This window comes from Mesorhizobium sp. B2-3-15 (assembly GCF_006442875.1).
Taxonomy (GTDB): domain Bacteria; phylum Pseudomonadota; class Alphaproteobacteria; order Rhizobiales; family Rhizobiaceae; genus Mesorhizobium; species Mesorhizobium australicum.
This window is the reverse complement of record NZ_VFVO01000014.1, coordinates 57,672-169,718: the sequence shown is the minus strand read 5'-3', so window position 1 is coordinate 169,718 and position 112,047 is coordinate 57,672. Positions and strand designations below refer to the sequence as shown.

The 112,047-nt window shown below is 62.5% G+C and carries 111 protein-coding genes, 1 tRNA gene and 2 pseudogenes (1 of these 114 cut by a window edge); 76 read left to right on the top strand and 38 right to left on the bottom strand.

The window, feature by feature from the left end; genetic code table 11:
- Positions 1–97: 97 nt before the first annotated feature.
- On the bottom strand, positions 98–6,451 hold the full coding sequence (locus FJ954_RS25905; protein ID WP_140664273.1) for a kinesin: 6,354 nt from the start codon (positions 6,449–6,451) through the stop codon (positions 98–100).
- A 274-nt stretch (positions 6,452–6,725) separates the two neighbouring features.
- On the opposite strand from FJ954_RS25905, the gene FJ954_RS25900 reads away from it, so the two are divergent.
- The 3 genes from FJ954_RS25900 (at position 6,726) to FJ954_RS25890 (ending at position 8,678) form a co-directional block, all read left to right on the top strand.
- Positions 6,726–7,094: an Hpt domain-containing protein gene (locus FJ954_RS25900; protein ID WP_015317671.1), complete on the top strand. Its 369-nt coding sequence runs from the start codon at positions 6,726–6,728 to the stop codon at positions 7,092–7,094.
- A 143-nt stretch (positions 7,095–7,237) separates the two neighbouring features.
- On the top strand, positions 7,238–7,558 hold the full coding sequence (locus tag FJ954_RS25895) for a 2Fe-2S iron-sulfur cluster-binding protein (protein WP_015317672.1): 321 nt from the start codon (positions 7,238–7,240) through the stop codon (positions 7,556–7,558).
- Positions 7,559–7,646: 88 nt separating this feature from the next.
- On the top strand, positions 7,647–8,678 hold the full coding sequence (locus FJ954_RS25890) for an NAD(P)/FAD-dependent oxidoreductase (protein ID WP_140616266.1): 1,032 nt from the start codon (positions 7,647–7,649) through the stop codon (positions 8,676–8,678).
- Here FJ954_RS25890 and FJ954_RS25885 read toward each other — a convergent pair whose 3' ends face one another.
- Together FJ954_RS25885 and FJ954_RS25880 are read right to left on the bottom strand one after the other, a co-directional pair.
- Complete coding sequence (locus tag FJ954_RS25885) at positions 8,679–10,160, bottom strand: MDR family MFS transporter (protein WP_140664270.1); 1,482 nt, start codon at positions 10,158–10,160, stop codon at positions 8,679–8,681.
- Between the two features lie 230 nt (positions 10,161–10,390).
- Positions 10,391–11,011 (bottom strand): DUF922 domain-containing protein, encoded by a 621-nt coding sequence (locus FJ954_RS25880; RefSeq protein ID WP_140616268.1) that lies wholly within the window; start codon positions 11,009–11,011, stop codon positions 10,391–10,393.
- A 114-nt stretch (positions 11,012–11,125) separates the two neighbouring features.
- Between FJ954_RS25880 and folP the strand changes: the two genes are divergently transcribed.
- The 3 genes from folP to folK are packed head-to-tail and all read left to right on the top strand — an operon-like array spanning position 11,126 to position 12,833.
- Complete coding sequence (gene folP, locus FJ954_RS25875) at positions 11,126–11,974, top strand: dihydropteroate synthase (RefSeq protein ID WP_140664267.1); 849 nt, start codon at positions 11,126–11,128, stop codon at positions 11,972–11,974.
- A 3-nt stretch (positions 11,975–11,977) separates the two neighbouring features.
- Positions 11,978–12,337 (top strand): dihydroneopterin aldolase, encoded by a 360-nt coding sequence (gene folB, locus FJ954_RS25870; protein WP_023773903.1) that lies wholly within the window; start codon positions 11,978–11,980, stop codon positions 12,335–12,337.
- Positions 12,321–12,833: a 2-amino-4-hydroxy-6-hydroxymethyldihydropteridine diphosphokinase gene (gene folK, locus FJ954_RS25865; protein ID WP_140664264.1), complete on the top strand. Its 513-nt coding sequence runs from the start codon at positions 12,321–12,323 to the stop codon at positions 12,831–12,833. The genes folB and folK overlap by 17 nt, the downstream gene beginning before the upstream one ends.
- Positions 12,834–12,841: 8 nt before the next feature.
- On the opposite strand, the gene FJ954_RS25860 is transcribed toward folK, so the two are convergent.
- Positions 12,842–13,387 carry a DUF924 family protein gene (locus FJ954_RS25860; RefSeq protein WP_140664262.1) on the bottom strand — a complete coding sequence of 182 codons (546 nt, stop codon included), beginning with the start codon at positions 13,385–13,387 and terminating at the stop codon, positions 12,842–12,844.
- Between the two features lie 11 nt (positions 13,388–13,398).
- Positions 13,399–15,234: a monovalent cation:proton antiporter-2 (CPA2) family protein gene (locus tag FJ954_RS25855; protein WP_015317680.1), complete on the bottom strand. Its 1,836-nt coding sequence runs from the start codon at positions 15,232–15,234 to the stop codon at positions 13,399–13,401.
- 159 nt (positions 15,235–15,393) lie between these two features.
- Between FJ954_RS25855 and FJ954_RS25850 the strand changes: the two genes are divergently transcribed.
- The 3 genes from FJ954_RS25850 (at position 15,394) to FJ954_RS25840 (ending at position 18,089) form a co-directional block, all read left to right on the top strand.
- Complete coding sequence (locus FJ954_RS25850) at positions 15,394–16,383, top strand: AraC family transcriptional regulator (RefSeq protein ID WP_140664259.1); 990 nt, start codon at positions 15,394–15,396, stop codon at positions 16,381–16,383.
- Positions 16,384–16,441: 58 nt separating this feature from the next.
- Positions 16,442–17,650: an MFS transporter gene (locus tag FJ954_RS25845; RefSeq protein WP_140664256.1), complete on the top strand. Its 1,209-nt coding sequence runs from the start codon at positions 16,442–16,444 to the stop codon at positions 17,648–17,650.
- Between the two features lie 172 nt (positions 17,651–17,822).
- Entirely contained in the window at positions 17,823–18,089 is a 267-nt protein-coding gene (locus tag FJ954_RS25840; RefSeq protein ID WP_140664253.1) for a hypothetical protein, read from the top strand.
- 131 nt (positions 18,090–18,220) lie between these two features.
- Here the strand turns inward: FJ954_RS25840 and FJ954_RS25835 are convergent, their stop codons facing one another.
- The 4 genes from FJ954_RS25835 to FJ954_RS25820 form a co-directional block, all read right to left on the bottom strand.
- Positions 18,221–18,772, bottom strand: a complete 552-nt coding sequence (locus tag FJ954_RS25835) for a hypothetical protein (RefSeq protein ID WP_015317684.1) — start codon at positions 18,770–18,772, stop codon at positions 18,221–18,223.
- Between the two features lie 123 nt (positions 18,773–18,895).
- Positions 18,896–19,981 (bottom strand): TIGR01620 family protein, encoded by a 1,086-nt coding sequence (locus tag FJ954_RS25830; RefSeq protein ID WP_140664251.1) that lies wholly within the window; start codon positions 19,979–19,981, stop codon positions 18,896–18,898.
- Positions 19,978–21,456: a YcjX family protein gene (locus tag FJ954_RS25825; RefSeq protein ID WP_140664248.1), complete on the bottom strand. Its 1,479-nt coding sequence runs from the start codon at positions 21,454–21,456 to the stop codon at positions 19,978–19,980. The genes FJ954_RS25830 and FJ954_RS25825 overlap by 4 nt, the downstream gene beginning before the upstream one ends.
- Before the next feature lie 76 nt (positions 21,457–21,532).
- The gene (locus FJ954_RS25820; protein WP_140616288.1) at positions 21,533–22,036 is read right to left on the bottom strand and encodes a histidine phosphatase family protein; all 504 of its coding nucleotides are present in this window, start codon (positions 22,034–22,036) and stop codon (positions 21,533–21,535) included.
- A gap of 275 nt (positions 22,037–22,311) precedes the next feature.
- On the opposite strand from FJ954_RS25820, the gene dksA reads away from it, so the two are divergent.
- Positions 22,312–22,728: an RNA polymerase-binding protein DksA gene (gene dksA / locus FJ954_RS25815; RefSeq protein WP_015317688.1), complete on the top strand. Its 417-nt coding sequence runs from the start codon at positions 22,312–22,314 to the stop codon at positions 22,726–22,728.
- A 148-nt stretch (positions 22,729–22,876) separates the two neighbouring features.
- Here dksA and FJ954_RS25810 read toward each other — a convergent pair whose 3' ends face one another.
- Entirely contained in the window at positions 22,877–23,629 is a 753-nt protein-coding gene (locus FJ954_RS25810) for a flagellar biosynthetic protein FliO (protein WP_015317689.1), read from the bottom strand.
- Positions 23,630–23,957: 328 nt separating this feature from the next.
- Here FJ954_RS25810 and FJ954_RS25805 point away from each other — a divergent pair, with 328 nt between their 5' ends.
- Positions 23,958–26,534 carry an ATP-binding protein gene (locus FJ954_RS25805; RefSeq protein ID WP_140664322.1) on the top strand — a complete coding sequence of 859 codons (2,577 nt, stop codon included), beginning with the start codon at positions 23,958–23,960 and terminating at the stop codon, positions 26,532–26,534.
- A gap of 86 nt (positions 26,535–26,620) precedes the next feature.
- Complete coding sequence (locus tag FJ954_RS25800; RefSeq protein WP_140664245.1) at positions 26,621–27,334, top strand: DeoD-type purine-nucleoside phosphorylase; 714 nt, start codon at positions 26,621–26,623, stop codon at positions 27,332–27,334.
- On the opposite strand, the gene FJ954_RS25795 is transcribed toward FJ954_RS25800, so the two are convergent.
- Positions 27,331–27,630, bottom strand: coding sequence for a ribbon-helix-helix domain-containing protein (locus FJ954_RS25795; RefSeq protein ID WP_015317692.1), 300 nt, complete (start codon positions 27,628–27,630; stop codon positions 27,331–27,333). The genes FJ954_RS25800 and FJ954_RS25795 overlap by 4 nt on opposite strands.
- Positions 27,631–27,875: 245 nt before the next feature.
- Here FJ954_RS25795 and FJ954_RS25790 point away from each other — a divergent pair, with 245 nt between their 5' ends.
- From FJ954_RS25790 to FJ954_RS25780, 3 genes are all read left to right on the top strand, one after another.
- On the top strand, positions 27,876–28,271 hold the full coding sequence (locus FJ954_RS25790; RefSeq protein ID WP_140664242.1) for a VOC family protein: 396 nt from the start codon (positions 27,876–27,878) through the stop codon (positions 28,269–28,271).
- Between the two features lie 76 nt (positions 28,272–28,347).
- A complete protein-coding gene (locus tag FJ954_RS25785) occupies positions 28,348–28,878 on the top strand; it encodes a hypothetical protein (protein WP_015317694.1) in 531 nt (176 codons plus the stop codon).
- Between the two features lie 46 nt (positions 28,879–28,924).
- Positions 28,925–30,496 carry a GMC family oxidoreductase gene (locus FJ954_RS25780; protein ID WP_140664238.1) on the top strand — a complete coding sequence of 524 codons (1,572 nt, stop codon included), beginning with the start codon at positions 28,925–28,927 and terminating at the stop codon, positions 30,494–30,496.
- A gap of 156 nt (positions 30,497–30,652) precedes the next feature.
- Here FJ954_RS25780 and FJ954_RS25775 read toward each other — a convergent pair whose 3' ends face one another.
- On the bottom strand, positions 30,653–31,060 hold the full coding sequence (locus FJ954_RS25775; protein WP_140664236.1) for a hypothetical protein: 408 nt from the start codon (positions 31,058–31,060) through the stop codon (positions 30,653–30,655).
- Positions 31,061–31,457: 397 nt separating this feature from the next.
- Here FJ954_RS25775 and urtA point away from each other — a divergent pair.
- From urtA to FJ954_RS25745, 6 genes and pseudogenes are all read left to right on the top strand, one after another.
- A pseudogene (gene urtA, locus FJ954_RS25770) lies at positions 31,458–32,684 on the top strand (urea ABC transporter substrate-binding protein); the annotation flags it as partial.
- Positions 32,685–32,794: 110 nt separating this feature from the next.
- Positions 32,795–34,411, top strand: coding sequence for an urea ABC transporter permease subunit UrtB (gene urtB / locus FJ954_RS25765; protein ID WP_140664230.1), 1,617 nt, complete (start codon positions 32,795–32,797; stop codon positions 34,409–34,411).
- Complete coding sequence (gene urtC / locus FJ954_RS25760; RefSeq protein WP_140664227.1) at positions 34,408–35,643, top strand: urea ABC transporter permease subunit UrtC; 1,236 nt, start codon at positions 34,408–34,410, stop codon at positions 35,641–35,643. The genes urtB and urtC overlap by 4 nt, the downstream gene beginning before the upstream one ends.
- Before the next feature lie 6 nt (positions 35,644–35,649).
- Complete coding sequence (gene urtD, locus FJ954_RS25755; protein WP_015317700.1) at positions 35,650–36,396, top strand: urea ABC transporter ATP-binding protein UrtD; 747 nt, start codon at positions 35,650–35,652, stop codon at positions 36,394–36,396.
- Positions 36,397–36,465: 69 nt separating this feature from the next.
- A complete protein-coding gene (gene urtE, locus FJ954_RS25750) occupies positions 36,466–37,161 on the top strand; it encodes an urea ABC transporter ATP-binding subunit UrtE (protein WP_015317701.1) in 696 nt (231 codons plus the stop codon).
- Between the two features lie 261 nt (positions 37,162–37,422).
- Positions 37,423–37,599, top strand: coding sequence for a hypothetical protein (locus FJ954_RS25745; RefSeq protein WP_013531844.1), 177 nt, complete (start codon positions 37,423–37,425; stop codon positions 37,597–37,599).
- Positions 37,600–37,636: 37 nt separating this feature from the next.
- Here the strand turns inward: FJ954_RS25745 and FJ954_RS25740 are convergent, their stop codons facing one another.
- The 8 genes from FJ954_RS25740 to FJ954_RS25705 all read right to left on the bottom strand — a co-directional run bounded on the left by FJ954_RS25740 (position 37,637) and on the right by FJ954_RS25705 (position 45,720).
- The gene (locus FJ954_RS25740; protein WP_140664224.1) at positions 37,637–38,785 is read right to left on the bottom strand and encodes a GGDEF domain-containing protein; all 1,149 of its coding nucleotides are present in this window, start codon (positions 38,783–38,785) and stop codon (positions 37,637–37,639) included.
- A gap of 182 nt (positions 38,786–38,967) precedes the next feature.
- Positions 38,968–39,774, bottom strand: a complete 807-nt coding sequence (locus FJ954_RS25735; RefSeq protein ID WP_140664221.1) for a DUF72 domain-containing protein — start codon at positions 39,772–39,774, stop codon at positions 38,968–38,970.
- Positions 39,775–39,802: 28 nt separating this feature from the next.
- Positions 39,803–40,270 (bottom strand): GNAT family N-acetyltransferase, encoded by a 468-nt coding sequence (locus FJ954_RS25730; RefSeq protein ID WP_140616514.1) that lies wholly within the window; start codon positions 40,268–40,270, stop codon positions 39,803–39,805.
- A gap of 41 nt (positions 40,271–40,311) precedes the next feature.
- A complete protein-coding gene (uvrA, locus tag FJ954_RS25725) occupies positions 40,312–43,233 on the bottom strand; it encodes an excinuclease ABC subunit UvrA (RefSeq protein WP_140664219.1) in 2,922 nt (973 codons plus the stop codon).
- A 697-nt stretch (positions 43,234–43,930) separates the two neighbouring features.
- Positions 43,931–44,230 (bottom strand): hypothetical protein, encoded by a 300-nt coding sequence (locus FJ954_RS25720; protein WP_140664216.1) that lies wholly within the window; start codon positions 44,228–44,230, stop codon positions 43,931–43,933.
- An 87-nt stretch (positions 44,231–44,317) separates the two neighbouring features.
- Entirely contained in the window at positions 44,318–44,923 is a 606-nt protein-coding gene (locus tag FJ954_RS25715; RefSeq protein ID WP_015317707.1) for an ATP-dependent Clp protease proteolytic subunit, read from the bottom strand.
- 24 nt (positions 44,924–44,947) lie between these two features.
- Positions 44,948–45,409, bottom strand: a complete 462-nt coding sequence (locus tag FJ954_RS25710; RefSeq protein WP_140664213.1) for an SRPBCC domain-containing protein — start codon at positions 45,407–45,409, stop codon at positions 44,948–44,950.
- Positions 45,406–45,720 (bottom strand): metalloregulator ArsR/SmtB family transcription factor, encoded by a 315-nt coding sequence (locus tag FJ954_RS25705; protein WP_015317709.1) that lies wholly within the window; start codon positions 45,718–45,720, stop codon positions 45,406–45,408. Before FJ954_RS25705 ends, FJ954_RS25710 begins: the two co-directional genes overlap by 4 nt.
- A gap of 225 nt (positions 45,721–45,945) precedes the next feature.
- On the opposite strand from FJ954_RS25705, the gene FJ954_RS25700 reads away from it, so the two are divergent.
- Positions 45,946–46,470 (top strand): single-stranded DNA-binding protein, encoded by a 525-nt coding sequence (locus tag FJ954_RS25700; protein ID WP_023773877.1) that lies wholly within the window; start codon positions 45,946–45,948, stop codon positions 46,468–46,470.
- Between the two features lie 126 nt (positions 46,471–46,596).
- A complete protein-coding gene (locus FJ954_RS25695; RefSeq protein WP_015317711.1) occupies positions 46,597–47,022 on the top strand; it encodes an OsmC family protein in 426 nt (141 codons plus the stop codon).
- A gap of 5 nt (positions 47,023–47,027) precedes the next feature.
- On the opposite strand, the gene FJ954_RS25690 is transcribed toward FJ954_RS25695, so the two are convergent.
- From FJ954_RS25690 to FJ954_RS25680, 3 genes are all read right to left on the bottom strand, one after another.
- Complete coding sequence (locus tag FJ954_RS25690; protein ID WP_015317712.1) at positions 47,028–47,657, bottom strand: MarC family protein; 630 nt, start codon at positions 47,655–47,657, stop codon at positions 47,028–47,030.
- Positions 47,658–47,738: 81 nt separating this feature from the next.
- Entirely contained in the window at positions 47,739–48,131 is a 393-nt protein-coding gene (locus FJ954_RS25685; RefSeq protein WP_015317713.1) for a VOC family protein, read from the bottom strand.
- Positions 48,132–48,163: 32 nt separating this feature from the next.
- Entirely contained in the window at positions 48,164–48,697 is a 534-nt protein-coding gene (locus FJ954_RS25680; protein ID WP_015317714.1) for a hypothetical protein, read from the bottom strand.
- An 85-nt stretch (positions 48,698–48,782) separates the two neighbouring features.
- Here FJ954_RS25680 and FJ954_RS25675 point away from each other — a divergent pair, with 85 nt between their 5' ends.
- Both FJ954_RS25675 and gyrA read left to right on the top strand, forming a co-directional pair.
- Positions 48,783–49,613: an AraC family transcriptional regulator gene (locus FJ954_RS25675; protein WP_015317715.1), complete on the top strand. Its 831-nt coding sequence runs from the start codon at positions 48,783–48,785 to the stop codon at positions 49,611–49,613.
- 235 nt (positions 49,614–49,848) lie between these two features.
- On the top strand, positions 49,849–52,647 hold the full coding sequence (gene gyrA, locus FJ954_RS25670) for a DNA gyrase subunit A (protein ID WP_015317716.1): 2,799 nt from the start codon (positions 49,849–49,851) through the stop codon (positions 52,645–52,647).
- Between the two features lie 64 nt (positions 52,648–52,711).
- Here the strand turns inward: gyrA and FJ954_RS25665 are convergent, their stop codons facing one another.
- Complete coding sequence (locus FJ954_RS25665; protein WP_015317717.1) at positions 52,712–52,864, bottom strand: hypothetical protein; 153 nt, start codon at positions 52,862–52,864, stop codon at positions 52,712–52,714.
- Between the two features lie 194 nt (positions 52,865–53,058).
- On the opposite strand from FJ954_RS25665, the gene coaD reads away from it, so the two are divergent.
- The 7 genes from coaD to tgt are packed head-to-tail and all read left to right on the top strand — an operon-like array spanning position 53,059 to position 57,638.
- Positions 53,059–53,559 (top strand): pantetheine-phosphate adenylyltransferase, encoded by a 501-nt coding sequence (gene coaD / locus FJ954_RS25660; protein WP_015317718.1) that lies wholly within the window; start codon positions 53,059–53,061, stop codon positions 53,557–53,559.
- Between the two features lie 15 nt (positions 53,560–53,574).
- Complete coding sequence (locus FJ954_RS25655) at positions 53,575–54,162, top strand: peptidylprolyl isomerase (RefSeq protein WP_015317719.1); 588 nt, start codon at positions 53,575–53,577, stop codon at positions 54,160–54,162.
- 27 nt (positions 54,163–54,189) lie between these two features.
- Positions 54,190–54,702, top strand: a complete 513-nt coding sequence (locus tag FJ954_RS25650) for a peptidylprolyl isomerase (RefSeq protein WP_015317720.1) — start codon at positions 54,190–54,192, stop codon at positions 54,700–54,702.
- A 12-nt stretch (positions 54,703–54,714) separates the two neighbouring features.
- Positions 54,715–55,164 carry a DMT family transporter gene (locus FJ954_RS25645; protein WP_015317721.1) on the top strand — a complete coding sequence of 150 codons (450 nt, stop codon included), beginning with the start codon at positions 54,715–54,717 and terminating at the stop codon, positions 55,162–55,164.
- Positions 55,165–55,170: 6 nt separating this feature from the next.
- A complete protein-coding gene (gene queA, locus FJ954_RS25640) occupies positions 55,171–56,256 on the top strand; it encodes a tRNA preQ1(34) S-adenosylmethionine ribosyltransferase-isomerase QueA (protein ID WP_015317722.1) in 1,086 nt (361 codons plus the stop codon).
- Positions 56,246–56,515, top strand: a complete 270-nt coding sequence (locus tag FJ954_RS25635) for a hypothetical protein (RefSeq protein WP_015317723.1) — start codon at positions 56,246–56,248, stop codon at positions 56,513–56,515. The genes queA and FJ954_RS25635 overlap by 11 nt, the downstream gene beginning before the upstream one ends.
- On the top strand, positions 56,508–57,638 hold the full coding sequence (gene tgt / locus FJ954_RS25630; protein ID WP_015317724.1) for a tRNA guanosine(34) transglycosylase Tgt: 1,131 nt from the start codon (positions 56,508–56,510) through the stop codon (positions 57,636–57,638). The genes FJ954_RS25635 and tgt overlap by 8 nt, the downstream gene beginning before the upstream one ends.
- A gap of 6 nt (positions 57,639–57,644) precedes the next feature.
- Here the strand turns inward: tgt and FJ954_RS25625 are convergent, their stop codons facing one another.
- Positions 57,645–58,064, bottom strand: a complete 420-nt coding sequence (locus FJ954_RS25625) for a DUF4864 domain-containing protein (protein ID WP_015317725.1) — start codon at positions 58,062–58,064, stop codon at positions 57,645–57,647.
- A 319-nt stretch (positions 58,065–58,383) separates the two neighbouring features.
- Here FJ954_RS25625 and FJ954_RS25620 point away from each other — a divergent pair, with 319 nt between their 5' ends.
- The 16 genes from FJ954_RS25620 to FJ954_RS25545 all read left to right on the top strand — a co-directional run bounded on the left by FJ954_RS25620 (position 58,384) and on the right by FJ954_RS25545 (position 75,166).
- Positions 58,384–58,620, top strand: coding sequence for an Lrp/AsnC family transcriptional regulator (locus FJ954_RS25620; RefSeq protein ID WP_010909609.1), 237 nt, complete (start codon positions 58,384–58,386; stop codon positions 58,618–58,620).
- A gap of 171 nt (positions 58,621–58,791) precedes the next feature.
- Positions 58,792–60,204 carry a circularly permuted type 2 ATP-grasp protein gene (locus FJ954_RS25615; RefSeq protein WP_181171261.1) on the top strand — a complete coding sequence of 471 codons (1,413 nt, stop codon included), beginning with the start codon at positions 58,792–58,794 and terminating at the stop codon, positions 60,202–60,204.
- 148 nt (positions 60,205–60,352) lie between these two features.
- Positions 60,353–61,294 carry an alpha-E domain-containing protein gene (locus tag FJ954_RS25610; RefSeq protein WP_140616333.1) on the top strand — a complete coding sequence of 314 codons (942 nt, stop codon included), beginning with the start codon at positions 60,353–60,355 and terminating at the stop codon, positions 61,292–61,294.
- A 64-nt stretch (positions 61,295–61,358) separates the two neighbouring features.
- Positions 61,359–62,150, top strand: a complete 792-nt coding sequence (locus tag FJ954_RS25605) for a transglutaminase family protein (RefSeq protein ID WP_140664319.1) — start codon at positions 61,359–61,361, stop codon at positions 62,148–62,150.
- 31 nt (positions 62,151–62,181) lie between these two features.
- Positions 62,182–62,913, top strand: coding sequence for a peptidase (locus tag FJ954_RS25600; RefSeq protein ID WP_140664207.1), 732 nt, complete (start codon positions 62,182–62,184; stop codon positions 62,911–62,913).
- 113 nt (positions 62,914–63,026) lie between these two features.
- Positions 63,027–64,439 carry a pyridoxal-dependent decarboxylase gene (locus FJ954_RS25595; RefSeq protein WP_140664205.1) on the top strand — a complete coding sequence of 471 codons (1,413 nt, stop codon included), beginning with the start codon at positions 63,027–63,029 and terminating at the stop codon, positions 64,437–64,439.
- A 127-nt stretch (positions 64,440–64,566) separates the two neighbouring features.
- Positions 64,567–65,334, top strand: coding sequence for a DeoR/GlpR family DNA-binding transcription regulator (locus FJ954_RS25590; protein WP_015317731.1), 768 nt, complete (start codon positions 64,567–64,569; stop codon positions 65,332–65,334).
- A 126-nt stretch (positions 65,335–65,460) separates the two neighbouring features.
- Positions 65,461–66,987: a glycerol-3-phosphate dehydrogenase gene (gene glpD, locus FJ954_RS25585; RefSeq protein WP_140616337.1), complete on the top strand. Its 1,527-nt coding sequence runs from the start codon at positions 65,461–65,463 to the stop codon at positions 66,985–66,987.
- Positions 66,988–67,030: 43 nt separating this feature from the next.
- Complete coding sequence (locus FJ954_RS25580) at positions 67,031–68,110, top strand: ABC transporter ATP-binding protein (protein WP_140664202.1); 1,080 nt, start codon at positions 67,031–67,033, stop codon at positions 68,108–68,110.
- A 10-nt stretch (positions 68,111–68,120) separates the two neighbouring features.
- Positions 68,121–69,188, top strand: a complete 1,068-nt coding sequence (locus tag FJ954_RS25575) for an ABC transporter ATP-binding protein (protein ID WP_015317734.1) — start codon at positions 68,121–68,123, stop codon at positions 69,186–69,188.
- Positions 69,189–70,055, top strand: a complete 867-nt coding sequence (locus FJ954_RS25570) for a sugar ABC transporter permease (protein WP_027044598.1) — start codon at positions 69,189–69,191, stop codon at positions 70,053–70,055.
- Position 70,056: 1 nt separating this feature from the next.
- Positions 70,057–70,974 (top strand): carbohydrate ABC transporter permease, encoded by a 918-nt coding sequence (locus FJ954_RS25565; RefSeq protein ID WP_140664199.1) that lies wholly within the window; start codon positions 70,057–70,059, stop codon positions 70,972–70,974.
- Between the two features lie 2 nt (positions 70,975–70,976).
- Positions 70,977–71,264 carry a DUF2160 domain-containing protein gene (locus FJ954_RS25560; RefSeq protein ID WP_140664195.1) on the top strand — a complete coding sequence of 96 codons (288 nt, stop codon included), beginning with the start codon at positions 70,977–70,979 and terminating at the stop codon, positions 71,262–71,264.
- Positions 71,265–71,343: 79 nt separating this feature from the next.
- Positions 71,344–73,071, top strand: coding sequence for an ABC transporter substrate-binding protein (locus tag FJ954_RS25555; RefSeq protein WP_015317738.1), 1,728 nt, complete (start codon positions 71,344–71,346; stop codon positions 73,069–73,071).
- Positions 73,072–73,162: 91 nt separating this feature from the next.
- Positions 73,163–74,656, top strand: coding sequence for a glycerol kinase GlpK (gene glpK, locus FJ954_RS25550; RefSeq protein WP_140664191.1), 1,494 nt, complete (start codon positions 73,163–73,165; stop codon positions 74,654–74,656).
- A 33-nt stretch (positions 74,657–74,689) separates the two neighbouring features.
- On the top strand, positions 74,690–75,166 hold the full coding sequence (locus tag FJ954_RS25545) for a DUF6882 domain-containing protein (RefSeq protein WP_140664188.1): 477 nt from the start codon (positions 74,690–74,692) through the stop codon (positions 75,164–75,166).
- A 105-nt stretch (positions 75,167–75,271) separates the two neighbouring features.
- Here the strand turns inward: FJ954_RS25545 and FJ954_RS25540 are convergent, their stop codons facing one another.
- On the bottom strand, positions 75,272–75,742 hold the full coding sequence (locus FJ954_RS25540; protein ID WP_140664185.1) for a BA14K family protein: 471 nt from the start codon (positions 75,740–75,742) through the stop codon (positions 75,272–75,274).
- Positions 75,743–76,004: 262 nt separating this feature from the next.
- Here FJ954_RS25540 and FJ954_RS25535 point away from each other — a divergent pair.
- Positions 76,005–76,080: transfer RNA gene (locus FJ954_RS25535), tRNA-Lys, on the top strand.
- Between the two features lie 63 nt (positions 76,081–76,143).
- Here the strand turns inward: FJ954_RS25535 and FJ954_RS31735 are convergent.
- The gene (locus tag FJ954_RS31735; RefSeq protein ID WP_181166521.1) at positions 76,144–76,629 is read right to left on the bottom strand and encodes a hypothetical protein; all 486 of its coding nucleotides are present in this window, start codon (positions 76,627–76,629) and stop codon (positions 76,144–76,146) included.
- 178 nt (positions 76,630–76,807) lie between these two features.
- Between FJ954_RS31735 and FJ954_RS25520 the strand changes: the two genes are divergently transcribed.
- From FJ954_RS25520 to FJ954_RS25500, 5 genes are all read left to right on the top strand, one after another.
- Positions 76,808–77,869 carry a glycosyltransferase family 4 protein gene (locus FJ954_RS25520; RefSeq protein ID WP_140664182.1) on the top strand — a complete coding sequence of 354 codons (1,062 nt, stop codon included), beginning with the start codon at positions 76,808–76,810 and terminating at the stop codon, positions 77,867–77,869.
- A 45-nt stretch (positions 77,870–77,914) separates the two neighbouring features.
- Positions 77,915–80,077: an amylo-alpha-1,6-glucosidase gene (locus FJ954_RS25515; RefSeq protein ID WP_140616516.1), complete on the top strand. Its 2,163-nt coding sequence runs from the start codon at positions 77,915–77,917 to the stop codon at positions 80,075–80,077.
- Positions 80,078–80,183: 106 nt separating this feature from the next.
- Positions 80,184–81,959, top strand: a complete 1,776-nt coding sequence (locus tag FJ954_RS25510) for a trehalose-6-phosphate synthase (RefSeq protein ID WP_015317744.1) — start codon at positions 80,184–80,186, stop codon at positions 81,957–81,959.
- Positions 81,959–82,759, top strand: a complete 801-nt coding sequence (otsB, locus tag FJ954_RS25505) for a trehalose-phosphatase (RefSeq protein ID WP_140664179.1) — start codon at positions 81,959–81,961, stop codon at positions 82,757–82,759. Before FJ954_RS25510 ends, otsB begins: the two co-directional genes overlap by 1 nt.
- Positions 82,759–82,971 (top strand): hypothetical protein, encoded by a 213-nt coding sequence (locus FJ954_RS25500; RefSeq protein ID WP_015317746.1) that lies wholly within the window; start codon positions 82,759–82,761, stop codon positions 82,969–82,971. Before otsB ends, FJ954_RS25500 begins: the two co-directional genes overlap by 1 nt.
- A 6-nt stretch (positions 82,972–82,977) precedes the next feature.
- On the opposite strand, the gene dprA is transcribed toward FJ954_RS25500, so the two are convergent.
- From dprA to FJ954_RS25480, 4 genes are read right to left on the bottom strand one after another with little or no spacing between them, the layout of a single operon-like run.
- Positions 82,978–84,111: a DNA-processing protein DprA gene (gene dprA, locus FJ954_RS25495; RefSeq protein WP_015317747.1), complete on the bottom strand. Its 1,134-nt coding sequence runs from the start codon at positions 84,109–84,111 to the stop codon at positions 82,978–82,980.
- Positions 84,108–84,695 (bottom strand): glycerol-3-phosphate 1-O-acyltransferase PlsY, encoded by a 588-nt coding sequence (plsY, locus tag FJ954_RS25490; protein WP_140664176.1) that lies wholly within the window; start codon positions 84,693–84,695, stop codon positions 84,108–84,110. Before plsY ends, dprA begins: the two co-directional genes overlap by 4 nt.
- Before the next feature lie 53 nt (positions 84,696–84,748).
- Positions 84,749–86,035, bottom strand: coding sequence for a dihydroorotase (locus FJ954_RS25485; protein WP_140664174.1), 1,287 nt, complete (start codon positions 86,033–86,035; stop codon positions 84,749–84,751).
- Positions 86,032–87,012, bottom strand: coding sequence for an aspartate carbamoyltransferase catalytic subunit (locus FJ954_RS25480; RefSeq protein ID WP_140664171.1), 981 nt, complete (start codon positions 87,010–87,012; stop codon positions 86,032–86,034). Before FJ954_RS25480 ends, FJ954_RS25485 begins: the two co-directional genes overlap by 4 nt.
- A 218-nt stretch (positions 87,013–87,230) precedes the next feature.
- Here FJ954_RS25480 and FJ954_RS25475 point away from each other — a divergent pair, with 218 nt between their 5' ends.
- The 3 genes from FJ954_RS25475 to FJ954_RS25465 all read left to right on the top strand — a co-directional run bounded on the left by FJ954_RS25475 (position 87,231) and on the right by FJ954_RS25465 (position 89,887).
- Entirely contained in the window at positions 87,231–88,859 is a 1,629-nt protein-coding gene (locus FJ954_RS25475; protein WP_015317751.1) for a DNA alkylation response protein, read from the top strand.
- A gap of 138 nt (positions 88,860–88,997) precedes the next feature.
- Complete coding sequence (locus tag FJ954_RS25470) at positions 88,998–89,546, top strand: hypothetical protein (RefSeq protein WP_015317752.1); 549 nt, start codon at positions 88,998–89,000, stop codon at positions 89,544–89,546.
- Positions 89,546–89,887: a DUF6105 family protein gene (locus FJ954_RS25465; protein WP_015317753.1), complete on the top strand. Its 342-nt coding sequence runs from the start codon at positions 89,546–89,548 to the stop codon at positions 89,885–89,887. Before FJ954_RS25470 ends, FJ954_RS25465 begins: the two co-directional genes overlap by 1 nt.
- On the opposite strand, the gene ruvX is transcribed toward FJ954_RS25465, so the two are convergent.
- On the bottom strand, positions 89,805–90,311 hold the full coding sequence (gene ruvX / locus FJ954_RS25460; protein ID WP_140664170.1) for a Holliday junction resolvase RuvX: 507 nt from the start codon (positions 90,309–90,311) through the stop codon (positions 89,805–89,807). The genes FJ954_RS25465 and ruvX overlap by 83 nt on opposite strands.
- Positions 90,312–90,436: 125 nt before the next feature.
- Between ruvX and FJ954_RS25455 the strand changes: the two genes are divergently transcribed.
- The 6 genes from FJ954_RS25455 (at position 90,437) to FJ954_RS25430 (ending at position 94,864) form a co-directional block, all read left to right on the top strand.
- Positions 90,437–91,144: a metal-dependent hydrolase gene (locus FJ954_RS25455; RefSeq protein ID WP_140664167.1), complete on the top strand. Its 708-nt coding sequence runs from the start codon at positions 90,437–90,439 to the stop codon at positions 91,142–91,144.
- A 24-nt stretch (positions 91,145–91,168) separates the two neighbouring features.
- Positions 91,169–91,585, top strand: coding sequence for a hypothetical protein (locus FJ954_RS25450; RefSeq protein WP_140616363.1), 417 nt, complete (start codon positions 91,169–91,171; stop codon positions 91,583–91,585).
- Between the two features lie 87 nt (positions 91,586–91,672).
- A complete protein-coding gene (gatC, locus tag FJ954_RS25445; RefSeq protein WP_015317757.1) occupies positions 91,673–91,960 on the top strand; it encodes an Asp-tRNA(Asn)/Glu-tRNA(Gln) amidotransferase subunit GatC in 288 nt (95 codons plus the stop codon).
- Positions 91,961–91,967: 7 nt separating this feature from the next.
- The gene (locus FJ954_RS25440) at positions 91,968–92,423 is read left to right on the top strand and encodes a GNAT family N-acetyltransferase (protein ID WP_140664165.1); all 456 of its coding nucleotides are present in this window, start codon (positions 91,968–91,970) and stop codon (positions 92,421–92,423) included.
- Complete coding sequence (locus FJ954_RS25435) at positions 92,423–93,988, top strand: amidase family protein (protein ID WP_140664162.1); 1,566 nt, start codon at positions 92,423–92,425, stop codon at positions 93,986–93,988. The genes FJ954_RS25440 and FJ954_RS25435 overlap by 1 nt, the downstream gene beginning before the upstream one ends.
- 78 nt (positions 93,989–94,066) lie before the next feature.
- Positions 94,067–94,864 carry a YdcF family protein gene (locus tag FJ954_RS25430; protein WP_140664160.1) on the top strand — a complete coding sequence of 266 codons (798 nt, stop codon included), beginning with the start codon at positions 94,067–94,069 and terminating at the stop codon, positions 94,862–94,864.
- Here FJ954_RS25430 and FJ954_RS25425 read toward each other — a convergent pair.
- Positions 94,837–95,553, bottom strand: a complete 717-nt coding sequence (locus tag FJ954_RS25425) for a DUF599 domain-containing protein (protein ID WP_140664157.1) — start codon at positions 95,551–95,553, stop codon at positions 94,837–94,839. The two genes, FJ954_RS25430 and FJ954_RS25425, sit on opposite strands and share 28 nt — an antisense overlap.
- A 175-nt stretch (positions 95,554–95,728) precedes the next feature.
- Here FJ954_RS25425 and FJ954_RS25420 point away from each other — a divergent pair, with 175 nt between their 5' ends.
- The 3 genes from FJ954_RS25420 (at position 95,729) to FJ954_RS25410 (ending at position 98,620) form a co-directional block, all read left to right on the top strand.
- Positions 95,729–97,132, top strand: a complete 1,404-nt coding sequence (locus tag FJ954_RS25420) for an L-serine ammonia-lyase (RefSeq protein WP_015317762.1) — start codon at positions 95,729–95,731, stop codon at positions 97,130–97,132.
- 76 nt (positions 97,133–97,208) lie between these two features.
- Entirely contained in the window at positions 97,209–97,646 is a 438-nt protein-coding gene (locus FJ954_RS25415) for a DUF1489 family protein (RefSeq protein ID WP_140664154.1), read from the top strand.
- Positions 97,647–97,918: 272 nt separating this feature from the next.
- A complete protein-coding gene (locus tag FJ954_RS25410) occupies positions 97,919–98,620 on the top strand; it encodes a DnaJ domain-containing protein (protein WP_140664151.1) in 702 nt (233 codons plus the stop codon).
- Positions 98,621–98,666: 46 nt separating this feature from the next.
- On the opposite strand, the gene FJ954_RS25405 is transcribed toward FJ954_RS25410, so the two are convergent.
- Entirely contained in the window at positions 98,667–100,088 is a 1,422-nt protein-coding gene (locus FJ954_RS25405) for a D-alanyl-D-alanine carboxypeptidase family protein (protein ID WP_140664148.1), read from the bottom strand.
- Positions 100,089–100,372: 284 nt separating this feature from the next.
- On the opposite strand from FJ954_RS25405, the gene FJ954_RS25400 reads away from it, so the two are divergent.
- From FJ954_RS25400 to FJ954_RS25380, 5 genes and pseudogenes are all read left to right on the top strand, one after another.
- Positions 100,373–100,702 (top strand): phasin family protein, encoded by a 330-nt coding sequence (locus FJ954_RS25400; RefSeq protein ID WP_015317766.1) that lies wholly within the window; start codon positions 100,373–100,375, stop codon positions 100,700–100,702.
- A gap of 255 nt (positions 100,703–100,957) precedes the next feature.
- Positions 100,958–101,287: an ATP-dependent Clp protease adapter ClpS gene (gene clpS, locus FJ954_RS25395; protein WP_010909565.1), complete on the top strand. Its 330-nt coding sequence runs from the start codon at positions 100,958–100,960 to the stop codon at positions 101,285–101,287.
- Positions 101,288–101,293: 6 nt separating this feature from the next.
- A complete protein-coding gene (clpA, locus tag FJ954_RS25390; RefSeq protein WP_140664145.1) occupies positions 101,294–103,762 on the top strand; it encodes an ATP-dependent Clp protease ATP-binding subunit ClpA in 2,469 nt (822 codons plus the stop codon).
- 61 nt (positions 103,763–103,823) lie between these two features.
- A pseudogene (locus FJ954_RS25385) lies at positions 103,824–104,458 on the top strand (chloramphenicol phosphotransferase).
- Between the two features lie 92 nt (positions 104,459–104,550).
- The gene (locus FJ954_RS25380) at positions 104,551–105,501 is read left to right on the top strand and encodes a phosphatase PAP2 family protein (RefSeq protein ID WP_140664142.1); all 951 of its coding nucleotides are present in this window, start codon (positions 104,551–104,553) and stop codon (positions 105,499–105,501) included.
- Here FJ954_RS25380 and FJ954_RS25375 read toward each other — a convergent pair.
- From FJ954_RS25375 to FJ954_RS25360, 4 genes are all read right to left on the bottom strand, one after another.
- Complete coding sequence (locus FJ954_RS25375) at positions 105,493–105,927, bottom strand: HIT family protein (RefSeq protein ID WP_140664140.1); 435 nt, start codon at positions 105,925–105,927, stop codon at positions 105,493–105,495. The genes FJ954_RS25380 and FJ954_RS25375 overlap by 9 nt on opposite strands.
- Positions 105,928–106,103: 176 nt before the next feature.
- Entirely contained in the window at positions 106,104–107,318 is a 1,215-nt protein-coding gene (locus tag FJ954_RS25370) for a GNAT family N-acetyltransferase (protein ID WP_140664137.1), read from the bottom strand.
- A 55-nt stretch (positions 107,319–107,373) separates the two neighbouring features.
- Positions 107,374–108,102, bottom strand: coding sequence for a glycerophosphodiester phosphodiesterase (locus FJ954_RS25365; protein WP_140664135.1), 729 nt, complete (start codon positions 108,100–108,102; stop codon positions 107,374–107,376).
- Between the two features lie 11 nt (positions 108,103–108,113).
- A complete protein-coding gene (locus FJ954_RS25360) occupies positions 108,114–108,578 on the bottom strand; it encodes a RidA family protein (protein WP_140664132.1) in 465 nt (154 codons plus the stop codon).
- A gap of 138 nt (positions 108,579–108,716) precedes the next feature.
- On the opposite strand from FJ954_RS25360, the gene FJ954_RS25355 reads away from it, so the two are divergent.
- From FJ954_RS25355 to tsf, 5 genes are all read left to right on the top strand, one after another.
- Complete coding sequence (locus tag FJ954_RS25355; protein WP_015317775.1) at positions 108,717–109,547, top strand: cell envelope integrity EipB family protein; 831 nt, start codon at positions 108,717–108,719, stop codon at positions 109,545–109,547.
- Between the two features lie 36 nt (positions 109,548–109,583).
- Entirely contained in the window at positions 109,584–109,862 is a 279-nt protein-coding gene (locus FJ954_RS25350) for a DUF4031 domain-containing protein (RefSeq protein WP_140616396.1), read from the top strand.
- A complete protein-coding gene (locus tag FJ954_RS25345) occupies positions 109,859–110,470 on the top strand; it encodes a LysE family translocator (protein ID WP_140664129.1) in 612 nt (203 codons plus the stop codon). The genes FJ954_RS25350 and FJ954_RS25345 overlap by 4 nt, the downstream gene beginning before the upstream one ends.
- Before the next feature lie 177 nt (positions 110,471–110,647).
- Positions 110,648–111,430: a 30S ribosomal protein S2 gene (gene rpsB, locus FJ954_RS25340; protein WP_015317778.1), complete on the top strand. Its 783-nt coding sequence runs from the start codon at positions 110,648–110,650 to the stop codon at positions 111,428–111,430.
- Positions 111,431–111,538: 108 nt separating this feature from the next.
- Positions 111,539–112,047, top strand: the 5' portion of a protein-coding gene (gene tsf, locus FJ954_RS25335) for a translation elongation factor Ts (RefSeq protein WP_140664126.1). It continues 412 nt past the right edge of the window; 509 of the gene's 921 nt are visible here — the first part of the coding sequence; it begins with the start codon at positions 111,539–111,541; the stop codon falls past the right edge of the window.

Here is a 112,047-nt window from a genome sequence, read left to right as displayed (position 1 = left end):
GATCAAACCCGGATCCGTCTCCGGGTGGCGAGTCAGTTCCTTCAAGAAAAAGGCGGGAGACAAGCCCCCGCCTTTTTCGGTTTGGCTTGTCGACCACCTAATGCAGGCGGCCGCTTGCATGGGCCAGCATGGTGTAGACCTTGCCGGTGTCCGACGTGAGATAGGTCTGCGCCATGATGTTGTCGCGGTCGTTGCGCGAGACATCTTTCAGCAGCTTCTCGAAATCGTCGCAATAGCGGTCGACGGCGGTGCGGAATTCGGCCTCCGCCTGATACTTGCGGCGGATTTCATCGAACGTCTGCTGGCCCTTGAGCGTGTAGAGCCTGCGCGTGAACACGTCACGCTCGCCACGCCGGTAGCGGTTCCACAGCTCGATCGAGGCATCGTGGTCGATGGCCCGCGCGATATCGACGGACAGCGAGTTCAGCGATTCCACGACATGTGCCGGCGAACGCTGGGCAGGGGCCGCGCGCGGGGCTTCCGCTGGCGCCTGGGGAGCCGCCGGCCTGAGCTCGGCATCGTTCGACGCGGCGGTCAAGAGATCGCGCACCCAGCCGCCTTGCGGCGCGCGGGCAGTGGCGTCGGTGGCACGCTGGCGCGGTGCTGCCTCAGCCGGGCGCTCCAGATCGAGCGTGCCGCGCAGTCCCGCGCCGCCCAGTGGCGCCTGTGGCGGGCGCAGATCCGCCTGCGGTGCCGGGGCGCGACGGGGTGGCTCGGCGGCGCGTGCCGCCGGTGCCTGCGGCGCAGGGCGCAAGGGCCGCGGTTCTGAAGTGTCGCCGCCACGACCGGACTTCGCCACGATGTCCGAAAGCTCCTTCAAGGCGTTGATCTGCTCGGAAACCGCGCGGCGGATGGCCGATGTCGACTCCTTTGCCTCTTCCGGCATCTCGATGACGCCCTTCTTGAGCTCGGCGCGGGTGAGGTCGAGCTCGCTCTTGATCGAGCCCGCGGTGCGCCGCATCTCCTCGGTCGCATCGGCGAAGCGCTTGGTTGCCGAATCGACGACGTCGGTGATGGCGTTGCGGATCTTGTCGGCGGACTCCATTGTCTTGCCCTCGGCGTTCTGCAGGGTCTGGCCGACGAGATTTTCGAACGAGCGCATGACCCTTTCGAGATCTTCCGACTTCTTGACCAGGCCGACGGCGAGGTCCTCAAGTGAGGACTGCCTTTCCAGCGTGTGTTCGAGGTTGCTCTGGGCCGAGCTCAACAGGTCCGAGGCGCTGGCCAGCAAGCGGCTGTGTTCATCGAACTTGGTGGCGATCGAGGCGACTTCGCGCAAGGTTGACGACGACAGTTCCGTCAGCCTCGTCGTGTTGGAATCGACCAGACGCGCCGAGCTGGCAAAGGTCTGCGCCGCCTTTTCGGTGGTCGCCGCGAAGCTTTGCGTGCTGCCGGTCAGACGTTCGTCGACCTCGCCGAGGTTGACCGCGGCCTGATCGATCAGCTGGCCGAGCTGCGAGCTGGACTTGGTCATGCGGCCGATCAGATCGGCGACGCTGTCGGACAGCGACGAGCGGGCGCCTTCGACCGCCGACAAGGTTTCGGCGGTGCGGCTGGCCAGTGCGTTGACCAGGGCTGCATTCTCGCTGCGCAGCTTCTCGGTCGCGCGTTCGGTGACCTCTTCCATACTCTTTTGCAGTTCCGAGCCGCCCTGGGCGAAGCGCTCGACCAAAGGCCGCGCGGTTTCGTCGAGGATCTTCGACATCTCGGCCGACCGCGCCGCGAGCATGGTGTTGAGCTCGCGGGTGTTGGCGCCGATCGTCTTGGCCGCGTCATTGGTGCTCTGGCCGATATGTTGTCCGACCGCGGTAAAGGTTTCCGCGATCACATTGGCACGCGATACGAGTTGTGCCTCGGCACTCGACACCTGCTCGTTGAGCTTCTGGCCCATCGTCTCGGTGGTGTAGGCGAGCCGGTTTTCGACCCCAGCGATCTGTTCTTCGACACGGGCGGCCGCTGCCGCCGCGCTCGATGCAAGACGCTCGTCGGCGCCAGCAAGTGCCTGCTCGATTTCGCGGGCGTGCACGGCCAGTTCCTGACCGGTCTGGCGGGCGCGATCGGCGACCCGCTGCTCGGTGCTTGCAAAGGCGCCGACAATGGTCTGCGCATGCTCGCCGATCGTCGAGGTGCTGTCGGCGATGCGCGAAACCAGGCGCTGGTCGGCGTCGTCGAAGATGCGGGCGATTTCGGATGCCCGGCTGGACAGCGCGTCCGAACCCTCGGCGATGCGCGAGACCAAATGCTGGTCGGCGGCATCGAAGATACGACCGAGGTCCGACGCGCGGGCGGCGAGCGCCTCGGCGGATTCGCCGATGCGCATGCCGAGCCGCTGGTCGGCGCTTTCGAAGTTCCGCAGGATGTCGCCGGCGCGGGCGGCCAGCGACTGCGCCGTTTCCACGGCACGGGCGACCAGCTTCTGGTCGGCCGCGTCGAACGTGCCGGCAATCTCGCTTGCGCGGGCGGCCAGCTGATCGGCGGTTTCCTGGGCGCGGGCGGCAAGCTTCTGGTCGGCCATGTCGAAGGTGCCGGCGATCTCGCCGGCGCGGGCAGCGAGTTGATCGGCGGTTTCGTGGGCACGGGCCAGCAGCGAGCTGGAGGTGTCATCGGCGCGGGCGAGCAGGGCGTTCGACGTATCCTCCGCACGGGCGTGGAGGCGACGATCGGCCTCCTCGAAGGTGCGGGCGATGTCTTCGGCCCGGGCCAGCAGGGCGGCGGACGTCTGCTCGGCGCGCTCGGCGATCTTGCGATCGGCGTCGCTGAAAGCCGCACCGGCCTGTTCGTGCAGCGTGCTGGTGACTTCCAACACCTTTTCGCGCAATGCGCCGGCGACGAAGACAGCGCTCTTCTCGAGCACGTTGCGGACGTTGTCGACACCAGTCGAGAGCGCGCGCTCCATGGTGCCGGCGCGTTCCTCGATGATGCCGGTCTGGCGGCTGAACGCCTGCTCGATCTTGTCGACATCGGCGGCGATCGCGGCGGAAATGTCCGTGCTCCTGGCCGCGATCTGGTCGATGTGGCCGGACAGCGAACGATCGACCTCCTTGCGGCTCTCGGCGAGCTTGCCGAGATCATCTTCCAGCGCGCGGCTGAGCATGTTGCGGCCTTCGGACAACTTGCCGACATGTCCGGCGATGATATCGTCGATATCGCCGCGGCTTTCGGTCAGCTTCTGCAGGTCGGCTTCGAGAGCACGCTTGAGAATGTCGCGGCCTTCGGCGAGCTTCTCGACCTGGCCGGCAACCAGGCCGTCGATGCTGGAGCGGCTTTCGGCCAGCTTGGCAAGGTCTGCCTCCAGCGCACGCTTGAGGACATCGCGGCCTTCGGCAAGCTTCTCGACCTGGCCGGCGACCAGACCGTCGATGCTGGAGCGGCTTTCGGCCAGCTTGGCAAGATCGTCCTCGAGAGCCTTCGACAAGGTCGAACGCTCCTGCACAAGCCGTTCCGCGTGATTGTTGACGTGGGTGCCGACAGTCTCAAGGTCGGCCTCAAGCGCCTTCGACAAGTTCGAACGCTCCTGCACAAGCCGTTCCGCGTGACTGCTGACGTGGCTGCTGACAGCATCGAGATCGGCCTCAAGCGCCTTTGACAGTGTCGATCGCTCTTGGGCAAGTCGGTCCGAGTGGCTGTTGACAAGGCTGTTGACGGTTTCGAGATCGGCCTCCAGCGCGCGGGCGAACTGGGCGCGGTCGTCGACCAGTTTCTGGGACTGATCGGCAACGGTGTTTCTGACCGTGCTGAGGTCGGCTTCCAATGCGCGGCGCAGGATGTCGCGACCCTCGGCGAGCTTCTCGACCTGGCCGGCGACCAGACCGTCGATGCCGGAGCGGCTTTCGGCCAGCTTGGCGAGATCGTCCTCCAGCGCCTTCGACAAGGTCGAGCGATCCTGAACCAGCCTGTTCATGTGGTCGGCGATGACGCTGTTCACATTCTGCAGATCGGCTTCCAGAACACGTGAGAGCTGCCCGCGATCCTCGGCCAGCCTGTCCGACTGGCTCGATATGACGTTCTTGATCGTATTGAGGTCGGATTCCAGCGCACGCTTGAGGATGTCGCGGCCCTCGGCGAGCTTCTCGACCTGGCCGGCGACCAGACCGTCGATGCTGGAGCGGCTTTCGGCCAGCTTGGCGAGGTCGGCTTCGAGCGTCTGCGACAGCAGGCTGCGGTCTTCCGCCAGGCGTCCCGAATGGCCGTCGATCAGCCCGCGTATCCCCGACAGGTCGCTTTCGAGCGAACGGCCAAGCTGCGTGCGGTCCTCGGCCAGTTTCGCCGAATGCGCCTCGATGAGGTTCTTGATACCAGCAATGTCGTTTTCCAGCGCCTTGGCGAGCACCGCGCGGCCCTCGGCTATTTTCTCGACCTGGCCGGCGACAAGGCCGTCAATGTCGGCGCGGCTCTCGGACAATTTGCCGAGATCGGCCTCCAAGGCGCGCGACAAAATGTTGCGGCCTTCGGCCAGTTTTCCAACATGCCCGGCCACCATTTCATCAATGATGGTACGAGCTTGCACCAATTTTCCGGAGTCTTCGTTGAGAGCCAGTGAGAGCCGGTTGCGGCCTTCTTCCAGCCTTTCGAGGTGGCTGCCGAGCGACGCATCGATGGCGGCACGCGATTCGTTGACCTTGCGCAGGTCTTCTTCGAGCGCACGCGCTATCAGGCTGCGGCCTTCGGCCAGCCTCTGCACCTGGTTGGTCACCGCCGCATCGATGCCGGCGCGGCCTTCGTCGAATTTCTCCAGGTCCGCCTGCATGGCTGCCGCCATGCGCTCGCGGCTCTCGGAGAGCTTGCGGCTATGGTTTTCGACGGCTTCTTCGATACCGACGCGTGCGTCGGCGAGCCGCTGGATGTCGGCATCGAAGGAGCGCGACACGACGTGGCGGGCTGCCTCCATGCGGCCGGCGAAATCGCTGGCGCGCGCTTCGAGCATGGAAGAGGTCGAGGTGACGATGTCGGCCATGTCGGCGCCGATCTGGGTCTTGCCCTGATCGATCATGGCCGACAGCGTGTCCTTGCTCTCGGCGAAGGTGTGGGCGATTTCGCGCGCGCGCTCGACCAGCGTTTCGTTGATCTGGCGGGCGCGGGCTTCCAGCGCGGCATTGAGCTTCTGGGTGCCGGTGTCCAGCGCTTCGGCGCGGGTCTGAAATTCGCTGATCAGCGCCTGGCCGCGTTCGGCCAAGGTGCGTTCGATGCCGTTGAGGCTGGCCTCGAACTCGGAATTGAGGGTGCGCGCGGCGCCGCCGAGCAGCGACACCATGCCGGTGGTGCGATCGTCGAGCAGGTCCGTCAACGAACGGGTCAAACCGTCCGTGGTGTCCGTCAGCTTGGCGATACGGGTGTCGAGCAGGCTGGCGAAAGCCTCGCCGGAGGTCGAAAGCCGGTCGGTGATGTTGTCGAGGCGGCCTTCCACCGAATCGAAGATCGACATCGAGCTTTCGTTGATGCGGTCGATCAGCGTGTCGCCGGAATTGGTGATCGTCATCGACAGTTTGGTCGACGCGTTGAGGATGCTGTCACGAATGATGTCGCTTGCCGCGCCGATTTCATCGCGCAGCGTCTCGTGCGCGCCGGAGATCGAGGCGCGGACGCGTTCGGCATGGGTGACCACTGCTTCGCGTTCGCTGCCCAATCCGTCGACCAGCGACCTGATGCGGGTTTCGTTTTCCGAATAGGAGCGCTCGATCTGGTTGACCTCGCTGTGGACCAGCGTCTCCAGTTCGACGGCACGGGCAAGGGTGCGTTCGATGCCTTCGCCCATGGCAGCCACCTCGCGGCGGACGGCCTGGCCGATCATCATGACGCGATCCTGGGCCATGTTTTCCGGCTCGGTCAGGCGGAAGGCCACTTCCGTCATCGATTGCGCGGCGATGCGCATGTCCTGAGCGCGGCGAATCATCGTCGCGAAGGCCCAGAACAGGATGACAGGCACGATAGCCGCGACGGCAAGGCCGATCAGTTCGGGGCGGGCAAAGAACTGGTCCAGCGTGCGGATCCGCCAGATGCTCGGTCCAAAAAGCAGGTTCGCCAGTCCGCCGGCGCCCGCGATCCAGGCAAGCGAGACAAAGGCGATGACCCAGTAAATAGTGTTGGAGGCGCGCCTGTTCAGGCTGTGGAGAAGGGTCTTGTAATCTTTCTGACGATCGTCGTTGGCGGGCGCGAAGCCGGCGGGCTGGCCACCATTGCGCGTCTCAACCGGGCGAAGTTCGGCCGGCTTGGCGTTTGGCGCGGGCTTCGCGGCCTGGGGCTGATTGACGACGGGCGCCGGCTGCTGATTGCGTCCCTCGCGTGCCAGTTCGTCGGCGGCCTGCGATATCTGCGCTTCCAGATCTTCCATCGAGGCCGCGATATCGAGGTCGCCGCTATCGGTATCGCCGCTCAGGTCGAGATCGAGCGCTTTCTCGAGTTCCCTGGCTACGTCGCTGTCGAGAGTTCTGGTCGTTGTTGGTTTCTTCGCCATGCCTTCGCTACCCTGTACTAGCTGCCGCGGGGGCTTATAATTGTGCTTGTCTTACCCCCGCGCAGGAGGCTGAAAATGGACCCTCGTATCGTAATGACACAGGGGGGTAAAGAAAACATGCATTCCGCGGGATACGTAAAACTTTAAATATAAGGTTAACGGAAGCGTGATTTGGGCGCCGCTTTCGCAACATTTTTCCGGGCCATCCATTAACCCGTTGTCCACTGGATTCGCCTAGGTTTTCAGGCGACCGAAGAAAATGGAGTTCGAGTTCATGCGTGGCGAAAGCGGCATTGCCTTCTCAATGCCGGGGGGCGACGTATCGGGAACGAGGCAGTCCCGACCGGTCGATTTGGCACACCTTGCCCGGCAAACGATGGGCGACCGCGCCCTCGAGCAAGAGGTGCTGGCGCTGTTTGTACAGCAGGCACTGTCGGTACGCGACAAAATAGTCGATGCCGACATCAAGGACCGGCTCCTGCTGGCTCATGGTTTGAAAGGGTCGGCCCGTGGCGTGGGTGCCTTCGCCATCGCCGATTGCGTCACCGATATCGAGCATCGCCCGGAGGACGCCCAGACGCTCAAGCGGCTCGGCAGGCTGATCGACGAAGTGCGCGACTTCATCGCCGCCATCAATCGCTGATCCAGGTTTGCGACAAAAACGTCACGGAGCGCCGCTTTCGCACGGCAGTTGACTTGTTTGCCGGAGTGATTATCTCGGGCGAAACTCGCTTTCCCCTCGGGCGAACTCCCTTCGTCCGGGGCGAAACTCCCTTCAGGTGACAAATGACCAAACTGACCTTCATCGCCCATGACGGCACACATTTCGACGTGGACGCCGAAAACGGCTCGACGGTCATGGAGAACGCCATCCGCAACGCTGTCCCGGGCATCGAGGCGGAGTGCGGCGGCGCCTGCGCCTGCGCGACCTGCCATGTCTATGTCGATGAGGCATGGACGGCCGAAGTCGGCGAGCCCGAGGCGATGGAGGAAGACATGCTGGACTTCGCCTACGACGTCCAGCCGAACTCGCGCCTGTCCTGCCAGATCAAGGTACGCGACGCGCTCGACGGCCTGATCGTCCGGGTGCCCGAGCGTCAGGGCTGAAGCCAGCACGGGCGATTTTTGCCGCTGACGCTTGGCAGCGGGCCGCTGGTCATGCAGTCTCGCCCGGACTTTCGCAGCGAGGCGCATCATGACCGGCATCATCAGCACAGACGTCCTCATTGTCGGGGCAGGGCCGGTCGGCCTGTTCGCCGTGTTCGAGCTCGGCCTGCTGGACCTGAAATGCCACCTGATCGACATCCTCGACAAGCCCGGCGGCCAATGCGCGGAACTTTATCCGGAAAAGCCGATCTACGACATTCCCGGCTGGCCCTCGATCTCGGCGCAAGGGCTCGTCGACAAGCTGCTCGAGCAGGTCGCGCCGTTCCAGCCTGAATTCACCTATAACCGCATGGTCTCCAGCCTTGAGAAGCTGGAAGACGGCGGCTTTCGCGTCACCACGGACGAGAACGAGGTATTCGAGGCCAAGGTGGTGGTCATCGCCGCCGGCGGCGGCTCATTCCAGCCGAAGCGCCCGCCGATCCCGGGCATCGAACCCTATGAGGGCAAGAGCGTCTTCTATTCGGTGCGCCGGATGGAGGATTTCCGCGGCCATGACCTTGTCATCGTCGGCGGTGGCGACTCGGCGCTCGACTGGACGCTGAACCTGCAGTCGATGGCAAAGAGCGTGACACTGGTTCACCGGCGGGCCGAGTTTCGCGCGGCGCCCGACAGCGTCAACAAGATGTACGCCATGCAGGAGATGAAGCAGCTGGAATTCAGGGTCGGTCAGGTGACCGGGCTCACCGGAGCCGATGGCCAGTTGTCATCGGCCACCATCAAGGGCGGCCCGGATGGCGACATCGAGGTGCCTTGCACCCGCATGCTGCCGTTCTTCGGACTGACCATGAAGCTCGGCCCGATCGCGGAATGGGGGCTCAATCTCCACGAGAACCTGATCCCGGTCGATACCGAGAAGTTCCAGACCTCGGTGCCCGGCATCTTCGCGGTGGGCGACATCAACTGGTACCCGGGCAAGCTGAAGCTGATCCTGTCGGGCTTTCACGAGGTGGCGCTGATGGCGCAGGCCGCCAAGCGCATCGTCAGCCCCGGCGAGCGTATCGTGTTCCAGTACACGACCTCGTCCACCAGCCTGCAAAAGAAGCTCGGCGTTTCCGGCTAGTTATTCCGCCAGGATCGGCGCCGGATCATCGACGTGGCCCCGAAGTTCTTTCTCGGGCATCAGCGTCAGCGTGACGAGGCCCAATCCCAGAGTGCCGGCCGCGACGAGAAAGATCATCACGAAGGGTTGGGCCGATACGACATGTCCAGCCACCTGAACGCCTTCGCCGGCCAGCGGCAACCCAGAGCCAAGGGCGACCGCGCCGAGCATCGCCACCCCCAATGCACTGCCCAGCGAACGCAGAAAGGTAAGCACCCCCGTCGCTACGCCAAGATGCATGCGGTCGACGGCGTTCTGCACGGACACGGTGGTTACCGGAAATGTCGTGCCGGTTCCCAGCCCGATACAGATGGTCAGGGCTTCGACGACAAGCAGCGATGCATGGCCGGCGACAAAAGCCAGCAGGCCCGTGCACAGGATGGCGAAGACGACGCCGACCATGGCGATGCGCTTGTAGTGGGTGAAGCGTGGTATCAGGCGGCCGCTGGAAGCGGCGCCGCCCACGGTTCCAAGCAGAAGACCAAGCATTGCAATGCCCGACTCGCTGGCCGTGAGGCCGAGTATCGACTGCAGATAGACCGGCAGATACACGGCAAGGCCGACGCTGGAGGCCTGGAGCAGGAACATCGACAGGGTGCCGGCCAGGACGATCGGGTTGCCCAGCACCTCGAGCGAGATGAGCGGTTCGGCCGCCCGCATCAGCCGCAAGGCAAAGGCGCCCCAGAACAGCGCGGAGCACGCCAGGACGCCGATGACTTCCGGCGATAACCAGAGATAGGCACTGCCGCCCCAGTTCAGTGCCAGCAGCAACAGCGCCGTCGCCACGATCAGCAGCAATGCGCCGAGGCCATCGATGCTGTGGTTCTTGGCCGCGATGGGCAGCTTCTTGAGCGGCTTGTTGATGATCGCCATGGCAAGAAAGCCCAGCGGGATATTGATCCAGAAAATGAGAGACCAGTGCAGATGCTCAGCGAAGGTGCCGCCCAGCAGCGGCCCGGCGACGCTGGCAACGGCCCAGGTGCCGGAAAACCACGCCGCATAGCGCGCCCGCTCGCGCGGCGGGACGAGGTCTCCGACCACGGTCTGCGTCAGCGCGAAAAGACCACCGCCGCCGGCCCCCTGGATCGCGCGACCCAGGATGAGGACGAACATGTTGGGGGCCAGTGCGCTGACCAGCGATCCAGCAAGGAAGATGAGGATTGCCGCGTAGACGGTTGGCCGACGCCCATAGACGTCGGAAATCTTGCCGTAGAGCGGTGCCACGGCGGTTGCGGTCAAGAGGTAGCCGGTGACGATCCATGGCAGGTATTCGGCACGGCCGAGCAAGCGCCCGATGGTCGGCATGGCGGGCGCGACGATGGTCTGGTCGAGGGCTGCCAGCAGCATCGACAGGAGAACGCCGCCAATAATGGCGTTCTTTTCGCTTTCGCTCAGCGGCGCGCTCACGGCCGCCACGGCCTGCTTGTCGACAGCCTGGTCCATAAATCTTCTCGTCCATGCGCTTTGCGCTGCCGCATCACCATTGGGCTTGTGTGGTGCATCCGCGGCGTGATCGATCGTGATGCCCGTGCTTCTGGATTGTGCCCTTGGCAACCCTGGATATGTCGTTCCGTATAGGCCGATTTCGACGGTTCCTCGAAAAAAATTCCAAGCTGGCACTACGCTTCCGCCCGGCTGGCTTGCATCCAGGCGAACGGAGGCGGCGAGGAGATTCAGGCCGGCGGCCGCAACTGGCCGCTCTCGATGCGCTCCATCCGGTAACGCAGCAGCCGCAGGATGCGGCTTTCGAAATTGGCGCCTTCGACACGGTCGAACCGCACCTGGTCCCTGTCGTGTTTGGCAAGCTCGGCCGCCGTGATCGCAGCGGCCTTGGCCTTTGCGGCGTCGCAATCCTTCTGCGGATAAGCTGCCTTCAGGGCGTCTTCCAGCGCGCGGCCGTGGTTCTGGGCTATCTCGACATGGCGGTCTTCATGGCGCTTGATGTCGGCGGACAAGGTATCCCAGAACAGCCGCACATCGGCGTCGGCTTTGCGCGGGCGGCGCCATTCGGGAAGGATCACCTTGACCTTGACGGTGACGACCGCGTCGGCGATCCGGCAGGAGCCCGGCTGGCTGGCGTAGCTGATGCGTGTCGTGAAAGCCATCTGGGTGGCGCCAGGGTGGCGCGACCCCGTGCTTTTGACCTGGGGCCCGTGTTTGGCAAGTTGCTGCTCGATATCCTCCAGCGTTCTGCCGCCAATGGCGAAATAGCTGTATGTCTTCACCAGATTGGCCGCATTCGCCGGAACGGCGGCGGTAAGCAGCAGTGCGCAGAGCAGGGATCGTATCATCATGTTGCCTCTTCAATCACCTTGCTTTACGGCCTTCGCCGGCGCAACGGAATTGATCCAATGCGGATCACACATCGTTGATGACATCTTGGTTGATGAGCCCATGGTTGAAGCGCTATGACGGCGGGGCGATGGCAATTGGCGCATGGACGCCATCTCGAGCTTGGCGGCAAGGCCGTGGTCGTCGGCATCCTCAATGTCACACCCGACAGCTTCTCCGATGGCGGCTTGTTTGATGCTCCTGAACCCGCGCTCGTCCAGGCGCGCCGCATGATCGGGGAAGGAGCTGCCGTCATCGATGTCGGCGGAGAATCGACTCGCCCGGGCGCCGCCGCGATATCGGCCAGCGAGGAGCAGGCCCGTATCCTGCCCGTGATCGAGGCGTTGGCGCAGGTCGGCGACGTGCTGATTTCGGTCGACACCTATCGTGCCGACACCGCCCGGCTCGCCGTCAAGGCCGGTGCGCATATCGTCAACGATGTCTGGGGTCTGCAGCGTGAGCCCGACATTGCGCGGGTGGCGGCCGAAACCGGCGCCGGGCTTGTCATCATGCATACTGGACGGGATCGCGACAAGCTGCCCGATGTGATCGCCGACCAGCTGGCGTTCCTGGGAAAATCGCTTGAGATCGGGCGCGGGCAAGGTGTCGCCGACGGCCATATCGTGCTCGATCCCGGCTTCGGCTTCGCCAAGGAGACGGCGGAGGAAAACCTCGATCTGATGGCACGGTTTGCCGAGCTTGGCGCGCTCGGCTTCCCGCTGATGGCCGGTACCTCGCGAAAGCGTTTCATCGGCACCGTCACCGGCCGTGACGCCGCCGACCGGGCGGCCGGCACGGCGGCGACCAGCGTCATTCTCCGGCTCAAGGGCGCGCATCTGTTTCGCGTCCATGATGTCGCAATCAACGTGGACGCGCTGGCGGTGGCGGATGCTATGCTGGCGCGGGAAACCGGATCGGAACGCTGAGCCATGTATGTCATCCGCATGAAGAATTGCGCCTTCTTTGCCCGGCATGGCGTGCTGGACGAGGAAGAAGCGCTGGGGCAGCGCTTCTATGTCGATGCCTCGCTCACCGTCGAGCCGGGACGCGCGCTCGTCGATGACGCCATCGGGGAAACGGTGAATTACGGCGTCGCCTTCACCGTCATCGAGGAGATCATCACCGGACACCGGCGCTTCCTGATCGAGGCGCTGGCCCTGGAAGTCGCGAAGGCTCTCACCGGGCGCTTTCCCCAGATTCGGAAAGCCGAGGTCACCGTTCGCAAGCCCAATGCGCCGGTGCCTGGCGTGCTCGATTACGTCGAGGTGACCGTTGTCTGGCCCGAATAACACCGTCTATCTGAGCCTCGGCGGCAATCTGGGCGATCCGGCGGCGTCGATGGGAGCCGCGTTGCGCCTGCTCGACGCCGATCCCGATACTGACATGGCCGCCGTCTCCTCGCTCTACCGGACGCCGCCCTGGGGCAAGCTCGACCAGCCGGATTTCCTCAACGCGGCCGCCGAATTATCGACGCGGCTGTCGCCGCGGGCATTGCTCGACCTCTGCCTCGATGCCGAGCGAAAGCTCAAACGCGTGCGTGAGGAGAGGTGGGGGCCGCGCCTCATCGACATCGACATCCTGGTGTTCGGCGACCGCATCATCCATGAAACGGGCCTGGAAGTGCCGCACCCGCGCATGCTGGAGCGCGCCTTCGTGCTGGCGCCGCTGGCCGAAATCGCGCCGGATCTTGCCATAGGCGGCAAACGCGTGGCCGATCGCCTGAGCGCGGTCGATGCGGCCGGCATCGAGCGGCTGCCATCAGGCCGCGACTGGTGGCGGCGCTAAATCGAGGATCAGCCGGAGAAACCACCGTCATCGAGGAATGCTTTTTCCTCAGCCGTGGTCTCGCGGCCAAGCATCCGGTTGCGGTGCGGAAAGCGGCCGAAGCGCTGGATGATGTCGCGGTGCTCCAGCGCGTATTTCAGATTGAACTCGGCCCTGGCGGTATGAAGTTCGACCGACCGCTCCTGGTCCGCAAGGTTTTCCGAATGTTCGAACGGCAAATAGAGGAACACACGCACTTCCGGTTCCAATGCCAGATCGTGGCCGGCATCGACCGCTTTTTGCGCAAAATGCTTTGCCAGTGGGTCGGTCGCAAACATGTGGCCGGTGCCGCGAAAGCAATTGCGCGGGAACTGGTCGAGCAGGATCATCAGCGCCAGCGAGCCCTCGGCATGGCTTGACCAGACATCGCATTCACGGCGCGCTGCGGCGTAGTGGAGATCGAGGAAGCGGTCGCGGAAATCGGCATCGAAAGCGTCGTTCTTCTCGAACCAAGCATCCTCGCCGGCGTCGCGCCAGAACTTGGTGATCGACAGGGCTCTTCTGTCCAATTCCATGCCTAACTCCCTCAATCCGCCGATTCGGATTTATGCAGGACGCCGGCCGTTTCCTCGTTGAGCGCCTGGCCAGGACGGCGGGGCGTGGAGAGTGGGGTCGGGATCGGCGTACCGATATTGCCTTTCAGGAAACGCTGTCCCGAGCGGATGCCTTCGGCGAGCTGGGTCTCGAACCGGGCCGTGTCGCGGCGCCTGACGTCCTCGATCGTTTCGGCGACGTCCTCGGGATCGACGCCCAGCGCCTCGAGGGTCGAGCCACCAAAGACGAGCGCCGATTCGAAGGTTTCGCGCAGCTGATAATCGACGCCGGCGCGGATGAGCTGCAGCGCCGTGCCGCGGTCGAACGCACGGGCCAGCACCGTAAGCAAGGGGAACTCAGCCTTGACGAGTTCGGCGATGCGGATGGCGGCGTCGGGCTTGTCGACACAAATGAGCACGGCCCGCGCCCGGCCGGCCCCGGCCGCGTGCAGGATGTCCAGCCGCGTGCCGTCGCCATAATAGACCTTGAAGCCGAAATCGGCGGCCGCCTGGATCATCTCGACATCGTTGTCGATGATCGAGACGTCGATGCCGCGCAAGAGCAGGGGTTGGCTGGCGATCTGGCCGAAGCGGCCAAAGCCGATGATCAGCACGCTGCCGGACAGGCCGTCGGCGACTTCGACGCCGTCCAGCGACTGCTCGTCCCGTGGCGTGAAATAGCGCAAGGCGATGATCGCCAGCGGCGTCAGCACCATGGAGATGATGACTATCGCGGTCAGCGTTGCGTTTGCCTGGCCGTCGATGATGCCGACGGCGGCGGCCGCGGAATAGAGCACAAAGGCGAATTCACCGCCTTGCGCCATGAAGACCGCGCGCTCCAATGCCTCGCGGTGGCCTGATTTCAGGATGCGGGCGACAATGTAGATGCCGAAAGCCTTCATCACCATGTAGGCCACGACGTAGACGGCGATCAGCTTCCAGTTCGCGGCCACCACATGCAGATCGAGCGACATGCCGACCGCCAGGAAGAACAGGCCGAGCAGGATGCCGCGGAACGGCTCGATGTCGGCTTCAAGCTGATGGCGGAAGGTCGATTCCGAGAGCAGCACGCCGGCCAGGAACGCGCCCATCGCCATTGACAGGCCGCTGAGCTGCATGGCAAGCGCCGATCCGAGCACGACCAGCAGAGCCGCGGCCGTCATCACTTCGCGCGCACGGGCATCCGCCAGGATGCGGAAGAAGGGGTTGAGGAGGTAGCGTCCCGCTACCACCAGGCCGATGATCGCGGCGAGGCCGATGCCGACCTCGGTCAGCCGCTCCGACAGGCTGGTACCGGCACCGCCCGGCGCCAGGAAGGCGATCAAGGCGAGCAGCGGCACGATAGCCAGGTCCTCCAGCAGCAGGATGGAGACGATGCGCTGGCCCTTGGGCGCGGCGATTTCGCCGCGCTCCTCCAGAAGCTGCATGACGATGGCCGTCGAGGTCAGCACGAAACCGGCGCCGGCGACGAAGGATTGCGCGATCGGAAACCCTCCGGCCATGCCGACACCAGTCAAGAGCACCGCGCAGACGCCGACTTGAAGCGCGCCCAGCCCAAAGATCTCGCGGCGCAGGCCCCAAAGCCGCGACGGCTGCATTTCCAGGCCGATGATGAACAGGAACATGACCACGCCGAGTTCGGCGACATGGAGGATGGCTCCCGATTCGGAAAAGACGCCGAGGCCGAACGGACCGATCACCACGCCGGCGGCCAGGTAACCGAGAATCGAACCGAGACCCATGCGCTTGAAGATCGGGACGGCCACCACGCCCGCCGCCAGCAATGCCACCACCTGAATGAGATCGCTGCCCGCTGCCTCTGCCGCCATGATCCGTCCCTTTGTCGTATAGCACTCCTTGCATGCAGTGGGAGCGGGAGGCAAGGGCGGGAAGCCTGCCAGGAAAGGTAGGGTGCTGTCGGTGCGAATCCCCCGGTGGAACAACGGTCTCCGCTTGTCTGCGGGACGTTCGGCATCTATATCAGCTGCATGCTTGACCGTTCGTCCCAGCCGTCTTCGCCGCCTCATATTCCGATGGATGCGCTCAGCGAGGTCCTGCAAGATTTTCGCCTGAGTGGCGTCAACTATGGCCGCTGCGAGCTCCGACATCCATGGAGCATAGAATTTCCGCGACAATCGCTGCTTCGTTTTCACTTTGTCGGCCAGGGTCCGTGCTGGATTCACACCGAAGCGCAGGGCTGGCAAGAGTTGCGCGATGGCGATCTGGTGCTGCTGCCGCAGGGCATCGCCCATCGGCTGGCGAGTGCGCCGGACGTGGTGGGCGACTCGCTCGAGGGCTGCCAGGTGATCAAGTTAGGGGGCAATGTCTGCGAAGTGGTGCGGGAAGGAACGGGCGCGACAAGCACCCTTTTCTGCGGCTCCATGGCCTTGGACTCCTGTGCGCTCAATCCATTGATCACGTTGATGCCGCCTGTCATCAAGGGTTGCGACGTGGCCGGCAATGACCCGGTCGTTGGTCCTTTGCTGGCGGCCATGACGACGGAGGCCGCGCAACCGCAGATGGGCAGCGCCACCATCTTGTCGCGTATGGCGGATTTGCTGACAGCCCGGCTCATCCGCTGTTGGGTCAATTGCAACGGAGCCTCGACCACAGGTTGGCTCGCAGCCATCCGCGATCCCCATATCGGCCGCGCCCTGGCAGCCATGCATCGAGACCCCGGCCACGACTGGACGCTGGGAAGCCTTGCAAGCGTGGCAGGCCAATCGCGATCGATTTTCGCCGCGCGTTTCAGCGCTGTATTGGGCGAGGGTGCCGCGCGCTATCTCGCCCGCCTGCGCATGCAGCTTGCCCGCGAGTTGTTGGGGCAGAGCGGCTTGTCGGTTGCCGAGGTCGCTACCCGTTTGGGCTATGATTCCGAGGCATCCTTCGCTCGCGCGTTCAAGCGCATCACCAATGTCTCGCCGGGAATTGTGCGTCGCACAAATCCCGGACGAATAGACATGAATTTCGGATTTTAAGATACATATCATCCGACAGAACTCGTCTATCAAGATCTCCAAACTTGGAGATCTTTCCGTGACAGACACAACATTACAGCTTGAAGACACCTCGATTGGCCTTGATGCCGACACGCCGGCCGCGTGGAGTGCAGCCACCTGGTTTGCGGTCATTTCACTGGCGGCCACCAGCTTTGCCCTGGTGTCGGCCGAATTCCTGCCGGCAGGCCTGCTGACGCCAATGGCGCGCGATCTCGGTATCAGTGAGGGAACGGCCGGACAGGTCGTCACCGCCACCGCTTCCGTCGGCGCCGTGACGGCCATGTTGAGCAATGTTCTCATCGGCCGATTGAACCGCAAGACGGTGCTGGTCGGTCTCATGGCTTTGGCGGTGGCTTCCAATATCCTTGCGGCGCTGGCACCCAATTTCTGGCTGTTGTTGTTGGGCCGGGCCGGGCTGGGGATCGCTCTCAGTGCTTTCTGGGCACTTTCGGTTGCCGTCGTGGCGAGGCTGGTCGGCGCCAATGCGACAGGCCGGGGCATGGCTATCGTTACCCTCGGCGTCTCGCTCGCCACCATTGCCGCGCCGTCCTTGGGGGCGTTGATCAGCGACTGGCTGGGATGGCGCAGCGCCATGGCCATGACAGCGGGGCTGGCCGTATTGGCCATGTTGGCGCAGTTGCTCAGCCTGCCGACCTTGCCGGCGACAACAAGCAACAGTCTTGCAGACGTGTTTCGGCTTACACGGCGGCGCGGCATTCAAATCGGCATGCTGGCCATTGTCTTGCTGATGACGGGGCATTTTGCTGGTTCTGTCTATGTGCGCCCCTTCCTCGAACACGTCACGCTGCTTGCAACCGGTCCAATCGCCCTGGCTCTGCTTGGGTTTGGCATCGCCGCTGTGATCGGCAACATTGCCGGCGGCCGCATGGCCGATGCCAATATTCACATGGCTCTCGTGGCCACTGCGGCGTTAATGGCGGTTGCGGCGCTGGCCTTGGTGCTTTGGGGCGTGCACATTGGCGTTGCCTTCGGATTCGTCACGCTTTGGGGCTTCGCCTTCGGCATGGGGCCGGTGGTGCTGCCAACCAATCTCTCGCGTGCGGCACCTGACGCGCTGGAAGCAGCGGGCAGCCTGATGGTCGTCTCTTTCCAGGTTGCCATCACGATCGGCGCGGTTGTCGGTGGCTATGTCGTGGACACCTATGGTGCCACGGCGCCGTTGACCGTTACGGCCATCCTTGCTGCATCGACAGCTGTGCTCGCTCTGCTGCAGCCTCGCGGCTGAACTTTGCTCCAGCTGACATCGAACTCGAACCGCCGCAATGTTGGAGGCTCTTTACACAAGTTTACGCCATGGGCTCGTTGCTTGTTGCCGCAATCGAAGGCTAAGCACGCTCGGCTTCGGCCGTTGGGGGTGAGCGGCGATCAAGTCGCACCCTTTTGAGGAGATGACTGACATGAAGAAGTTTTTGCTCGTTGCCGCCGGGCTGGCGGTGCTTGCCGGCTCGGCCTGTTCGAAGGCGCCGGAATGCACGACCGAGATCGCGACCAAGGAGGCGCAGGACATGGCCGCCGCGCTGCAGGAGGCGATCACCAAGGATCCGTCCAAGGCGGCTGACCTGACCGCCAAGGTTCAGGCGGTGACGACCAAGTATCAGGGTTCCACGACCCTGGCCGATGCCTGCAAGGCGTATGACGAGCTGACCAAGGCGATCAAGGGCTGACGCCTGGTTCGTCCGTTTCCAAGGAGGCGGTGGCGATGGGCCGCCGCCTCTTTGTTTTGTGGGGTTCGAAAATCCCAGGAAAAGTGTTTTTCCGTCCGGAATAGCGTAAAGAAATAGAGGCGAGGGTACGCTCAGTTCGGCGCGATGGAACCGACTTCGACGGCATCGACGCGCTTCAGGCTCATGCCGATGACGGGCACCAACTGGTCCTGAACGCGCACGGCAACCGTTACGGTCATGGAATTGTCGTCGGGAATGCGGGCCTGCATCACACCGCGCAATTGGTTGCGGTTGATGGTGAAGACCACCTTGTGGGCGTCGACGACGTTGCCGCCGATGATGTCGAGGCCGGCGCCGGCAGCGCCACCCATGAAGGAACCCTTGTAGTCGCGGCCCTTGCGCTCGATCTTGGCCGACATGGGCTGGGTGAACATGCCGACCCGGCAACCGCCGTCCAGTGTCATGCCCATCTTGCCGTCCGGCGTGGAGCCGGTGAAGCTGCAGTTGAATTTCGTGCCCTTGTATTTGCCGGCGACGATTTCGCCCGGGCCAACCCATTTGCCTTCGGCCGACTGGAAAAACTGCTTGTCCGGTTCCGTGGCAGAGGCCGCCGAGGCAATGCCGACGACAGCTGTGATCACCGCCGCCAGGGGCAGGACGCTGGACAGAATTACGCTTTTCATCGACGACACCCGGCAACAACGAGGCTGTTTGAAACCGGTTCGACCATGAAGAAGATTGGTTAATGCTTCGTCACTGCGGGCCCTCGAAACAGCTGTCCGATCATCGTCCCGAAGAGCTGGACGCTATTTGCCGGAGCCGGCTGTTTCGGCGTCTTTCTTGGCTGCGAACGAAGTCAATGCTGCGAGGAAATCCCCCAGTCCCGGGCGCCTGGCCGCGCTGAAGGGCAGGGGGCGCGCCGTCTCCATCGCGGCGATGCCGATGCGCGCCGTCATCATGCCGTTGACGACGCCTTCGCCCAGCTTTGCCGAGAGGCGGGCCGCCAGGCCGTGGCCGACGATCTGCTGGACGAAACTGTCGCCGATGGCGATCGAACCGGTGACCGCCAGATGCGCCAGTACGCTGCGCGCCAGGCGGAAAAAACCCAGCGTTCCGGGCCGTCCGCCATAGAGTTCCGACAGCCGGCGGATGAGGCGCCCGGCCTCGAACACGACATAAGCGACATCGACCAGCGCGCGCGGGCTCACGGCCGTCACCAGCGAGACCCGCTTGGCGGCCTCGAGAATCATCACCTTGGCCCTGACATCAAGGGGGCCGAGGATTTCCGCCTCCGCCAGGCGCACCAGATTGGCGCCGTCGATAATCTCGCCGCGCAATTCAGCCAGCGCGCGCCGGCCGGCAGCGGTCTCGGGTTTGGCCGCGACAAAGGCCGACAACTCGTCGACCACCGCGCGTGCCGCCTTCGGATCGTCGCGCGCGATGGCATCGAGCGCGCGCTTCTGCAGCTTTTCGACCTCGGCGAGGCGGGCGATGGCCAGGAACTCGCGAATCAGGATTACCAGCAGCGCCAGCAGCGCAATCGCCGCCATCCCGGCGGCCAGCCAGCCCAGCCATTCGGCGCGGGCAAAGAGATCGCGTATCAACTGGTCGGTCCACAGGCCGACAGCCAGCGAAACCAGCACGCCGAAGGCGCCGAAGAAGATGCTGCCGAGAACCGAGCGCCTTCTGGGGGCGACCGATGGCGGCGGCTCGGCGGCAATAACGTCCGGTTCGTCGAAAACGTCGACCTCCGCCGGGATGACCAGCGCCACATCGGCCTTCATGGAGCGCGGTCTGCGCGACGGTTCGGTCTGGCGTGCTTGTGGCGCGTCTTGTTTCGGCGCGGCTTCCGGCTCGATGCGGAATGCCGCCGGTTTGCGGGGCGCGGTCATGCCAGATAGTCTCCGATCAGGAACTGCAAGGCGCGGTCTAGCCTGATATGGGGCAGCGACAGCGTGACACCTTCGGCCGTGCGTTCGAGTTTCGGCGGACGGAACCGGACGAAGCGGATTGCCGGGTCCGTGGAGTCCTGTCTGTGATCCGGCCCCGAAAGGTCGAAAACAGCATCAATGTTCTCCGGCAAATCACCAGGAAATATAGCTGTTTCCGTCTTTCCGTCGAATGTTTCACCATCGATCTTCTCGCCGGCGATCGGCGTGCCGATGATAACAGGCAATGTCTCGCGGCCCTGTTTGACGGTGCCTTCGCGGGTGGCGCGCACCGCCGCCATGGCGACGACGTCGACATCGGCGCCGGTGAAATTCGCCCGCGCCACGGCGCGGTCGGCAAGGCGCCGCACGATCGCCTGCAACCGGTCATGGCTTTCGTGGTGCAGATGATCGGCCTTGGTCGCCGCGACCAGGATGCGGTCGATACGCCGGGAGAAAAGGTCGGTTATGAAGCTGCCCCGGCCGGGGCGAAAACAGCTGAGGATCTCGGTGACGGCGCGCTCCAGGTCGGCCATGGCACCAGGCCCGGCGTTCAGCGCCTGCATGGCGTCGATGAGCACGATCTGGCGGTCCAGGCGCGTGATGTGCTCGCGGAAGAATGGTTTGACGACATGCGTCTTGTAGGCCTCGTAGCGCCGTTCCATCATGGCGTGCAACGAGCCGTTGCGCGCGCGCCTGTCGCCCAGGCCGGCCAGCGGCGCGAAAGTCAGCGCGGGCGAGCCTTCGAGATCGCCGGGCATCAGGAAACGGCCGGGCGGCAAGGTCGAAAGCGCCCGTTCGTCGAGCTTGCATGCCTTGAGATAGGCGGCGAAGCTTTCAGCCAGCCGGCGCGCCGTCATTTCCTCGGCGTCGGCATTCGGGTCGATTTCCGCCGAGATCGCTCGCCAGGCCAGCGAAAGATCCTCGCGCACCGGCAGCGTGGCCATTTCGAGGGCTTCGCGCGAAAAATCAGCGAAGGATTTGCCGAGCAGCGGCAGGTCGAGCAGCCATTCGCCGGGGTAGTCAACGATGTCGACCGACAGCTTGCCCGACGAGAACATGCGGTTCCAGCCGGAAGCCGATTCATATTCGATCGTCAGCCGCAGTTCCGAAATGGCGCGGGTCGAGTCCGGCCAGACGCGATCGTTGACCAAAGCGGCGATGTGGTCCTCGTATTGAAAACGCGGCACGGCGTCGTCGGGCTGCTGTTCGAGGAAGGCGCGCGCGATACGCCCCGATTTCTGCGCCTCGAACAGCGGCAGACGTCCACCGTGGATCAGATTGTGGACGAAGGCCGAGATGAAGACGGTCTTGCCGGCGCGGGAGAGACCCGTGACACCCAGACGCAGCGATGGAGAAAAAAGTCCGGTGGCACGTCCCGACAATGTGTCGAGGGCAATTCTTGCCTCGTCGGTGAAGGTGGTCAGCGATGATGCCAAAATATGATCTCTCGGGCTTGCGTCCGCCCGATATAGGCGCTGGAACCCGGCTTTGAAATGGCGCTGGAAATCGGCATCAGGGATCGGCCGGTGTCAGGAACGCTTCGAGATAGCCCGCTCCCTGGGTCGCTTTCGCCAGATCGCCGGGGAAACGGACGACCGCAAGGCCCGAGGTTGGAAAGCCGTGATTGAGCATTGCCCGCTCCGCCTCGCCGCCATCGCCCGAAACCGCCATGGCGAGATCCTCCGTCATCGGGTTGTGCCCTATGACCAGCAATGAACCGGGCCCGCCATGATCCCGGACGAGGCGGAGATAGCAGGCCGCGTCCTCGCTGTAGAGCGCATCGAAAAACAGCACCTTGCCTGTGTCGGTCTGGCCGGCCAGACCCTCGAGCGTTTCCCTGGCGCGTTTGGCGTTGGAGCACAGCGTCAGGTCCGGCACATAGGAGCGGGAACGCATCGCGGTCCCCATTTTTTCGGCATCGGCGCGGCCGGATGCGTCCAACGGACGATCGAAATCACGCATGCCCGGCAAGGCCCAACCGGCCTTGGCGTGTCGCAACAGATAAAGCCTGCTCACCCAACCTCCAACGGTGCCCGAGAGCTGAAGTCCTGCCGCGATTAGCCACGAGAAAAGCCGCACGCACAATGGTACGCGTGCTTCAGCGCGGCGAATTACTTGCAGGGCGATGGGCGAGGATAGTCGTACTTTCGCCATCAAAAGAGATTTATGCCGCTCCGGAGAAGGCTGGAGACGCACTTTAACAATTGCGTGAGTCGGTGGCTGATTGCGCTTGTGCAGGCGTCTGGTGGCGAATATATAGGCGCCAAATTTGGGGCTGTTGGGTGAGTCGAATGAACGACATCGTTACCGCCGATTACGTACCCTCCGAAGACGAGCCGTTCATGAACGAACGGCAGAAATCGTACTTCCGCCAGAAGCTCGTCACCTGGAAAAATGACATCTTGCGCGAGGCGCGCGAAACCCTGGAAATCCTGCAGCAGGAAAACGCCAACCATCCCGACCTCGCCGACCGCGCCTCTTCGGAAACTGACCGCGCCATCGAGCTCAGGGCCCGCGACCGTCAGCGGAAACTCATCTCAAAGATCGATTCGGCGCTGCAGCGCATCGATGAAGGCACTTACGGCTATTGCGAAGAAACCGGTGAGCCGATCGCCTTGAAGCGGCTCGACGCGCGCCCGATCGCCACCTTGTCGATCGAAGCGCAAGAACGGCATGAGCGCCGTGAAAAAGTCTATCGCGACGACTGATAGACCGCCTTTGCATTGATTTCCAAATGGCCGGTTATCCGGCCATTTTTGTTCGATGCGTGCCACCTTCAATAGATTTGAACACGCTTGAACGCCGGCCAGCCTAGTCACTGGCAGGCGACAGTTCATCTCTTGACCTAGGCGCAGTTCATCTCTTTTGGCTTGAAAGTTCGCCCAACAGCCTGGTCATTTCATCGTCGAGCGAGGGCGGCGCCTTGGCTGCCGGTTTGCCCACCGGGCCGCCGGAGCGGGGCTGGTCGAGCGAAACCTCGAGTTCTTTCATCAGCGTGTCGTCGATGCTGTCCTGCGTCGGCGGTGGCGGCGTGTGCCTGGCGGCATTGACGTTGGCGGAGCCATAGGCAGGCAGCGGCGTGACATTGGTCGATTGATAGGTTTGCGCCGCTGGTTTCGGTGCGGGCGCCGGAGCCGGTGGTGGCGCCGCCGGACGCTGGCGGGCAGGCTGTGCCATGGCCACCGGCTGCGGAGCGGGTGCTTGTCTCGGAGGCACGGGAGCGGGCTGCGGCGACCGAGGCTTCGCAGCCGGGGCGGCGGCCGCCGGGACAGGCTGCAGGCCGCCATCTCCAGTCAACGCCGGACGGCGCGGCGCGGCGAGGCGGATGTCGCGTTCGACAACGACGTCGGTCGGGCCGCCGATCAGAAGCAGATGTTCGATGTCGTCGCGTCGCACCAGCACCAGTCGGCGATGGCTGTCGACGGCGGTTGCGTCCATGACGGCGAGCCGCGTCTTGCGGTTGCGGCCGCCGGCGACAAACGTGCCGAAGGTCAGGTTGCGCACGAGCCTGACGATGACGAGAACGATGACCAGCAGGATCAGCGCCGCGAAGGTCCACAGGAGTGCCGCCGCATAACCGGGACCCGCCACGCTATCCAGCCACTGCATTGGTTTCCCCCGAACGGTTTGGAAAGTGACGCGACACTAGACCGTTGCGACTGGCTACCGCAAGTTGCCTTTCACGCATCGTGAACAGCTTGAAACACAGGGAAGGCCAGCCGACAGCATTTTTATCCGACATTTGCCGCCCGGGCCTTTTCCAGACCAGGAGAATGTGATTCAACCGGCTAAAGCGCGTCGCGCTGAAACGGATTCATGCGGCGCGTTTCAGGTCCGTGTTTTTCATGCATGTCGTTTTCCCAAAACCGAAGTCATTTTTGGGCGACATGCATTGGGGGCGGGTGTCGGAACATCGGATTTCATGAGCAGGGGGCATATGGCCAAGGAAGCGCGCGGCGATTTCTATCCGGCACCGATCGTCGACCAGAATACGCGACCGGGCGCGGTCACCCGGCTTATCATCTTCATCGTCGTCCTGACGGGCGCCGCAATCGTCTTCGGCCTTTTCCGCGAGCGCCTCGGCGATCCGTTCCTGCTCGGCATGCTCGGCGTACTGGCGATGATCGGTGTCGGCTTCCTGTTCGCGACCGCGATCGGCTTCGTGCAGATCACACCGCGCTCCACGGGCGACGAACTGTCCAAGGCCTTCGTCGATTCGATGTCGCAGGGCCTGCTGGTCACGGACACCAAGGGTCGCGTCGTCTACGCCAACCGCGCCTATGCCGATATGACCGGCGCCTCATCGGCCGCTGACCTGAAGACGGTCGAAGGATTGCTCTCCGATGTCCCCGAAGCCTCGGTGACCATTTACCGGCTGGCGTCCGGCTTGCGTGACGGGCAGCCGGGCGACGGCGAGTTCCGGCTCGCGCAATCGATCCGGCCCGGCGCCGAACCGGGCGCGCGCTGGTACCGGGCACGCGCCCGCGCGTTCAGCGTCCCGGGCCAGCGGCTGCCGATGCTGGCCTGGCAGCTCGCCGACATTTCGCAAGAGCGGGCCGAGCAGGAGCGTTTCTTCCTCGATCTGCAGAAGGCAATCGACCACCTCGACCACGCGCCGGCCGGCTTCTTTTCGGCCGACCAGGACGGCCGCGTCACCTACATCAACGCCACGCTCGCCGGATGGCTGGGCATCGATCTCGCCAGCTTCACCCCCGGTGCCGTCGCCTTGCCCGATATTGTTGCCGGCGACGGCATGGCGCTGGTGCGCTCCGTCAAGGCGGACCCCGGGACGACGCGCAATGCGGTCATCGATCTCGACTTGACGACGATGACCGGCGAGGCGCTGCCGGTGCGCTTCATGCATCGCGTTTCGGCCAGCCGTGAGGGCGTCGGCGGGCCAACCCGCACCATCGTGCTCAACCGCACACAGGGCGAGGATGCCTCGGCCGACCTGCGCGCCTCGGAAGTGCGCTTCACCCGCTTCTTCAATTCGACGCCGATGGCGATTGCCGGTGTCGATGCCAGCGGGCGCATCCTGCGCACCAACGCACCGTTCCTGTCGCTGTTTTCCTCGGTCGTCGACCGCGATGCCGTGGATCGCCGCGTGCGGCTCGACACGGTGATCCATGACCGCGACCGGCCGGCCTTTGCCGCGGCTTTCGAGAAAGCCCGACAGCGGCAGGCCGACATTGATCCGATTGAGACCGTGCTGCCCGGCAATGATGAGCGGCATATCCGTTTCTACGTCAACGCCGTGGCCGATGGCACCGGCGGCGAAGGAGCCGAGGAAGCGGCCATCGTCTACGCCGTCGAGACGACCGAGCAGAAGGCGCTCGAAGGGCAGATGGCGCAAAGCCAGAAGATGCAGGCCGTCGGCCAGCTCGCCGGTGGCATCGCGCACGACTTCAACAATGTGCTGACCGCCATCATCATGGCGTCCGACCTGCTTTTGACCAATCACCGGCCGTCGGATCCGTCCTTCCCCGACATCATGAACATCAAGCAGAACGCCAATCGCGCGGCCTCCCTGGTCAGGCAGTTGCTGGCCTTCTCGCGCAAGCAGACGCTGCGGCCGGAAGTGCTGAACCTCACCGACGTGCTCGCCGATCTCAGGATGCTGCTTGCCCGGCTGGTCGGCAACGACATCAAGCTCAAGGTCGACCACGGCCGCGACCTGTGGCCGGTCAAGGTCGATATCGGGCAGTTCGAGCAAGTGGTGGTCAACCTGGCGGTCAACGCGCGCGACGCGATGCCGGCGGGCGGCGATCTCACCGTGCGCACCCGCAACGTGACCGCCGAGGAATGCAAGACCTTTCCCTATCGCGAACTCGCGGCCGCCGACTATGTGGTGGTCGAAGTCGAGGATACGGGTTCAGGCATCGCGCCCGACGTGCTGAAGAAGATCTTCGAGCCGTTCTTCACCACCAAGGAGGTCGGCAAGGGCACGGGCCTTGGCCTGTCCATGGTCTACGGCATCATCAAGCAGACCGGCGGTTTCATTTTCTGCGATTCCGAAGTCGGCAAGGGGTCCACCTTCCGCATCTTCCTGCCGCGTCACATCGTGGAAGCGAAAACGGCAGCCGAAGCCGGTGAAGCGCCGGCGGCAGCGGCAGTCAAACCGGTCGATAGCACCAAGGATCTGTCCGGGTCGGCGACGGTCCTGCTGGTCGAGGATGAGGATGCCGTGCGCATGGGCGGCATGCGGGCACTGACTTCGCGCGGCTATACCGTTCACGAGGCGTCCTCGGGCGTCGAGGCGCTGGAAGTGTTCGAAGCGCTGGGCGGCAAGGTCGACATCGTCGTTTCCGACGTGGTGATGCCGGAAATGGACGGGCCGACCCTGCTCGGAGAGTTGCGCAAACGCCAGCCGGACATCAAGTTCGTTTTCGTCTCCGGCTATGCCGAGGACGCTTTCGCCAGGAACCTGCCGGCGGAGGCGCATTTCGGCTTCCTGCCAAAGCCGTTCTCGCTCAAGCAACTGGCCACGATCGTCAAGGATGTCCTTGAATCCTAGGTGCTTCCAATGCCGCGCTCTTGCACAACGCCGTAACAACGCCATGATTGTTGAAAATACAGCAGGCGGGCTTGGGGGAGCGGCTGTTGACGCCACACATCGAGGCAGGCAAGGGCGATTACGCCGACACGGTTTTGTTGCCGGGCGACCCGCAGCGCGCGGAGTGGATGGCGCAGACATTCCTGGACGCGCCGCGCTGCGTCAATCGCCGACGCGGCGCTCTCGGCTTTACCGGCTTGTTTCGCGGCAAGCCCGTCAGCATTCAGGCGACGGGCATCGGCGTTTCATCCTTCCTGATCTACGCCCATGAACTGCTTGACTTTTATGGCGTCCGAACACTGATCCGCACCGGTACCTGCGGCAGCCTGAGCGCCGAGGCAAAGCTGCGCAGCCTTGTGATCTCGCAATCGGCACGGCCTGAAAATACCGAGAGCGGTCGAGTTTTTGGCCTTTACGTAGCCGATGTTGGCCCGGATCCGGCGCTGCTGGCTAGCGCATTGAGCAAGGCAGCCGCACTTGGCATCCACCACCACGCCGGCCTGACAGCCTGCACCGATATATTCTACCATCCTGAAGCGCGTGCCCGTTATGCCGACGCAAGGGCGCTCGGGGCGCTGGCGGTAGACATGGAAACCAGCGCTCTCTATCGCATATCGGCCCATTTCGGCGCGAGGGCGTTGTCGCTGCTGACCGTCGTCGACAATCTGCTTACCGGCGAACAGACCGACTATTCCGAACGCCAGGCGCTTTTCACCGACATGAGCCGGCTCGCGCTCGAAGTCGCCACGGAAGGGCGCTAGGCGGCCTCTCGCTTCAACACCTCCTCCATGGATGGTCGGTGGCCGCGTAGATAGAGTGCGCAAGTGGTGCGCAGCATCGACGCGAAATTAGGGATCTCGCCGTTGATCTCGATGGCCTCGTCGTAGAGCTTCGAGATGAATTTCGGCGTCGTCAGGTTCTGGCTTTCGGCGATTTCGTCGAGCAAGGCCCAGAACGTGACCTCGAGCTGGATGCTCGTCGAATGTCCGTCAATGCGGATCGACCGGTTGATCTGACGATAGCCTTCCGGATCCTGTGCGGCAAAGACTCTGCACATCGTTACCTCCCGTTTTTGTTGGTCTTGGGCGCCGACGGGGCGGTCGGTGCCTTTTGAACACTGCCTGCGGTTTCATCATCGACCGGAAGGTCGTCAACGGCAATCAGACTTTCGTCCTTGGCAGACTTTCGTCCTTGGGGTGGCATATCCGTTTTTCCAATCCCATGCGTGGTAGTCGGCTGCCACCACCTTTCTTCGCCGGCGCGCATAATCATCTTCGAAAGCACGAAGCTGCGGAGTCTGATTTGGCGAAGGCAATCCACACCATGATCCGGGTTCTCGACGAAGCCCGCTCCATCGATTTCTACACCAAGGCATTCGGCCTTGAGGTCGCCCAACGACTGGACTTCGAGACCTTCACGCTGGTCTACCTCAGCAATGCCGATGCGCCTTTCGAGGTTGAGTTGACCGTCAACAAGGGGCGCGCGGAGCCCTATGCGCTGGGCGACGGCTATGGTCACCTCGCGGTCTCGGTCGCCGATCTCGACAGCGAACATGATCGGCTCGGCGCACTCGGCCTCAATCCGAAGAAGATCGTCGAATTCAGCCGCGACGGTTCGCTCATCGCCCGCTTCTTCTTCATCGAGGATCCCGACGGTTACAAGGTCGAGGTCCTGCAGCGCGGAGGGCGCTTCCAATAGGGACAACCGGCCGCGCGGACCGGCGCGGCGCCAGCAACGGCACTCTTCGAGTGCGAACAGCAAGCAGGGAGGAAACATGGTCACGATCCACGAGGGGAAGCCCGGGCTTTCACGGCGCGAACTTCTCAAACGCGGCGGCGTCGGCGCGCTGCTCGTCATTTCCGGCAGCGCCGTCATCAGTCCGCAACATGCCTGGGGGCTGGAAACCTCGGCTCTGAAGCCCGAGACAATGGCGACGCTGATCCAGCTGGCGCGCGATATCTACCCACATGACCAGGTCCCTGACAAATATTACGCCGTCGCGGTCAAGGGCCATGACGAGATGGCCGCCAAGGACAAGGCTCACAAGGAGCTTATCGAAAACGGGATCGCCGATCTCGACAAGAGAGCCGGCGAGGGCGGTTATCGCGGGCTCGGCTGGGAGGAGCAGCGGGTCGCGCTGCTCAGAGACATTGAGGGTACGGCCTTCTTCCAGGCGGTTCGCGGCGGTCTTGTCGTCAGCCTCTACAACCAGAAGGAGGTCTGGCCGATCTTCGGCTACGAGGGCGAATCCTATTCCAAGGGCGGCTACATCGCGCGGGGATTCAGCGACATCGAGTGGCTCTGACCCGCTTCGCCCAAACCGCATTCAATTGATTTCATGGGAGGAAACCATGGCAGCAGCATTTGATCTGAAAAACGAGGGCGTGGTCGTCATCATCGGCTCCGGCGCCGGCGGCGGCACGCTCGGCAACGAACTGGCGCAGAAGGGCATCGATGTCGTCATCCTCGAGGCCGGTGCCCGCCACGAATATGAGGACTTCATCAACGACGAGTGGGATTCGTTCGCTCAGCTCGCCTGGACGGACAAGCGCACCACATCCGGCGATTGGCGCGTGGCCAAGGATTTTCCCAACCTTCCGGCCTGGATCGTCAAGTCGGTCGGCGGCTCGACCACGCACTGGGCAGGCGCATCGCTGCGCTTCCAGGAGCATGAGTTCAAGACGCTGTCGACCTACGGCAAGCTGGAAGGCGCCAACCTTTTGGATTGGCCGGTGACGCTGGCCGAGATGGAGCCCTATTACGCCAAGGCGGAAGCCAAGATGGGCGTCACCGGCACCAATGGCTGGCCGCGCCTGCCGGGCAACAACAATTTCAAGGTGCTGAAGGCCGGCGCCGACAAGCTCGGCTACAAGGAATGCCATACCGGCAACATGGCGATCAACTCGGTGGAGCGCGACGACCGCAATTCCTGCCAGCAGACCGGCTTCTGCTTCCAGGGCTGCAAATGGGGCGCCAAATGGTCGACGCTCTATACCGAAATCCCGAAGGGCGAGGCGACGGGCCACCTCGAGGTCCGGCCGAACGCCATGGCGATCAAGATCAACCATGACGCCTCTGGAAAGGTCACCGGCGTCGTCTATGCCGACAAGGACGGCAAGCTGCAGGAGCAGAAGGCCCGCATCGTGGCGGTCGCCGGCAATTCGATCGAGAGCCCGCGCCTGCTGCTCAATTCCGAATCAGCCAAGTTCCCGCACGGCCTTGCCAACTCGTCGGGGCAGGTGGGCAAGAACTACATGCGGCATACCACGGGATCGGTCTATGCCATCTTCGACAAGCCAGTGCACATGTATCGCGGCACCACCATGGCCGGCATCATCCGTGATGAGGCGCGCCATGATCCGTCACGCGGTTTTGTCGGCGGTTACGAGTTCGAGACGCTGTCGCTCGGCCTGCCCTTCATGGCTGCCTTCCTGAACCCTGGCGGCTGGGGGCGTTCCTTCACCACCGCGCTCGACCACTACGACCACATGGCCGGCCTGTGGATCGTCGGTGAGGATATGCCGCGCGAGGAGAACCGCATCACGCTGCATGGCGACGAGAAGGACGAGCACGGCATGCCGATCGCCGATGTGCATTTCGACGACCATGCCAATGACACGGCGATGCGCAATCATGCCTACAAGCAGGCCACCGCGCTTTACGATGCGGTCGGCGCCACACGCACCTTCCCGACGCCACCCTATCCCTCGACGCACAATCTCGGCACCAACCGGATGAGCGAGAAGGCCGCCGACGGCGTCGTCAACAAGCATGGCCAGGCACACGACATCAAGAACCTGTTCGTGTCGGACGGCAGCCAGTTCACGACGGGTGCGGCCGAAAACCCGACCCTGACCATCGTGTCGCTGGCGATCCGCCAGGCCGACTATATCGCCGCGCAGATGTCGGCGAAAACCATCTGACCTCCCGACTGCCTGCTGGCGCGGAACTTGACCAGTTCCGCGCCTTTTTTTCATGGCCTCAGGCGCCGACCGGCTGGCGGTCCTTCGGCAACATCCAGATGAGATGAGAAGACGGGCAGGGTTGCAGACCGAGGCGGTGTCATTGCCAGGGAAGATCTATTGATTGCTTCCCCTGGTGCAGGTCGTGGCGGTGAAGGCGCCGTCGGGCTGCTTCATGATGATGTCGAAGGAGGGCGGACTCTGGCCGTCCAGCGTTGCCTGGGTGAGCGAGAGCGAGTTGCCGCCGGTGGTGTAACCGCCAACTGGTCCCAGCCAGGAGATCACGCCGTTTGCATCCATCTGGTAGTTGTAGCCCTGCTGCGCGGTCCCGAACGTGACCGGGCCGCTATAGACGTTTCCCTTGATGGTGATGTCGCCGAGGTTGAGGAACATGCCGAGCAGGTAGGCCTCGCAGTGATAGATGCCGTCGGGCATCCTGCCGTCGCTGAAGTCGGCTCGGGCCGCTCCGGTTGCCGCCGCCAGAGCCACTATGCCGATGAATATGCGTGAAATGGCTGATGTCATGATGCCGTCCGCTTGAACGACCAAGCTTGCCCTATTTTTGCGCCGCGCCGCAACATTTGCCGTCGGCGATCTGCCTCTAAGATCAAAATATAGGCATCTGGAGAATATGGGCAAAACTTAGGCATATGCCTTGTGCATTGCGCAAATTTCCCTCAATCAATTTTTAACCGGCTCTCTTTGTTTCGTTCAATCTAATGTAGCAACGCACTGATAACATGTATCTATTTTGCGCTTTTCCGCATGCCTTCAGCGGTTGGCACGGGGGTTGCATTGCATAGTCGCGGTGCAATCAACCAGCTTGGGAGTCTTCCGCATGAGGGGTAATTTCTCGACAATAGCAAAAATGTTCTCGGCGAGCGTAGTTGCCGCCTGCCTGGTGATGTCTGCTCCGGCCAGGGCCGCCGATGATACGATCAAGGTCGGCATTCTTCATTCGCTGTCGGGCACGATGGCGATTTCGGAGACGACGCTGAAGGACGCCATGCTGATGCTCATCGACGAGCAGAACGCCAAGGGCGGCCTGCTCGGCAGGAAGCTCGAGGCGGTCGTCGTCGATCCGGCTTCCAACTGGCCGCTGTTCGCCGAAAAGGCGCGTGAGCTGATCTCGAAGGACAAGGTCGCCGCGGTGTTCGGCTGCTGGACCTCGGTGTCGCGCAAGTCGGTGCTGCCGGTGTTTTCCGAACTCGACAATATCCTGTTCTATCCGGTCCAGTATGAGGGCGAGGAAAGCGAGCGCAATGTCTTCTACACGGGTGCCGCGCCGAACCAGCAGGCCATTCCGGCCGTCGATTACCTGATGAGCGAGGACGGCGGTTCGGTGAAGCGCTGGGTGCTCGAAGGCACCGACTACGTCTATCCGCGCACCACCAACAAGATCCTTGAAGCCTATCTGAAGGCCAAGGGCGTCGCGGCCGAAGACATCATGGTCAACTATACGCCGTTCGGCTTCTCCGACTGGCAGACCGAAGTCTCGGCGATCAAGAAATTCGGCTCGGCCGGCAAGAAGACCGCCGTCGTCTCGACCGTCAATGGCGATGCCAACGTGCCGTTCTACAAGGAACTCGGCAACCAGGGCATCAAGGCCGAGGACATCCCGGTCATGGCCTTCTCGGTCGGCGAGGAAGAGCTGGCCGGTCTCGACACCGCGCCGCTGGTCGGCCATCTCGCCGCCTGGAACTATTTCGAGAGCGTCGATACGCCCGAGAACAAGAAGTTCATCGCCGACTGGCACAAGTTCATCAAGAGCGACAAGCGCACCACCAACGACCCGATGGAAGCCCATTATATCGGCTTCAACATGTGGGTGAAGGCGGTCGAGAAGGCCGGCACCACCGATCCGGACAAGGTCATCGACGCCATGATCGGCGTTTCTGTGCCAAACCTGACCGGCGGCTACTCGACGATGATGCCGAACCATCACATCACCAAGCCGGTGCTGATCGGCGAAATCCAGGCCGACGGCCAGTTCGAAACGGTTTCGCGCACGCCGGGCCTAGTGATGGGCGACGAATGGTCCGACTACCTGCCGGACTCCAAGGATTTGATCTCCGATTGGCGCAAGCCGCTGTCGTGCGGCAACTTCAACGTTGCCACCGGCAAGTGCGGCGGCAAGGGCACAAACTGATCCTCCCCGGGCTGGGCCTTCATGCCAAGCCCAAGACCGCACGCGTCCGGACGGTTTCCTCCACTGTCCGGACGCGCCCATTTCAAACCTTCAAGGGTTAACTCAAGCCGATGACCTTGATCCGCACGATTGGCCTGACGCTGTTGTTCCTGCTGGCGACACTGTCGTCGTCGGGCGCAGGCGAAGCCGATCTGCGCGCCATCATCGCCAAGTTCGCGAGCGCCAAGGGCTTTTCCGAGACCGGAGCCGTCGTGCATGACCTCGCCGCCACCGGCGATCCTTTGGTCGAACACCCGCTTTCGGCACTCGCCGATGGCAATCTCTATATCCGCAAGGCCGATTCCCTGGTCTTCGTCGGCAAGGAAACCGGCGAAAGCGTCCAGCTTTTCGATCCGCTCAGCAGCGAAGCATCCGGCGAGGCGGCCAAGGACGACGTCGTCAAGATCAAGGTCAACAACACGCTGCGCCGCGTCATCCGCGATGCGCTCGGCACGCTGACGCTTGGCGCCAAGGATCCGGCGGTGCGGCTGGCCGCCGCCGGCACCATGTTCAAGACGCCCGACGCAGCCAACATCGAGCCACTCGACACGGCTGTCGCCAGCGAGACCGTGGCCAGCGTCAAGGCTCTGCTCGAACAGGCCCGCGCGGCCTCGGTGCTTGTTTCCGATAGGCCCGAGGCCGACAAACTCGCCGCGGTCGCCCTGATCGGCGCGCGTGGCGACCGCGACGCGGTTTCGCTGCTCACTTCGGTCGAGGCCAGTGCCTCCGGCGCGGTCAAGGATGCGGCGACGGCAGCGATCGCCAACATCAATTCGACGCTGGCCTTGTGGGATGCCGGACAGAACATCTGGTACGGGATTTCGCTGGGTTCGGTGCTGCTGCTGGCAGCGATCGGGCTTGCCATCACCTTCGGCGTCATGGGCGTCATCAACATGGCGCATGGCGAGATGGTGATGCTTGGCGCCTATACGACCTTCGTCGTCCAGCAGGTGATCCGGACGTCCTTTCCCGGCTTGTTCGACTGGTCGCTGGTGATCGCGCTGCCGCTCGCCTTCCTGGTCGCGGCATTCGTCGGTCTCATCATCGAGCGCGGCGTGATCCGGTTCCTCTACGGCCGGCCGCTGGAGACGCTGCTGGCAACCTGGGGCGTCTCGCTCATCCTGCAGCAGGCGGTGCGCTCGATCTTCGGACCGACCAACCAGGAGGTCGGCAATCCGTCCTGGATGTCCGGCTCCTTCGACGTCGGACAACTGGCCATCACCTGGAACCGGCTGTGGATTCTGGTGTTCGCGCTCACGGTATTCGGCATGTTGCTCTATGTGATGAAGCGCACGCCTTGGGGGCTGCAGATGCGCGCCGTCACCGCCAACCGGCGCATGGCCGCCTCGATGGGCATCAGGACGCCCTGGGTCGACGCGCTGACCTTCGCGCTGGGATCCGGCATTGCCGGTATCGCCGGCGTCGCGCTCAGCCAGATCGACAATGTCTCGCCCAATCTTGGTCGCGGCTACATCATCGACAGCTTCATGGTGGTCGTCTTCGGCGGTGTCGGCAATCTCTGGGGTACATTGGTCGGCGCCTTTTCGCTCGGCATCGTCAACAAGGTTCTCGAGCCCTATGCCGGCGCGGTGCTCGGCAAGATCGTCGTGCTGGTGCTGATCATCCTGTTCATCCAGAAGCGCCCGCGAGGCCTGTTCGCGCTCAAGGGCAGGGCGGTGGAAGCATGATATCGGGACGCTTCTTTGCCGCCGGCGCGGATCGCCGCATCGCCATCACCATCTTCATCCTGCTGGCGGTGGCTATAATCGTGCCGGTGCTTAACCTGGCCGTCTCGCCGACAAGCGCCTTCTACATTCCGTCCTACATCGTGGCGCTGACCGGCAAATATCTCTGCTATGCACTGCTGGCGCTCTCGCTCGATCTGGTCTGGGGCTATTGCGGTATCCTCTCGCTCGGCCACGGCGCCTTCTTCGCGCTCGGCGGCTATGCGATAGGGATGTATCTGATGCGCCAGATCGGCTCGCGCGGCGTCTACGGCAACCCGATCCTGCCCGATTTCATGGTTTTCCTGAACTACAAGGAATTGCCCTGGTTCTGGACCGGTTTCGACCATTTCTGGTTCGCCGCCATCATGGTGCTGGCGGTGCCCGGCCTGCTTGCCTTCATCTTCGGCTGGTTCGCCTTCCGCAGCCGCGTCACCGGTGTCTACCTCTCCATCATCACCCAGGCGATGACCTATGCGCTGCTGCTTGCCTTCTTCCGCAACGACATGGGTTTCGGAGGCAATAACGGCCTGACCGATTTCAAGGATATTCTGGGCTTCAACGTCCAGGCCGATACGACCCGCTCGGCACTGTTCGCGGCCAGCGCGGTGATGCTGGCACTCGCCGTTTTCATCACCTGGGCGATCGTCGGCTCCAAATACGGCAAGCTGCTGATGGCCGTGCGCGACGCCGAGAGCCGCACGCGCTTCCTCGGCTGGCGGGCGGAGAACGTAAAGCTGTTCGCTTTTACCGTTTCGGCCGTCATGGCAGGCATTGCCGGCGCGCTCTACGTGCCGCAGGTCGGCATCATCAATCCAGGCGAATTCGAGCCGGCCAATTCGATCGAGGTGGTGATCTGGGCGGCGGTCGGCGGCCGCGGCACCATTGTCGGGCCGATCATCGGCGCGTTGCTGGTCAATGCCGGCAAATCCTGGTTCACCGGCGTGCTGCCGGAATTCTGGCTGTTCGCGCTCGGCGGCCTGTTCGTCGCCGTCACCTTGCTCCTGCCCAAGGGCATCATCGGCATGTGGGACAGCTGGCGCGGCAATGCCAGGGCGCTGCGCGTGGCGTCCCTGGCTGAAGAAGCCGGCGCCGAGGTTGGCATCGCGTCCGCGACCTCGAAGCCCGCTCGCTCGCCGGCGAGAAACCCAGGCGAATGGTCCTGGTCCGACCCCGAACCGCAGGCGGCGGAGTAAGCGACCATGAGCAAATCCAACACTATCCTCTATCTCGACGGCGTCTCGGTGTCCTTCGACGGCTTTCGCGCCATCAACAATCTGTCCCTGGTGCTCGACAAGGGCGAGATGCGCGCCATCATCGGCCCCAACGGCGCCGGCAAGACGACGATGATGGACATCGTCACCGGCAAGACGAGGCCGGATGAAGGCGAAGTGTTCTTCGACGGCCAGGTGGACCTGACCAGGCATGACGAAGCCGAGATCGCCATGATGGGCATCGGCCGCAAATTCCAGAAGCCGACCGTTTTCGAAAGCCACACGATCGAAGAAAACCTGATGCTGGCGCTGAAGGGACCGCGTTCGATCTTCCCGGCGCTGTTCCATCGCCAATCGCCCGCCGAGGCGCGGCAGATCGATGACATCCTTGGCATCATCCGGTTGGGCGACAAGCGCCGCGAACTCGCCGCCAATCTCAGCCACGGCCAGAAACAATGGCTCGAGATCGGCATGCTGCTGGCGCAGGACCCGAAGCTGCTTCTGGTCGACGAGCCGGTGGCCGGCATGACCGATGCCGAGACCGAGGAAACCGCGCGGCTGCTCAGGGATATCGCCCGTGACCACTCGGTCATTGTCGTCGAACACGACATGCATTTCGTCCGCGAACTCGGCGTCAAGGTTACCTGCCTGCATGAAGGCTCGGTGCTGTCGGAAGGCACGCTCGATTTCGTGTCGGCCGACGAGCGCGTCGTCGAAGTCTATCTGGGGAGATGAGCATGGTCTGGCGGGTGCAATTCCATCACTTCGACATGTCGTTTCTTCGGTTCTGGAGAAGGCGCTGACATGCTCGAGGTTTCCAATGCCACGCTGCACTACGGCGCCGCCCAGGCGTTGCGCGGGGTGTCGCTGAAGGCGGGTGCGGGCAAAATCACCTGCGTGCTCGGCCGCAACGGCGTCGGCAAGACCAGTTTGATGAGATCGATCGTCGGCCATAACCGGCTGACGAGCGGAAGCGTTGCCTTCGAGGGGAAGGCGCTCGACCGGAGCGCGGCGTATGACCGCGCCCGGTCGGGCATCGCATTCGTGCCGCAGGGCAGGGAGATCTTTCCGCTGCTCAGCGTGCGGGAAAATCTCGAGTCCGGCTTCGCGCCCTTGAAGCGCGCCGACCGCAACGTGCCTGCGCACGTCTTCGAGCTGTTTCCGGTGCTGAAGCAGATGCTTGGCCGCCGTGGCGGCGATCTTTCCGGCGGCCAGCAACAGCAGCTCGCCATCGGCAGGGCACTCGTGATGCGGCCGAAGCTGCTGGTGCTCGACGAGCCGACCGAAGGCATCCAGCCCTCTGTCATCAAGGATATCGGCCGCGCCATACGCTATCTGCGCGACCAGGCCGGCATTGCGGTGCTGCTGGTCGAACAGTATCTCGATTTCTGCCGCGAACTCGCCGACGAGGTCAACATCATGGATCGCGGCCAGATCGTCCACACCGGCCCAGCGGAAGATTTAGACCGGGCTGATGTCCGCAAATTCCTCACAGTCTAGAATCGGCGCCGGACTTCATTGAAGATTTGAAGTTATTGGCAAGACCAATATTTCTTACATCCATCATCTGCGTCTCTGGCACATGCAATATCGCATGCTAGTGTTTCCGTGGCTTTGTGAGTCGGCCGTTTCCGTATCAGTCTGGTTATCGCAGATCGCGGCGCGGCAAAGGCCCTGCAAGTTCCACGCAAGCAAGGCTTCCTACCTTCCCGATCTGATTGTCGTTCAAACGCGTTTGGGCACACAGGCTAAGGGACAGCCATGGAACGTTACGTCGAGGACTACCAGAAGCGGCGGCTTACCGAACGCGTCGACATCATCGCCGCCATCAACATTCTGAGGTCACAGGGCTGTGACTACGACGACCTGATCGAGGAGATCACCAAGGTCTTCTATGTCGATCTCGATACCTTCAATGAAATCGTCATGGCGGCCTAATGCATGTCGCCCGGCGGGCTTGGCATGATACGCGCGTTTAGCTCGCGCGTCGGAATGGCGAGGCGGTGACGCGGTTGCGACCTCCCCGCTTGGCGTCATAGAGCGCCTTGTCGGCGGCGCTGAGTACCTTGTCCAGGCTGATCCCCTCTTTGCTGCCAAACGCAAATCCGGCGCTGACCGTACAGGTGAGGGAACCGGTTTCGGTTTCTATCAGTCGCGCCGCGAAAGCCGCCCGGATACGCTCGGCTGCTTCCTCGACCGCCTCCGGCAGCGTGCGCTTCAGTACCAGCGCGAATTCCTCGCCGCCCATGCGCGCGGCGACGTCGGCCGGTCGAAGGTTGGCTACCAACTCGTTGGCGAACACCCTCAGCACTTCATCGCCCGCCGCATGGCCGAATTCGTCGTTGATGGTTTTGAAGTTGTCGAGGTCGAAGACGACCACCGCGGTAAAGGCGCCGACCGGGACATGGCCATGCATGTCGAACAGCGCGCGCCGGTTGAGCAGGCCGGTCAGGGAATCCGTCTGGGCGTTGCGATGGTGGTGCCTCGCCAGACGCCCCTGATTGAGGGCAAGCGAGAGCGCGCCAATACCTGTCATGCTGGCGATAACCACGACGAGGCTGAGCTCCTCGGCCCAGTTGCTTGGTGCATGTCCGAGCACCAGTTTTCCTTCCCAGGCGAGAACCATGGCGCAGAGCCCGAAGGAGGTGGCCGTGGCCGAATAGAGCGCGGTGATGCCGATCGTCAGGGCGGGTGCCTCATCACGGCCCTTCCAGTATTCGAAAGCCGTGGCGAACAGGAGCACGGCGGCAAACATGTTCTCCGCCACGAAGCCGAGGCCATCGTAGCCCAGAGCCATGGGGGGCAACGCTATCGCCAGGGAATAGCAACCCCACAGGGTCCGCGGCAGTGGCGAGCCGCCGGTTCGGAACTGATAGGCCGCACCCAGCATGGCCGAAAAGCCGATCAGCAGAAACGCGGAGGTGGCGATGCCGAGCAGGCGTCCCGGCATCTCGATATAGGCGTCGTAGATAAAAATATCGCCGACCACGAACACCAGGCTGATCGCCCATGTCAGCAGGAATTTTTCCGAGCGGGCGGTCAGCCACATGCCGAACAATGTCAGGCTGAGGCAAGCGGCCGAGAAACCGACGGCCAGCAGAAGTGAAGTGTAGTCGAGCGACATGCCCTCTTTCCCTGCCGGCGGCGGTCCCAGCTCTGCGGCTTGGCGTCGGCGCATTCATGCGGCAAGGAAGTGTCGATAAGGTTACGATCGTGGCGAAGATGCCCAGGAACAGGCGCTTTGCTACGCTAATACGCACAGGCTATGCGCCTATTGTGTGTAGCTGGAAACCGACTGATGCCTTTTCAGTCGGCTACGCGCCTCATCAATGCCATCGCCCCGAACGGCGCCCGCACCTTGCCCTCGGTGATGAAGTAGACGAACACGTCGCGCGGTTGGACCGGCGCGTCGCTGGCAGGGTCGGCGCGCCGCAGATCCGCCGGCTGCTTGCCTTGCGCCCAGATCTTGGCCCGCGCCGCCCATTCGTCGAGGCCCTTTGGCGTGTAGCAGTCCGGATTGTCATCCGAGCCGGTCTGCAGCCGGGCGTAGATGAAATCGCCAGTGATGTCGGCGATGTCAGGATATTTGGCATGATCGGCATAGACGATCGCCGCCTTGTATTTGCGGGCGAGCGCTGGGAATTCCGGCACGATGAAACTGTCGTTGCGCACTTCCAGCGCGTGGCGCAGCGCGACACCATCCTGCTTTTCCGGCAGCAGCTTCAGAAACGCCTCGAAATCGTCCGGATCGAACTTCTTGGTCGGAGCGAACTGCCACAGGATCGGTCCCAGCTTGTCGCCGAGCGCGGCAACGCCGGAACCCAGGAAACGCATCATCGATTCACCGGCCTCGCCCAGCACGCGCCGGTTGGTAACGAAGCGGTTGCCTTTCAGCGAATAGACGAAATTGTCAGGTGCTTCGTTGGCCCATTTGACGAAGGTCGGCTCCTTGAAGCTCGAATAATAAGTGCCGTTGACCTCGATGCTCGGCACCTGCCGGGTAGCGTATTGCAGTTGCTTGGCCTTCGACAGTTTCTCGGGGTAGAAGGACGTGTCCCAGGGTTCGAAGGTCCAGCCGCCCATGCCGGCGCGGATTGTTCCCGATTTGCTCATTGTCGTCCTCCCAGATTTCTAGTGGCGATCAGGCCGTGGTGGACCTGTTGTCGACGGGTTTGGCCATGTCGACGAGTATCCACCCTGGCCGGTAGGGATTGGGCCGGCGACCCGTTTCGCGATAGCCGTAAGCGAGATAGAGCGCGATGTTTCGTTCCATTTTCGCATTGGTGTAGAGCCGTATCTCCGGCAGGCCCCACTGCCGCGCCTGCTCGTCAGCGTGCTTCAGCAATGCAATACCGAACCCCTTGCCCTGGAAGGCAGGCGACACCGCGACGGAGAAGATCATCGCGTGATCTTCATGCCGCTCCAGCGTGATCACTCCGGCAAGTTCATCGCCGCTCTCCAGCAGCCAGACCTGGCCCTGGGCAATACGCGGCGCGTAGTCCTCGGTAACCGGGATCGGCGGTGCATCGAGTATGGCATTGTAGGGAGCGTAGGCGGCTTGCGTCAGCGCGACGATCGCGGCGAGATCTTCAGGGCCGGCAAGCCTCATGCCAAAGCTGCTCTGGACCGTGATGAGATCATCCTTACCCCTCACTCCGCCGCTTCGCGTTTGCCTCCGGGGCGTCGCTCCAGCAGTTCCTTCAGGAACTGGCCGGTGTAGCTGCGCTTTTCGCGCACGATCGCTTCCGGCGTGCCCGAGGCGACCAGTTCGCCGCCGCCATCACCGCCCTCGGGGCCGAGGTCGAGCACCCAGTCTGCGGTTTTTATCACTTCGAGATTATGCTCGATGACCACCACCGTATTGCCTTGGTCGACCAGTTCGTGCAGCACTTCCAATAGCTTGGCGACGTCATGGAAATGGAGACCGGTGGTCGGTTCGTCGAGGATGTAGAGCGTCTTGCCGGTCGCCTTGCGCGACAGTTCCTTGGCGAGCTTGATGCGCTGCGCTTCACCGCCGGACAGCGTCGTCGCCTGCTGGCCGATATGGATGTAACCAAGGCCGACCTGCTTCAGCGTCTCCAGCTTGTCGCGTACGCCGGGTACGGCGGCGAAGAAATCGACGCCTTCCTCGACGGTCATGTCGAGCACGTCGGCGATCGACTTGCCCTTGAACAGCACGTCGAGCGTCTCCCTGTTGTAGCGCTTGCCGTGACAGACGTCGCAGGTGACGTAGACGTCGGGCAAAAAGTGCATCTCGATCTTGATGACGCCGTCGCCTTGGCAGGCCTCGCAGCGGCCGCCCTTGACGTTGAAGGAGAAACGGCCGGGCTGATAGCCGCGCGCCTTCGCTTCCGGTAGCCCGGCGAACCAGTCGCGGATCGGCGTGAAGGCGCCGGTATAGGTGGCGGGGTTCGAACGCGGCGTGCGGCCGATCGGCGACTGGTCGATGTCGATGACCTTGTCGAGGAACTCCAATCCCTCGATGCGGTCATGCTCGGCCGGATGTTCGCGCGAGCCCATGATGCGGCGCGAGGCCGCCTTGAACAGCGTCTCGATCAGGAAGGTCGACTTGCCGCCGCCCGATACGCCGGTGACGGCGGTGAAGGTGCCGAGCGGGATTTCGGCGGTGACGTTCTTCAGATTGTTGCCGCGCGCGCCGACGATCTTCAGCCGCCGGTTTTTCTTCGCCTCGCGGCGCACGCCGGGCGTTGCCACTTCGAGCGCGCCCGACAGATATTTGCCGGTGATCGAATTGGGATTGGCCATCACCTGCTGCGGCGTGCCCTGGGCGATGATCTCGCCGCCATGGATGCCGGCGGCCGGACCCATATCGACGACATAGTCGGCATGCAGGATGGCGTCCTCGTCATGCTCGACGACGATCACGGTGTTGCCGATGTCGCGCAGGTGCTTGAGCGTGTCGAGCAGGCGGGTATTGTCGCGCTGGTGCAGGCCGATCGACGGCTCGTCCAGCACGTAGAGCACGCCGGTCAGGCCTGAGCCGATCTGCGAGGCCAGCCGGATGCGCTGGCTTTCGCCACCCGACAGCGTGCCGGAATTGCGCGACAAGGTGAGATAGTCGAGCCCGACATCGTTGAGGAAGCGCAGACGCTCGCGGATTTCTTTCAGGACGCGGACAGCGATCTCGTTCTGCTTGTCGTTGAGCTGCGCCGGCAGGTCGGTGAACCATTTGTCGGCGTTGCGGATCGACTGTTCCGTCACTTCGCCAATGTGCTTGCCGGCGATCTTCACCGCCAGCGCCTCCGGCTTCAGCCGGTAGCCCTTGCAGACCGGGCAGGGCGTTGCCGACATGAAACGCTCGATCTCCTCGCGCATCCAGGCGGATTCGGTCTCCTTCCAGCGCCGTTCGAGATTGGGGATGACGCCTTCGAAGGTCTTGGTCGTCTTGTAGGAGCGCAGGCCGTCATCATACTGGAAGGTGATCTCGCGCTCGCCGGTGCCGCGCAGGATCGCTTCCTGGGCTTGCGCTGAAAGATCCTTGAACTTGTCGCCGAGCTTGAAGTCGTACGCCTTGCCCAATGCCTCGAGCGTCTGCGAGTAATAGGGCGAGGTCGATTTCGCCCATGGGCTGACGGCGCCGTCGCGCAGCGACACGTTCTCGTCCGGCACCACGAGGTTGGGGTCGATGGCGCGCTGGCTGCCGAGACCGTCGCAGGTCGGGCAGGCGCCAAACGGGTTGTTGAAGGAGAACAGCCTGGGCTCGATTTCCGGAATGGTGAAGCCGGAAACCGGGCAGGCGAACTTTTCCGAGAACAGGATGCGCTCATGCGTCTCGTTCTTCGACTTGTTGACCGAATCCTCGCCAGTCTGGCTGGCATCGAGCGGCCTGTCGGCGAACTCGGCCACTGCCAGCCCCTCGGCCAGCTTCAGCGCCGTCTCGATGGAGTCGGCAAGCCTTGTGGCAAGGTCGCCGCGAACGACGATGCGGTCGACGACGACGTCGATGTCGTGCTTGTATTTCTTGTCCAGCGCCGGCACATCGGCGATTTCATAGAAGACGCCGTCGACCTTGACGCGCTGAAAGCCCTTCTTCTGCAACTCCAGCAGTTCCTTGCGATATTCGCCCTTGCGGCCGCGCACGATGGGCGCCAGCAGGAACAGGCGCGTGCCTTCCTCGACGGCCAGCACCCGGTCGACCATCTGGCTGACCGTCTGGCTCTCGATCGGCAGGCCGGTGGCCGGCGAATAGGGCACGCCGACGCGGGCAAACAGAAGGCGCATATAGTCGTAGATCTCGGTGACGGTACCGACCGTCGAACGCGGGTTCTTCGACGTGGTCTTCTGCTCGATCGAGATGGCCGGCGACAGGCCGTCGATCTGGTCGACGTCCGGCTTCTGCATCATTTCGAGGAATTGCCGGGCATAGGCCGAGAGGCTCTCGACATAGCGGCGCTGGCCTTCTGCATAGATGGTGTCGAAAGCAAGCGACGATTTGCCGGAGCCCGACAGGCCGGTCATGACGATCAGGCTGTCACGCGGCAGGTCGAGATCGACATTCTTCAGATTGTGTTCGCGCGCCCCGCGAATGGAAAGATATTTATGGTCGGCCATGTCAGGTCGCCGCCTCAGATCTGGAATTTGTGGGATCGGCGGGTTTCCCCGGCCATTCCCTATGTAGTTATTTTTGCCGCCACGTCGAGAGACGCCACAATTCTCGACAGAAGTCGTTTAACCGCCTTTCGCGCGAGGGGGCAAGCGGAAAGAACAAAGGCCGAACACGCTCCTGACAAAGCTGTGCGGAAGCTGACCCGAACGTAAGCTCCCGGCGATCACATTTTTCCGTAACCGGCTGTTGATGGTTGACGCGGCCAACTCACGGGAGCAGTCTTGCGAAGTCAGCGAAGCCGGCCGTCTATCGATGGCCTCGCCGCCCCAAGGCGGCCTGCGAGACGCCGCAGGCATTTGCGATTTGCGCTTCACGATGACAATGTCGCAACGGACAAGAGGAGCGGAGCATGACGCCACCGGATAGTCCCCCAGGGCTTCAGTTGTTACTGGAGCCGCGGCAGGCATAAGTGCCAAGGGCAGGCGTTTGCGCCACCCGACAAACCGTGACCTGCCGTATCCCTGAAAATCAGAGACTGCTAGTCGGATCGTCGGCTGAATGCCGCGAAGCATCCGAAATCAAACGCCGGCAGTACACTCCCGGCAAAAATGGATTTGAGATCCAGAAAAGCCCCGTCCGTTTGCCCAAGGCACGGCGGGGCTGTTCTTTTGGCGGGCTCCAGTTGGAAGGCCCGATCTTTGCCTATCTGGGTGGCTTGGTCCCGCCAACTCCGACATCGACGGTGATGCTGCCGGAAATCCTGACATCGGTATTGCCGATCTTGAACTGCCCGTTGCCGCTGCTGGGGAACGCGTCGTCGGGTTCGGGCACCGGGGCGGGCTTTGCGATGCGATAGTCGCCGGTTACGCCGGGCAGGGCGCCTTTCCGAACCGACGACGAGGCCTCGTCGGCAAGTGCCGACCTGGACACAAGGCCGACGATGGCAAGCACCATGGCGGCCGTGACACGGTGCGATGTTCTTGATCGATGAGTGTCGGTCATCCCTTGTTATAGGGGCCTGCCGCCACCGGAGCCAGAGCGGGATCGTCAAATCTTCGACAAGCAGCAGGATTTGACCTCACTCTGGTCTTACGCAGCCTTTTTGCGGGTGTCGAACACATGGTCGACGATGCCCCAGGCCTGGGCCTCGCGGGCGGTCATGAAATGGTCGCGGTCGAGCGTGCGCTCGACGTCTTCATAGCTGCGGCCGCAATGCTGGGCGTAGAGTTCGGTCATGTGGCGTTTGGTCTGGCCGATGCGTTCGGCGTGCCGCTGGATGTCGGAAGCCTGGCCCTGGAAGCCGCCCAGCGGCTGATGTAGCAGGATGGTGGCGTTGGGTAGTGCGATGCGGCGCCCGGCGGTGCCCGCCATCAGCAGGAACGATCCCATCGACGCGGCAAAGCCCATGCATACGGTCGACACCGGGCAGCTGATATACTGCATGGTGTCGTAGATGGCGAAGCCGCTGGTCACCATGCCGCCGGGCGAGTTGATGTAGAGCGAGATCTCCTTCTCGGGATTGTCCGACTCCAGCGACAAAAGCTGCGCGCAGACCAGCGCCGAGACGTCATCGTTAATCTCCCCGTTGACGAAGACGATGCGCTCGCGCAGCAGCCGCGAAAAAATGTCGAATGCGCGTTCGCCGCGGCTCGATTGCTCGATTACCATCGGCACAAGACTGGCAACACCGCCCATTTTTCTGTCTCCAATTTTCCGTGTTCAAGCCGCGTGCAGCAGCAGAAGGCGTGGGGTGTTCGCGGCTAGAGGCGTGCCGGTCCCGTGCAGCGAAAGCCGGCAGCCTGCCCCCGCCATGGCCACGGCCGGCATCGCCTTGCGAGCAAAGCCGTCATGGACGATGCGCAGATGCGTGCCGCCGGAAATGGTTCGGGCGAGTGTGAAGGTGACGGTGCTGTCGAGTGGGTGCGCGGCATCGTCCGACCGCTCGCGCCAGGAATAGCGCAGCAGGCGTTCGGGCTCGGCATCGAGAATCTCGCATTCGATCGCCGCGTCTTGACCGGCGAAGGCAAAGCGGCTGCCGGTCTGCGGTCTGATGTCGTTGGGCATCATCCAGGCGGCGAGCAGTTCCGGCACGGTCAGCGCCCGCCAAACCTTTTCCGGCGGCTCGGCAAGATCGCATTCGAACTCAATCGCATCGGGAGAGACTTCGCTTTGGCTGTTCATTGATCCATGTCCTTCAAAACCGTCTTCAGCCTTTCGATGCGCTCCGGCCAGAAGGTACGGTAGCGTTCGATCCATGAGAGCAGCGGGGCAAGCCCCTGCGGATCCGCACGATAATAGGCGTTGCGGCCGGCCCGCCGCTCGACCACGAGGCCGGCGCCCCGCAGCACCGCCAGATGCTGCGACACCGCCGGTTGCGACACCGTCAGGCCGCTGCGCAATTCCGACACGCTCATCTCGCTTGTGGCGAGACGCTCAAAGACGGCGCGGCGTGTCGGGTCGGCCAAGGCGCGGAAAATCTCTGCTTCGATCATGACAAAAGCATAAGTCGATACTTATCGATTTGGCAAGCGCTGTTTTGAGACCCATATGCGGCGTTCCGGCATTGCTGCCATTCCTTGACAATTGGCCGCAGTGCATATAGGAACGAAAAGGGAACAAAAACCTTGTGGGAAAAGCCAGCCTTGGCAAGCGGCTGACGTGCGTAGCCTGTAAGGTGCTGCGACAAAAATTTGTTTCGGATAGCGCGGAGAAATATCATGGCGGGTAGCGTCAACAAGGTCATTCTGGTCGGCAATCTCGGCGCTGACCCTGAAATCCGCCGCCTGAACTCGGGCGAGCCGGTCGTCAACATTCGCATCGCGACGTCGGAAAGCTGGCGCGACAAGAATTCCGGCGAGCGCAAGGAAAAGACCGAGTGGCATAACGTCGTCATCTTCAATGAGGGCATCGCCAAGGTGGCGGAGCAGTATCTGAAGAAGGGCATGAAGGTTTATGTCGAGGGCCAGCTGCAGACGCGCAAATGGCAGGACCAGACCGGTGCCGACAAATACACGACCGAAGTCGTGCTGCAGAAATTCCGTGGCGAGTTGCAGATGCTCGACGCTCGTGGCCAGGGTGAGGGCGGTCAGGTTGGCGGCTACAGCGGTGGCGGCAGCAGCCGTGGTTCCGATTTCGGCCAGTCGAGCCCGAACGAAGGGTTCAACCGCGGTGGCGGCAACGCTCCCAGGGGCGGCGGTGGCGGTGGTTCGTCGCGCGAACTGGACGACGAAATTCCGTTCTGATCGAAAGCCGCACCAAATAGCGAATGCCTTTACTTGATATGCCCCGAGGGTCCGCATGGACTTTCGGGGTTTTGCATGGTGGTTTGAGCTGACGTTGGCGCGATCAGAGACGTAAGAGGACTGGCGATGAAGGCACGGGTAAAATGGGTCGAGGAGCGCACCTTCGTCGGCGAGTCCGGCAGCGGCCACAAGGTCGTGCTGGGCACGGCGTCAGGCCCGGAAGGCAAGACGCCGGGACCGAGCCCGATGGAGCTGGTGCTGATCGGCACCGGCGGCTGCTCGGCCTATGATGTCGTCCATATCCTCGAAAAGGGGCGCGAGGCCGTCGAGGATTGCGTGGTCGAGCTCGATTCCGACCGCTCCGAAACCGATCCCAAAGTGTTTACCCGCATCCATATGCATTTCATCGTCAAGGGCCGGGCGCTGTCCAGCGACAAGGTCAAGCGGGCAATCGACCTTTCAATCGAAAAATACTGCTCGGCCTCCGCCATGATGGCCAAGACCGCGACGATTACCCACGACTTTGAAGTCATCGATACGACCGCAAAATAAGCGGCCTACGAGGCCATCAGCGCCTTGATGCCATCTGCCACGAACTGCACGGCCAGTGCCGCCAGGATAACCCCGAGCAGGCGGGTCAGGATCGAGCGGCCGGTCTGGCCGAGGATGCGGTCGATGCGTTCCGACAGCACGAACACCAGATAGGTTATGACGAGGCAGACAAGGATGATGCCGACCAGGGCCGCCTGCGCCGCAAAACCCTGAAACGAGCCGGAGAGCAGCACCGTCGCTGAAATCGCGCCGGGGCCGGCGATCAGCGGGATCGCCAGGGGGAAGGCGGCGATGTTGTGGATCATGTCCTTGGTGATGGCGACGTCGCCGATCTTTTCCTTGCGGTCCTGTCGGCGCTCGAACACCATTTCAAAGGCGATGAAGAACAGCAGGAATCCGCCGGCGACACGGAACGCCGGCAAGGTGATGCCGAACACCGACAGGATCGATGCGCCGGCCACCGCAAACAGCGCCATCACCAGAAAACCGATGACCGAGGCGCGCACGGAAACCTGGCTGCGCTCCTCGCGGTTCATGCCGCGCGTCACGGCGAGGAACAGAGGCGCCAGCCCAGGCGGATCGATGGTCACGAGAATGGTGACGAAGGCATTGAACAGGCTGTCGAAACTCGGCATCGCTGACCCTCCCGCCGGGCCAAGCCCGTACCCACATTGGTAGAGCAAAGCCCGGTCGGTGGGAACAGTCAGAACCGCAGGTTAGGCGGCAGCGCCGCAATAGGCCTCCAGGCGATAGCCGTCCGGATCGACAACGAAGGCCGCGTAATAGTTCTCGCCATAGTCGGCGCGCAGGCCCGGTCCGCCATTGTCGCTGCCGCCTTCGCGCAACGCCCCGGCATGAAAGGCACCGACGCTATCCCGTGTCGGCGCGGCGAAGCAGAAATGCAGGCCGGATCTTTCGTCCGCCGGCACCGGGCGCGCCGCCTCGTTGACCCACAGCGCGACAGCCTGGGGCGCGACAGCCTGGACACCATAGCCGAGCGAACCCGGCGATTGGCTGACGCAAGTGAAGCCGAGCGGCCTCAGCGCGGCATCGTAGAAACGTTTGGAGGCAGCGACGTCGCGAACGCCGATCGAGATATGATCGAACATGGTTTTCTCCATTGTCACAAAGGGTTGTGGTGTCATCTTTCAGATTGACGACGCGCCAGGAACTCGACTTCGAGGTGCCAGTCGGCGCCGTCATGCGAGCGCTCGCCGAGCCATCGGAAGGAATTCTCGGTGATGCGCGAAAAGCTCCAGCGTACCGAGGAACCAGTGCCGTCGGCGCCGACCTGCACGATCGTGTCGCCTTCGGCGCGGCCGAGCTGGCGGCTGAAATACTGGTTGCGCGGGTCGCTCCAGAAGATGTGCCAGGCATCGACTCCAGGGTCATAGACCCGCAGCGTCGTGCCGTAAAAGGTCCATTTGCCAAGCGATGGCGAGGGGCCGGCGTCACGCGCGGGCAGGATCCAGACGTCCTGGATGGCGCGGCCTTCCAGCGCCCAGCCGAAGTGCACCTCGCCGCGTCCGGTCAGCACCGTGCCGTCCTCGAGATGGCGCGCGGCGTCAAACGTCCACGCACCGACGAAGCGGCCGTAAAGGCTCAGTTTTTCGGCAAGCCCTTGGATCGGTCCGGGACTGTGCAAGGCTTCGGCAAATGTGGATTGGCCGGGCATGGCTGCGATCTCTTCTTGTCAGGAGACCGCGAGCAATAGGTGCCGGCGGGGTTTTGGGCTTGGGAAAAATTGCTATATTTCAGCCATGACGGCGACCGCGAACACCCTTGCATCCGGACCTGGCTGGCACGTAGCGGATGTGATCTGCACGGCCAGCGCCGGCGACCGACCGTTCGAGGAAGTCCATCGGGATTTTTGCGTCGCGGCGGTCACCAGTGGCACCTTCCGCTATCGCGCACAGCAAGGCACCGCAATGCTCGCGCCAGGCAGCCTCCTGCTTGGCAATTCCGGCACATGCTACGAATGCGGGCACGAGCATGGCAGCGGCGACCGTTGCCTCTCCTTCCATTTCGGGCCGGCCTATATGGACCGGATCGTCGCCGACGTACCGGGCGCTGGGAAGCTCACCTTCGAGACGCCCCGCCTGCCGCCGTTACCCGCCATCGCACCGCTGCTGGCCGAGGCGGAAGCCGCGCGCGACATGGCCGACGCAGGCGCCTTCGAGGAACTTGCCCTACGCATCGCCGGTGCCGCCGTGGCGACAATCTCAGGCGCAAGGCACGCCAGTCGCGATCCAAGCCGCCGCGACCAGAAAAGGGTTGCCGAGGCGGTGAGGCGGATCGAACTGGATGCCGACGGACCGGTCTCGCTTCCAGCGTTGGCGGATGAGACCGCGACCAGTCCCTATCATTTCCTGCGCACCTTCCGGCAGGTTGCCGGCATGACGCCCTATCAGTACCTGCTCAGGACCCGATTGCATCGCGCGGCGGTGCGATTGCGCACGTCCAACGATGCCATCTCGGCAATTGCTTTCGAAGCCGGCTTCAACGATCTGTCGACTTTCAACCGCCGGTTTCGGCGCGTCATGGGCGAAACGCCTGGCCGGTATCGGTCCGGGCGCGTTGGCAGCCGCTGAAAAGTTGCCAGGAGCTCCAATTGATCGCGCTCGGGGCGTTCGTCTGGGGAAAACGGTCCATTGCCGGCTTTTGCCTTGCTGGCGGCGAAAGGGTCGTGGCCATATCGTCGCAATCAGTGGTATCCACTTGAAATTACCGCTAAAATTGACACTGGAAAAGTGCCCCGGACATTGGAGTTTCGGCCTCGCTTCCTATATAAGCAGCGAGTGATTCCTGATTAGATTGTGATCCGATTTGACCGACCAGAAGACACCGCGCGGCACAGACGGCGGCCCTAGCGGCATCGAGCCGATATCCATCATCGAGGAGATGCAGCGCTCCTATCTCGATTACGCCATGAGCGTGATCGTCAGTCGTGCGCTGCCCGATGTGCGCGACGGCCTGAAGCCGGTGCACCGTCGCATCCTCTATGCCGCCCATGAGAGCGGCTATCACTGGAACCGCAAATATGTGAAATCGGCGCGCCCCGTCGCCGACGTGATGGGTAAATACCATCCGCATGGCGACGCCTCGATCTATGACGCCCTGGTGCGCATGGCGCAGGACTGGTCGTTGCGCGTGCCGCTGATCGACGGGCAGGGCAATTTCGGTTCGATCGACGGCGATCCGCCGGCGGCGATGCGCTACACCGAATCGCGCCTGACCAAGGTCGCGCACGAGCTGTTGGAGGACATCGACAAGGATACCGTCGATTTCCAGGACACTTATGATGCTTCGGACACCGAGCCTAAGGTTCTGCCGGCGCGCTTTCCCAATCTGCTGGTCAACGGTTCGGGCGGCATTGCCGTCGGCATGGCCACCAACATCCCGCCGCACAATCTCGGTGAAGTCTGCAACGCCGCTATTGCCGTCATCGACAATCCGGCGATCGACCTGCCGGCGCTGATGGAGATCATTCCGGGCCCCGATTTCCCGACCGGCGGCATCGTGCTTGGCCGTTCCGGCATCTACAGCGCCTATTCCACCGGCCGCGGCTCCATCGTCATGCGCGGCAAGGTCAACATAGAGCAGCGCGGCAATGACCGCGAATCGATCATCATCACCGAGGTTCCCTACCAGGTGAACAAGGCCTCGATGATCGAGAAGATGGCCGAACTGGTGCGCGACAAGCGCGTCGAGGGCATTTCCGATATCCGCGACGAAAGCGACCGCCAGGGTTATCGCGTCGTCATCGAGCTCAAGCGTGACGCCGTTGCCGACGTCGTCCTCAACCAGCTCTACCGGTTCACGCCGCTGCAGACCTCTTTCGGCGCCAATATGGTGGCTCTGAACGGCGGCAAGCCGGAACTGCTGAACCTGACCGACATGCTGAAGGCGTTCGTCACCTTCCGCGAGGAGGTGATCAGCCGGCGGACGAAGTTCCTGCTGCGCAAGGCGCGGGACCGCGCCCATGTGCTGGTTGGCCTGGCCATCGCCGTCGCCAACATCGACGAGGTCATCAAGCTGATCCGTACCGCGGCGGACCCGCAGACGGCGCGCGAGCAGTTGATGGAGCGGCGCTGGCCCTCGGGCGATGTTGAATCGCTGATCCTCCTGATCGACGATCCGCGCCATCGTATCAACGAGGACGGCACCTACAATCTGTCCGAGGAACAGGCGCGCGCTATCCTCGAACTGCGCCTGCAGCGCCTGACCGCGCTTGGCCGCGACGAAATCGCCGATGAGTTGAATACGATCGGCGACGAGATCAAGGACTACCTCGACATTCTGTCGTCGCGCGCGCGCATCCAGCAGATCGTCAAGGACGAGCTCGCCGCCGTGCGCGACGAATTCGGCACGCCACGCCGCACCGAGCTCACCGATGGCGGCGCGGACATGGAAGATGAGGATCTGATCCAGCGCGAGGACATGGTCGTGACGGTGAGCCATTCCGGCTACATCAAGCGCGTGCCGCTGTCGCTCTATCGGGCGCAGCGCCGCGGCGGCAAGGGCCGCTCCGGCATGTCGACCAAGGAAGAGGATTTCGTCACCCGGCTGTTCGTGGCCAACACCCACACGCCGGTGCTGTTCTTCTCCTCGCGCGGCATCGTCTACAAGGAAAAGGTCTGGCGGCTGCCGATCGGCAACCCGCAGTCACGCGGCAAGGCGCTGATCAACATGCTGCCGCTGGAGCAGGGCGAGCGCATCACCACCATCATGCCGCTGCCCGAGGACGAGACGAGCTGGGGCGATCTCGACGTGATGTTCGCCACGACGCGCGGCACCGTGCGCCGCAACAAATTGTCCGACTTCGTCCAGGTCAATCGCAACGGCAAGATCGCCATGAAGCTGGAGGAGGAGGGCGACGAAATTCTCGGCGTCGAGACCTGCACCGACAATGACGACGTGCTTCTGACGGCGAATTCGGGCCAGTGCATTCGCTTCTCCGTCGGCGACGTGCGCGTCTTCCAGAGCCGCAATTCCGTCGGCGTTCGCGGCATAACCATGGCTGAAACCGACCGCATCATCTCCATGTCGGTGATCGAGCATGTCAATGCTTCACCGGCGGAACGCGCCGCTTACCTCAAGCGGGCGGCGTCGGAGCGGCGGCTTGCCGCCGAGACAGCCGGAGAGGAAGAAGAGATCGCGCTCACCAATGAGGAGATCGGCGAGGAGACCGAGCTTCCAGACGACCGCTACGAATTCCTCAAGGCGCATGAGCAGTACGTGCTGACGGTGACCGAATATGGATACGGCAAGCGCTCGTCGTCCTACGACTTCCGCCTGACCGGCCGAGGCGGCAAGGGGATCCGTGCCACCGACGTGTCCAAGGCAGCCGAAATCGGCCAGCTGGTGGCAACCTTCCCGGTCGGCAATGACGATCAGATCATGCTGGTGTCGGATGGCGGCACCGTCATCCGGGTACCCGTTAACGGCATCCGTTTCGCTAGCCGCGCCACCAAGGGCGTGACCATCTTCAACACGGCTGAAGGTGAAAAGGTGGTTTCGGTCGAGCGGATTTCGGAGCCGCAATCGGACGAGGAAGTGGAAGAGGCCGTCGAGGGTGGCGCGGGGCCGGATTCGAATGACAGCGGTCCGGACAACGCCGAATAGTTCCTGGTACGTTTGACATAGCAACGCCGGCCTGTCGGCCGGCGCGGCAGCGTTGCGGACTGTCTTAGTAGTGGCGATACGGCTTGCGCAGGCCAAAGCCTTCGAAGCGCTTGGTGGTGGCCTTGACGCGGATGCGCTGTGCTTCCTGATGCAGCCCGAATACTGTGGCGATCAGCATGGCGACGGTCATTGCGGTGGCGAGCATGTAGATCAGCATGTGCGTGTTCTCCTGCGCCTTACAACGGATATATGGGACTTTGGTTTCATCTTATTAAGGGTGCAGCCTAGTGAACGCTGCGTGAAGGCTTCGTGATCAGCGTGTTCATCTGTCGTTCATGCGCCGGAAAAGGTTCATGGGCCGCCTGCCAATCGGATTTGCCTTTGTGATAGAGGCTCGCTAGAAGCTCCGCCATGACCGAACGCATCGCCCTTTATGCCGGCTCCTTCGACCCGCTGACCAACGGCCATCTCGATGTGCTGAAAGCGTCGCTGGCGGTTGCCGACATTGTTTATGCCGCGATCGGCATTCATCCGGGCAAGAAGCCGCTGTTTTCGTTCGAGGATCGGGTGCAGTTGATCGAAGCCGCCGCGAAGGCCGAATTCGGCCGCGATGGCGCCCGCATCAAGGTGGTTGCCTTCGATGGGCTGGTGATCGATGCGGCCAGGAGAGAAGGCGCCTCGATCATGATCCGCGGTCTGCGCGACGGCACCGACCTCGACTACGAAATGCAGATGGCCGGCATGAACGAAACCATGGCGCCTGAATTGCAGACGGTTTTCCTGCCCGCCAGCCCGTCGGTGCGCACCATTACCGCCACACTTGTGCGCCAGATAGCCTCGATGGGCGGCGACATCCGCCCCTTCGTGCCGGCGGCCGTGGCCGGCGCGCTCACCGCAAAATTCGCGAAATAAGCTCGGAGAACCCTCATGCAGCTCAAAAGGCTCGCCTCATTCCTTGTTGTGCTCGCCGGTCTCGTGACCGCATCGGTCTCGGCCTATGCCGCAGATCCGGAAAACACGATGATCATCACGCTGAAAGATGGCGACGTGACCATCGCGCTGCGCCCCGATCTGGCGCCCAAGCATGTCGCGCAGATCAAGAAGCTGGTGCGTGACCATGCCTACGACAATGTCGCATTCCACCGTGTCATCGACGGCTTCATGGCGCAGACCGGCGACGTCAAGTTCGGCAACATGAATAAGGGTTTCAATGCCCAGGCCGTCGGCACCGGCGGCTCCGACCTGCCCGACCTGCCTGCCGAGTTCTCGCAGGCCGAGCATTACAAGCGCGGCGTGGTCGGCATGGCCCGTTCGCAGGATCCGAACTCCGCCAATTCGCAGTTCTTCATCATGTTCGCACCGGCGCCGCCGCTCGATGGCCAGTATACGATTGTCGGCAATGTCGTCAGCGGCATGGACCTGGTGGACAAGATCAAGAAGGGCGACGAGGCGGACAATGGCACGGTCACCGATCCCGACCGGATGATCAAAGTGCGCGTCGCCGCCGACAAATAGTTCCAATTTTACAAAAGGATATCTGACATGGCTGAGATCAAGGACCGTGAGAACGCGCTCATCATGGAAACGACCAAGGGCAAGGTCGTCATCGAACTGTTTCCCGATTTGGCTCCTGGCCATGTCGCCCGCATCAAGGAATTGGCGCGTGAAGGCGCCTATGACGGCGTCGTCTTCCACCGCGTCATCGAAGGCTTCATGGCGCAGACCGGCGACGTGAAATTCGGCAATTCCAGCAAGCCCAGCTTCGCGCCGTCTCGCGCCGGCATGGGCGGCTCGGAAAAGCCTGACCTGAAGGCCGAGTTCTCCAACGCGAACCACGGCCGCGGCACCTGCTCGATGGCTCGTTCGCAGAACCCGAACTCGGCCAATTCGCAGTTCTTCATCTGCTTCGACGACGCCGCGTTCCTCAACCGCCAGTACACGGTCTGGGGCCAGGTCATCGAGGGCATGGACAATGTCGACAAGATCAAGCGCGGCGAGCCGGTGCAGGATCCCGACAAGATCGTGTCCCTAAAGGTCGCGGCCGACGTCAAGTAAGGACAAACGACAATGATGGGCGTCGTCTGGTCGCTTCTCGGCATCCTGTCCGGCGCCTTCATTGCCATCCAGGCGCCGATCAATTCGCAGCTTGCGCGCGGCTTGGGTCTCCCGGTCGCGGCGGCAGCGTTTTCGTTCCTGTCGGGCGCGATCGTGCTTGGCATCATCTCCGTCACGGTGGTGAAGCTGCAAGGCATCTCGCTCGACTGGAAGGCGCCCGCGCCCTGGTTGTTTGTCGCCGGCGGCATGCTTGGCGGCTTCTATGTCACGCTTTCGACGATCCTGACGCCGCGCATCGGCGCGGCCGCCCTGATGGCGTTCCTGGTGGCCGGCCAGCTGCTCGCGGGTATGCTCATCGACCGCGTCGGCTTCCTTGGGGTCGCCGTGCGTGAAATCTCGCTCGGCCGCGTCGCCGGCGCGGTGCTTCTGCTGGCCGGAGCGCTGCTCGTTCGGCTGTTTTGAGTCCCGATGCGCGTCGACCTCTTTGACTTCGACCTGCCGGAGGAGCGCATCGCGCTTCGCCCGGCAGAACCGCGCGACAGCGCCAAAATGCTGGTGGTCAAGCCAGGCAAGGGGCTGGAGGACAGGACGGTTGGCGACCTGCCATCCTTGCTCCGCGCCGGCGACGTGCTGGTTTTCAACGACACCAAGGTCATTCCGGCGCAGTTGAAAGGCATCAGGCGGCGCGGCGAAGCACAGTCGCAAGTCGAGGCCACGCTGCACATGCGCATGGCGCCGGACCGCTGGCTGGCCTTCATGCGGCCGGGCAAGCGCATTGCCGCCGGCGACCGCATCCATTTCGGCCATGACGGCAATTCCTGTTTCCTCGGCCAGCTCGACGCCACCGTGATCGAAAAAGGCGAGGGCGGCGAAGCGCTGCTCGGCTTTGATCTATCCGGTCCTTTCCTCGACGAAGCGCTGCACGCGGTCGGCCACATTCCACTACCGCCCTACATCGCCTCGAAGCGCGATGACGACGAGCGCGATCGTGCCGACTACCAGACCATCTATGCCCGGGAAGAAGGCGCGGTAGCGGCGCCCACCGCGGGCCTGCACTTCACGCCGGCGCTTTTCGCGGCGCTGGACGCCAAAGGGGTCGAACGCCGCTTCGTCACCTTGCATGTGGGCGCCGGTACGTTCCTGCCGGTCAAGGCGGACGATACCGCGGACCATAAGATGCATGCCGAGATCGGCTCGGTCAGCCAGGCGACCGCCGATGCGCTCAATGCGGCGAAGGCGAGGGGCGGGCGCGTCATTGCCGTCGGTACGACCTCGCTGCGCCTGCTCGAGAGTGCGGCGCGTGAAGACGGCACGCTGGCGCCGTGGTCCGGACCGACCGACATCTTCATCACGCCCGGCTACCGCTTTCGCACGGCCGACATGCTGATGACCAACTTCCATCTGCCGCGCTCGACGCTGTTCATGCTGGTCTCGGCTTTCAGTGGCCTCGACACGATGCGTGCCGCCTATGCGCATGCCATCGAGAGCGGTTACAGGTTCTATTCCTATGGAGACGCCAGTCTTTTGTTCAGGGAGGAGAACGATGGACGATGATCTGCAGACCTTCGACCGCGACAAGCTGATCGCGGAAGTGAAAAGGCTGCGCGCCGGCATTCGCGCGCACCGCGATACATCAGGTCATGACCTCTGCTGGCATCACCCCGATCTGTGGGACCTGCTGCCGGAAAAGACCGAGCCGTCAATCGCGGTGCCGCCCTGGCCAAAATTCATGCGCGGCTGCATCCAGTACCGTCAGTCGCTCGACGAGCAGGCGCCGGATGCGCCGGTATTCGACAAGGAATTCAATGGCTGAGAATTTCACCTTCAGGGTGTTGGCGACCGATGGCAAGGCGCGGCGCGGCCTGATCGAGATGCCGCGCGGCGAAATCCGCACGCCGGCCTTCATGCCGGTCGGCACCGGTGGCACGGTCAAAGCCATGTACATGGACCAGGTGCGCGGCGTTGGTGCCGACATCATCCTGGGCAACACCTATCACCTGATGTTGCGGCCCGGGGCCGAGCGCGTGGCGCGGCTCGGCGGTCTGCACGAATTCGCCCGCTGGCCGCACCCGATCCTGACCGACAGCGGCGGTTTTCAGGTGATGTCGCTGTCGAAGCTGAGGAAGCTGACGGAAAAGGGCGTCACCTTCCGCTCTCACATCGATGGCGCGGCTTATGAGATGTCGCCGGAACGCTCGATCGAAATTCAAGGTCTGCTCGATTCCGATATCCAGATGCAACTCGACGAATGCACCGCGCTGCCGGCCGAGGTCAAGGAGATCGAGCGCGCCATGGAACTGTCGCTGCGCTGGGCGGAGCGCTGCAAGACGGCGTTCGGCGACCAGCCGGGCAAAGCGATGTTCGGCATCGTGCAGGGTGGTGACAACGCGGCGCTCAGGGTTCGCTCGGCACAGGCGCTGAGCGCGATGGAGCTCAAGGGCTATGCTGTCGGCGGCTTGGCCGTCGGCGAGCCGCAGGCGGTGATGCTCGACATGCTCGACATCACCTGTCCCGAACTGCCAGACGACAAGCCACGCTATCTGATGGGCGTGGGAACCCCGGACGATATCCTCAAATCGGTTGCGCGCGGCATCGACATGTTCGATTGCGTAATGCCGACGCGGGCCGGCCGGCACGGCCTGGCCTATACCAGGCGCGGCAAGGTCAACCTGCGCAACGCCCGCCATGCCGACGATCCGCGCCCGCTCGATGAAGAGAGCGACTGCCCGGCAGCCAGGGATTATTCGCGTGCCTATCTGCACCATCTGGTGCGCTCGCAGGAGGCGCTCGGCGCGATGCTGCTGACCTGGAACAACCTGTCCTACTACCAGAAGCTGATGCAGGACATCCGCGCCGCGATCGAAACCGGCACCTTCAAGACGCGTGGGGCCGAGATTTCCGAGGGCTGGACGAGGGGCGATATCCCGGCGCCGTAAGCCCGTTCAGGTGCTGAGCGAGTTCGACGCCCGCAGGCTGCAGCCGGTGATCTGGAATGTGCCGTCAGGCTGCTGCTGCAGCGTGTAGACCGCCTCATAATCCTTGCCGTCCGGGCCGACGATCAGTACCTGCTGGACGATAGAACCGGGACCAGTCTGCTCGACCTTGCCGAAAGCGTAGGACTGGGGTTTGCGCACAGGCGGGTAGCCATTGGTCACCATATTCATGAAGGCATCGACGGTCGGGAATATCTGCTTCACGTTTGGGGCGGCAAAGCTGTACGCCTTGGCGCCGTCATCGGCGATGAGGGCCTTCAACTGACTGTCGATGACGGCCTGACCAGCCTTGATCTCGGCATCTCCGGCAGACGCCTGGAAAGCCAGCATGAGCGAAACGAACGCGAATGCGAAAAAGCCGCGGCGCATGGCTTGTCTCCACCGTCCTCGAACCGCCTCCAGAAGTTCCAGGAGACATCCTAACATACGTGCCAGGGCGCCTCACGGTTTCAGCGGCCGCCAATATTCGTCGCGCCTCGGTGCAGAAGCCATGCACGAACGATATTGCAGGGCATGCCCGCGCTGGTGATCGGCGGCAGGCTCTGCAAGCACGGCATGCCGGTTGCGGGGCCGCGCGAGGCGGTGGCCGGGACCCCGCGCCGGCTAAGCGCGCATTCCAGTGCTTGAAAGGCTGCCTCCAGTCTGCCAGAAGGGCCGCTTGGACCTGGAAGTTTAGCGGGACGAAGCCATGAAGGCGTTTTTCGTGCAGATCAAATGCGAGCTGGGCAAATCCTATGAGGTTGCCAGCGCGCTTGCCGACGCCGAGATCGCCTCGGAAATCTACTCCACCGCCGGCAACTACGATCTGCTCGCCAAATTCTATGTCGACGACGAAGAAGACGTCGGCCATTTCGTCAACGAGAAGGTGCAGATTCTCCCCGGCATCAAGGACACGTTCACCGTCGTCACCTTCCGCGCCTTCTAGCAGTGCGAGGCGGTTGCCCGGGCACGAGGCAAAGGCTGATCAAGCTCGTATTTGGGCTGCCTTAATTTTAGGCAGCCGCAACATACTGATCGTCCGCTTCCCCCAAATCACCGATTGCGCTTGATTTTCTCCCACGACGCCAGTGAAATGGCTTCACAGGGGAGTATGCGATTGGCAGCGTTCGATGAAATGCTTCCGGAAGTCTCCGGATTGAGAAGACCGTATTCGGCTTACGATCGCTGGCTGAAGGAGCAGGATCCAGCCAGGCTTACCGAGAAGATGCAGGACGCCGAACGCGTCTTTCGCAAGACTGGCATTACCTTCGCCGTCTACGGCGAACAGGAAGCCTCCGAACGGCTGATCCCGTTCGACATCGTCCCTCGCATCATTTCAGGCAATGAGTGGCGGCGCCTGACGCAGGGCATCGAGCAGCGCGTCCAGGCGCTGAACGCCTTCCTCGACGACATCTACCATCGCCAAGAAATCCTGCGCGCCGGCCGCGTCCCAAGGGATCTGATCGCCAGGAACGAAGCCTTCCTGCCGGAGATGATCGGCGTGCGGCCGCCGGCCGGCGTCTATACCCACATTATCGGCGTCGACATCGTTCGCATCAGCGAGGACGAGTTCTACGTTCTGGAAGACAATGCGCGCACGCCGTCCGGTGTCTCCTACATGCTGGAGAACCGCGAAACGATGATGCAGCTGTTCCCCGAGTTGTTCCAGAAGATCAAGGTGCGGCCAGTGGAGAACTACCCGCAGCTGCTGCGCCAGTCGCTGGCGGCCGTGCGGCCGCAGAACACCGAGGGTGCCCCGACCATCGCGGTGCTGACGCCGGGCAGTTTCAATTCCGCCTATTTCGAACACGCTTTCCTTGCCGACCAGATGGGTGTGCAGCTTGTGGAGGGCCAGGACCTGCGAGTCGTCGACGGCCATGTCGCGATGCGCACCACCGAAGGCTACAAGCAGATCGACGTGCTTTACCGCCGCGTCGATGATTCCTTCCTCGATCCGCTGACCTTCAGGCCGGATTCAGCGCTTGGCATACCCGGCATCATGGATGTCTATCGCGCCGGCAATATCACCATCGCCAATGCGCCTGGCACGGGTATCGCCGACGACAAGGCGATCTATTCCTATATGCCGGAGATCGTCGAATTCTACACCGGCCGCAAGGCGATCCTCGGCAACATCCCGACCTGGCGCTGTTCGGAGCCGGACAGCCTGAAATATGTGCTCGAGCACATCCACGAACTGGTGATCAAGGAAGTGCATGGTTCCGGCGGCTACGGCATGCTGGTCGGCCCAGCGGCGACCAAGAAGGAATGTCAGGATTTCGCCAAGAAGCTGCAGGCCAAACCGTCTAATTACATCGCCCAGCCGACGCTCGCGCTCTCGACCTGTCCGATCCTGACGGAAAAGGGGCTGGCGCCGCGCCACGTCGATCTCAGGCCCTACGTCCTGGTCTCGGATCGCATCCAGATCGTGCCCGGCGGGCTGACGCGGGTGGCGCTGAAGGAAGGCTCACTGGTGGTGAACTCCTCCCAGGGCGGCGGGACGAAAGATACCTGGGTGCTGGATGATTGAGCTGAGCCGGTAGGGATTAGCGATTAGTGAGTAGTGAGTAGTGAGTAGTCAGCTACAGAGGGAAAGCGCATGTCATATCTCATATGGATTCAACTATTTACTACTGACTATTCACTAATCCCTACTCACTAGCCCGAAGGGCCTTCCCATGCTTCTCGGCCGCACCGCCAACGGGCTCTACTGGATGAACCGCTATATCGAGCGGGCGGAAAACATGGCGCGGCTGGTCGACGCCGGGCTGCGCATGGCGCTCACTCGCACCCAGAGCGCGTCGGAGGAGTGGAATTCGGTGCTGCTCAGCGCCGGCTCAGACATCACCTTCAAGCAGAAATACCCGGACTATACCGCGGCCAATGTCTCTGATTTCCTCTTGCGCGACACGTCGAACCCATCGAGCACGATGTCGTCGATCGAGACCGCCCGCAACAATGCGCGCATGGTGCGCACCGCGCTGACGCGCGAGACATGGGAGAGCATCAACGAAGCCTGGATGGCGCTGAAACGGATGCTGGCGAGGCCGATCGACGAGCGCGACCTGCCCAACGTGCTCGACGCGATCAAGCGCGAGACCGCGCTGATCCGCGGCTCGTTTTACGGCACCATGCTGCGCAACGAGATCTTCGATTTCTCGCAGCTCGGCACCTATGTCGAGCGCGCCGACAACACCGCGCGCATCCTCGACGTGAAATACTACGTGCTGTTGCCGTCGATCTCCTGGGTCGGCTCGACGCTCGACAACTATCAGTGGGAATCGATCCTGCGCTCGGTGTCGGCGCATCGCTCGTATCGCTGGGTTTATGATGCCGACTATAAGCCGACCAACATCGCCGACTACCTGATTCTCAACGTCCGCATGCCGCGATCGCTGACCTTCTGCTATCGCTTCCTGGCAGAGCATCTGAAGTTCCTGGGCGACGACTATGGCGAGCGCCATGCCTGCCATGCGACGGCGCAAAACACGCAGGCAATGCTGCAAGCAGGATCGATCAAGGACATATTCGACGCCGGGCTGCACGAGTTCCTGGCCGGGTTCATTCGCGACAACACCAGGCTCGGCGACGAGATCGCGCAGGACTACAGGTTTTATTGAGCATGATGCCGGGAAGTGGATATCGGTTTTCGCTAGAGATCATGCACGCGAACGGAAGATGGCCATGCGGCTGAAAATCACGCACCGGACCGAATACCGCTACGACGCACCGGTGCAGTATTTGCTCCAGAGGCTGCGGCTGCTTCCCGTGAGCGGGCCGACTCAGACCGTGCTGTCCTGGGCGCTGAAGGTCGAGGGTGCGCGCGAGGAAGTGCGATTTACCGACCATTACGGCAACGACAACAGGCTGTTGAGCGTCGAGGGTGACCACGACTTCATTACAGTCGAAGCGCTGGGCGAGGTGGTGACGCGCGATACATCGGGTGTTTGCGGGCCTCATCAAGGCTTCGCGCCACTCTGGTTGTTCGCGCAGGAGACCGCTTTGACCATGATAGGCGGCGGCATCCGTGATCTTACCGAGGCGGTCGGCAAGGGCACCGACCTTGACAGGCTGCACCGGCTGATGGCCGCCATTGGTGAGCGCGTCGCCTACACGCCGGGGACAACCAATGCGACGACCTCGGCCGAGGAAGCTTTGGTACTGAAAACCGGAGTCTGCCAGGACCATAGCCACATCTTTGCCGCCGCGGCGCGCGCCATGGGATTTCCGGCCCGTTATGTCAGCGGCTATCTGATGATGGATGCAGTGGAGCAGGCAGCAAGCCACGCCTGGGCAGAAGCGCATGTCGCGGGCCTCGGCTGGGTTGCCTTCGATCCCGCCAACGGTATTTCTCCCGACGAACGCTATGTGAAGGTGGCCACCGGCCGCGACTACCGTGACGCTTCGCCTGTGTCGGGAATTCGACTGGGACAGGCGGAAGAACTGCTTGCGGTCACCGTCACGGTAGAGCAGTAATCCCCCAGGGATTACCGCCTTAAGAGATTCCATGACCTATTGCGTCGGCCTCAAGATCGATCGCGGGCTCGTGTTCATGTCGGACACGCGCACCAATGCCGGTATGGATTCGATCTCGACCTTCAAGAAGATGCATGTCTGGGAACAGCCGGGCGAGCGCGTCATCGTGCTGATGTCGGCTGGCAACCTGGCGACGACACAGGCCGTGGTCAGCCTGCTCGACGAGCGCACAAAGGCGGTGACCGACCGCCATGAGAAGCTGCTCGAGACGCCATCCATGTACCAGACGGTGCGGCTGCTCGGCGACACGGTGAAGGAAGTGATCGCGCAATCGTCGCCCGCCGGCGAGAAGGCCGATTCCTATTTCAATGCTTCCTTCATCCTGGGCGGGCAGATCAAGGGCAGCCCGCCACGCCTGTTCATGATCTACCCCGAAGGCAATTTCATTGAGTCGACCGAGGACACGCCGTTCTTCCAGATCGGAGAAACCAAGTACGGCAAGCCGATCATCATTCGCGCCTACGAAAAGACGATGAGCCTGGCCGAGACGGTGAAACTGCTTCTGGTGTCGTTCGATTCGACGCTGAAGTCGAACCTGTCGGTCGGCCTGCCGCTCGACCTGCTTTTCCTGGAGCAGGACGCCTTTCAGGTCGGCCTTAAGAAGCGGATCGGCCAGGACGAACAGTATTATCGCACGATCTCCGATGGATGGTCGAATGCGCTGAAGACGGCCTTCGCCAGCCTGCCGGATTTTCCTGGCTAGTCCGCATATCTCGCGCCCGTCGGCGGCTTCAAATATTTCACATGGCGACTAATATCCGATTTTGAGGAGCCGGCGGCTACCACCGGCAGCGAATGACCTGTCGGGAGGACAAGATGAACAATGATGATTTCCGGCAATGGTCGCAACGCGCCGCCGATTGGGGCGCCGACTATCGCAACAATTTGCGTGAGCGGCCGGTGCGGCCGCTGATCGAGCCGGGCGACATTTTCAGGAGCATCGAGGCGTCGCCGCCCGAAGACGCGGAGTCGATGGACAGGATTTTCGCCGATTTCCAAGAGAAGATCGTGCCGGGGATGACGCATTGGCAGCACCCGCGCTTCTTCGCCTATTTCCCGGCCAACGCGGCGCCGGTCTCGGTGGTGGCTGAATATCTGGTGTCGGCGATGGCCGCGCAATGCATGCTCTGGCAGACCTCGCCGGCGGCGACCGAGCTTGAAATGCGGACCGTCGACTGGATGCGCCAGGCGCTCGGCCTGCCGGAAGGATTCTCCGGCGTTATCCAGGATTCGGCCTCGTCGGCGACACTCAACGCGGTGTTGACGATGCGCGAGCGGGCGCTGGACTGGCAAGGCAACAAAAAAGGATTGGCCGGGCAGGGCCGGTTGCGCATCTATTCCTCCGACCAGGTGCACACTTCGATCGATCGGGCGATCTGGGTGTCAGGCATAGGCGAGGACAATCTCGTGCGCATTCCGGTCGCCGGCCGTTTTCGCGCCATGGACGCAGCCGCACTCGACGCGGCAATCGTCGCCGACCGCGCGGCCGGCATGTTGCCCGCCGGCATCATCGCCAGCGTCGGCGGCACCAGCACCGGGGGCACGGACGATATTGCAGCAATTGCGGCGGTCGCCGGTCGGCATGGGCTCTACCTGCATGTCGATGCCGCCTGGGCCGGGTCGGCGATGATCTGCCCGGAGTACCGGCATTTCTGGGCCGGCGCCGAGCTGGCGGATTCCATCGTCTTCAACCCCCACAAATGGCTGGGCGCGCAATTCGACTGCTCGATGCAGTTCATTCGCCAGCCCGAGGACCTCGTTCGCACGCTGGCCATCAAGCCCGAATTCCTTAAGACACATGGCCGCGACGGCATCATCAACTATTCCGAATGGTCGGTGCCGCTTGGTCGGCGCTTCCGGGCGCTGAAGCTTTGGTTTCTGCTGCGCGCGCATGGACTGGAAAACCTGCGAACCATGATCCGCAATCATGTCGCCTGGAGCGAGGGCCTTGCCGCTCGGCTGGCAAGGGAGGTGGATTTCGAGATCGTCACCGAGCCGATGCTGTCGCTGTTTTCGTTCCGGCACAAGGCTACCTCGGGCGCCGATGCCGACGAGCACAATCTGCGGCTCGTCAATGCGATCAACGACGATGGCCGCATCTACCTGACGCAAACGAAGGTCGATGGAAAGGTGGCGATCCGCTTCCAGGTCGGCCAGTTCGACGCGACGGCGGGAGACGTCGATGCCGCTTTCACCGCCATTACTGAAATTGCGCGTGCCACGGCCTGAAAAGGCTGGATGAAGGTGGCACCGAGGTTCACCCGTACAATCATCAGATTTCGTTAGCCGGCTTGCACCTTTTCATCGGTTTCGTTTTCTATTATAAGCAAAAAAAACGAAAACGGGAGCTTGCCTTATGTATCTGTCGCCGCGCCATGCCGAGATCATCCAGATGGCCAAGGACAACGGCCGCGTGCTGGTCGATGACCTGGCCACGCATTTCAACGTGACGCCACAGACCATACGCAAGGACCTCAACGATTTGTGCGACCAGCGGCTGCTTTCGCGTGTCCATGGCGGCGCCTTGTTCCCGTCCGGTATCGAGAACATGGAGTATGAAGCCAGGCGCAAGATCGCGGCCGACGAGAAGGAAGCGATAGGCCGCGCGGCGGCCAGGCTGATCCCCGACAACGCCTCGCTGTTCATCAACATCGGCACCACGACAGAGGCGGTCAGCAAGGCGCTACTCGATCACGACGGCCTGATGGTCATCACCAATAACATCAATGTTGCCAATAGGATGCGCATCTATCCCTCGATCGAGGTGGTGATTGCGGGCGGCGTGGTGCGCGGCTCCGACGGGGGTGTTGTCGGCGAGGCGGCGGTCGATTTCATCAGGCAGTTCAAGGTCGACTACGCTGTCATCGGCGCCTCGGCTATCGATCATGATGGCGCGCTGCTCGATTTTGATTTCCGCGAGGTGAAGGTGGCGCAAGCGATCATCGCCAACGCCAGGCACGTCATCCTGGTTTCCGACCAGACCAAGTTCGAACGCACGGCGCCTGTGCGTATCGGCCATCTGTCGCAGGTCAACACCTTCATCACCGATCGCTGCGACATCCCGTCCGTGCGCAAGATCTGCCAGGAGGCCGAGGTTCAGCTCATCGAGACGTCGCTTGGCTGACGCAATTCACGGTCTTCTCACAGGCGTGTGATATTTCGTTTGACATTCGTTATGAGTTCGAAATAATTCCGCCACGGTTTCGCAAAAGAGCAAAAATGGTGCAATGCGAAATCGTGGAGGAGCTAGGTGGACACATCTTCAGTCCGGGACATTTTCGTCATAGGTGGCGGCATCAACGGCTGCGGCATCGCCCGCGATGCCGTGGGACGCGGGTTCTCGGTCTTTCTCGCCGAAATGAACGATCTCGCCAGCGGAACCTCGTCCGGTTCGACCAAGCTGATCCATGGCGGGCTGCGCTATCTCGAATTCTATGAATTCCGCCTGGTGCGCGAGGCGCTGATGGAGCGCGAGGTTCTGTGGAAGAACGCTCCGCACATCATCTGGCCGATGCGCTTCGTGCTGCCCTATGCCAAGGGCCTGCGCCCGGCCTGGCTGATCCGGCTCGGCCTTTTCCTTTACGACCACATCGGCGGGCGCAAGTTGCTGCCGGCGACCAGAACGCTCGACATGGCAAGCGACCCGGCGGGCAAGCCTTTGAAGCCGCTGTTCAAAAAGGCTTTCGAATATTCGGATGGCTGGGTCAACGACGCGCGGCTGGTGGCGCTGAATGCTCGTGACGCCGCTGACCGGGGCGCAACGATCCGGACTCGCACCAAAGTGGTTGGAGCGCGCCGCGAGGGCGGAATCTGGGCGATAAAGATCGAGGACCTGCGGACCGGCGAGACCGACGAGGTCAAGGCACGGTTGCTGGTCAATGCGGCGGGTCCTTGGGTCGACCACGTGCTGTCCGGCGTCGTCGGCCTCAACGACGTGCACAATGTCCGCCTCGTGCAGGGCAGCCACATCGTCATCGCCAAGAAGTTCGACGACCCGCGCGCCTATTTCTTCCAGAACAGGGACGGCCGCATCATCTTCGCCATCCCCTACGAGGACGAGTTCACGCTGATCGGCACCACCGACCAGGATTATCCCGGCGACCCACATGATGTGAGGATCAGCGACACCGAGATCGACTATCTCTGTGCCGCGGCGAGCGAGTATTTCGCGGTTCCCGTCAAGCGTTCCGACATCGTCTGGACCTATTCGGCCGTGCGTCCGCTCTACGATGACGGCGCCTCCAAGGCGCAGGAAGCGACACGTGACTATGTGCTGAAGGCGGATGGCGGCGACGGCGCCGCGCCGCTGGTCAACGCGTTTGGCGGCAAGATCACCACCTACCGCCGGCTGTCGGAATCGATGCTGGAGAAGATCGAAGGTTTTCTCGGCAAGCGCGGCAAGCCGTGGACATCAGATGCGCCGCTGCCGGGCGGCGATTTTCCGGCCACGGGTTTCGATGCGCAGGTGGCGAAGCTGAAAAGCGCCTATCCTTTCCTCGACCAGCGCTTGGCGCGCCGGCTGACGAGGCTCTATGGAACGCGTGTACAGGTGCTGCTCGGCTTGGCCAAGTCGATCGCCGATCTCGGCCGCAATTTCGGTGGCGATCTCCACGAAGCCGAGGTGCGCTATCTCGTCGAAAACGAATGGGCTGTCACGGCGGAAGACGTGCTGTGGCGGCGGACCAAGCGCGGCCTGCATCTTAACCGCGAGCAGGTCGCGGCACTCGATGAATTCATGCGCGGCATAAGCCGGCAGCACGTCGCGGCCGCCGAATGAAGAGGGGTTTTGAGCTGATGCGGAAAGCCTGGGAGGAGGCGTCATGCTGGAACTGAGGAACGTCACCAAGACGGTCGGTGCGGTCGAGCACATCCGCGACGTGTCGCTGACGCTTCAGCACGGCTCGCTCAACGTTTTGCTCGGGCCCACGCTTTCAGGCAAGACCAGCCTGATGCGGCTGATGGCCGGCCTCGATGTGCCGACCTCCGGCTCGGTCTGGTTCGATGGCCGGAATGTCACTGGCACGCCTGTGCAGAAGCGCAAGATCGCCATGGTCTACCAGCAGTTCATCAATTATCCGGCGATGACCGTCTATGACAATATCGCCTCACCCCTCAAGGTGGCCGGCGTCGAGCAGGGCAAGATCGACAGCCAGGTGCGCGAAGCGGCGGCACTCCTCAAACTGACCCCCTATCTCGACCGCACGCCCCTCAGTCTGTCGGGCGGGCAGCAGCAGCGCACCGCGCTGGCGCGCGCCATCGTCAAGAATGCCAGCCTTGTGCTGCTCGACGAACCGCTCGCCAATCTCGACTACAAATTGCGGGAGGAATTGCGAGCCGAACTGCCGAGGATATTCGCGGCCGCCGGTACCATCTTCGTCTATGCCACCACCGAGCCACATGAGGCCCTGCTGCTCGGCGGCAATACGGCAACGCTGTCGGAAGGCCGCATCACCCAGTTCGGGCCGACCATCGACGTATTCCGCAAGCCGGTCGACCTGGTGACGGCGAGGACCTTCGCCGATCCGCCGCTCAACACCATCGTGCTGGCCAAGAAGGGGGCGGATTTTCTGCTGGAGGGCGGCGTCAAGCTGCCGGTACCCGCTGATCTCGTCGGCATCGCCGATGCGAACTATACGGTCGGCTTCCAGCCGCACCATCTTTCGCTCGACCGGCCCAATGCCTCCGCGGTGCCGGTGCGGGCGAAGGTCACCATCACGGAAATCACCGGGTCCGAAAGCTTCATCCATCTCGACTTTGCCGATGTGCGCTGGGTGATGTTGACCCATGGCATCAGGGATTTCGAGACAGACGCGGTGGTCGAAGTGTTCATCGATCCACGTCACATCATGGTCTTCGACGAGCACGGCCGGGCCGTGACCGCGCCGAAGCTGGCGGCTTGAGGAGGACGATATGGCGCGCATCGACGTCAACCATGTCAGGCATTCCTATCTACCGAACCCGCGCAAGGATGCCGATTTCGCGCTGCGCGAAGTGCATCACACTTTCGAGGATGGTGGTGCCTATGCGCTGCTCGGACCGTCCGGCTGCGGCAAGACCACGCTGCTCAACATCATATCGGGGCTGCTGCATCCCTCGCATGGCCAGTTGCTGTTCAACGGCAGGGACGTGACCAATCTGTCGACGCAGGAGCGCAATATCGCGCAGGTGTTCCAGTTCCCGGTCATCTACGACACCATGACGGTCTATGACAATCTGGCGTTCCCGCTACGCAATCGCGGCGTACCGGAGGCAGATGTCGACCGCAAGGTGCGCGAGACGCTGGAGATGATCGACCTGGCGTCCTGGGCGAAGAAGAAGGCCAGGGGCCTGACCGCCGACCAGAAGCAGAAGATCTCGCTCGGCCGCGGCCTGGTGCGCTCGGACGTCAACGCCATCCTGTTCGACGAGCCGCTGACCGTCATCGACCCGCATATGAAGTGGGTGCTGCGCTCGCAATTGAAACAGCTTCATCGCCGCTTCGGCTACACGATGGTGTATGTCACCCACGACCAGACCGAGGCGCTGACCTTCGCTGACCAGGTCGTCGTCATGTATGATGGCGGCATCGTGCAGATCGGCACGCCGGCCGAACTGTTCGAGCGGCCGCGCCATACCTTTGTCGGTTATTTCATCGGTTCGCCGGGCATGAACGTCATGCCTGTGGCGATCGACGGCAAGACGGCGACGCTCGGCTCGCAGCGTATCGAACTGCCGGGCGCGCCCAAAGCCGCCGGCGGCGCCGTCGAACTCGGCATTCGCCCCGAATATGTGCGGCTCGGCCGGGACGGCATGGCCGTCTCGATCACCAAGGTCGAGGATGTCGGCCGCCACAAGGTGGTTCGCGCCAAGCTGGAAGGCAGGGACATCGCTGCCGTCATCGGTGAGGACGAGACCGTGCCAGCCGAACCGAAGGTGCGGTTCGATCCGGCCGGCATCAACATCTATGCCGATTCCTGGCGTGTCGAGATGGGGGCATAGATGGACAAGACCTGGAACAACAAGGCCTGGTTCCTCGTGCTCCCGGTGCTGGTGCTGGTGGCCTTCACCGCCGTCATCCCGCTGATGACGGTGGTCAACTATTCGGTGCAGGACACGTTCGGCAACAATGTCTTTACCTGGGCCGGCACCGAATGGTTCGAGGAACTGCTTTCATCCAGCCGCTTCTGGGAAGCGATGGTTCGCAACCTGATCTTTTCCTTTATCATCCTGGCGATCGAGGTGCCGCTCGGCATCTTCATCGCGCTCAACATGCCGAAGAAGGGCTGGGGCGTGCCGGTCTGCCTGGTGCTGATGTCGCTGCCACTGCTGATCCCGTGGAATGTCGTCGGCACCATCTGGCAGGTGTTCGGACGCAACGACATCGGACTGTTGGGCTATTACCTTAACGCGATCGGCATCGACTACAATTACGTGCAGGATCCGTTCGATGCCTGGGTGACGATCATCGTCATGGATGTCTGGCACTGGACCAGCCTTGTCGTGCTGCTCTGCTACGCCGGGCTGGTCTCGATCCCCGATGCCTTCTACCAGGCGGCAAAGATCGACGGGGCCTCGCGCTGGGCGGTATTCCGCTACATCCAGCTGCCGAAGATGCAGCGCGTGCTTTTGATCGCCGTGCTGCTGCGCTTCATGGACAGTTTCATGATCTACACCGAACCGTTCGTCGTCACCGGCGGCGGGCCGGGCAACTCGACGACCTTCCTGTCGATCGACCTCGTCAAGACGGCGCTCGGCCAGTTCGACCTTGGCCCGGCGGCCGCCATGTCGCTGGTCTACTTCCTCATCATCCTGTTGTTGTCATGGGTGTTCTACACCGTGATGACCAATTACGACGCGGAGCGCTGAAATGGCTGGCGCCAATGAACGAACCGAGCGCAATGCGATGAACGGGACCGCCTCGGAAAGTCTCGCCGGTACACTGTCGCAGAGCGATCTCGACAGGCGCATGCGCCGGCGCGGCGAGGAATCGCGCTGGTGGTGGATCGTGCCGACGCTCTACATCATCGTACTTCTGCTGCCGATTTACTGGCTCATCAATATGAGCTTCAAGACCAATGCCGAGATCGTCAACTCGATGACGCTCTACCCGCACACGCCGACAATCGCCAACTACGTCACCATCTTCACGCAGAGGGCTTGGTATTCCGGCTACATCAACTCGATCACCTATGTCGTCATGAACATGTTGATTTCGGTGTCGGTGGCGCTGCCTGCGGCTTACGCTTTCTCGCGCTATCGTTTCCTCGGCGATAAGCATCTATTCTTCTGGCTGCTGACCAACCGCATGGCGCCGCCGGCCGTGTTCGCACTGCCGTTCTTCCAGCTCTATTCGGCCTTCGGCCTCATCGACACGCACATTGCGGTGGCGCTGGCGCACTGCCTGTTCAACGTGCCGCTGGCGGTGTGGATCCTCGAAGGCTTCATGTCGGGCGTGCCGAAGGAGATCGATGAAACCGCCTATATCGACGGCTATTCGTTCCCGCGCTTCTTTGTCAGGATATTCATGCCGCTGATCGCCAGCGGCATCGGCGTCGCCTGCTTCTTCTGCTTCATGTTCTCATGGGTGGAACTGTTGATCGCGCGCACACTGACCACCACCGACGCCAAGCCGATCGCCGCCACCATGACGCGCACCGTATCGGCCGCCGGCATGGACTGGGGCCTCCTTGCCGCAGCCGGCGTGCTGACGCTGATCCCTGGTGCGCTGGTCATCTGGTTTGTCCGCAACTATATCGCCAAGGGCTTCGCCCTGGGGAGGGTATGATCATGAATCTCGACCTCTCCTGGATGGCGTGGACGTGGCCGACGGCCGCTTTCTTCGCCACCATTTTTCTGTTGCTGTGCGGCATGGCCGCTTGGGAATACGCCTCGCCAGGCGGCAATCCGCGCGTCGGCATGCTGCGCTTCGAGACGACACGCGGCGATCGCCTGTTTCTGTCGCTGCTTGGCAGTGCCTTTATTCATCTCGCTTGGCTGGGTCTCGTCGGATCCAACCTTTGGTGGGCTCTCGCTCTCTCCGTGGTCTACGCCGTCGGCGTGTTCCGCTACGTATAGAGGGGGAAACTGTTGGAGCGGCCGCGTGCCGGCGACTGCTCCAGATCGCACTTGAAACTTAAAACTGTGGAGGAAACTAATGCGACGGCAATTTTTAACGTCAACGACCGCCCTTGTCCTGTTGCTGGGGGCAGGCAATGCCTATGCCGGAATGGACGAAGCCAAGTCCTTCCTGGACAAGGAAATCGGCCCCCTGTCGACGCTTTCGCGCGCCGATCAGGAAGCCGAAATGCAATGGTTCATCGACGCCGCCAAGCCGTTCGCCGGCATGGACATCAAGGTCGTCTCTGAAACCATCGCCACCCACCAGTATGAATCGCAGGTGCTGGCGCCGGCCTTTACCGCCATCACCGGCATCAAGATCACACATGACGTTATCCAGGAAGGCGACGTCGTTGAGAAGATCCAGACGCAGATGCAGACCGGCCAGAACCTCTACGACGGCTGGGTCAACGATTCCGACCTGATCGGCACCCACTGGCGCTACCAGCAGGTGCGCAATCTGACCGACTGGATGGCGGGTGAGGGCAAGGACGTCACCAATCCGAACCTGGACCTGAAGGACTTCATCGGCACCTCGTTCACGACGGCTCCCGACAAGAAGCTCTACCAACTGCCCGATCAGCAGTTCGCCAACCTCTACTGGTTCCGTTACGACTGGTTCAACGACGAGAAGAACAAGGCCGACTTCAAGGCGAAATACGGCTACGACCTCGGCGTTCCGGTCAATTGGTCGGCGTATGAGGACATCGCCGAATTCTTCACCGGTCGCGAGATAGACGGCAAGAAGGTCTATGGCCACATGGACTACGGCAAGAAGGACCCGTCGCTGGGCTGGCGGTTCACCGACGCCTGGCTGTCGATGGCCGGCAATGGCGACAAGGGCCTGCCGAATGGCTTGCCGGTCGACGAGTGGGGCATCAAGGTCGACGAGAATTCACGCCCTGTCGGCTCCTGCACCGCCCGCGGCGGCGATACCAATGGTCCTGCGGCGGTCTATTCGATCCAGAAGTATCTCGACTGGTTGAAAGCCTACGCGCCTGCCGAAGCGCAAGGCATGACCTTCTCTGAATCCGGCCCGGTGCCGGCGCAAGGGGCGGTTGCCCAGCAGATCTTCTGGTACACCGCCTTCACCGCTTCGATGGTCGACGCCGGCGCCAAGGCGGTGCTGAACGACGATGGCACGCCGAAGTGGCGCATGGCGCCGTCGCCGCACGGCGTCTACTGGAAGGACGGCATGAAGCTCGGCTACCAGGACGTGGGTTCCTGGACGCTGATGAAGTCGACGCCGACCGATCGCGCCAAGGCCGCCTGGCTTTACGCGCAATTCGTCACCTCGAAGACCGTGGACGTGAAGAAGAGCCATGTCGGCCTGACTTTCATCCGCGAGAGTACTATCCACGACAAGAGCTTCACCGAACGTGCGCCGAAGCTCGGCGGCCTGATCGAGTTCTACCGCTCACCCGCCCGTGTGCAGTGGTCCCCGACCGGCACCAACGTGCCTGACTATCCGAAGCTGGCTCAGCTCTGGTGGCAGGCAATCGGCGATGCGTCGTCCGGAGCCAAGACGGCGCAGGAAGCGATGGACTCGCTCTGCGGCGAGCAGGAGAAGGTCATGAGCCGCATCGAGAAATCGGGTGTCCAGGGCGATATCGGCCCGAAGATGGCCGAAGAGCATGATCTCGCCTACTGGAACGCCGACGCGGTCAAGAAGGGCAATCTCGCGCCTCAGCTCAAGATCGAGAACGAGAAGGAAAAGCCGGTCACCATCAACTACGACGAACTGGTCAAGAGCTGGCAAAAGTAAGACGATCTATGCGGGCGTTCGCGCCCGTGTGAAATTGAGGGAGGCGGCGCGTTGCCGTCTCCCTTCTTTTTGTTAAGGCGGAGGATGCAGAATGAGCGGTTTGGTGCTTGCGATCGACCAGGGAACGACATCGACACGGGCGATCCTGTTCGACGGCACGATGAATGTCGCAGGCAGCGGGCAGAAGGAATTCGCCCAGCACTATCCGGCCTCAGGCTGGGTCGAACACGACCCGGAGGAGATCTGGTCGAGCGTCATTGAGACGGTGAGGGCCGCGCTGAAGAATGCCGGCCGCGACGCTTCGGATGTGGCTGCGATCGGCATCACCAACCAGCGCGAGACGGTCGTCATCTGGGACAAAGCGACCGGCAAACCGATTCACAACGCCATTGTCTGGCAGGACCGGCGCACCGCTCCGCTATGCCAGAAGCTCAGGAAGCAGGGGCTTGAGAAGAAATTCACCCGCAAGACCGGCCTGCTGCTCGACCCCTATTTCTCCGGCACCAAGATCGCCTGGATGCTGGACAAGGTGAAGGGCGCGAGGAAGCGTGCCGAGAAGGGCGAGCTGCTCGCCGGCACCATCGACAGCTTTTTGATCTGGCGGCTGACCGGCGGCAAGGTTCACGCCACGGATGCCACCAACGCGTCGCGCACGCTGGTCTACAACATTGCGGAGAATGCCTGGGACGAAGAGCTGCTGGCCATCCTGCGCATCCCCGCCGCGATGCTGCCCGAAGTCAAGGATTGCGCCGATGATTATGGAATAACAGAGAAAAACCTGTTTGGCGCCGAAATCAGAATCCTCGGCGTTGCCGGCGACCAGCATGCCGCGACGATTGGCCAGGCCTGCTTCGAGCCGGGCATGATGAAATCCACCTATGGCACCGGCTGTTTTGCGTTGCTCAACACCGGCAGCGACCTGGTGCGGTCGAAGAACCGACTCTTGACCACCATTGCCTATCGGCTGAACGGCAAGACCACCTATGCGCTGGAAGGCTCGATCTTCATCGCTGGGGCTGCCGTGCAATGGCTGCGCGACGGCATCAAGGTGATCGGCAAGGCAGAACAGAGCGGCAAACTCGCGGCGGAAGCCGATCCGACGCAGAACGTCTATCTGGTGCCGGCCTTTGTCGGGCTCGGTGCGCCGCACTGGGATGCCGAGGCGCGGGGCGCGATTTTCGGATTGACCCGCAACACCGGACCGGCGGAGTTTGCCCGCGCGGCACTGGAATCCGTCGCCTACCAGACCCGCGACCTGCTCAACGCCATGCACAAGGATTGGAAGGGCGCCAAGGCAAAGACAGTGCTCAGGGTCGATGGCGGGATGGTGGCGTCGGACTGGACCATGCAGCGCCTGGCCGACATTCTCGACGCGCCGGTCGATCGGCCGACAATTCTGGAGACGACCGCGCTGGGGGCGGCGTGGCTTGCCGGTTCGAAGGCCGGCGTATGGCCGAAGGCGCGGGAATTCGCGAAGACCTGGGCCCTGGAGCGGCGGTTCGTGCCCGACATGGAATCCGCTACCCGGTCCGTCAAATTGGCGGGCTGGCGCGACGCTGTGCGCCGGACATTGAGCGTGCCATAATCGCCTTGAGGTGAGGGTCTGGCGAGGGGGAAAATGACGCCAGAATGGTATCGCAACTGGTGCGCGGAGGCATTCGAACAGCTTACCGCGAAGAACGCCCGTCTGGAGAAGGATTTCCACTTGGGGCACTGGCCGCGCTATGACTACGACCTGACAGCGGGGAAGCTGCTGTTTTCACAGGAAGGAAAGGTCGCGGTCGTCGCCGAAATCCAGATCGCGGGTTCCACGAGCACAATGGCTGGCAACTGGCTGTGGGCCTGGGCGAACTCCAACCTGCCCGACGAACTCCTTGCGGACGCAAAGCAGGTCCGATCCTTCGGGGAACAGAACGGCATCGACGAGCTGGCGCAGGCTTACGTGGTCGATACCGACGACGACCTCGAAGCACTCGGATGGGAACTCAGCGGGGCTATGGTACGGATTTGCGACGCTGTTGGAGCGTACCGCTCTCCCCGCGGCAAAGTCGGCGGTCTTTACCTGGTTATCAAGAGCCTGAGCTGGGCCAGCTGACAAACGCGACCACTGCCAACCATGTTAGGATAGACGCGACAAGGCCCGCGTCTTCTATACACGGGCCTTTACTCACCATTATCAGCTACTGATACTCAACAGGGATCAGTAAGGGGAGCGGCACTCCCGACGAGGACCATTGTTCGGCTGGAAGGTGTTGTCGGAAGCGCGATAGCTCCGATAATGATCGTAGCACCACTGAACGTGCGAGTTGCCTTCATAGACGCGGTTGTTCTCGTTGTTGACAATCGCGCCGGTGATCAGCGCGCCAGTCGCGAAGGCGGCCAGCGGGAACCAGTAGTCGCCATGACGGCGATAGCCGCGGCGATATTCACGATAGCCGCGATGCCCATTCCAATACATGTCACCGTTGCGGCTAAAGCTTCGATTGCGCGAGAAATTGCGGTCGAAGGAGCGGTTTCTCCTCCACTCCCGGTATTGCACCGTCTGTACATCCGGCGCTGCCGCCTGGGAGAGTGGCACGTAGTTGGGCTGGGCGTTGACCGGCACCACCTCCGCCGCGACGAATGTCGCCGAAAGGGTGGCGGCAAGCAGGCCCGTTGTGATTCTATTCATTGGTATTCTCCTCGAGGGTTTGGCGAACGTCCCTTTGGCAAAAAACGACAGTGCGTCGGATTTGTTCCGCCGTGTAGGCAGCCGTTCCCGCACCGAAACCCAAACCGCCGGACTGCTCGCCAGAACCCGGGGGAACAAGCAAGAGGCGGCGAATTAGTCTAGGGCAAAGAGCAGGTTTGGAACCCATCTTTTCCGGTTGACCGGTCGCGGCACTCTCCCTATGTTCCGCGCAATTTCGAGGGCGGCCTTTTCGAGCCCGCGGGAGCGCGTAGCTCAGCCGGTAGAGCAACTGACTTTTAATCAGTAGGTCATGGGTTCGAATCCCATCGCGCTCACCATCGCCAAATGACATGTCAGCGCTTTTGGTTTGCCCATGTATCCTTGCGGCGCTCAACGACCGTTCAGACGCCTCCTGACAGGTGCACGTCCAGAACGGCGGCTTTCTTGGCGATCAGTCCTGTCAGATCCGCGTCGGATCGCTTGGTGCCGGTCCGTTCGCGCAGCAACGAGATGACCGCGCTCATCGAAAGCTGGGCAGTGCGATCGCTCAGGATAGCGTCCACCGCGCCGGCAACATCCGGGGTCTCCGTCGGTGCTCGCATGATCGGTTCCTTTCTGTTCAGGTCGGCCTCGGCGCCGTTGGCCGGTCCCCGCACGCCACGGTCGAAGATGACGGCCAGGCCGTTCTTCACGGCGAGGGCGGCGACCATGTCGTCGAGGTCGTGATCGGAAAGCGCTGGCTCCGAAGGATCGGGCTTCAGGGTTCTGCGGATCACTCGGGCAGCCTGATCAGTCGACACAAAGCCAAAATGCCGTTTTCTGGCCTCGACATATTGCTCGATGATCATGCTCAGGCGCCGCGCTGCGATATCCCTGGGTTGCTGCATCTGGGCCTCCTTCGGCTGCCGCAAGCGCAAGGTCGACAGCACCAGAAGGAAATAGGGCGGCGGATCTACTCAAACAGGGGACGGATCGATCATTCGACGCATCTTGCGCTGATATAGGAACGATCCGGGCCTTGATGCATTTTGGCTCTATGACCAGCTCATTGAGGGACGCCGGGACATGAAGATTGCCCATGTCGCACCACTCTACGAATCGGTGCCGCCACGACTTTACGGGGGTACCGAGCGTATCATCTCGTATCTTACCGAAGCTCTCATCGATCTCGGCCACGAGGTGACGTTGTTTGCCAGCGGCGACACGAAGAGCTCCGCCAAACTGGTGCCATGCCGCGAAAGGGCGCTTCGTCTCGATCCGCGTCCGCTGAAGTCCGAGATCGCGGCACATTTGTCGATGCTCGACGAAGTGCGCAAACGAGCCGACGACTTCGACGTCGTGCATTTCCATCTGAGCCATTTCCTGCATTTCCCGTTTTTCCGTGATATGCCGCAGCGCACAGTGACAACGCCGCATGGCAGGCTGGATTACGCGGACCTCGCGCAAGCCTATGACCGGTTCCCGCGGTTCCCCATGATTTCCATATCCCGCAGCCAGCGGGCGCGGTTCGCATCCGCGAACTGGCTGGCGACGATCCATCACGGGCTGCCGCTTGACCTTTATGAGGCCGATTTCGAGGCCGGTTCGGACGGTACCTACCTTGCTTTTCTCGGCAGAATGTCACGCGACAAGCGGCCGGACCGGGCAATCGAGATTGCCCGCCGAACCGGCCTGAAACTGAAGCTCGCCGCCAAGGTCGGCGATGGCGACCGCGCCTATTTCGAGGAAGTCGTGCAGCCGCTGATCGATGGCGACCGGGTCGAGTATGTCGGCGAGATTGGTGAGGACCAGAAGGCCCGGTTTCTGGGCAATGCGGCCGCCTTGCTGTTTCCCATCGACTGGCCTGAACCCTTCGGGCTTGCGGTGATCGAGGCCATGGCGTGCGGAACCCCGGTCATGGCTTGGAGTTGCGGCGCTATGCCCGAGATCATCGATCATGGGGTCACCGGCTTTGTCGTCGAAACCATCGAAGATGCCGTCGCCTCGATGCCGGCTCTCCTGCAACTCGACAGGCGACGAATAAGAACGGCCTTCGAAAGGCGGTTTTCGGCCGATAGAATGGCCAGGGATTATGTCGAGGCCTATTCGCGGCTGACCACCGGCCACGAAGAGAGCAGGGCCTCATAGATCTTCAACCCGTTCGGAAACCAGCACGGGACAATCTTCTTGACCATTACCCAACTCGACGAGCGCAAGCTCGATCCTGCGATAGCACTGGCTTCCCTGGACGAAACCGCGCCCAGGGAGCCGCATCGGCTTTACGCTCTCAAGCATGGCGATTGCTTTGCCGTCGCCGACGCCTATGGCGACATACGTGGCGCCGGCGACGGCTTCTTCCGCGACGACACGCGCGTGCTCTCCGAATTTCGCCTGACGGTTGGCGGACGATCGTTGTCGCTGCTGGGCGCATCGCTCAGCCAGGACAACGTCCTGTTCACCAGCAACCTGACCAATCTGCCGATCGAGAGCGCCGCGGGCCGCCAGATTCCGCAGGGCGCGATCCATATCGAGCGGGTCAGGCTTCTGTGGCAGGAAAGGCTATATGAACGCATCACGCTCTCGAACTATAGCCGGGAGCATTCGACGGTCTTGGTGTCACTGCGCTTCGGCGTTGATTTTCGCGACATGTTCGAAGTCCGGGGCTCGACCCGCTCCAAGCGCGGTACCGCGCACACGGCCGAGATCGACCAGAGTTCGGTCGTGCTCCGCTACGAAGGGCTGGACAAGGTCGTGCGGACCTCTGCCATTTCGTTTTCACAGCCCCCGGATCAACTGACCTCCGAGCGGGCGGATTTCTTCATTGCCGTCACCAAGCGCAGCCGCCAGACGCTGTATGTGGAGGTGGGGAGCAAGACAACGGCCCGCCCGCAAAGTGAACGTTTCCGGGCCGCGGCGGCGCGCGCCCGTTTCGGCATGCGCGCCAAGCGCCGGCATGGGGCAACGCTGCACAGTTCAGGCCGCGTCTTCAATGATTGGATGGAACGGGCGCGTGCCGATGTGGCATTGCTCACCACGGAACTGGCGACTGGGCCTTACCCATATGCCGGGATCCCGTGGTTCTCCACCGCCTTCGGCCGCGACGGCGTGATTTCAGCTCTGCAGATGCTTTGGCTCAATCCCGGCCTGGCTCGTGGCGTGCTTGCCTTTCTCGCCCAGCACCAGGCGACCGAAACCTCTCCCTTCAGCGATTCCGAGCCCGGCAAGATCATGCACGAGACCCGCAAGGGCGAGATGGCGGCGCTGAGCGAGTTGCCGTTCGGCCGCTACTATGGCGGCGTCGATACGACGCCCCTCTACATCCATCTCGCCTGCGCCTATGCGGACCGCACGGGAGACACGGCTTTCATCGATGGCCTTTGGCCATCGCTGTGCGCCGCCGCCGAGTGGATCGAGACAGCGAGCCGTTCGACAGGGTTTCTTACCTATCAGCGCGCCGCGGAATCCGGCCTTGCCAACCAGGGATGGAAGGACAGCTTCGATTCCGTCTTCCATGCCGACGGCCGCATTCCGAAAGGGCCGATCGCGCTGGTCGAGGTGCAGGGTTACGTCTTTGCAGCATTTCGGGGATTGGCAAAGCTGGCACGGCTGCGCGGCGAAGAGGAGCGGGCGGAGAATTGGGAGCTGCGCGCCGATGCCATTCGCCAACAAGTCGAACGCCACTTCTGGATCGAAGAGCTTGGCTACTATGCGCTGGCGATCGATGGCGATGGCCAACCCTGCAAGGTGCGCACGTCCAATGCGGGTCACCTGCTCTATGTCGGCCTTCCCAATCCGGATCGCGCACGCATGGTCGCCGACCAGCTGCTGTCGGCTTCGTTCCATTCCGGCTGGGGGCTGAGAACGCTGGCGGACGATGCGATCTTCTTCAATCCGATGTCCTATCATAACGGATCCATCTGGCCGCACGACACCGCGATCTGCGCCGCCGGGCTGGCGCGATACGGCATCCGCGACAGCGTGGTGCGGTTGATGAGCGGGACCTTCGAATCCGCGGTTCATTTCAACATGCGGCTACCCGAACTGTTCTGCGGGTTCACGCGCTCGGCCGGCGAAGCGCCGATTGCCTATCCGGTGGCTTGCCTGCCGCAGGCCTGGTCCGCGGGCTCCGCCTTCATGCTCATGCAGGCCTGCCTCGGCCTACAGATCGACGGTTGGACGAACGAAATTCACGTGACCCGGCCGCACTTGCCGATCGGCATCGACAATCTTGTCATTCGCCATCTCTCGGTGGGACATGTGGCGGTGGACCTGACGTTTCAGCGCGTGGGGGATCGTGTCGGTGCCTTCCTTGCGGATGCGCATGAAGGATTGGTGCCACTGGTGGTCAAGAGCTGAAAAATCGGAACCATCACGGGTGCGGAACGTTGGATCAGCACGCCAAGGATGCTGGAGTTCCTGTCGGTGGATCTGCCGCGTCCCATTGAAAGGTAATCAATTCGAAATGCCCGACAACAGTTCGTACCTGGTCGTACCCTCGGCCGCACTGTGGCTCTTCGTTCTCGTAATCGTCGGTATCTCATGCGTCGCGCTCGCGGTGGTGCTGTCACGGGCGCGCCGGGCCAGAAACATGAAGCTCGCCCGTCTCGAAGCAGGATCCGTTCGCAGCCCATTGCCGGAGTTCGAAAAGAACGGGCAATCCGCGGCCGCCGCCCTCGTCCAATGGTCGCCGGAAACGTTGCGTCACATTCTGGCGAAGGAACTTCCCGATGCACAGGTGATCGTGGTGTCAAATCGCGAACCCTACATCCATAACCGCAACGGCGACGGCATCCAGCTGGTCGTACCCGCCAGCGGGCTGGTCTCCGCCCTGGAGCCGATCACGCGCGCCTGTGCGGGCACATGGATCGCCTATGGCGGCGGTTCGGCCGATGCGCTGGTGGTCGACGAAAACGACCGCGTCGAAGTGCCGCCGGAAAACCCTTCCTATACGTTGCGCCGTGTCTGGCTGAGCGAGGAAGAACAGCAAGGCTATTATCTCGGCTTTGCCAATGAGGGGCTTTGGCCGCTGTGCCACATAGCCTTCACCCGACCGATATTCCGTGCGTCCGACTGGGAGGCCTACGAGGCGGTCAACCGCAAATTCGCCGACACCGTCGTCGCGGAGGCACGTAACGAGCGGCCCATCGTGCTGGTCCAGGACTACCATTTCGCCCTGTTGCCGCGGATGATCCGGGAGCGCCTGCCGGAAGCCATCATCATCACCTTCTGGCACATTCCATGGCCGAATTCCGAGGTGTTCAGCATCTGCCCATGGCGCGAGAAGATCCTAGAAGGATTGTTGGGCAGTTCGATCGTCGGCTTTCACACCCAGTTCCATTGCAACAACTTCATCGACAGCGTCGACCGCTTCCTGGAGAGCAGGATCGAGCGCGAGGATTCCGCCATCTCCTATGGCGGCCAGATCAGCCTGGTTCACGCGTATCCGATTTCAATCGAATGGGAGCCGGCTCGACAGGCCCAGCTGCCCGACGTGGCGCAATGCCGGCGGCATGTTCGTGAAAAATTCGGGCTGGCGGACGATGTCAGGCTGTGTGTCGGCGTCGAACGTCTCGACTACACGAAGGGCATCCTCGATCGCTTTACCGCACTCGATGAGCTGCTGAGGCTCCATCCGGAATGGATTGGCAAGGTCGCCTTCCTGCAGATCGCGGCACCCAGTCGCGGCACCTTGCCCGCATACCAACAGTTGCATGAAGAGTGTCTGCGTCAAGCCGAGGATCTCAACCGGCGCTATGGCCGCGACGGCTACACTCCCGTGCTGATGGTCACGGAACATCATTCGCAGGAACAGGTCTACGAAATCTACCGGGCCGCCGACGTTTGCTTGGTCACGAGCCTGCATGACGGCATGAACCTGGTGGCCAAGGAGTTCGTCGCGGCGCGCAATGACGAACAGGGGGTCCTGCTGCTCAGCATGTTCGCCGGCGCTTCCAAGGAATTGCTGGAAGCGCTGATCGTCAATCCCTACGACGCCACAATGATGGGCGACGCCTTGTTGCAGGCTTTGACGATGTCGTCGGAAGAGCAGCGGCAGCGCATGCAAAGGATGCGTGAGGTCGTTCGCGACAATAATGTCTACCGGTGGGCAGGCAGCATGCTTCTCGATGCCGCGCGCCTGCGCAAACGCGTTGCGGTCGATCGCGCCGTCGGCGCCGCCCCGACCTCATCGGGCAACGTGATCTCGCTGCTCGATCGCAGACGGGTGGCGGCGCTGTGATGTCGCTTCTGCCAAAGCTGCCCGCGCCTGAGCTCCCAACAGGGCCGTGGGCCTTGTTCCTGGACATTGACGGCACGCTTCTCGAACACGCCGCGCATCCCGATGCGGTGGTTGTCGGCGATGAATTGCGTACGCTGCTGGCGAGGCTCGAATTGCAATTGGATGGAGCTCTGGCGTTCATCACGGGACGATCGATCGCCGCGGTCGACCATCTTTTCCAGCCGCTCAGATTGCGCGCCGCCGGGCTGTATGGGCTTGAGCACAGGCTCATCCGCGACGGCCCGGTCGAGGCAGCGGGAGAGCCGGCCGACATTGCGGCACTTGCCGAGGAAATCGAAGCGGAGCTGGGCAGTTCGGACGTTTATATCGAGCGCAAGGGACCGATCCTGGCAGTCCACACGCGCGCGGCACCGCAACTGTTGCGGCGCGCGACGCAACTGGTCGAACAGGCGTTGGGCAGGTTGCCTACGGGATATCGGGTGCTGGCCGGCAATGCCGGCGTTGAATTGATGCCGCTGGAGGCAGCAAAGGGAGCCGCCATCAGGCGCTTTCTGGATCTGCCGGCTTTCGAGGGGCGGCGGCCGGTGTTTCTGGGCGACGACACATCCGACGAAAATGGTTTCGAGGCCGTGAACGAGATGGACGGCATGTCGATCCGCATCAAACCGCACGGACCGACAGCGGCGCGCCATGTGCTTGCCGACGTCGGGGAGGCTTTGGCTTGGCTGGGTGCGGTGAGCCAGCGTAATTTGGGTGGATCGACCGGCCTGGTCCATCCCTTCAATCGAAGGAGTCCGTGATGACCCAATTCACCAGTCTCATCTTGGAGATCATGCCTGCTTGGCTACGCCGGCGGTCGCTCCCGAATACGCACGAGACCCAGCCGAGTTTCGATCCGTCGCGCCCGCAGGACGCGGATGAGGTCTGGCGCCAGTTTGTTCAAAAGGATCTCTTTGACGCCAACATGCAGGATTACGACGAGACCGGAGATAGAAAGACCAGCCGCCACTGAGGGCGGTTAGCCTTCCCCGAAAACAAGCGAAACATTTCCACCGGCGTGACGCTCGAGGCGGCCGGCAAGGTCGAGTTCAAGCAGCACCATGAAGACCTGGGCGGGATGCAGGCCGGTGTGGCGGATGATCTCGTCGATCGGCACCGGTGTCGGCCCCAGCGCCTCGATCACCTTGGCCCGGTCGCTCTCGCCTGGTGGCGGTGTGGCCGAAAAGTCGGGCGGGTCCTCAAACGGCGGCAGATCAGGCGCCCGCATGCCGGTCAGCGGAAGGATCGCCCTGGAAATGTCCGAAGCTTCGGTGACCAGCGTGGCGCCGTCCTTGAGCAGACCGTTGGTACCGGCCGCGCGCGGATCGAGCGGGGAGCCGGGTACCGCAAAGACCAACCGGCCCATCTCGCCGGCAAGCCTGGCGCTGATCAGCGAGCCTGAGCGCTGTGCTGCCTCAACCACCACCAGCCCAAGAGCGGCGCCCGCGACAAGGCGGTTGCGGCGCGGGAAATCCTGGGCACGCGGCTGCCAGCCGAACGGCATTTCCGAGATGATGGCGCCACGCTCCGCAATGTCATCGCACAGACCGGCATTTTCGGGCGGGTAGGGCAGGTCGAGCCCACCGGCGAGCACGCCGACCGTACCGGTCAAGAGACTGCCCTGATGCGCCGCCGTGTCGATGCCACGTGCCAGGCCGGAGACGATGCCGTAGCCGTCTCGTCCGAGATCGGCAGCCAGCATGCGCGCCATCTTGATGCCGGCAAGCGATGCGTTGCGGGCGCCGACTATCGCGACACCCGGCAACCGGAACACCGCGGCATTGCCCCTGACCGCCAGCATCGGCGGCGGATTGTCCATGCTGCGCAACAGCGGCGGATAGTCCGCCTCCCCAATACCGACAAAGCGTGCTCCAACTCGCCGCGCGGCCTCCATCTCGGCCTCGGCCTCGGCAAGGGAAGGAATGCGCACGATTCGGTTGGCGCCGCCGGAAATCATCAGTTCCGGCAGCATTTCCAACGCGACTTCGGCCGAACCGAAACGGTTGATCAGGTCGCGAAAGGAGGCAGGGCCGACATTCTGGGTGCGGATCAGCCGCAGCCAGCTCAGCCGCTGGCGATCGGTGAGACGCGGCCCGGCGGCCGGTTCGCTCACCCCTTGGCTCCGATCTTGCCTTCGGAGCCGGCAATCAGTCGCGAAATGTTTTCTCGGTGCTTGATGAAGACAATGATGCTCATCACCACGAACAGAATGGCTATCTGCGGCGTGCTCAGGACATAAAGCGCGATCGGTACCACCACGGCAGCAGCCAGCGCCGCCAGCGATGAATAGCGGAAGAGGAAAGCCATCACCAACCATACGACAGCGAAGATCAATGCGACTTGCCAGGCAAGGCCGACCAGCACGCCGAGATAAGTGGCGACGCCCTTGCCACCCTTGAAGCCGAGCCATGCCGGGAACAGGTGGCCCAGAAAGGCGCCGAGACCAGCCCAGATCGCGGCTTCAGGCGCGAAATGGCCTGCTATCAGCACGGCGGCCGTGCCTTTCAGCGCATCGAGCAGCAAAGTCGCGGCGGCAAGCCCCTTGTTGCCGGTGCGCAGCACATTGGTGGCGCCGATATTGCCTGAACCGATCTTGCGCACATCGCCAAGGCCGGCCGCGCGGGTAAGCAGCAGGCCGAATGGAATCGAGCCCAGCAGATAGCCGAACACCAGCGCCAGGATTGGGCCGTAAGTCATTGTTCCCCCCGCGTTCCCCCAACCATGCCTGATGTCGCATGGCTACCGCCGGCTCAGGCAGAAAATATTGTGCGGCCCGCCACCAGCGTTTGCAAGACCTTGCCTTGCAGCCGTGCGCCTTCGAAGCAGGTGTTTTTCGAGCGCGAGCGGATACCGCTTTCGCTGACTATCCAGGGTTCATCGAGGTCGACAAGCGCGAGATCGGCGACGGCGCCTGGCTTCAGCGTGCCGCCGGCCAATCCAAACAGCCTCGCCGGCGCGGTGGACAAGGTTTCGATCAGCCTGAGCAGGGGCACGTCGCCATTGTGGTAGAGGCGCAAGGCCGCGCCCAGCAGGGTTTCGAGGCCAATGGCACCGGCCGCGGCGTCGGCGAAGGGCAGGCGCTTGGTATCGACGTCCTGCGGATCGTGCGAGGAGACGATGACATCGACCGTTCCGTCCTTGACCGCATCGATCATCGCCAACCGGTCCTCCTCGGCCCGCAGCGGCGGCGTCAGGCGGAAGAAGGTGCGGTACTCGCCAACGTCGTTTTCATTGAGAGACAGACTGTGGATCGACACGCCCGATGTCACTGCCGCGCCGTCGGCCTTCGCACGCGCCACGGCGCTTGCCGCCATTGCCGTCGAGATCTTCGCGGCGTGGTACGAACCTTGCGTCAGCTGCGCCAGCGCGAGGTCACGCTCGAGCGGGATGGATTCGGCTTCACGTGGAATGCCGGAGAGGCCGAGCCAACTGGCATACAGGCCTTCGTTCATGACGCCCGACGACCCAAGATCGGCATCCTGCGTTTCATGGACGATGGTGGCGCCGAAATCGCGCGCATAGGTTAGCGCGCGACGCATCACCAGCGCGCTCGATATGGTATGCCTGCCATCGGTGAAGGCGACCGCACCCGCCTCGCGCAGCAGGCCGAACTCCGTCATTTCGCGTCCGTGGAGGCCCTTGGTGATGGCGGCGGCCGGAAAGATATTGACGACGGCCGTGTCCTTGGCGGTGCGCAGCACGAATTCGACCAGCGCCACATTGTCGATCACCGGATCGGTGTCTGGCATCATCACGATGGACGTGACGCCGCCGGCCGCTGCGGCGACACTTGCCGAAGCGATGGTTTCGCGATGTTCGGCGCCGGGCTCGCCGATGAAGACCCGGCCGTCGATCAGGCCGGGGATGATCGCCTTGCCGCCGCAGTCGATCGCCGTAGCGCCGTCGGGGACGCCGTGGTTCAGCGCCGCCTTGCCCGCGGCAACGATTTTCCTGCCTTCGACTATGACGGAGCCAACTTCATCAAGGCCGCGTGACGGGTCGATGATGCGGGCGCGTTCAAAGACCGTGATGCTCATGCGCCGCGGCCTTCTTGATTACGGCCCTCTTGATTGCGGCGGGGATCGAGCAGCGCTTCCATCACCGCCATGCGCACGGCGACGCCCATTTCCACCTGCTCCTGGATGACGCTTTGCGGGCCGTCGGCGATTTCGGATGCGATCTCGACACCGCGGTTCATCGGGCCAGGATGCATGACAAGCGCGTCGTCCTTGGCGGCCTTCAGTTTCTCGGCGTCCAGACCAAAATAGCGGAAATATTCGCGCACCGATGGCACGAAGGCTCCTTCCATGCGCTCGCGCTGCAAGCGCAACATCATCACCACATCCGCGTCCTTCAGGCCCTCCGCCATCGAGCGGCAGACGATCACGCCCATTCTGTCGATGCCCGAGGGCAATAGCGTCGAGGGCGCCACCACCCGCACCTGTGCGCCGAGTGCGTTGAGCAGCATGATGTTGGAGCGCGCCACACGCGAATGCAGGATGTCGCCGCAGATCGCCACGATCAGCTTCGACAGCGCACCCTTGGCGCGGCGGATGGTGAGCGCGTCGAGCAGCGCCTGTGTCGGGTGTTCATGGGCGCCGTCGCCGGCATTGACCACCGAGCAGCCGACCTTCTGCGCCAGGAGGGCCGCCGCGCCCGCCGACTGATGGCGGATGATCAATATGTCGGGCCGCATGGCATTGAGTGTCATCGCGGTGTCGATGAGCGTTTCGCCCTTCTTTACCGAGGAACTCGCCACCGACATGTTCATGACATCGGCGCCAAGCCGCTTTCCGGCCAGCTCGAACGAGGATTGCGTGCGGGTCGAGGCTTCGTAGAAGAGATTGATCTGGGTGCGGCCGCGCAGCGTCGAGGTCTTTTTTTCGGACTGGCGCGAGATCGCGACCGCCCGATCCGCCCTGTCGAGCAAAAGCTCGATGTCGGCGGGCGAAAGGTCGCTGATGCCCAGAAGATGGCGGTGAGGGTAGAGTGGCAGGGACGAAGCGTCGGTCATCTCAAGGGGCTGCTATAGGGTGCGGATTTCGCGCCCGCAAGCACCCGCTTTGGATTGACGCCGTTCTCCTCAATTTTTTCGTGTAGATAGCCGATTAGATCGGCCGGTATTTTCGTCGCGCGCGCAGCAACGCTTGGCTATATCTAAGCCGACGGCCTCGGATTCGAGGCTTTCCGACAATAGGGCCTTTCTAGAAGGATCGGCTAGAAGGATTGGGCGTGACCGACGACGTAACGAACCAGCCGCCGCCGCTGACGGGCGGCAACGCCTGGCGAGGCGATCCGTTGCTGATCCAGCTTGCCGAGCGCTTTTCCGATCCGGTGCGCAAGGATCTCGACGGGCTCGGCCGTTTCGTGCTGACGCAAGAAGCCCAGGAACTGGCGCGCCTCGCCAATGTCGAGACGCCGAAACTCAGGACGCATGATCGCCAGGGACGGCGCATCGACCTGGTCGAATTCCATCCCGCCTACCACGCCTTGATGCGCCGCTCGGTGGCCAACGGCCTGCATTCCTCGGTCTGGGAAAATGGCGACGCCGAGATCGGCCGCCGCCATCAAGTGCGCGCCGCCCGTTTTTACCTGACGGCGGAACTCGAGACCGGGCATCTCTGCCCTATCACCATGACCAGCGCCTCGCTGGCGGCATTGATGGCCAGCCCAAAACTGTTTCGCGAATGGGCGCCGCGCGTGACGACGCGCAAATACGACCAGAGCCAGAAGCCGCCCGTCGAAAAGACCGGACTGACGCTCGGCATGGGCATGACCGAGAAACAGGGCGGCACCGATGTGCGTGCCAATGTGACCCGGGCGGAACGCGTCGGCAGCGGCTTCTACCGCCTGACGGGACATAAATGGTTCATGTCGGCGCCGATGTCGGACGCCTTCCTGGTGCTGGCACAGGCGCCGGAGGGACTGTCCTGCTTCCTGGTGCCGCGCGTGCTCGGCGACGGGTCTGGCAACGGCTTTCGCTTCCAGCGGCTGAAGGACAAGCTCGGCAATCGCTCGAACGCGTCTTCCGAGGTTGAATTCGTCAACGCCATCGGGGAGATGGTCGGCGAACCCGGCGCCGGCGTCAAGACGATCATGGACATGGTGACGCTGACCCGGCTCGACTGCGCGGTGGCGTCTTCGGCGATCATGCGGGCGGGGCTGGCCGAAGCGATCCATCATGCCCGCCATCGCCAGGTGTTCGGTTCGACCTTGATCGAGCAGCCGTTGATGCAGCGCGTGCTGGCCGACATGGCGCTCGATGTTGCCGCGGCGACCGCGCTGTCGTTCCGGCTGGCGCGTTCCTTCGACGAGGCGGCGAGCGATCGCGGCGAGGCGGCGTTCGCCCGCGCCATGACGCCGGTCGTCAAATACTGGGTCTGCAAGATCGCGCCGCCGCTGCTTTACGAGGCGATGGAGTGCCTTGGCGGCAATGGCTATGTCGAGGAAGCTCCGCTCGCCCGTTATTACCGCGAAGCGCCTGTCAACGCGATCTGGGAAGGATCGGGCAATGTCATGGCGCTCGACGTGCTACGCGTGCTTGGCCGCGCGCCGGGGCTTTTCGAAGAAGTATTGACCGGTATCGACCGCGACCTCGGCGCCGGCGGGCGCGGCACGATCGGCGTTCTGAAGGCGGCCATGCAGGTCGCTTCGACCGACGAGGGCTCGGCCCGGCTGCTGACGGAACAGCTTGCGCTCTCTGCGGCGGCCGCCGAGTTGCGTCGGCTCGGGGCAGGGCGGATCGCCGATGCCTTCGTCGAGACGCGGCTCGCGGGCCAGTGGCGCAATACCTACGGCATGCTCGATTCGCGCCACGACGCGCGCATGATCATCGATACGCTCTATCCGCCGGTGAATTGACGGAGATGCCTTTCATGTTCGAGCGGCGTTGCCGGAATCCCCACTGACCTCGCCGTCGCCGTTAACCTTAACAAATGGTTTCCGTTGCGGCGGCGAACCGCAAAGCCCACTGTCAATTCTGTCGAAGCAGGAATCACGATGCGACACGTACTGACCTCCTTTCTGTCCGTGCACTGGGCGATCGTTTTTGCCCTGCTTGCGGTGATCTGTATCGATGGAAATCGAGGTGTGACGGCGGCTCTCGGCGTACTCGGCGTGACCGTCGAGAGCGCCCAGTTTGTCAATCTGGAGAACATCGTCGTGGTCGCTCCGCTGGCGATCGCGTTGCTGGTCGTGGCGGTGCTGTTCTTCTGGGCCTTTGTCGATACGCTGATCAACGACGCGTCCAGCCCCGGCGCCGACAGCGTCGTTCGCATCGCCTTTATTTCCGCTTCCGGGGTGATGTCGATGATCCTGATCGGCGGTGCGGCCCAAGGCATCAACGGCCTGTTCATGGTGGTCGCAGTGCAACTGGCCGCACTTCTGGTCTCCTATGTCGCGATGCTTGCCGAACGGCGTTCGGTAGCTGCGCTGGATGAGGAGGATTTCCACGCCACGGCGCACAGCATGGCGAAAGCCGCGGCGCACAATTCGCTGCTCTCCATGATATCGGGACGGACCGGCCCGAACGGGAAGGGAGGCCGCTGATGCGCTACATCTTCGCGTTGTGGGCCGCGCCGATGGCGCTGTTTTGGGGCTGGTTCTACCTGTCGCTCAACGACATGAATTTCGGCTATGTGATGCTCAGCCGGCAGCTGCACGATTTCGTGTTCCAGCTCTACGGTCAGATGCTCGGCATCGATCCCGCAACCATCCCGGGCATGGTGGCAAAAGCCTGCGTGTTCGATGGCTTGCTGCTCGTTGCGATATGGGTGTTTCGCAGGCGTCGCGAGATATTGGGCTGGGTCAGGCGTCGCTGGACGGGTCCGGTCCCGTTCGATCGGCTGCATCGAGTGACTGAAGCCGGTCTAAAACTCCCTGCAGAATAAAGGCGGCCGCCGCCGAATCGATCTTGCCGGCGCGTTTGGCGCGCGAGAAATCCATCTCGATCAGCGTCCGTTCGGCCGCGACGGTCGACAGCCGCTCATCCCAGAATACGAAGGGCAGGTCGCTTAGCTGCGCCATGTTGCGCACGAAGGCGCGCGATTTCTGTGCGCGCGGACCTTCCGATCCATCCATGTTGATCGGCAATCCGATCGCCACCGCACCGACATTCTCTTTCGTCAGCAATGCCAGAAGGACGGCGGCGTCGAGCGAGAATTTCCGCCGGATGATGACTGGACGCGGATGAGCGAAGGAGAACCCCCGATCGGAAACCGCCACGCCGATCGTCTTGTCGCCGAGATCGAGCCCCGCCAAGGTCCTGCCGTTGGCGAGCCGTGCCGGCAATTGCTCAATCGTGATGACGGTCAACGGTTTTCCCTCGTTATTTTCGACAGCACGCGTCCTTTCGGATGCCCGGCGGACACTATACCCTTTGATCTCAAGGCTATCGGCGTTCTATCCTTTGGCTCGGGAAAAATCGAGGAAATGCATTCATGAAACTGACCTGGTATGGCCACTCGGCCTTCCGCATCGAAACCGGTGACGCGAAAATCCTCATCGATCCCTATCTGATCGGCAACCCGTCCTGGACGGGCGGGTGGGAAGGACCGGCCGAAGGGATCACGCATGTTCTTTTGACGCACGGGCACAGCGACCACATCAGCGGCGCGCTGGAAGTGCTCGGCAAGAGCGGCGCGCAACTGGTCGCCAATTTCGAGATCTGCATGTACCTTGTCGGCAGGGGCGTCAGCGACAAGAAGATCAATCCCGGCAACATTGGCGGCACGGTCGATTGCGGCGGTTTCACCTCCACTTTCGTTCAGGCGCTGCATTCATCCTCCTTTGGCGAAGAGGGCGGCAAGAACGTCTATCTCGGCAATCCGGGTGGGCTGGTCCTGCATTTCCCGGAAGACCAGACGCTCTACCACATGGGTGACACCGACATCTTTTCCGACATGGCGCTGATCAGTGAATTGCACGAGCCAAAGATTGGCATCGTTCCGATCGGCGATCGCTTCACCATGGGCGGTGCGGTGGCGGCCCTTGCCTGCCGCCGCTTCTTCAAATTCGAAACGGTCGTCCCTTGTCATTTCGGCACGTTTCCAATGATTGACCCGACGCCCGAGAAGTTTGAAGCCGGCCTGGAAGGATCTGGGGTCAAGCTTGCATTGCCGAAGATTGGTGAAACGATTACCATCTAGAAACAGCCAAAGCGGAACAAATCCATGGCATTAGGGCGATCTCTTTGCGTATCGATGTTTGTCGCGGCGTCGCCCGCGCTTGCCGCGGATGACTTCATCGAAGGTGTCTATCTCCAGTCGGAGGAACTCTGTACTCAGGCCAAAAAGGATACGCTGCAGACGCTGATCGATGCCGGCAACATCGTTCTTTCGAAGAACGGCCTGCAAGGCGTCGAATACAATTGCGAATTCGTTCAGGTCAGCAAGGCGACACGCTCGCCGAGCTGGGCTGTGACGGCGATCTGCCAGGAGCCGGGCTATGTCTTTCCTGACGTCCTGTCGGTGACGCAGATGAACCCGACGCAGGTCGATCTCGTGTCGGCCCGGCCGATCGACGATGAAAGCGAGGCGAGCGGCAACAGCGGCAGCTACTATCTGTGCGAGGGCATTGCCCTGCCATGAGGTTGTTGCCCGATTGTCGGGCGGCACATGTTGCGCGTCGCGCGCCGCGCCGCTATAGCCCGGACTGGTTTTCCCCGAGGCAAATACATGTCCGTTGATGTCAAGACAGTGAAGCGCGTGGCGCATCTCGCCCGCATCGCGGTGAGCGAGGAAGATGCCGAGCGTATGACCGGCGAGTTGAATGCCATACTGGGCTTCGTCGAGCAGTTGAACGAGGTCGATGTTTCCGGCGTCGAGCCAATGACGTCGGTGACGCCGATGGAAATGAAGAAGCGCGGCGATGTCGTCACCGACGGCAACAAGGCGGCCGACATCGTCGCCAACGCGCCCGCGACCGACGAGAATTTCTTCCTCGTGCCGAAGGTCGTGGAGTAAGGCACCGATGGCTATCGAGATCGCCATCGAAACGCCGCTGCAGGACGACGTGCGCGGCTTGGTCGCGGAACTCAACGCGACCTTGCTCGAACTGACGCCGCCGGAGCACTGCTACCACCTGACGGTCGAGCAGATGGCAGGCAAGGACACGACGGTTTTCATCGCTCGCGACAACGGCGTCGCCATTGGTTGTGGTGCACTCAAGCGCCATGATGATGCCATTGGCGAGGTCAAGCGTATGTACACGAGGCCTTCGCATCGTGGCCGCAAGATCGGCGCTGGAATCGTCCAACGGGTCGAGGCGCTGGCGCGCGATGAAGGGTTGAAGCGGCTGGTGCTGGAGACCGGCGATCGCCATCCCGCCGCCTGGACCGTCTATGAACGCGCCGGGTTCTCGCGCTGCGGCCCGGTGCTGGAATATCCCGATTCCGAGTGGTCGGTGTTTTACGAAAAGAGCCTTTGATGAGCGACCTGACCCATCTGATGATTTCGCAGGCCCGCGCCAAGCTGCGCGCCAAGGAAATCACCGCGACCGAGATCACCGAAGCCTATCTCTTGGCGATCGATCGCGCCAATCCGGCGCTCAATGCCTATGTGGCGGTGACGGGCGACAAGGCGCGCGACATGGCCAAGACGTCGGACGCCAGGCTGCTCAAGGGCGAGGGCGGTGCGCTGGAAGGCATTCCGCTCGGGATCAAGGACCTGTTCGGTACCGAAGGCGTCCACACCCAGGCCTGCAGCCACGTGCTCGACGGTTTCAAGCCGCGCTATGAATCAACGGTCACGTCCAACCTGTGGGCCGACGGCGCGGTCATGCTGGGCAAGCTCAATATGGACGAATTCGCCATGGGCTCGTCCAACGAGACCTCCTACTACGGCCCGGTCATCAACCCGTGGCGGCGTTCGCGCCTCGATACGGTGGTGATGCCGACGACGCATCAGGGTGATGGCGGCTTCGTCTCGGCAGGTGGCAAGAAAACCCAGCGTAGCCTCGACAATGCGCAGCTGGTGCCGGGTGGTTCTTCCGGTGGTTCGGCGACCGCCGTGTCGGCCTTCCTGTGTGCAGGCGCAACCGCCACCGACACCGGCGGTTCGATCCGCCAGCCAGCCGCGTTCACCGGGACCGTCGGCATCAAGCCGACCTATGGCCGCTGCTCGCGCTGGGGCATCGTCGCCTTCGCCTCGTCGCTCGATCAGGCCGGACCGATCGCCCGCGACGTGCGCGATGCCGCCATTCTCCTCAAATCCATGGCCTCGGTCGATCCCAAGGACACCACGTCCGTCGACCGGCCGGTGCCGGACTACGAGGCGGCGATCGGCAAGCCGATCAAGGGCATGAAAGTCGGCATTCCCAAGGAATACCGTGTCGACGGCATGCCGGAAGAGATCGAGGCGCTGTGGCAAAAGGGCATTGCCTGGCTCAAGGACGCGGGCGCCGAAATCGTCGACATCTCCCTGCCGCACACCAAATACGCGCTGCCGGCCTATTACATCGTGGCGCCCGCGGAAGCTTCTTCCAACCTCGCCCGCTATGACGGCGTCCGCTACGGCTTGCGCATGCCGGGCAAGGACATCGTCGAGATGTATGAGAAGACCCGCGCCGCCGGCTTCGGCCGCGAGGTGAAGCGCCGCATCATGATCGGCACCTATGTGCTGTCGGCCGGCTACTATGACGCCTACTACCTGCAGGCTCAGAAGGTGCGCAACCTGATCAAGCGCGACTTCGAAAATGTCTTCGCCGCCGGCGTCGATGTCATCCTGACACCTGCGACGCCGTCCGCTGCCTTCGGCATTGCCGACGAGGACATGGCCGCCGATCCGGTCAAGATGTACCTCAACGATATTTTCACGGTCACCGTGAACATGGCCGGCCTGCCCGGCATCGCAGTGCCCGCCGGCCTCGACCCCAAGGGGCTGCCGCTCGGCCTGCAATTGATCGGCAGGCCATTCGAGGAAGAGACGCTGTTCCAGACCGCCGCCGTCATCGAGCAGGCGGCCGGCACATTCCAGCCGGAGAAGTGGTGGTAAGGGTATCGCTCGCCTGACGCATGGTCCTGAAAATCGCGATCGATTTTGGTCAGCCTTGCGGGCTGTAATGAGTGAGCGATGTTCTACTATCTTTCCAAGATATTCTGGTTCTTCATCCAGCCGCTCAACCTGACGATCTTCCTGCTTTTGGCAGGGCTGCTCGCCGGGATGGCCGGCCGGCGGCGACTTGCCGTCAGCGGCGGCGTGCTGGCGTTTCTGATCCTCGCGCTGTCGGCCTGGACGTCACTTGGAGCGATAATGCTCAATCCGCTGGAGGAACGCTTTCCCAGGCCGCCGCTGCCGGAGAAGGTAGACGGCATCGTCGTGCTCGGCGGCGGCTTCGAGGGCGCTATCAACCTTGTGCGCGGCGGCTATGAATTGAACAGCAGCGGCGATCGCATGGTCGAGACCGCGATCCTCGCCCGGCGTTTCCCGCAGGCAAAGGTGGTGGTCTCCGGTGGAAACGGTTCACTGTTCTTCGACGGCGAAGGTGATGCCGACACCGCGCCGCGCCTGCTCGAGGCGCTGGATGTCCAGGCCGACCGGCTGCTCCTCGAAGACAAATCCCGCAACACTTACGAGAACGCGGTCTTCAGCCGCGAACTGGTCAAGCCCAAACCGGGCGAGACATGGCTTTTGGTGACATCAGCCTTTCACATGCCGCGCGCCAAGGCCCTGTTCGACAAGGCAGGCTTTCCAACTGTCCAATGGCCGGTCGACTATCGCACCTCGGGTCGGGAAGGCGTCGGCTTGTTTAGCGACAATGCAGCCGATTCGCTGCAGAACACGACCATCGCGGTTCGCGAATGGATCGGGCTTTTCGCCTATTGGCTTTCCGGGCGCATCGATCAGCCGTTTCCGACGCCCGGCGGCTGACCGATCACCGCGCGCCGCGCCGCGGAGAAGAACTGCCGCCGTACCAGGACGGCCAGCAGCAGAAGCGTCGACAGCACGAACACCAGGGGATCGACGAACCAGCCGAGATAGCCGATCGAGAAGAACACGCCGCGCAGGCCCGAGTTGAAATGCTTGCCAGCCAGCATGTTCATTTGCGTCGCGCGCCACACAGCCGTTTGCGTGAGGGGATTGCGGGAGGCTTCGCCATGCGGGATCGGCACGGCGCCGATCAGGATCGAACAGTAGTTGAACAGCCTGTAGGCCCAGCCGAATTTGAAGAAGGAAAAAGCCAGGATCAGCACCAGTCCCAGCACCTTGATCTGAAAGGCCGAGCGCGACGGCGCGCCGCCCAAGGGCAGGGTGCTCAGCACCTCAAGCACCCGGTCCGACGCGCCAAGCAGGGCGAAGCAGCCGCCGAGCGCGATCAGCGAACTGGAGGCGAAGAAGGCTGTTCCCTGCTGCAGGCCGCTCATGATGGCGGTGTCGACGATGCGGATCTCGCGCTCGGCCATGGTGCGCATCCAGGCCTCGCGTTGCGCATTCATGGCGGTGGTCAGCGACACGCGGCTGACCAGGTGGCCGTCCGAGGCGAGCGTGTGCAGCACCCATGCGAGGAGGAAAAAGCTCAGCGCCGCGAGATCGGCCGTCGAAAGATAGGAATCGCCCATGGCGCCGAATCTACCATATTCGGCCCGGTTGCTTCGATGACCTTGCACGGCGCGTTGCACTCGATGTCGCTGCCGGAGCAAACAAGGTCGGCAGGTGCTGCGCCGCGATTGTCAAAAGAGCGGAAACATCCCGGGAATTCCTATATGTAGTCCTCGACGTGACCCAGGAGACAGCGTGTTCCTTTCGGTTTTCGACCTGTTCAAGATCGGCATCGGCCCCTCGAGCTCGCACACGATGGGACCGATGACGGCTGCGCGCCGCTTCCTCGACGAGGTCGCGAGCGACGACTGGCCGCGTCCCGCCGGCGCCAAGGTCGATCGCATCGGCGCCAGCCTGCATGGCTCGCTCGCCTATACCGGCATCGGCCATGGCAGCGACCGTGCCGTCATTCTCGGCCTTGCCGGCCAGACGCCACAAACGGTCGACCCCGACCGAGCCGACGACATTGTCAGCCGCATCACCGCCGACAAGCTGGTTTCACCGCCCGGCCACCCCTCCTACCATTTCGATCCGGCCACCGATCTGGTTCTCGACCGCAAGACGCCGCTCACCGGCCATGCCAACGGCATGGCGTTCTACGCTTACGACGCCGGCGGCCGGTTGCTGCTCAAGCGCATCTACTATTCGATCGGCGGCGGCTTCGTGGTTTCGGAAGAAGAGCTGCAACGGATGAAGTCGAAGGGCTCGGTCACAACCGAGGGCAAGAAAGTGCCGTATCCCTTCAAGAATGCTGTCGAGATGCTGAAGATGGCGGCCAGGAGCGGCCTTTCCATTGCCGAAATGAAGCGCGTCAACGAGGAGACGCAGATGTCGCGCGAGGCGCTCGACACCGGCCTCGACGCGATATGGGACGCCATGAAGGGCTGCATCGACCGCGGCCTGTCGCAGGATGGCATCATGCCCGGCGGCCTGAAGGTGCGCCGCCGCGCCAGGCAGCTCCACGACAAGCTGCAAGAGCAGTGGCAACAGAACCGGCCGAACCCGCTACTCGCCAATGACTGGCTGTCGATCTATGCGATGGCGGTCAACGAGGAGAATGCGGCCGGCGGGCGTGTCGTCACCGCGCCGACCAATGGTGCCGCCGGCACGCTGCCGGCGGTGCTGCGTTATTGGCTGCATTTCCATCCCGAGGCCGACCAGCCGAGCATTCGCGACTTCCTGCTGACGGCAGCGGCCGTCGGCGGCATCATCAAGTCCAATGCGTCGATATCGGGCGCCGAGGTAGGATGCCAGGGCGAGGTCGGTTCCGCCTCGGCGATGGCTGCGGCCGGCCTGTGCGCGGTCATGGGCGGCACGCCCGAGCAGGTCGAGAATGCTGCCGAAATCGCCTTGGAACACCATCTCGGCATGACTTGCGACCCGGTCGGCGGGCTAGTCCAGGTGCCCTGCATCGAGCGCAACGCATTGGGTGCCGTCAAGGCGGTGACGGCCGCGTCACTGGCCATCAAAGGCGACGGCGTGCATTTCGTGCCGCTTGATGCGGCGATCGAGACGATGCGCCAGACCGGCCTCGACATGAACGAAAAGTACAAGGAAACCAGCCTTGGCGGCCTGGCGGTCAATGTCGTTGAGTGTTGAGGGCTGGCCCAAGCCGGCACTGTGGAGAAGTCCGTCAGGCCGTTGACGTCCCGGCGCTCCGGACTAACCTTGGGCGATGGCTCTCAATCTCCTAAAGCTTTGCGTCGGTTGCGACAGTGTCGAGGATCTCGAAGAGTGGATCGCCTTCCGCCTTGACGAGCGCCGCCGTGCCGGCGAACCAGCCGAACACTGGCACACCACCCGCATGATGCCGACACGTGGCGACGAGGTCACCGATGGCGGTTCGCTCTACTGGGTGATCAAGGGCAGCGTGCAGTGCCGCCAGTTGATCACGGAAATCCGGCCGTTCACCGATGACGACGGCATTGGCCGCTGCCATTTGATGCTCGATCCCAAGGTGGTGCGCACCGACTGGCAGCCGCGCCGCGCCTTCCAGGGCTGGCGTTACCTGAAGCCGGCGGACGCCCCGGCCGACCTCGGCAAGGGCAAGGCGGGATTGGTCGAGATGCCGCCGAAACTCAGGCGCGAGCTGGCCGACCTCGGCCTGCTCTAGGGCTTGAGCGAAGGATTGCCTACTGCCGCGCCCGCGTTTTCTGGCCCTCAATCTTGCCCCGCGCTGGACTTGCAAGCGATGCGACGACGCCACATCTTGAAATCCATGCGCGATGAAGAACTGTCGACACAGGCTGCTGTGCTTTGGAGGATCAGTTCGCATGATGGTCCTCCTTCCCGCCCGATTAAAGGCCATGATTCTGGCGCAGGAAAAGTGTTGAAGGACATCACGCGGCTGTCCGAGCGGACAGGACCCCTGCGGGGCGGTGCGAAATGTTAGGCGCAATTATCATCGTGGTCGCGTTGTTGCTGGTGCTGCTGGGGGTAGCCACCGCATTTCTCCGCGCGGATCCGGCGCAACTCGCAAGCGGAATGAGAAAATTGGGACCGATCCTGCTGGCGCTGGTGGGTGGCGCCGTGCTCCTGGTCGGGCGCCAAGGCATCGGCGGCATCATCCTGTTCGTGGCAATCGCCTGGTACGGCGCCATGCATACGGGCGGGCCAAAGGCCAGACCGGGTGCTGGAAAACGCTCAACGGTGCGGACGGCGGCACTCGAGATGGAACTCGATCACAATACTGGCGGCCTGGAAGGGCTGGTGCTGGCCGGCCGCCATGATGGCAAGATGCTTGGCTCGATGACCCTTGCGCAATTGCAGCATCTCTACCGTGAACTCTCCGGCGATCCGGAGAGCCGGCAGTTGCTAGAGACGTATCTTGACGGCAGATTTCCCGTCTGGCGCAAATACGCTGAGACGAACGGTGGCGAAGGGCTGGGTGTTGCGCCAGGTCCGGGCGCCATGACTAAGGAGGAGGCCTACAAGGTCCTTGGTCTTGAAGCGGGGGCCGCCGCGGCGGATGTCCGCAAGGCGCACCGCCGCCTGATGCAGCGCCTGCACCCCGATCTCGGCGGCACGTCTTTCCTGGCGGCGCGGATTAACGAAGCCAAGGACGTCTTGCTCTCCAATCACAACTAGTCTCCTTCGACGCAAAAATTTTCCGGGAGATATCTTCCACGCAGTCCTATTGCTGGACGGCGTAGCACTCGATTTTCTTCTTCTTCAAAGCGGTGCAGGCCTTCCAGGCGGCATCCTTGGACCCAAAGCCGCCGAAGCGAGCGCGGTAGTAGGTGGCGCCGTCCTTGTCGAAAGCGACGGTGAAGCCGGAAGCGTTGGCCAGCACCTTGGGAGCCTGCTTGGTGGTCTTGTCGAGGAAAGCCTGGGCTTCGGACTGCTTCGGCGAGGAGGCAACCTGGATGGCCCAGCCTGACGGAACCGACGCGGTGCTGACCGGATCAACGGCCGGGGTGGGCTCGGCATAGGCGGCCACGACCTGGGCGGTGGCGACCTTGGGAGCGGAGACGATGACCGTCTTTACCTTCTTTGCCGGGACAACCAGCTTGGGTGCCTCCGCCTCGGCTGTATCCTCGTCCTCGCTGTCGCCCTGGGCAACGGTCGCGTCGTCGGCGACGGCCGTATCGGCTTCCGCCACGGCCACCGGCTTTTCGTCCGGGGTCGGCGCGTCATGCTTGGGCAGGAGAACCTTTGCAAGTGCGCTGATGGGGTTGCTGTCCGCCTTGGCGACGAGGTCGCCGCCACCGCGGGTCGATGCCCTCGGCAAATAGGTGTTGATCAGGCCCGCCATCTGGTTGTCTCGGCTGCCGCCCGACGTGCCGCCCATGACAACGGCGACCAGGCGGCGGTTGCCGTCATTAACGGACGAGACGAGATTGAAGCCGGAGGCGCGGGTATAGCCGGTCTTGATGCCGTCGACGCCCTTGATGCGTCCGAGCAGACGGTTATGGCCATTGATGCGCTGGCGACCGTAGAGAAAGGATCGCTGCGCGAAATAGCCGTAGTACTGGGGAAAATGTTCCCTGAGCGCAATGCCGAGCGTGGCCATGTCGCGCGCGGTGGTGAACTGTCCCGGATCCGGCAGGCCGTTGGCGTTGCGGAAGACCGTGCCGTTCATGCCGAGCTGCCGCGCCTTGGCCGTCATCATGCGGGCGAAGTTGGTTTCGTTGCCGCCGAGCATTTCGCCGAGCGCGGTCGCCGAGTCGTTGGCCGACTTCGTCACGATCGACAGGATCGCGGTCTCGACCGCCACCGATCCACCAGGCTTCACGCCGAGCTTGGTCGGCGCCTCGGCTGACGCATGTGCCGAAAACACGACTGGCGAGTTTCTGCTGATCTTGCCCTTCGCCATCGCTTCGAAGGTCAGATAGAGCGTCATCATCTTGGTCAGCGAAGCGGGATAGCGCCGGCCATCGGCATTAGCCGAGTAAAGCACCTTGCCGGTTTTGGCATCGACGACGATGGCCGCGGATTTCGCCGCGAGCGACGAAGCGACGTCCGCGACGACGAATGTCATCGCCATGGCGAGGATCATGATCGTTTTAAGAGGGAACGCGGATTTGAAAACGAAGCCCGACAACGCCTGACGCACTGGTAGTTCCTTTGAATTTCTCGTTGCGCTGGAGGCGGCAAAGGGATCCTGCCTCACTTCCGGCCAAGCTAGCGGGGCAGCGTTACCAATCCGTTTATGGTAACCGCCGCGTTCACCATTTTCTGGGGGTTTGAGCCTTCCTTTATTCGAATTTTAGCCATTGCCGCTGCCCGCAGGGTCGCGAGCCCCCGACTTCTTGACTTTTGTGCGCTGCACAATATATATTATGCATTGCACAACGGCGCTCGGGGCAGGGCGCGTCAACCGTCCAGGGAGAGTACGAAATGACCCAGACCTATGAGGACTTCAGCAAATACGGCAAGGAGTTCGCCGACACCGGATTGAAGAGCTTCGCCTCCTTGTCCAAGGGCGCGCAGGCGATCGCCACCGAGGCCGGCGAATACACCAAGAAGAGCTTCGAAGCCGGCAGCGTCGCGTGCGAGAAGCTGTTCTCGGCCAAGTCGCTGGACAAGGCGATCGAGATTCAATCCGACTATGCCAAGCAGTCCTACGAGGCGTTCGTCGCCGAGGCTACCAAGATTGGCGACCTCTATGCCGAACTCGCCAAAGAGGCCTACAAGCCGTTCGAATCGATCGTTGCCAAGGCAAAATAATTTTTCGCCCGTGAATTAAAATCCGGCCCTTTGGGCGCGGGACAAAACCCGACCGCGGAAACGCGGCCGGGTTTTTTCATGCCAGCGCTTCACGATTGCGAAAAACCGCCAGGTTGATCACCTAGCCATATTGTCAGCTAACCAGAAGGGCTTAAAATCGTCCATCGAACACCTACATGTTGAACTCGCATGAGGATTCGAAAGAGGCAGGATTACGTGACGATCGGTTTGACTGCCACGAGACAAGTGGCGCGGATGCAAAACGGCGGCGGCGACGGCAATGAGGCCGGCCGCGGGACGGCCGTCATTACGCGCACCAAAACCAAAACCAAGAAGCCCAGCCTTTACCGGGTCCTCATCCTCAACGACGACTACACTCCGATGGAGTTCGTGGTTCACGTGCTGGAACGTTTTTTCCAGAAGGACCGCGAAGCCGCCACACGCATCATGCTTCATGTTCACAATCATGGAGTGGGCGAGTGCGGGGTCTATACATTCGAGGTGGCCGAGACCAAAGTGTCTCAGGTCATGGATTTCGCCCGACAGAATCAGCATCCGCTGCAATGCGTGATGGAGAAGAAGTGAGGTAACATGCCGGCTTTCTCCCAAGGCCTGGAAAAGGCGCTTCACCAGGCGCTGACGCTCGCCAATGAGCGGCACCATGAATATGCAACCCTTGAACATTTGCTGCTCGCGCTCATCGACGACACCGAGGCGGCCGCCGTCATGCGCGCCTGCAACGTCGATCTCGACGAGCTGAAGCATACCGTTCTCACCTATATCGATACCGAGCTCGACAATCTGGTTACCGGCTACGACGAGGACTCCAAGCCGACCGCCGGCTTCCAGCGCGTCATCCAGCGCGCGGTGATCCATGTGCAGTCATCGGGTCGCGAGGAAGTGTCTGGTGCCAACGTGCTCGTGGCGATCTTCGCCGAGCGCGAAAGCCATGCCGCTTATTTCCTGCAGGAACAGCAGATGACCCGCTACGACGCGGTCAACTACATCTCGCATGGCATCGCCAAGCGTCCGGGCGCGTCGGAGAGCCGCAGCCCGCGCGGTGCCGATGACGAGCAGGGCGGCCCGAACGGCGCCGAGCCACAGGAGGAGGGCGGCAAGAAGAAGCAGCAACAGGACGCGTTGACCGCTTATTGCGTCAACCTGAACAACAAGGCCAAGGCCGGCAAGATCGATCCGCTGATCGGCCGCGAAGGCGAGATCAACCGCACCATCCAGGTGCTGTGCCGCCGTTCCAAGAACAACCCGCTCTATGTCGGTGACCCCGGTGTCGGCAAGACGGCGATCGCCGAAGGGCTGGCCAAGCGCATCGTCGAGGGCGACGTGCCGGAAGTGCTGCACAATGCCACCATCTTCGCGCTCGACATGGGCACGCTGTTGGCCGGCACGCGCTATCGTGGCGATTTCGAGGAACGGCTGAAGCAGGTCGTCAAGGAACTCGAGGATTATCCGGGTGCCGTGCTGTTCATCGACGAGATCCATACGGTGATCGGCGCCGGCGCCACTTCGGGCGGCGCCATGGATGCGTCGAACCTGTTGAAGCCGGCGCTGTCTTCCGGTGCGATCCGCTGCATCGGTTCGACCACCTACAAGGAGTTCCGCCAATTCTTCGAGAAGGACCGTGCCTTGGTGCGGCGCTTCCAGAAGATCGACGTCAATGAGCCGACCGTCGAGGACGCCATCGAGATCATGAAGGGCCTGAAGCCCTATTATGAGGAATTTCACAAGGTGAAGTTCACCAACGAGGCGATCAAGGCCTCGGTGGAACTGTCGGCGCGCTACATCAACGACCGCAAGCTGCCGGACAAGGCGATCGACGTGATCGACGAGACCGGCGCCTCGCAGATGCTGGTGCCGGAAGCCAAGCGCAAGAAGACGATCGGCATCAAGGAGATCGAAGCGACGATCGCCACCATGGCGCGTATTCCGCCGAAGACGGTTTCGGCCGATGACGAGAAGGTGCTGCAGGGCCTGGACATTGAGCTCAAGCGCGTCGTCTACGGCCAGGACACCGCCATTACGGCGCTGACCTCGGCGATCAAGCTGGCACGGGCCGGCCTGCGCGAACCGGAAAAGCCGATCGGCTCGTACCTGTTCTCGGGCCCGACCGGCGTCGGCAAGACGGAGGTCGCCAAGCAGTTGGCCGCCTCGCTCGGCGTCGAACTGATCCGCTTCGACATGTCGGAATATATGGAACGCCACACCGTCTCGCGGCTGATCGGCGCGCCTCCCGGCTATGTCGGTTTCGACCAGGGCGGCCTATTGACCGACGGTGTCGACCAGCATCCGCACTGCGTGCTGCTGCTGGACGAGGTCGAAAAGGCGCATCCGGACCTGTTCAACATCCTGTTGCAGGTGATGGACCACGGCAAGCTGACCGACCATAATGGCAAGCAGATCGACTTCCGCAATGTCATCCTGATCATGACCACCAACGCGGGCGCATCCGATGCGCAGCGCGCGGCGATCGGTTTCGGTTCGACCAAGCGCGAAGGCGACGATGTCGAGGCGATCAACCGGCTGTTCACGCCGGAATTCCGCAACCGTCTCGATGCGATCATACCGTTCGGCTCGCTGCCGGTGCCGGTGATCCATCAGGTGGTGCAGAAGTTCGTCATGCAGCTGGAAGCCCAGCTCTCCGAGCGTGGCGTCACCTTCGACCTGTCGCCGGACGCGATCGCATGGCTTGCCGACAAGGGTTATGACGAACGCATGGGCGCGCGTCCGCTTGGCCGCGTCATCCAGGAGCACATCAAGAAGCCGCTGGCCGACGAGGTGCTGTTCGGCAAGCTGAAGAAGGGCGGCACGGTGCGCGTCACCGTCGAGAAGAAGGAAACTGGCGAGACCGGCCTGAAGCTCGAATCGCTCGCCGACGAGGCACCGGTGAAGCCGAAGAAGGAAGAGCCCGAAGACGCGCCGAAGCCGCCCAAGGCGGTGGCCAAGAAGCCCGCGGCCAAGAAGGTCGTCGCGCAGAAGCCGGAGCCCAAGGGCAAGGATGGTGGCAAACGCAGCCTGGTGCCGCAATTGCCCCGCAAAGGCTGAACAGTCACCCCCTCGAAAAGCCCCGGCAACGGGGCTTTTTTCGTTGGAGAAGAGGCGATCCATGGTCGGGCAAATCATCATCCTGAACGGCGCGCCGCGATCGGGAAAATCAAGCACCGTCCAGGCCATTCAGGAGCATTTCGATGGCGTCTGGATGAATCTCGGCGTGGATGTTTTCGAGCAGGCCACGCCGCCACGATGCCGGCCTGGAATAGGACTGCGGCCGGGCGGCGAGCGTCCGGACCTCGATGGCCTTGGCCGGAATTATACGCCGCTCTCTACGAGTCGATCGCCGCCCACAGCCGGCTGGGACTGAACGTCGTGGCGTATGTTGGTCACCACGACGCCTATTCGAAGCCCTTTGATTGCCTTGCCGACTGTGCTCGTCGTCTCGTCGGCCTTCCGGTACTATTTGTGGGTATTCGCTGCCCGATCGGAATCATCATGCAGAGGCGTGCCGCCACTGCGACGGCGAGGGGGTATGTGACCGGCTCGCCTGACGATCCCGTGCCGTTGCCGGTGCGCCTGTGGCAAGAGGAGGTGCACCGGCCAGGCGTATACGATCTGGAAGTCGACACGTCGCTGCTGACGCCTGCACAATGCGCGGATGCGATCCGCAAACGGCTGCGGCAACATGCAGAGCATCCGACGGCGTTTGAGAAGCTTTCGGCTGTCTCCACGACCAAACCATTCTGATCACGCGTCCTGGCGGGCGATGGGAATGGATTTCAGCCGGCTGACGGTTGTGTTTTCATTCTGAATTAACGTCCTTCGTGCAGATTTGACGAATGGTTCTCCTCCCTGCAGAACGCACGATATTGGCGGCTACCCTGGCGCTGGTGGCGGTTTGCCTTTTTCTTGTTTGGGAGAAAGGAACCGTCGTCTCGCTCGACGGATATATTCCTTCCGCTTATTTTGCCGTTCTCTTGATAATCATCGGCCAGTTCTACCGTCGGGTCCGCAAGGCGGAGCGCGTTGCCCTCACCACACACATTCTGGCGCTGTTCATCGCCTATTCCGTGCCTGCCGCCCTTTTCAACATACTGTTGCTGCCGCGGCCATCGGAGCCGATCGACGCCATGCTTGTCCGGATGGATTCGTGGCTGGGATATTCCTGGCCGGGCTTTTGCGCCTGGATTGCGCAATATCCCCGCCTCTCGGATTTGCTTCGGCAAATCTACAACCTGACGCTGGCCCAGTTGCTGTTCACGTTTCTCTTCCTCGGCATGGCGAACGACCGGCGCCGCCTGCATGCGGCCGCATTGGGGACAGTAATAGCATCACTGGCGACCATATTCTGCTGGGCGCTGTTCCCGTCCGCCGGCGCCGCCGGCTACTGGACGCTGGCGCCGGAGGTGGACCGTATTGTCCGGCCGGTCGTAAGCTCGGCTTATGGCACGGAATTGAATCGCCTGTTCGCCAGGGGCGTACCGGATGTTTCCAGCCTGAAAGTAACCGGTCTCATTGGGTTTCCTTCGTTTCATACCGTCATGGCGCTGATTTCGCTGATCGCGATCTGGCCCTACAGGCCGATGCGTTTTGCATTGATCCTGATCAGTGCCGCCTTGTTGCCTGCGATCCTCATCCAAGGCGGGCACAATCTGATGGATGTGTTCGGTGGAACGACGATCACGCTGATATCCTGGCGGCTCGGGTTAATGGTTTTCGATACGCAACTGCGCAATCTCCGCGGAAGTCCGCAGGTGCTGGCAACCGCTGGAAGCCAGGCGTCAGGATAACGCCAACGCCGCTTTTATCCGGCGGGCGTTCTCAGCCAGCACCTCAGGCTTCTCTATTTCGCCCGAATGCGGCTTCAGCGGGATGCCATCGAAACGCGGAATGACGTGGACGTGGAGGTGATAGACAGTCTGCCCCGAAGCAGGCTCGTTGAATTGAATGATGGTGACACCGTCGGCGTCGAAGGCTTTTTTGACCGCTCGGGCCACTTTCTGAACAACCGTGAAAAGCGGGCCGAAGGTCAACGGATCGGCGTCGAGCAAGTTGCGCGACGGCGCTTTCGGCACCACCAGCGTATGGCCGGGTCCTTGCGGCATCACGTCCATGAAGGCCACTACGGCGTCATCTTCGTAAACGCGGTGCGAAGGAATTTCTCCACGCAGGATCTTTGCGAAAATGTTGTCTGTGTCATAGGCGGTTTCGGCCATGGCGAACGCTCCGGATTGTGCCTCGCCGTCCCGTGTAGCGAAGCTCTTCCGGAGCGGCAAGACTATGGCCGACGTGATCGGCCATCCCAAATTCGACAAGCGCGTCATGAAGCGCCTTTTGCGCTGCGATGGTGCTTACGCACCCATGGCCGGGGCATGGCACGCCAAAGAGCCTGCTATTCCTCGAGATCCTTGCGGAACGGGGTATGTTCTTCCAAATATTCGCCCATCCGCTCGACTTCGCGCCGCTCGCGCCTGAGATAATCGGCGACCGCGTTGCGCAGGCCAGGATGGGAAATGTAGTGGGCGGAATGCATGGTCACCGGCCGGTAGCCGCGCGCCAGCTTGTGTTCGCCTTGCGCGCCTGCCTCGACCACCTTCAGCTTGCGTTGGATGGCGAAGTCGATGGCCTGGTGATAGCAAACCTCGAAATGCAGGTAGGGGTGATCCTCGATGCAGCCCCAGTTGCGGCCGTAGAGCGCGTCGGAGCCGATGAAGTTGATGGCGCCGGCAATATAGCGCCCGTTGCGCTTGGCCATCACCAGCAGGATGTCGTCCGCCATGCGTTCGCCGATCAACGAGAAGAACTGGCGGTTCAGGTAGGGGCGGCCCCATTTGCGGCTGCCGGTGTCCATATAGAAGGCGAAGAAGTCGTCCCAGGCCTTTTCGGTCAGGTCCTTTCCGGTCAGCCAGTCGATCGAGATGCCATCGGCCAGCGCCTCGCGCCGTTCCTTCTTCATCGCCTTGCGTTTGCGTGAGGCAAGCGTGGCGAGAAAGTCGTCATAGGTTGAAAAGCCTTCGTTGAAGAAATGGAATTGCTGGTCGGTGCGATGCAGGAAGCCCGCGGCTTCCAGCGTCGCGACGTCGCTCTCCTGCACGAAGGTGACATGCGCAGAGGAGACGCCGAGCTTGTCGGTCACCATTTTGAGACCGGCCGCAAGCCCAGCCTTCACCGCATCCTGATCCTCGCCTTTGCCGACCAGCAGGCGAGGGCCGGTGACGGGGGTGAACGGCACGGCACTTTGCAGTTTTGGATAGTAACGGCCGCCGGCGCGCTCGAAGGCATCCGACCAGCCGTGATCGAACACGTATTCGCCCTGGCTGTGCGACTTGAGATAACAGGGAACGGCGCCGAGGAGCCTGCCTTGCGCGGTCTCCAGCCGCAGGTGATGACCTTGCCAGCCGGTGCGACGCACGGCACAGCCGGAATCCTCCAGAGCGCTCAAAAAAGCGAATGAAACGAGCGGGTTGTACCCAGCTTCCGTGTCGCCACGCGTGGTTCCGGCAAAGCCGTTCCATTCGTCGCAGGTAAAGGCACCGATGCCGGCGGCGATGCGGATCGAATAGTCCGCATTCGCCATTTGCCCGTCGCCGTCGTCGCCCTGATCCATGAGGCTTATTTAAGCTCCATTCGGGCCGCTACAAGTCACGTTTCGGGCACCCTGTTCAGGCGACTTCGACCAGGTCGGGTTCGAACCCTTCGAACGTCATCTGGTCGGCGTATCTAAAGGTCAGGTCGATCGCGGGCTGATCATGCACCGTCCAGGTGATGACAGGCATTTTGAGCTTTTCACGCACGAAGCTGACAAACGGGTTCGGCAAGTCGCCTGCGGCATAGGACGTAAAGGCGAGTTCGTGCGCCAGCATGGCGAAATGTGCTTCGATCAGCTTGGCGTCCTTGCCATAGGCGGTCAATCCAGCCGGGATGCCGGGCGCGTGTTTGGGGAAATCGCGGATCAGCCAGTGATCGAATGACATGATCGCCGCCTTGCCCTTGTAGCGCTTGAGCATCTTGCCGACGCGCGCCACCAGGCCTTCGTCGCGACCGGGAGTTCCTTTCAGTTCGACCACCATGGGCACGCGACCATCGACGAGGTCGAGTGCTTCCTGCAACGTCGGCACGTGATCCGCCGTGCCGCCAACCTTGAGCGCGGTAAGTTCGGCCGCGCTGCGTTGCCAGACGAAACCGTCCTGCCCGGTCAGCCGTTGCAAATCGTCGTCATGGATCACGACGGGAACGCCATCCGACGACAGATGTACGTCGCATTCGATGGCGTAGCCACGCTCGGCCGCAGCGGCGAAGGCGGAAAGCGTGTTTTCCCAGCGCGTCCCGTTCATGTCGTGAAAGCCGCGATGGGCAACGGGCCGGGCGGTCAGCCAGGATAGGTCTGTCATGGTGTTCGGGCTCACTCGACTTCGAAGATCGCTTCGATTTCCACTGCGGCATTAAGCGGCAGGGAGGCGGTACCGACGGCCGAGCGGGCGTGCTTGCCGCGCTCGCCAAGGGCGGCGACCAGGAAATCGGAGGCGCCGTTGGCAACCAGATGCTGCTCGACGAAGTCTGCGGCGGAGGCGACGAAGACGGTGATCTTCACCAGGCGGCGAATTTTCTCGAGGTCGCCGAGCGCGGCCTTGGCCTGTGCCAGAATGTTGATCGCGCAGTATTTTGCCGCGTCCTTGCCGCTTGCCGTGTCGACGTCGCGGCCGAGCAGGCCGCTTGCCTGCAGCTTGCCGTCCTTGAGCGGCAACTGACCAGCGGTGAACAGCAGGTTGCCGGTCCTGCAATAGGGCACGTAGTTGGCGGCGGGTGCGGCGGCGACGGGAAGCGTCACGCCGAGATCACTTAGCCGCTTTTCGATTGTTTCACTCATTGCTTTTCCCTATTGCTGGAAGGCGCCGCGCTGGCCGGGCCGAAATTGCTATTTTTGCCTCGCTTCCGCCACGACTTTTTTTAAGCTGGACCATCTTTCCCTGCGGCCTGCCATCAGCCGCGACGATCGGAGTACCTCATGCGCGCGACGCGCCTTGCATTCCACGCCGTTCTGTTGTCGGCGCTTTTGCCAACAGGCGCCGCTGTCGCCGCACCGGCGCTGCAGGCGCATCGCGCCGTCTATGATCTCACGCTCAAGAAGGCGGATGATCGGTCCGGCATCACCGGCATCACCGGCCGCATGGTCTACGAGTTCAATGGCTCGGCCTGCGAAGGCTATACGGTGAAATTCCGTTTCGTCACCCAGATCGCCACCAACGACAACACGAAGCTGACCGACCAGCAGACGACGACTTTCGAGGATGCCGAAGGCAAGACCTTTTCATTCGTGACCAAATCCTTTGTCGACCAGAACCTCGACAAGGAGGTCAAGGGTATGGCCACGAAAGACGCGAAGGGCCTCAAGGTCGACATCGACAAGCCGGAGAAAAACAGTCTCGAACTCGCCGCCACCCAGTTTCCGACCCAGCATCTGGTCGAGCTGATCGGCAAGGCCGAAAAAGGCGAAAACTTCTATCAGACCAACCTGTTTGATGGTTCGGAAGACGCCAACAAGGTGATGACGACCACCGTCGTCGTCGGCAAGAAGAGCGAGGCCGACAAGGCCGATCCGGAAGCGCCGGCATTGGCGAAGCTTGCCACCGACAAATACTGGCCGGTCGACATCGCCTATTTCGACGACAGCGCCCAGAACGGCGAGGAAGTGCCGGAATATCGGATCAGCTTCAAGCTGCACGAGAACGGCATCACCCGTGATCTCGTCATGGACTATGGCGACTTCTCGATGACCGGCAAGCTGGTCAACCTGTCGCTGTTCGACCAGACAAAGCCTTGCCCAGTATCGAAATAGCAGGGTCAGGCAATTGAGCTGGCCGTGGCGGGCTTGATGGCAGTCTATGTCGATGCGGCGATCTGGAAATGGGCCGGCCATCTCTGGTGCCATCTCCTAGCCGACGACACCGACGAATTGCATCGCTTTGCGGCGGAACTCGGCATCAAGCGCTCGTCCTACCAGGGCCCGCCCAAGACATCCGCTCCGCACTATGACATAACCGGCTTCGAGCGCGACCGTGCGGTGCGGCTCGGCGCCATCGAGTGCAGCCGCGAGCAGATCGTCGCCATCTTCCGGCGCGTGCGGGTGCCCAACGGAAAGTCCAAGCGATGACACCAACGGCATTCCTGGCATATTGCGCCGCTGTGACGCTCGCCGCCGCCACGCCGGGGCCGGCAATGTTCGCGGTCATCACCAACGGCGTGTCGCGTGGGTTCCTGCGGGCCTTCATGGCCGGCCTTGGGGTCGCCGCCGGCGATGCCGTGCTCGTCACTCTGGCGCTGCTGGAGCTGGTGGCCCTGGCTCAGACCTTCGAATGGATCTTCCTCCTGTTGAAATATGCCGGCGCCGCCTATCTGATCTTTCTCGGCGTCAGGATGTGGCGGGCCTCGGTCGCGCAATCGAATGAGCCGCGGACGGGGCAGGCGAAATTGTCCCGATCCTTCCTGCTCGGCGCGTCCATAGCGCTCGGAAACCCGAAGGCGATCCTGTTCCATGCCTCGATCATGCCGCTGATTCTCGACCTCGACACGATGGCCTTTTTCGATGGCCTGCTGGTGGTGGCGACCGTCATCAGCGTCAATATCGTGACAATGGGGGTCTATGCCGCGCTCGCGGGCCGGGCTTCGGGCTGGTTCAGGACACCCAGGCGCATGCGGCTGATGAACAGGTTCGCCGGCAGCGCCATGATCGGCACCGGAGCGCTGATTGCCGCACGCTAGGCGTTAAAGCGCCGCCCCGCTTGCGTTTGTCGGACTTCCCCTCTATATGCGCGCTCATTCCACACACGGACTTTGGTGTCTGCCCGGGAGAAATCCGGCTGAGACCTCCGGTGGCGTTCGAGGACCTCGGTCCAAAAATGCCTGTGTCCGTGGAGGCTAACCGGAAAGGAACTTAGAATGGCACTGCCTGATTTCAGCATGCGCCAGCTTTTGGAAGCTGGCATTCACTTCGGCCACCAGACCCACCGCTGGAACCCGAAGATGGCGTCCTACATCTACGGCGCCCGCAACAACATCCACATCATCGACCTCTCGCAGACGGTGCCTTTGCTGCACCAGGCGCTGAAGCAGGTTTCCGACACCGTCGCCAAGGGCGGCCGCGTGCTGTTCGTCGGCACCAAGCGCCAGGCGTCGGACATCGTTGCCGATGCGGCACAGCGTTCGGCCCAGTACTACGTCAACTCGCGTTGGCTCGGCGGCATGCTGACCAACTGGAAGACGATCTCGAACTCGATCCAGCGCCTGCGCAAGCTCGACGAGATGCTGGCCGGCGAAGCGCAAGGGTTGACCAAGAAGGAACGCTTGAACCTCGATCGCGAGCGCGAGAAGCTCGACAAGGCGCTCGGCGGTATCAAGGACATGGGCTCGACGCCCGACCTGATGTTCGTGATCGACACCAACAAGGAGGCGATCGCCATCCTCGAGGCCAAGCGCCTGGGCATCCCGGTCGTCGCCATCATCGATTCGAACTGCGATCCGGACAAGATCGATTTCCCGATCCCCGGCAATGACGACGCGGCCCGCGCCATCCAGCTTTATTGCGATCTGATCGCCAAGGCCGCCATCGACGGCATCGCCCGTCAGCAGGGCGCGCTCGGCATGGATATCGGCGCTTCGGTCGAAGCTCCGGTCGAACCGGCGCTCGATCCGGCTCCGGCGTCGGAAGCCCCCGAGGCTTGACAATCGAAGGCCGGTTGCGGCCTTCATCTTTCTCATATTTTGGCACGCTAAACAGACGCACCATCGAATACCGATGGTGCGTCGGTGCATTTAAACAAAGAGGCGACAATGAGCATTTCGGCTGCACAGGTCAAAGAACTCCGCGACTTGACCGGCGCGGGCATGATGGACTGCAAGGCGGCGTTGAACGAGACCAACGGCAACTTGGAAGAGGCCGTTGACTGGCTGCGCAAGAAGGGTATCTCCAAGGCCGACAAGAAGGCCGGCCGTACGGCAGCCGAAGGTCTGATCGGCGTCGACAGCGGTGTGCGTGAAGCTGCCGTGGTCGAGGTGAATTCCGAGACCGACTTCGTCGCCCGCAATGCCGCCTTCCAGGAAATCGTCGCCAACGTCGCCAAGGTGGCGCTTGCCTATGGCACGACCGAAGCGGTCGCCGCCGCCAAATATCCGGGCTCCGACAAGTCGGTCACCGACACCATCAAGGACGCGGTCGGCACTATCGGCGAGAATATGGGCTTCCGCCGCTCGGCCAAGCTCACCGTTCCGCATGGTGCGGTTGCGACCTATGTGCACAACGCTGTTGCCGATGGTCTCGGCAAGCTCGGTGTGCTGGTCGC

Excerpts from the sequence above, each read along its gene's own strand:
- FJ954_RS25905 (WP_140664273.1), bottom strand. The coding sequence starts at position 6,451 with ATGGCGAAGAAACCAACAACGACCAGAACTCTCGACAGCGACGTAGCC.
- FJ954_RS25900 (WP_015317671.1), top strand. The coding sequence starts at position 6,726 with ATGCGTGGCGAAAGCGGCATTGCCTTCTCAATGCCGGGGGGCGACGTA.
- FJ954_RS25895 (WP_015317672.1), top strand. The coding sequence starts at position 7,238 with ATGACCAAACTGACCTTCATCGCCCATGACGGCACACATTTCGACGTG.
- FJ954_RS25890 (WP_140616266.1), top strand. The coding sequence starts at position 7,647 with ATGACCGGCATCATCAGCACAGACGTCCTCATTGTCGGGGCAGGGCCG.
- FJ954_RS25885 (WP_140664270.1), bottom strand. The coding sequence starts at position 10,160 with ATGGACCAGGCTGTCGACAAGCAGGCCGTGGCGGCCGTGAGCGCGCCG.
- FJ954_RS25880 (WP_140616268.1), bottom strand. The coding sequence starts at position 11,011 with ATGATGATACGATCCCTGCTCTGCGCACTGCTGCTTACCGCCGCCGTT.
- folP (WP_140664267.1), top strand. The coding sequence starts at position 11,126 with ATGACGGCGGGGCGATGGCAATTGGCGCATGGACGCCATCTCGAGCTT.
- folB (WP_023773903.1), top strand. The coding sequence starts at position 11,978 with ATGTATGTCATCCGCATGAAGAATTGCGCCTTCTTTGCCCGGCATGGC.
- FJ954_RS25860 (WP_140664262.1), bottom strand. The coding sequence starts at position 13,387 with ATGGAATTGGACAGAAGAGCCCTGTCGATCACCAAGTTCTGGCGCGAC.
- FJ954_RS25855 (WP_015317680.1), bottom strand. The coding sequence starts at position 15,234 with ATGGCGGCAGAGGCAGCGGGCAGCGATCTCATTCAGGTGGTGGCATTG.
- FJ954_RS25850 (WP_140664259.1), top strand. The coding sequence starts at position 15,394 with ATGCTTGACCGTTCGTCCCAGCCGTCTTCGCCGCCTCATATTCCGATG.
- FJ954_RS25840 (WP_140664253.1), top strand. The coding sequence starts at position 17,823 with ATGAAGAAGTTTTTGCTCGTTGCCGCCGGGCTGGCGGTGCTTGCCGGC.
- FJ954_RS25835 (WP_015317684.1), bottom strand. The coding sequence starts at position 18,772 with ATGAAAAGCGTAATTCTGTCCAGCGTCCTGCCCCTGGCGGCGGTGATC.
- FJ954_RS25830 (WP_140664251.1), bottom strand. The coding sequence starts at position 19,981 with ATGACCGCGCCCCGCAAACCGGCGGCATTCCGCATCGAGCCGGAAGCC.
- dksA (WP_015317688.1), top strand. The coding sequence starts at position 22,312 with ATGAACGACATCGTTACCGCCGATTACGTACCCTCCGAAGACGAGCCG.
- FJ954_RS25810 (WP_015317689.1), bottom strand. The coding sequence starts at position 23,629 with ATGCAGTGGCTGGATAGCGTGGCGGGTCCCGGTTATGCGGCGGCACTC.
- FJ954_RS25805 (WP_140664322.1), top strand. The coding sequence starts at position 23,958 with ATGGCCAAGGAAGCGCGCGGCGATTTCTATCCGGCACCGATCGTCGAC.
- FJ954_RS25795 (WP_015317692.1), bottom strand. The coding sequence starts at position 27,630 with ATGTGCAGAGTCTTTGCCGCACAGGATCCGGAAGGCTATCGTCAGATC.
- FJ954_RS25785 (WP_015317694.1), top strand. The coding sequence starts at position 28,348 with ATGGTCACGATCCACGAGGGGAAGCCCGGGCTTTCACGGCGCGAACTT.
- FJ954_RS25780 (WP_140664238.1), top strand. The coding sequence starts at position 28,925 with ATGGCAGCAGCATTTGATCTGAAAAACGAGGGCGTGGTCGTCATCATC.
- FJ954_RS25775 (WP_140664236.1), bottom strand. The coding sequence starts at position 31,060 with ATGACATCAGCCATTTCACGCATATTCATCGGCATAGTGGCTCTGGCG.
- urtB (WP_140664230.1), top strand. The coding sequence starts at position 32,795 with ATGACCTTGATCCGCACGATTGGCCTGACGCTGTTGTTCCTGCTGGCG.
- urtC (WP_140664227.1), top strand. The coding sequence starts at position 34,408 with ATGATATCGGGACGCTTCTTTGCCGCCGGCGCGGATCGCCGCATCGCC.
- urtD (WP_015317700.1), top strand. The coding sequence starts at position 35,650 with ATGAGCAAATCCAACACTATCCTCTATCTCGACGGCGTCTCGGTGTCC.
- urtE (WP_015317701.1), top strand. The coding sequence starts at position 36,466 with ATGCTCGAGGTTTCCAATGCCACGCTGCACTACGGCGCCGCCCAGGCG.
- FJ954_RS25745 (WP_013531844.1), top strand. The coding sequence starts at position 37,423 with ATGGAACGTTACGTCGAGGACTACCAGAAGCGGCGGCTTACCGAACGC.
- FJ954_RS25740 (WP_140664224.1), bottom strand. The coding sequence starts at position 38,785 with ATGTCGCTCGACTACACTTCACTTCTGCTGGCCGTCGGTTTCTCGGCC.
- FJ954_RS25735 (WP_140664221.1), bottom strand. The coding sequence starts at position 39,774 with ATGAGCAAATCGGGAACAATCCGCGCCGGCATGGGCGGCTGGACCTTC.
- FJ954_RS25730 (WP_140616514.1), bottom strand. The coding sequence starts at position 40,270 with ATGAGGCTTGCCGGCCCTGAAGATCTCGCCGCGATCGTCGCGCTGACG.
- uvrA (WP_140664219.1), bottom strand. The coding sequence starts at position 43,233 with ATGGCCGACCATAAATATCTTTCCATTCGCGGGGCGCGCGAACACAAT.
- FJ954_RS25720 (WP_140664216.1), bottom strand. The coding sequence starts at position 44,230 with ATGACCGACACTCATCGATCAAGAACATCGCACCGTGTCACGGCCGCC.
- FJ954_RS25715 (WP_015317707.1), bottom strand. The coding sequence starts at position 44,923 with ATGGGCGGTGTTGCCAGTCTTGTGCCGATGGTAATCGAGCAATCGAGC.
- FJ954_RS25710 (WP_140664213.1), bottom strand. The coding sequence starts at position 45,409 with ATGAACAGCCAAAGCGAAGTCTCTCCCGATGCGATTGAGTTCGAATGC.
- FJ954_RS25705 (WP_015317709.1), bottom strand. The coding sequence starts at position 45,720 with ATGATCGAAGCAGAGATTTTCCGCGCCTTGGCCGACCCGACACGCCGC.
- FJ954_RS25700 (WP_023773877.1), top strand. The coding sequence starts at position 45,946 with ATGGCGGGTAGCGTCAACAAGGTCATTCTGGTCGGCAATCTCGGCGCT.
- FJ954_RS25695 (WP_015317711.1), top strand. The coding sequence starts at position 46,597 with ATGAAGGCACGGGTAAAATGGGTCGAGGAGCGCACCTTCGTCGGCGAG.
- FJ954_RS25690 (WP_015317712.1), bottom strand. The coding sequence starts at position 47,657 with ATGCCGAGTTTCGACAGCCTGTTCAATGCCTTCGTCACCATTCTCGTG.
- FJ954_RS25685 (WP_015317713.1), bottom strand. The coding sequence starts at position 48,131 with ATGTTCGATCATATCTCGATCGGCGTTCGCGACGTCGCTGCCTCCAAA.
- FJ954_RS25680 (WP_015317714.1), bottom strand. The coding sequence starts at position 48,697 with ATGCCCGGCCAATCCACATTTGCCGAAGCCTTGCACAGTCCCGGACCG.
- FJ954_RS25675 (WP_015317715.1), top strand. The coding sequence starts at position 48,783 with ATGACGGCGACCGCGAACACCCTTGCATCCGGACCTGGCTGGCACGTA.
- FJ954_RS25665 (WP_015317717.1), bottom strand. The coding sequence starts at position 52,864 with ATGCTGATCTACATGCTCGCCACCGCAATGACCGTCGCCATGCTGATC.
- coaD (WP_015317718.1), top strand. The coding sequence starts at position 53,059 with ATGACCGAACGCATCGCCCTTTATGCCGGCTCCTTCGACCCGCTGACC.
- FJ954_RS25655 (WP_015317719.1), top strand. The coding sequence starts at position 53,575 with ATGCAGCTCAAAAGGCTCGCCTCATTCCTTGTTGTGCTCGCCGGTCTC.
- FJ954_RS25650 (WP_015317720.1), top strand. The coding sequence starts at position 54,190 with ATGGCTGAGATCAAGGACCGTGAGAACGCGCTCATCATGGAAACGACC.
- FJ954_RS25645 (WP_015317721.1), top strand. The coding sequence starts at position 54,715 with ATGATGGGCGTCGTCTGGTCGCTTCTCGGCATCCTGTCCGGCGCCTTC.
- queA (WP_015317722.1), top strand. The coding sequence starts at position 55,171 with ATGCGCGTCGACCTCTTTGACTTCGACCTGCCGGAGGAGCGCATCGCG.
- FJ954_RS25635 (WP_015317723.1), top strand. The coding sequence starts at position 56,246 with ATGGACGATGATCTGCAGACCTTCGACCGCGACAAGCTGATCGCGGAA.
- tgt (WP_015317724.1), top strand. The coding sequence starts at position 56,508 with ATGGCTGAGAATTTCACCTTCAGGGTGTTGGCGACCGATGGCAAGGCG.
- FJ954_RS25625 (WP_015317725.1), bottom strand. The coding sequence starts at position 58,064 with ATGCGCCGCGGCTTTTTCGCATTCGCGTTCGTTTCGCTCATGCTGGCT.
- FJ954_RS25620 (WP_010909609.1), top strand. The coding sequence starts at position 58,384 with ATGAAGGCGTTTTTCGTGCAGATCAAATGCGAGCTGGGCAAATCCTAT.
- FJ954_RS25610 (WP_140616333.1), top strand. The coding sequence starts at position 60,353 with ATGCTTCTCGGCCGCACCGCCAACGGGCTCTACTGGATGAACCGCTAT.
- FJ954_RS25605 (WP_140664319.1), top strand. The coding sequence starts at position 61,359 with ATGCGGCTGAAAATCACGCACCGGACCGAATACCGCTACGACGCACCG.
- FJ954_RS25600 (WP_140664207.1), top strand. The coding sequence starts at position 62,182 with ATGACCTATTGCGTCGGCCTCAAGATCGATCGCGGGCTCGTGTTCATG.
- FJ954_RS25595 (WP_140664205.1), top strand. The coding sequence starts at position 63,027 with ATGAACAATGATGATTTCCGGCAATGGTCGCAACGCGCCGCCGATTGG.
- FJ954_RS25590 (WP_015317731.1), top strand. The coding sequence starts at position 64,567 with ATGTATCTGTCGCCGCGCCATGCCGAGATCATCCAGATGGCCAAGGAC.
- FJ954_RS25580 (WP_140664202.1), top strand. The coding sequence starts at position 67,031 with ATGCTGGAACTGAGGAACGTCACCAAGACGGTCGGTGCGGTCGAGCAC.
- FJ954_RS25575 (WP_015317734.1), top strand. The coding sequence starts at position 68,121 with ATGGCGCGCATCGACGTCAACCATGTCAGGCATTCCTATCTACCGAAC.
- FJ954_RS25570 (WP_027044598.1), top strand. The coding sequence starts at position 69,189 with ATGGACAAGACCTGGAACAACAAGGCCTGGTTCCTCGTGCTCCCGGTG.
- FJ954_RS25565 (WP_140664199.1), top strand. The coding sequence starts at position 70,057 with ATGGCTGGCGCCAATGAACGAACCGAGCGCAATGCGATGAACGGGACC.
- FJ954_RS25560 (WP_140664195.1), top strand. The coding sequence starts at position 70,977 with ATGAATCTCGACCTCTCCTGGATGGCGTGGACGTGGCCGACGGCCGCT.
- FJ954_RS25555 (WP_015317738.1), top strand. The coding sequence starts at position 71,344 with ATGCGACGGCAATTTTTAACGTCAACGACCGCCCTTGTCCTGTTGCTG.
- glpK (WP_140664191.1), top strand. The coding sequence starts at position 73,163 with ATGAGCGGTTTGGTGCTTGCGATCGACCAGGGAACGACATCGACACGG.
- FJ954_RS25545 (WP_140664188.1), top strand. The coding sequence starts at position 74,690 with ATGACGCCAGAATGGTATCGCAACTGGTGCGCGGAGGCATTCGAACAG.
- FJ954_RS25540 (WP_140664185.1), bottom strand. The coding sequence starts at position 75,742 with ATGAATAGAATCACAACGGGCCTGCTTGCCGCCACCCTTTCGGCGACA.
- FJ954_RS31735 (WP_181166521.1), bottom strand. The coding sequence starts at position 76,629 with ATGCAGCAACCCAGGGATATCGCAGCGCGGCGCCTGAGCATGATCATC.
- FJ954_RS25520 (WP_140664182.1), top strand. The coding sequence starts at position 76,808 with ATGAAGATTGCCCATGTCGCACCACTCTACGAATCGGTGCCGCCACGA.
- FJ954_RS25510 (WP_015317744.1), top strand. The coding sequence starts at position 80,184 with ATGCCCGACAACAGTTCGTACCTGGTCGTACCCTCGGCCGCACTGTGG.
- otsB (WP_140664179.1), top strand. The coding sequence starts at position 81,959 with ATGTCGCTTCTGCCAAAGCTGCCCGCGCCTGAGCTCCCAACAGGGCCG.
- FJ954_RS25500 (WP_015317746.1), top strand. The coding sequence starts at position 82,759 with ATGACCCAATTCACCAGTCTCATCTTGGAGATCATGCCTGCTTGGCTA.
- plsY (WP_140664176.1), bottom strand. The coding sequence starts at position 84,695 with ATGACTTACGGCCCAATCCTGGCGCTGGTGTTCGGCTATCTGCTGGGC.
- FJ954_RS25485 (WP_140664174.1), bottom strand. The coding sequence starts at position 86,035 with ATGAGCATCACGGTCTTTGAACGCGCCCGCATCATCGACCCGTCACGC.
- FJ954_RS25480 (WP_140664171.1), bottom strand. The coding sequence starts at position 87,012 with ATGACCGACGCTTCGTCCCTGCCACTCTACCCTCACCGCCATCTTCTG.
- FJ954_RS25470 (WP_015317752.1), top strand. The coding sequence starts at position 88,998 with ATGCGACACGTACTGACCTCCTTTCTGTCCGTGCACTGGGCGATCGTT.
- FJ954_RS25465 (WP_015317753.1), top strand. The coding sequence starts at position 89,546 with ATGCGCTACATCTTCGCGTTGTGGGCCGCGCCGATGGCGCTGTTTTGG.
- FJ954_RS25455 (WP_140664167.1), top strand. The coding sequence starts at position 90,437 with ATGAAACTGACCTGGTATGGCCACTCGGCCTTCCGCATCGAAACCGGT.
- FJ954_RS25450 (WP_140616363.1), top strand. The coding sequence starts at position 91,169 with ATGGCATTAGGGCGATCTCTTTGCGTATCGATGTTTGTCGCGGCGTCG.
- gatC (WP_015317757.1), top strand. The coding sequence starts at position 91,673 with ATGTCCGTTGATGTCAAGACAGTGAAGCGCGTGGCGCATCTCGCCCGC.
- FJ954_RS25440 (WP_140664165.1), top strand. The coding sequence starts at position 91,968 with ATGGCTATCGAGATCGCCATCGAAACGCCGCTGCAGGACGACGTGCGC.
- FJ954_RS25435 (WP_140664162.1), top strand. The coding sequence starts at position 92,423 with ATGAGCGACCTGACCCATCTGATGATTTCGCAGGCCCGCGCCAAGCTG.
- FJ954_RS25430 (WP_140664160.1), top strand. The coding sequence starts at position 94,067 with ATGTTCTACTATCTTTCCAAGATATTCTGGTTCTTCATCCAGCCGCTC.
- FJ954_RS25425 (WP_140664157.1), bottom strand. The coding sequence starts at position 95,553 with ATGGGCGATTCCTATCTTTCGACGGCCGATCTCGCGGCGCTGAGCTTT.
- FJ954_RS25415 (WP_140664154.1), top strand. The coding sequence starts at position 97,209 with ATGGCTCTCAATCTCCTAAAGCTTTGCGTCGGTTGCGACAGTGTCGAG.
- FJ954_RS25410 (WP_140664151.1), top strand. The coding sequence starts at position 97,919 with ATGTTAGGCGCAATTATCATCGTGGTCGCGTTGTTGCTGGTGCTGCTG.
- FJ954_RS25400 (WP_015317766.1), top strand. The coding sequence starts at position 100,373 with ATGACCCAGACCTATGAGGACTTCAGCAAATACGGCAAGGAGTTCGCC.
- clpS (WP_010909565.1), top strand. The coding sequence starts at position 100,958 with ATGCAAAACGGCGGCGGCGACGGCAATGAGGCCGGCCGCGGGACGGCC.
- clpA (WP_140664145.1), top strand. The coding sequence starts at position 101,294 with ATGCCGGCTTTCTCCCAAGGCCTGGAAAAGGCGCTTCACCAGGCGCTG.
- FJ954_RS25380 (WP_140664142.1), top strand. The coding sequence starts at position 104,551 with ATGGTTCTCCTCCCTGCAGAACGCACGATATTGGCGGCTACCCTGGCG.
- FJ954_RS25375 (WP_140664140.1), bottom strand. The coding sequence starts at position 105,927 with ATGGCCGAAACCGCCTATGACACAGACAACATTTTCGCAAAGATCCTG.
- FJ954_RS25370 (WP_140664137.1), bottom strand. The coding sequence starts at position 107,318 with ATGGATCAGGGCGACGACGGCGACGGGCAAATGGCGAATGCGGACTAT.
- FJ954_RS25365 (WP_140664135.1), bottom strand. The coding sequence starts at position 108,102 with ATGACAGACCTATCCTGGCTGACCGCCCGGCCCGTTGCCCATCGCGGC.
- FJ954_RS25360 (WP_140664132.1), bottom strand. The coding sequence starts at position 108,578 with ATGAGTGAAACAATCGAAAAGCGGCTAAGTGATCTCGGCGTGACGCTT.
- FJ954_RS25355 (WP_015317775.1), top strand. The coding sequence starts at position 108,717 with ATGCGCGCGACGCGCCTTGCATTCCACGCCGTTCTGTTGTCGGCGCTT.
- FJ954_RS25350 (WP_140616396.1), top strand. The coding sequence starts at position 109,584 with ATGGCAGTCTATGTCGATGCGGCGATCTGGAAATGGGCCGGCCATCTC.
- FJ954_RS25345 (WP_140664129.1), top strand. The coding sequence starts at position 109,859 with ATGACACCAACGGCATTCCTGGCATATTGCGCCGCTGTGACGCTCGCC.
- rpsB (WP_015317778.1), top strand. The coding sequence starts at position 110,648 with ATGGCACTGCCTGATTTCAGCATGCGCCAGCTTTTGGAAGCTGGCATT.